This window comes from Streptomyces siamensis, from assembly GCF_039543605.1.
Taxonomy (GTDB): domain Bacteria; phylum Actinomycetota; class Actinomycetes; order Streptomycetales; family Streptomycetaceae; genus Streptomyces; species Streptomyces siamensis.
Genome location: NZ_BAABKB010000016.1, coordinates 399765 through 512753 on the forward strand (window position 1 = coordinate 399765; position 112989 = coordinate 512753).

A 112989-nucleotide genomic window follows, 5' to 3' on the forward strand; every position below is an offset into this window, starting at 1 on the left:
CTCGTTGCCGGCGTGGTCGAAGATCATGAATCGAGTGCTGGTGGTCCCTTGGTCCACCGCGCCCACGAAGTCCGCCATGGTGTGCCGCCTCTTGTGTGGGGGTCAGTCCTTGGAGGCCGGGACGCGTCCGGGGGGCTCCGGCTCAGCCGTGGGCAGGAACCTGCCGATGAAGAGCTTGTAGATGGCCGCGCCGAGCAGTCCGCCGATCAGCGGGCCGACGATCGGCACCCAGAAATAGATTTGTCCGTACTGATCTCGCCATGCTCCGCCGTATCCCGTGATGAAGCTGGCCAGTCGGGGGCCGAAGTCACGCGCCGGGTTGATCGCGTAGCCCGCGAGGGTGCCCCAGGCCATACCGATGGCAACGACGACCAGACCGATGATGAACGGGCCCATGTTGGCGCCGGGCGGCGTGTTGAGCAGGTCCGTGATCGCCATGATCAGCAGCAGCAGGATGGCGGTGCCGATGATCTGGTCGCGGAAGGCGGCCCACTCGTGGACCGGCAGGTTGGTGTTTCCGTTGGCGGGGAGCGTCGAGAACACGAACTGGGTCTTGACGGTGTGCCCGGGGTCCACCTTCGCCAGCGCCTCGGTGTAGTTCCAGCGCACGACGAGGGCCGCCACGAAGGCGCCGGCCGTCTGGGCGACCACGTAGGGCGCCACCTTCTTCCAGGGGAACCCCTTGAAGGTGGCCAGGGCCACGGTGACCGCCGGGTTGAGGTGCGCACCGCTCAGCCGTGCCGCGACGTAGACACCCATCGTGACGCCGATGCCCCACGCCCAGGCGATGCTGTCGTGGTTGCCGAGGCCGCCCGGTGGGACCGTGAGCCCTCCACCGGCGACCACTTGGGCCACCACGCCGACGCCGAAGAGGATGAGGATCATGGTGCCGAGGAACTCGGCCGACATCTCGCCGACCAACCCCAGCCTTTTAAGTCGATCAGCCATGGAAGCCCGCTTTCCCGCCGGCCACATGTGACCGGCCGTCGACTGCCGGAGCCCTAACGGCATCAGGATAGATTGATTCGGAATCAACCGCACAAGAGGTGAAATACCTTCCAAAGCGGACACCTGCGGGTGTGTGGCCGGTCCGGGGGCCTCCACCGCACCCGGAGCGGCGGGAGTTGCACGACCCGACCGGAACCGCCACTCGGCCGGCGCACCCGTCCGTGCGTGTACGCCGACCGGGTGGCCGCGGACGGCAACCCGGCCGACCGGGAAACCGGCCCGAGGCCCTCTCGTCGCACGCAACCGGCCGGTCCCCTCGTATGCGCGGCGCGAGCTCCCGCGGGCCGCGCACGCCGGGCCGTACACCCGCGCCCGTGCCACCCGGAGTGCACCCCGGGTCTGACCTTCCCTCAGTGCCTCTGCCCGTGCCCGTGCCCGTGCCTGTGCCTGTGCCTCTGCCGTCAAGGCAACCCCTCGGTCTTCGCTCCCGTCCTCGTGGGGCGGAGAGCGTCCCGCGATGTCTCCGGGACGCACGGGGGAGCAGACCGACCACGAGGAGAAGCAATTGATCCGATTCCGGCGAACAGGGATCGCGGCCGCCGCGTTACTGGCGGCGGTGGCGGGATCGCCCGGCCCGGCACAGGCCCAGCAGCCGTCGGCCGGTTCCGTACGGTCCGCCACCACGGCCACCGCGGATTTAGACCGACGGCTTCCGGACGGCTGGCGGATCACCGGGGAGGGGGCGGCGACCCAACTCGTCTGGCGCGCGGACGCGCCGGTGCCGCCCAGCGACTCCGGTGTCGTCTTCTACAGCGGGCACGAGACCCTCGGCAGGCCCCACGAGTCGCGGGACGGACGGACGTTCCGGCTCCCGCTGCGTGGCATCGGCGCCGAGCGGCTGACCGACCTGCGGGCCAGATCCGGTGAACGCCGTCTGGACGCCCCGGAGGAGGAGGAGAAGGGCGGGCACGACCGCCGGCCGGGCCTCGCGGCGACGCAGCCCGTCCGGCCTCCGGCCAACCCGGTCGACCCCGGCAGGCCGGGCGCGTACCGGACCGTGACGGGAGAGTACGCGCTCCACTCCATACGACTGCCCGGATTCGCCGCGCCGGTGGAGATGCGCGCGGTGGTGGTCGCGCCCACCGCGACGGCCCCGGGGCACCGCCCCCTCGCCCTGTTCCTGCACGGCCGCCACGGCACGTGCTTCACGGGCCGCGACGACATCACCGGCGACTGGCCGTGCCCAGCCGGCGCGAAGCCGGTCCCCAGCCACCGCGGCTATCTGCGGGCGCAGAGACTGCTGGCCTCGCAGGGGTACGTGACGGTGTCCGTCTCCGCCAACGGTGTCAACGGACAGGACCATGTAGCGGAGGACGGCGGTGCGCAGGCCCGGTCGTCGCTGGTGCGGCAGCACCTGGCCCGCTGGGCGGACTGGGCCGCGCACCGGTCCTCGGCGCCGCGGATCGTGCGCAGCGCGGCGCCCGCCGATCTCTCACGCGTCCTGCTGGTGGGCCACTCGCGGGGCGGTGAGGGGGTCAACCGGGCGGCGACCGACAGCCTGTACCGCGCGCCGGCCGCCCAGGACGGCTACCGGGGCCCGGTGCGCTGGCACATCCGCGGCACCGTGCTGATCGGCCCCACTCTCTTCGGGCAGAACCCGGCCCCCGACGTCCCCTCGATGACGATATTGCCCGGCTGCGACGGCGACGTGTCCGACCTCCAGGGCGAGATGTACGTGGACGGCACGCGCGGCGTCGGTCGCGGCGCGGCCCTGCACAGCGCGGTCTACATGGTCGGCGCCAACCACAACTACTTCAACAGCGAGTGGACACCGGGCCAGGCACAGGCACCGGCCGAGGACGACTTCTGGTCCGGGGACGAGCCGGACCAGGTGTGCTCGCGCTCCGCCTCGACCAGGCTGACGGCACGGCAGCAGCAGGCCGCCGGTGCGACGTACCTGGCCGCGGCGGCACGGGTGTTCGTCGCCGGTGACGACCGGGTGCGGCCGCTGCTCGACGGATCGAACCGGCGTGCGCCCTCGGCGGGCCCCGCACGGGTCCTCACGCACGCGGTCGGCGGCCGCCGCACACCGGCGTTCCTGCCGGACGCCCGGGTCACCGTGGACGGCGGACGGCTCTGCAACCAGGTGGACACCGACGTGGACTCCGCCTGCCTCGGACCCGGCGAGCGGGGCGGCTCCCCACACTTCGTGATGTGGGAGACATCGAAGGAGCCCGGCCGGCACGCCGTGGCGGTGCGCTGGACGGCGCCCGGCACCACGACGCGCGTCCGTGCGGCGCGCGCCGTGGACGTGGCCGCGTCCGACGCGCTGGCGCTGCGGGTGATCGTGCCGCCCGACAGCAGGGACACCCGGCTCGATGTCGCGGTCGCCGACGCGTCGGGCCGCCGCGCCGTTCTGGGGCGGCTGGAGCTCGACGGCCTGCCGGGAACGGATCGCACCGCCTCCTTCTGGGGGCAGGAGGTCCGCGTGCCGCTGGCCGCCGCCACCCGCGCGGGGCTCGATCTGCGCAGGGTGACGGTCCTGGAGCTGGTGCCGCGCAGCCGGTCGGGACGGGCGTGGCTGATGGACGCCTGGGGCTGGCGTGCCGGGCTGCCCGCCGTCAGGGCGGCCGGGATGCCCCGTGTCGACGTGGGCCGGCTGTCGGTCGCCGAGGGCGACTCGGGCACAAGGACTTATCACGTGCCGGTGTCCGTGTCCGGGCACGGCAGGGGAACGGTCCGGCTGTTCGTCGCCGATCCGGCGACCGGCGAGACGACGGCGCGCGAGGTGACCGTGCGGCCCGACGGCCACGGCATCGACGTACGGGTCCGGGTACGGGGCAACACCCGCTTCGGCTACGACGTCGCGCACGACGTGTTCGTGAAGGCGGTCCGGGGTGCGGTGGTCGGCGCGCATCTCGGCGGTGTCGTCGCGGTGAACGACGACCCGGCGCCCGCCCTCCGGGTGACTCCGGTCGCCGACCAGGTCGCCGAGGGCCGGAGCCTGAAGTGGAAGGTGTCCCTGTCCGAGGTGGCCGACGCGGACATCCAGGCCTACTTCGGTCTCCTTCCCGTCACGGGCGGCACCGAACTGTCCACCACGGACGTCGACCCGCGGTGGCTGCGGGACCACTCCGGCGCGCAGCCTGAGCCGTCACGGCCGCTGTCGTCGGTGGAGGAGCTGTACGTCTTCGTCGACGTGCCCGCAGGACACACCGGCGCCGAGCTGACCCTTCCCACCGTCGTGGACCGGGTGGCCGAGCCGGAGGAGACGGTACGCCTGCGGTCGACGGTCTACGACGACACCGGCGAGCCGCACGAGGGGCCGCCGTTCACCGGGACGGTGCGCGACGCGTCGTAGGACCACCGTCGCCGCTCGCGCGGCCGGCCGGGACGGACGCCCGGGCCGGCCGGCCGCGCGAGGACACCTCGGTGTGCGCGCCCCGCTCCGGTCAGCTCGGCGTGCGGCGCAGCACCAGGCAGACGAACCCGAAGCAGTCCCGGTAGACACGCAGCCACTCGGACCGTCGCTCGGTGGCCGTGGCCAGCGCCTGGGCGCTGTCCGGGTCGGCGGGGTGGTCGAGGGCCCATGAGGCGAGCGAACCCCAGCAGGCCCACTCGTAGTCGTCCAACTCCCGGCGGGTGCTGACGTGTCCGTGGACCGGGGTCCAGCCGGCGGCGACGACACGCTCCACCGTGGTGGCCAGGTCGTCGTACTCCCCCAGCATCTCGACCGCCTCCGGGGAGGGTTCCCGGTCCCAGACGGCCTCCCCGATCAGCACGCGCCCGCCGGGCGCGAGGTGTTCGCGCGCCGCGGCCAGGGTGGGCAGCAGGCCGCCGAACGCATGCGTGGCACCGACACTGAGCACGAGGTCGAACGGGTGCGGAGAGGAGAAGTCCGAGGCCGGCAGGTGATGGAGTGCCAGACGCTCCCCGACGTCCCGTGCGGTCGCACCCCGGCGCGCCTGGGCCAGTGCCTCCTCGGACGTGTCGACGCCCTCGGCGCGCAGCCGCGGATTGCCGGCCAGGGCGCGCAGCAGCCATTCGCCTCCGCCGCAGCCGAGGTCCAGCACGCGCTCGTCGCCGCGCGGCAGGGCTTGTTCCAGTAGTCGGCGCACGGATTCGTCGTCGAGCGGCGCCTTGATCGGGTGGTCGGCGTGGGCGATGCCGGACAGTTGTTCGCGATTCACCGGCGCAGCCTGTCAGCGGTCGACGCCGCGCGCACCCGTATTTCCCGCGCGTGCCGTACCCCGCGACGGCCTTTCCGCTCGTGCCGTACGCGGGGCGGCTGGTCCGCGCGTGCCGTACGTGGGCGGCGATCCGCCGACGCGAGCAGGCGACGAGGGTGCGGGCGTTCTACGAAGTCCTCGGGGTCACGACGATTCCGGGCGGGGAGGTCGGTGCGAGGGGGAACGTGAGGGTGAAGGCCGTGGAGCCCGGCCGGCTGACGAGTTCGAGGGTGCCGCCGTGCGCGGTGACGAGCGACCGTGCCACCGCGAGGCCCAGGCCGCTGCCGCCGCGGTCGCGGCTGCGGGCCTTGTCGACACGGTAGAAACGGTCGAAGACGCGTTCCTGGTCGGCGGCCGGTATGCCGGGTCCCGCGTCGGAGACACGCACGACCGTGCTGCCGGAGGAGACGGACAGTTCCAGGTGCACCTCCGTGCCGGCCGGAGTGTGCACGGCGGCGTTGGTGAGCAGGTTGTCCAGCACCTGCCGGACGCGCAGCGGGTCGAGTCTCAGCGGCACCGGGGCGGGGCCGACGACCGCGGTCAGTCCGTGGTCCGGGTGCCCGGCGCGGAAGGTGTCCGCCGCCTCGCGGGTGAGCTCCGCCAGATCGGCCTCCTCCAGGCGCAGCGGGGTCTCCACCTCGGCGGCGTCGAGGCGGGCGAGCAGCAGCAGGTCGTCGAGGAGTACGCCCATCCTGGCCGCCTCGGCGCGCAGCCGGGCCAGATGCCCGTCCCGCTCCTCGGGGGCGTTGGCGGCGGCGTACTGGAAGAGGTCGGCGTACCCGCGCACCGACATGAGCGGGGTGCGCAGTTCGTGCGAGGCGTCGGCGACGAATCGGCGCAGCCGCTGTTCGGCCTCGGTGCGGACGGCCAGTGAGTCGTCGATGTGTTCCAGCATGGTGTTGAGGGCGGTGCGCAGTTCCTCGACCTCCGGGCCGCCCTTGCCGCCGCCGGCACGCACCGGGAGGCGGGCGGAGCCGGTCAGGTTGTGCGAGGTGATGGCGCGGGCCGTGTGCGTCATGTCGCTGATCGGCCTCAGTCCGCGGCGCAGCACCGCCCGGCCGAGGACGACGAGCGCCAGCAGCGCGAGCGCGAAGGCGACGACCTGGACCGCGATCAGCTGGCGCATGGTGCCCTGGAGGTCCGCCATGGGCGCCGCGGTGACCAGCACCACGCCGGGTTCGACCTCGCAGGCGCGCAGCTTGTAGGCGCCCTCCCCCGCCAGCCGCACGGTGCGGACGATGTGCTCGGTGCCCTTGGGCGGGAGCGACTGGGCGGCGGCGGCGAGTTCGGCGGTGTCGGCGGGCACGTCGGCGGGCCTGCGGAGGACGGCCGTACCGTCGGAGACGTCGTACACGGCGGTGAACCAGCCGTAGTACGGGCGGCGCTGCACGGTGCCGTGGGTGGCGGCGTCCTTGGACTGGGTGACCTGGACGAGCTGGAGCTGCTCGGCGAGCTGTCGTTCCAGGTAGTCGCTCATGTACGTCGTCAGGGCCGTGCCGACGACGGCGAACACCACGAGGGACAGCACGCCCATGCCGAGGGCGAGCCGGGTGCCCAGGCGCAGCCGGCGGTAGGCGTCGCGCAGCCGCCCGGCAGCACCGCGCCCGGGGCGGGTCACGCGGTCACTCCGCACCCTGCCGCACCACGTATCCGACGCCCCGCACGGTGTGGATGAGGGGCGCCCCGCTGTCGTCGAGCTTGCGGCGCAGCCGGCTGACGACCAGCTCGACCACGTTGGAGCGGCCGCCGAAGCCGTACTCCCAGACGTGGTCGAGGATCTGCGCCTTGGTCAGCACGGTCGGCGACTTGCGCATCAGATAGCGGAGCACCTCGTACTCGGTCGGGGTGAGGGTGAGCAGCCGGTCGCCGCGCCGCACCTCGCGGGTGTCCTCGTCCATCGTCAGGTCGGCGACCCGCAGCACGGAGCGCTGGAAGCCGGGGCCCGCGCTGCGCCGCAGCACCGTCCGCAGCCGAGCCATGAGCTCCTCCACGGCGAACGGTTTGACCAGGTAGTCGTCGCCGCCGCGGGTGAGGCCCGCGACCCGGTCGGCGACTCCGTCGCGGGCGGTGAGGAAGACGACGGGCACCATCGTCCCGGACTGCCGCAGCCGGTCCAGGACGGCGAATCCGTCCAGGCCGGGCAGCATCAGGTCGAGCACCACGATGTCGGGGTGGAACTCGGCCGCCCGGCGCAGCGCGTCCTCGCCGGAGTACGCCGTGACGGCGTCCCAGCCCTCGTAGCGGGCGACCGTCGCGACGAGGTCGGCGATGGGCGGGTCGTCGTCCACGACCAGGAGGCGCACTTTTTCCACCCGCTCATACTGCGTCACACGTCCGACGGCGCCATACCCCGGGCCTGCGGTGATCCACATCGATAAGGACTTGAAAGTCGGCCGACAGGAAAACGACAGGGCACGCGCGGCAGGCTCGGTGTCCCCACACCTGAACGAGGAGCTGCCCCCGTGACCACGGTCGATCGTGTCCAGCCGCCGCCGACGGCGGTGCGTCCGAAGGCGGTGGCCCGCACCGGCCTCTACGCCCTGCTGGCGGTGAACGCGGTCGTGGTGGCCGTGTTCTTCGTCCGAGCCGGGTTCGCGTCGAACGCGCTGATCGTGCTGGGCCGGCTGGCCGGGCTGTACGGCGCGCTGCTGATGGCCTTCCAGCTGTTCCTCGTGGCCCGGCTGCCGTGGCTCGACCGCCGCATCGGCATGGACCGTCTGACGTCCTGGCACCGCCGGGTCGGCTTCGGGCTGGTCTGGACGCTGTCGGCGCACGTCGTGTTCATCGTCCACGGCTATGCGCGGCCCGCGTCGGTGGGGCCGGTGGAGGAGTTGACGGAGCTGGCGACGACGGCCGAGGGCGTGCTGCGCGCGGTCGTGGCCCTGGTGCTGTTCCTGGTGGTCGGCGCGGTGTCCGCCCGTTTCGCACGGCGCCGGCTCGCCTACGAGACGTGGCACTTCGTCCATCTCTACACCTAGACCACGGTCCGTGCCGGGGCCGCCCGCCCGCATTCGGGGCCGGGTCCCGCCGGCCTCGCGGGCCATGACGTCGGCCACCTGTTCACCGCGCGCGTCCAGCAGATCGGCGGCCCTGAGGAAGATCGCGCGACGCGCGAACGGAGCGTGCGCGGCCCTCTCGGGGAAGGCGGCGTCCGCCGCGTCCACGGCCCGCCGCACGTCCTCGGATCCGGCGGCGGCCACGGATTCTGCTACCGCGCGGGCGGAGTATCAAGGGGTCCGGGCGGCTCGCCGCGGGGAGCCCGGGGTCAGGCCACCGCGCCCGGCCTCCCACCGTGGTCACCTGCCACAATGGCAACGAGGCAGGTGTTCGGCAGAACCTGCCGCGGACGACGGAGGAGCCCCGTGCCACAGCCCTCGCAGCCCCTGCGGAAGCTCGGATTCCTGACCATCGGGCTGTTCGACGCCGACGACCCGGCCCGCGGCCACGAGTCGACGCTCGGCATCATCGAGCTGGGCGAGCGGCTGGGCTTCGACAGTGCCTGGCTGCGCCACCGCCACCTCCAGTACGGCATCTCCTCCCCCGTCGCCGTCCTGGCGGCGGCCTCCCAGCGCACCAGCCGCATCGAACTCGGTACCGCCGTCACCCCGTTGGGCTGGGAGAACCCCCTACGACTCGCGGAGGACCTGGCGACCGTCGACGTGCTGTCCGGGGGCCGGCTCAATCCGGGCATCAGCGTCGGCCCGCCCATGCACTACGACCAGGTCAAGGACGCGCTGTATCCCGGCACCGCCGACGCCCAGGACTTCGGCTACGAACGGGTGGCGCGCCTTCTGGACTTCGTGCGCGGCAAGCCGGCCAGCGACTTCAGCGGAGTCGAGGGGTTCGAGGTGTTCTCCGACCGCGTCCAGCCGCACTCGCCCGGCCTCGGCCGCCGCATGTGGTACGGCGGCGGCAGCCTGAGTTCGGCGCGCTGGGCCGGCGAGCACGCGATGAACTTCCTGACCAGCAGCGTGGTGAAGGCGGAGGAGTCCGAGGACTTCGCCGAGGTGCAGCTCTCCCATGTGCGGGCCTTCCGCGCCGCTCACCCCGACGGCGACCGCGCCCGTGTCTCGCAGGGGCTCGTCGTGATACCCACCGACAGCGCCTCTTCGGCGCAGCGGGCGAAGTACGAGGAGTACGCCCGCAAGCGGCTGCCGCGCACCGCCGCGCCGCAGGGTCCGGCCCGCCTGATGTTCGCGCCCGATCTCGTCGGGACGTCCGACGAGATCGCCGAACTGCTCCACGCCCAGGCCGCGTTCCGGGAGATCGACGAGGTCGCCTTCGCCCTGCCCTTCACGTTCGAGCACGAGGACTACGTCCAGATCCTCACCGACATGGCGACCCGGCTCGGCCCGGCCCTCGGCTGGCAGCCGACAACCTGATCGCTCGTCAGCCGGCTCTCGGCGCACGCACATCGGCGTGCCCGACGCCTCCGGACGTGCCACGGTCGGCGACGGTGCCCCTCCTCCCGCGCCCGGGAAGATCGTTGTTACGGTTCACCGATGTCCGACTCTTCACGCGACACCGCCCGGGGCGCCGGCTGGGGCACTCCGGAACCCGGCGACTACCGGCACCTGATGCCCTCCCGCGTCGAGAAACTCTCGTGGCTCGACCCGAGGACGCTGTGGCCCGCGCGCAACGGTGTGCTCGCCTCGTGGTTCGGGGACCCCACGGGCCGTACCCGCGCCCGCTGGATGGAGCAGCGCAGGAGCGCCGGCGCGCCCGCCGACGCGGTGGTGCGGCGCGACGATCCCGACCACTTCTCCTTCATGGTGATCGGGGACACCGGCGAGGGCGACGCGCCTCAATACGCCGTCGTACCAGGCTTCCTGAAGGCCAGTCGGGGATCGAGTTTCGCGGTCCTCGCCAGTGACGTGATCTATCCGGTCGGCAGCACCGACGACTACGGCACGAAGTTCCACGGGCCGTACCGGGACTACCCGGCCCCCATATACGCCATACCCGGCAATCACGACTGGTACGAGGACCTGCACGGCTTCATGCGGGTCTTCTGCGACGCGCCACCCCTCGCGCCGGAAACCGGGCAGCGACGGACACTGCGGGCCCGGCTGCGTTCGCTGCTGTGGCACACTCCGCGCAAGGCGGACGAGCAACGGCTCGCCGAGGCACGCACGTTGCGCTCGGCACCGGCCCAACAGGCCGTCCAGCCAGGGCCGTACTGGGCCGTCGACGCCGGTCCGGTGCGGATCATCGGCATCGACACCGGTCTCCTCGGGACGATCGACGCCGAGCAGGGACGCTGGCTGCGCGAGGTGTCCGCGGGCGACACCCCCAAGATCCTGATCACCGGTTCGCCGCTGTACGTGGACGCGGAGCACCATCCGTGCGAGATCGAGGGCGGCGGCACCGTCGACGACATCGTGCGCGACCCCGCGCACCACTATGTCGCCGCGATAGGGGGTGACATCCACAACTACCAGCGCTATCCCGTACAGGTCGGCGACCGCACCCTGCAGTACGTGGTCGCCGGTGGCGGCGGGGCGTTCATGCACGCCACGCACACGATCCCGCGCGTCTCCGTCGCCCGGGTCACCGAAGCGGACTTCCGCTGCTACCCGCTGCGCGGCGACTCACTGGCCTTCTACAGCAGGCTCTACGGACGCCGGCTGCGGATGCGCCGCTTCTTCACCCTCACCGAGGAGCAGGCCATGGCCGTCATGGCGGAGCGGCTCGGCATCCCCCCGACCCGTTCCGCGAGTGCGCCCGTCCGCGTCACCCGGCGCACCCGGCTGGTGGCTTCCCTGCTGGGGGCAGGTGGGCGGCCCGACCGCAACTCGCGCTTCCGCCTCCCGGTGCGCAAGGCGTACACCCAGCTGTTCTCCCCGGGCTCGGCGACCTACAGCCCGCCCTTCTTCAAGTCGTTCCTGCGTCTGGACGTCACCCCGTCCTCGGTCCGGTTGCGCTGCTTCGCCGCCACCGGCAACCGGGAGCAGGAGATCGACCCGCCGGTCGAGGACGAGGTGGTCATCCCGCTGCCCTGACCCGGTGCCGCCGGGCCAGGGTGGGCGTCTGCGGGACCCGGGGAGTGTCGTTCGGAGCCGGGCCGGTCCGAACGACGCCCGCTAGTACCCGGGCGCGACCTGCGCCCCGGGGAGGACGCCCGCGCTCCCGGCGTGCAGTTCGGAGCGGACGAGTTCGAGGAGCCGCCCGGTCCAGTTGCGGCCCCTGCCGCCCCGGTCGCCCCAGAACGCGGAGTCGCTGTCGTCGTAGATCAGCGTGGCGTCGCCCGTGGCCAGCAGGGCCCGGGCCAGGGCCGGGTGCTGCGCGTACTTGGCGCGCAGCAGAGCGGTGAGGACGGCCGTGCGGGCGTGCTCCCAGCCGTCGTGCAGCGGGGCGCCGACGGCCAGCTTCCGGGCCTCGAACACGCTGTTCTCCGCCGTGATCGCCGAGCCGACGGCCGCGTCGGCGATCGACAGGGCCCAGTACGCGTGGGCGACGGACGGATAGGTGACGCCGTCCACCGCGACGGGAGCCGGATAGTCGTTGCGCAGCCCCTTGGTGCCGGGGTCGTCCGACGGCTTCAGCGGATAGCTCTGGTAGAGGTGGATCGCGGGCGCCACGGGCTCCGCGGGACCGTCGGCGAGGACCCGTGAGGGCCGTTCCGCCATCCACCGGGCGCGCTCCTCGAAGTAGGCGATCGCCTCGTCGTGGGCCTCCTGCGTGACCTCCTCCTCGGGGCGTCCCTCCATGCGTCCGCCGACTCCGGCCACCAGGACCTGGAGCGGCCGGTCCTTGCGGTCCATGTCGCCGAGGGCGTAGTGGCGCTGCGTCGCGGGGATGGCGAGGTAGGCGGCGCGGGCGGCGGCCCGCTTCTCCTCGGTGCGGTCGGCGAGGAAGGCGTCGACCGCGGCCAGGCACCGGTCCGTCGAGTCCGGACGTCCGTTGAGCTCGTCGATGGTGTCGCGTACCTCGGCGAGCAGCAGTTCCGGCGTGTGCCGGCTGCGCGGCTCGCCGAACTTCCATGCGGCCAGCTGGAAACCGGACGCCCGGGCGCCGTCCGGGAGTTCGGTGGCGACCCAGCCGCTGCGCAGTTTCTCCTCGAACTCCTCCAGGGTGACCAGGCCCCAGCAGTCGATGAGTCCGTCCGCGTAGATGAACAGGTCGGTGAGGTGGTAGTCGCCGTTGCGGATGAAGGCGTGCCGCCAGGTTCCGGGTATGCGTATGCCGTCCGCCACGCGGTAGGTGGTCCGTCTGCCGATCATCCGGTCATTGTGGCGGACCCGCCGACGCGGTGCCGCGTCGGCCGCGGAAGGCGCGGCGCGGGGCGCCCTGCCGGGACCGGGGCCCGGGTGCGTCGGCGCGCGGCCGGTCCGGGCTCCCGGCACCCGGCCGGGCCGGGCCCGCGCCGAGTGCCCCCCGGACCGGCGCTCCCGGTGCCGCCCGGCAGGTCAGTCGGACAGTGCGGCAATACGGTCGAGGGCCTGCCGGATGTCGTCCCGTGAGACGTCGCGGTGCGTGATCAGGCGCAGGCGGCCGCCCAGGGAGAGGGCGAGCACACCGGCCCGGCGGAGCCGCCCGACCGCGCCCGCCGGGTCCGGCACCTCGGCCATGACGATGTTCGTCTCGGGTGCCGCGGCGTCCCAGCCCAGCTCGCGCAGCCCGCTCGCCAGGAACTGCGCGTTGTCGTGGTCCTCCGCGAGCCGGTCGACGCGCTCCAGCGCCACGAGTCCGGCCGCGGCCAGCACGCCGCCCTGGCGCACTCCCCCGCCGAGCATCTTGCGCACCCGCCGGGCTTCGTGCACGAAGTCGGCGCTGCCGCCGACGACCGATCCGACGGGCGCGCCCAGCCCCTTGCTGAGACACGCCTGGACGGTGTCGACACCGCGGGTGAGGTCGGCGGGCGCGGTCTTCAGGGCCACCGCCGCGTTCCAGACGCGGGCGCCGTCCAGATGGACCAGCAGTCCCGTCTCTCGGGCCGCGGCGACCAGTTCGGCGTGTTCCTGCGGCGAGGTGGTGGTACCGCCCGCCGCGTTGTGCGTGTTCTCCAGGCACAACAGCCGGTTGCGCAGGGCGAAGTACGCTCCGCCCCCGACCGCCGAGGCACGGATGTCCTCCGCGGTGATCCGCCCCGGGCCCGCCGTCCAGGGCAGCGGCTGCGGCATGCCCCCGGCGAGCCAGGACGCCGTGCCGACCTCGCTGTCGAGCACGTGCGCGCGCTGCGGGGCGAAGAAGCGGTCGCCTCTGCGCAGGTGGAGGAAGAGCGCGACGAGGTTCCCCATGGAGCCGCTCGGCACCCACAAGGTCGCTTCCACGCCCAGGAGTTCGGCGGCCCGATCCTCCAGGGCGCGCATGGTCGGGTCGCCGTCGAGGACGTCGTCGCCGACCTCGGCGGCGGCCATCGCGGCCCGCATCTCGGCATCGGGCCGGGTCACGGTGTCGGATCGCAGGTCGATCGGTGCTGCGCTGCTCATCTCGGCTTTCTCCGGGCGGTGATCAGGACGTCGGGGTGATGCGGGCGGGACGGCCCGCATCAGTCCTTGAGGCGGTCGATCTGCCTGATCTTGTTGGTCGCGTCCAGGGCCGCGACCTTGTAGGACTCGGCGAGGGTCGGGTAGTTGAAGACGGCGTCCACCAGGTAGTCGACGGTGCCGCCGCAGCCCATCACGGACTGGCCGATGTGGATGAGTTCGGTGGCACCGGTACCGAAGCAGTGGACGCCGAGCAGCTTGCGGTCGTCGGGCGAGACCAGCAGCTTGAGCATGCCGTGCGAGTCTCCGATGATCTGCCCGCGGGCCAGTTCGCGATAGCGCGAGATACCGACCTCGAACGGTACGCATTCGTCGGTGAGCTGGTCCTCGGTCCGGCCGATGAAGCTGATCTCCGGGATGGTGTAGATGCCGATCGGCTGGAGGTCGTGCATCCGGTTCACCGGTTCGCCGAAGGCGTGGTACGCCGCCGTCCGCCCCTGCTCCATCGACGTCGCCGCGAGCGCGGGGAAGCCTATGACGTCGCCGACGGCGTAGACGTGCGGCACCTCGGTGCGGTAGTACTCGTCGACCTTGATCCGGCCACGCGCGTCGGCGGTCAGGCCCGCCTTGTCGAGGTCGAGTTCGTCGGTGAGGCCCTGGCGGCCCGCCGAGTACATCACGGCGTCCGCGGGGATCTTCTTGCCGCTCTCCAGGACCGTGAGCGTGCCCCGTGGGTGGCGCTCCACCGCGGCCACGGTCTCCCCGAAGCGGAAGGTCACGGCCAGGTCCCGGAGGTGGTACTTCAGTGACTCGATCACCTCGACGTCGCAGAAGTCGAGCATCCCGGGCCGCTTCTCGACCACCGTGATCTTGCTGCCGAGGGCCGCGAACATGGAGGCGTACTCCATCCCGATCACGCCTGCCCCGACGATGACCATGGAACGTGGCACCCGCTCCAGGTTCAGCACGTTGTCCGAGTCCAGGATCGTCCGGCCGTCGAACTCGACGCTCGCGGGCCTGGCCGGGCGGGTGCCGGTGGCGATGACGATGCGATCCGCGGTCAACTGCTTCTCGTCGCCGTTCACTTCGCGCAGGCCGATGGTGTGGTCGTCCAGGAAGCGGCCGGTGCCGGCGAAGAGGGACACGTGGTTGCGTGACAACTGGCTGCGGATCACGTCGACTTCCCGGCTGACCACGTGCTCGGTGCGCGCGGTCAGATCCGTGACGGTGATGTCCTCCTTGAGCCGGTAGCTCTGGCCGTACAGGTCGCGCTGGGTGAGGCCGGTCAGATAGAGGACCGCCTCGCGCAAGGTCTTCGAGGGGATCGTTCCGGTGTGGATGGAGACCCCGCCGACCATGTCGGGGCGGTCGATGACGGCGACCCGACGGCCGAGCTTGGCCGCGGCGATGGCGGCCTTCTGGCCGCCCGGGCCGGATCCGATGACGAGCATGTCGAAGTCGGGCACGCTCCGGAGTCTTGCAGCCCGAGGCCATCCCCCGGAAGGGTGAACCGAGGATCATTCACGTGACTTGACCCCGATGTCACCGCGGGCCGTCGTCCCGGCGCGTGGTGGCACCCCGCGCGTCGCCGTCGTCCCGGCACGGCATGGCGCCTCGCGCGTCGCCGTCGTCCCGGCAGCCGCCGGCCCGCCGCCCTGTCTCCGCCGTGCTCCTGCGGTACGGCTGCCGTACCGCAGGAGCACGGGCCCCCTCGGCGGGGGAGGCCGGCGGGCGGTGGCATCATCGGAAGGCAGGGCCGCGCTCGCCGCGACCGGCCGGACCTCACGGAGGCGTTGATGCAGACCGCCGAACTGCCCTACGTCGATGAGCACGCGACCGTCATCGACGCGGAGACCGACGACGTCTGGCGCGGACTCGACGCCGTGCTGAGCCGGACGTTCTCCCGTCCGGGGGCCGCCGGGTACGCGAGGCTCGTGCGCTGCGCCGACAGCACCTCCCGCGGACCGCGCCCCCTCGCCGAGGGCTCGACGTTCCCCGGCTTCCGGGTGGTCACCGCGGTGCCGGGGCGTGAACTCGTGCTCGCCGGCCGCCATCGCTTCTCCTCGTACGCCCTGATCTTCCGTCTGGAGGACGTCGGCCCCGGCCGGTCACGGCTGAGGGCCGAGACGCGGGCCGCGTTCCCGGGACCCGCCGGCGGGTTGTACCGACGGCTCGTGGTGGGGACCGGCGGCCATGCGGTGGGGGTGCGGCGGCTGCTCTCGGCCGTCCGCCGCCGCTCGGAATGAGACGCCGAGGAATCCGGGCCCTTCCCGTCGCCGCCGGCCGACTGCGTACCGCTGAGGGCGTGTTCGGCGTCCGATCGCCGTGCGCGGCGCGGGGCGTCTGCCGGGTGGATTGTCAGTGGCGCGTCGTAGTGTCCCGGCCATGAGCATTCCCAGCATCGAGGATTCATGGGCACGGATCGACGCCTGGCTCGCCGCGCACGCCCCGGTGAGCCACGCCCGGCTCCGGCCTCCGGCGTCAGAGGCCGACATCGAGGCCGCCCAGCGCACGCTCGATGTCGCGTTCCATCCCGACCTGAAGGCGTCGCTGCGCTGCCACGACGGCGTGGAACTGGAGGACGGCGCCCCCGTCCTCGCGTACTACGGACCGTTGTCCTCCGTCGCCGACATCGTCCATAGCACGGAGTTCCTGCGCGGCATCGGCGCTGACCTCGCCGAGGACGAACCGCTCGACGAGGACGACGAGGACGACGAGGACTACGACGAGCTGGCGTCGTACTGGCACAAGGACTGGCTGCTCATCACGCTCGGCATCGGCTGGCAGTCCTCCGACGGGCTGTTCCTCACCTGCCACGCGGGCGCCCACTGGGGCCGTGTCGGGCGCTATTTCGACGAGGACTCACCGTCCTTCACCTCATGGCCCAGCCTGCGGCACGTCCTCGCGGACTACGCCGACGCACTGGAGCAGGGCAGCAGGTTCGACGGCCGCACACCGGTGGTGGCGGACGGCACGCTGCTGTGGGACGACGAGACGTCCGTCGTCCTGGAGCCGCGCTCGCCCCTCGCGCTCGCCGCCGCGGCCGGCGAGCCCCGGCCGACGCCGCCCGCCCCGGCCGAACCTCCCGCGGAGCCCCGGCAGGCGGACGGTCCGCGCCTCGTGTTCGTCCGGGTACGCCAGAGCGAACCGCCCGCGCCACCGCCGTACCAGCCCGACACGATCTTCGTCGAGGGCATCGGTGCGGACCAGCTGCTGGAGAGGCTCGGCGCGGTTCCCGGGACGGTCCTCGCCCGCACCCGCGAGCACGCGGAGGAATCCGCCCAGTCCCTCTGGGCGGCGCACCGGCCGCTGGTCCGGGCGGGCACGACCGGGGCATGGGCGTACGCGGTGCAGGAGGCCGGTGCCGCGCAGTTCGGCCGGCCCGAGGTGCTGCGCCGGGTCTCCGCGGGCACCCGGGCCGTCGCCCTGACGAAGCGGGGCCCGGAGGTGACCGTCACTCCGGCCGAGGACGGCGTGGCGCGGCCGGAGGCCCTGCACCACGTCCTGTCGCCCCGCGAGGACCTGGTGGGCGTCCCCGGCACGGACCAGCCCGTCCGACGGGTCGGTACCGACCCCTTCCCCGGCTCGCAGGCCGCCTACGTCCGGCTGCTGACCGCGCTGGAAGGGGAGTTCGGCATCGTCCACCGGCCCGACGACGTTTCCGCGGAGCTGACGAGCGCACTGCTGCTGCCCGTGCTCGACGACATGCCCGAGACCGGCAATCCGGTCACGTTCGTACGGGACTTCGATCTCGCGGCGCTCGTCGGACGGACGCCCGCGGACCGGCTGCGCGCGGCCTTCGCCGCGCAGTTGGCGCGACTGGCCACGGAGACACGCATCGACACCTACCCCGAGGTCGCCGCCGCGCTGGCGCTGATCGGACGGGGCGAGCGCGTACCGCTCACGGCGGACGACGCCCTGGACCTGCGTCTGCGCACCCTCGCCGCCGAGGCGTGGGCGGCCCGGCAGCTGACCCAGCGCTCGTGGCGGGACGACGGGGCGCCGCTGTCGCAGGACGACACGAACGCATGGTGGATACGCCACGGCGCGGCCGGCGCGCTGCGCGCGTTCATCCTGCGGCCGGTCCCCGAAGCGGCCGCGAGCATCATCCACCAGCGGACGACGGCGCATTGGAGGGCCGAACTCGCCGAGGACCTGGCGTCCTCCTGAGATGCGGCCGAGGTCGTCCGGCGGCGGCCGGACAGGGGGTCCGGTGAGCGGCGAACGCCGCTCCCGGCCGGGTGCCCGACCGCCCGGCTCCTCGGCCGGTGCGTACTGCTGACCGAATCGCGCACGATGGCCGCCCGTGTCGGCTACATTCGGCATTCCTCGGCACCGGCGCCTGGGTGAGGCCACGTCGAGGAGAATTGCGGAGCGGCGAAATGCACCAGTCCGAAGTTTCTCCACCGGCCACGGCATTGATGCAGGGGGGACTCGCCGACAGTCTCTTCGACACGGCACGCCGTACTCCCGGCCTGCTGCAGATCGCGCGGCGCGCCGACTCGGCGTCCGGCGCGCAGTGGATCCCCTTCACCGCCGCCGAACTGCGCGACGAGGTCGTCGACCTCGCCCGTGGTCTGGTCACGTCCGGCATCCGGCCGGGCGACCGCGTGGCCATCATGGCGCGCACACGGTACGAGTGGACGGTGCTCAGCTTCGCGCTCTGGTCGGTGGGCGCCGAGATCGTGCCGATCTACCCGACCTCGTCGCACGAACAGGTCGCGTGGATCCTCAAGGACGCCCACTGCGTCGCCGTGGTCGTCGAGGACGAGCAGGGCGTCATGACGGTCGGCTCCGCGTGCGCGTCGCTCCCGTTCCTGCGCCATGTCTGGCAGTTGGACACCGGCGCGCTGGCGCAGCTCGCCGAACGGGGGCAGGCGATACCGGCGACGACGGTCGACTCGCTCCGCCGGATCGTGCTGCCCGACTCGACCGCCGTGATCGCCTACACCTCGGGCACGACCGGACACGCCAAGGGCTGCGCCCTGACCCACCGCAGCCTGGCCAGCCCCTGCGACACGCTCCTCGCGGGCTGGGGACACACGGCCGCTCCTCCCGGGGAACAGCCCGCGATCCTCGCCTTCCTGCCCTTCTCCCATGTGTACGGGCTGATGATCCAGGGGCTGTGTCTGCGCGGCGGCATCATGATGGGCCACGAGCCGGACCTGGGGGAGGAGGCGCTCTCCGCCGCCCTGCTGTCTTTCAGGCCGACCTATCTGTACGCCGTCCCGTTCGTGTTCGAGAAGATCTTCAAGAACTTCCTGCGGACCGCCCAGCAGGCCGGCCGGGGTGCGCTGTTCGAGCGCGCCGTGCGCACCGCGCAGGACTTCGCGCTCGCCGAGGAGCGGCACCGGCTGGGCACGGGGCCGGGCCCCGGATTCGACCTGCGACTGCAGCACTCCCTCTACGAGAAGACGGTGTACCGCAAGATGCGTGCCGCGCTCGGCGGTCGCGTCTGCGGCGCGGTGTCGGGAGGCTCCCCCCTGAACCGCGAACTCGCCCTCTTCTACGCGGGGATCGGCATCTTCGTGCACGACGGATACGGGCTCACCGAGACCAGCGGCGGCATCACGGCACAGCCGGTGGGACGGGAGAAGTTCGGCACGGTGGGACGTCCGATGCCGGGCGTGGAGGTCCAGGTCGCGGACGACGGGGAGATCCTGGTGTGGGGGCCCTCGGTGTTCCAGGGGTACATCAACGATCCGCACACCACGCAGGCCTCGTTCCGCAACGGCTGGCTCGCCACCGGGGACATCGGCCGGATCGACGCCGAGGGGTATCTGACCATCACCGGCCGCAAGAAGGACGTCATCATCACCAGCGGCGGGAAGAGCGTCGCTCCCGCCGCCCTGGAGGAGCGCCTCCGGGTCCACCCCCTCATCCACCAGGCCGTGGTCGTGGGGGACAACCGGCCCTGCGTCGGAGCCCTGATCACCCTGGACCCCGAATTCGTGGCGCACTGGCGGGGTTCCCGGGCCGGGGGCGAACCCTCGGCCCGGGACGCCCGCGAGGAGAACGAGCTCCGGGAGGAAGTCAGACGCGCGGTCGCGGCGGCCAACACCACCGTGTCCCGCTCGGAGTCCATTCGGGTGTTCCGCGTCCTCCCGGAGCCCTTCGACCTGGCCAACGGCCTGCTGACACCGTCGATGAAACTGCGCCGCGACGCGATCGTCAGCCGCTTCGCCGCCGAGATCGACGCGATGTATCAGACGTCGTCACGGGTTCCGCGGGAGTACGACTCGACCGAGCCGTCGATCTGGGAGGACTCGGACAACGTGTTCCGGTGAGCCCGGAAAGGGCGGGCCCGGTCGAGGCCCGGGAGGTACGTACCGCCCAGGAGGGACCTCAGAGGCGTCACTCGGCTCCTGACCGCCGGCTGCTTGGTGATCTGGTTCATGCGTACACCTTGCGCGATGCGCGTCACCACAACCAGATCACTCCTGAGCGGGGGAACACCGGTCCTGGTACCAGAAACACCAGCGTCACCGGGAATAACCGCACCGCAGGCCCCATCAGCCTCGTCGACCCGGACTCGGCCAAGTGGCTGCTCGGGCCCGGACCCGGCCAAGAGGCTGCTCGGGCCCATGCACAGGCTAGCCGCTGCTCGCTCCCGGGCCCAAGGGCGGACGCTCCCGTCCCGGACACGGGCACGGGCACGGGCACGGGCGGGAGCCTCCCGTCACGCGACGGCTCCCTGACACGGGCGGGAGCCTCCCGTCACCCGGCGGCTCCCTCACCCCCGCGCGGACGTCCGCGCAGCCACGTCCACAGGACCACCGAGCTGACCGCCGCGAACGCGCACCACGTCGAGACGAACTCCAGCCGCCACAGCGCCCAGCAGATCACCGCGCCGACGGCGACCACGGCACCGAGCCGCAGCAGTCCGCGGTCCCCGGACACCAGCAGCGCGCCGACGGTGGCGACGAGATAGCCCGCGACGAGGACCCCCGCGTGGGGCAGGTGCACGGCGTACCCGACGGTGTGGCCACGGATCTCGGCCGTCACCGGGCGGGTGGCGAGGCCATGGGCGAGAACCACCGCCGTCGCCACTCCGGCCCCGAGCGGGACGGCCGCCCGTGGCCGGGCCTCGCGCGGCACCGCGCACACCACACCCAGCGGCACCCAGACCGCGAGCAGGGGAAGGGCCATCACGGCCCAGGCGACTGTGGCGGGACCGCTTCCCCCTCCCGAGTCCCAGACCACGGACTCGACGATCTGATGAGCACCGAGCAGCAACGGCAGTGCCGCCAGCGGGAGATCGCCCCAGCGGCGCACCTGCGCCACGCACGCCACCCCCACGGCCGCCACACCGATGCCCGCCACCAGGTCGGCCGTCGCACTCCAGCACATCGCGCCACCCCGGGTCCGCCGTCGACATGAACTCGCCCACCGCACCCCCACGCTACGGGGCCGCGCGACGATGCCCACGGCGGACACGGGAGCGACCGTTCGGCCGAATGCTCCCCGCCCGCTCCGTACGGCGGGTCGGCACGGCCGTCCCCTGGCATGCTGCCCCCATGTCGACTCCCATGCAGCCGAGTCCAGCCGTCACCGCGGACGGCCCCGCCACCCAGGTCGAGGGCCTGCTCGTGCAGGCACGCGGGCTCGGCGTGGAGGTGCGCGGGGCGGGGCGCGTACTGCACGACGTGTCGTGCGACGCGGCACCCGGACGGCTCACCGTGATCGCCGGCAGCAGCGGCGCGGGCAAGACGGTCCTGCTCCAGGCGCTCGCGGGACTGCGTGTCCCCGCCGGCGGGGAGGTGCTGCACGACGGAGCCCGGCCCGGGCCGCCAGGACCGGAGTTCGGGTTCGTGCCGCAGGAGGACATCATCCACCAGGACCTGCCGCTGCACCGCACGCTGGTGTACGCGGCAGGCCTGCGCCTGCCCGCCGGTACGCCCGCCGAGGCGGTCGCCGCGCGCGTGGACGCGGTCCTGGAGACCCTGGGCCTGTCCCACCGCGCCGCGACTCCGGTGCGCGCGCTCAGCGGCGGGGAGCGCAAACGGGCCTGTGCGGCGGTCGAGTTGCTCACCCGGCCCCGGGTGCTCTTCCTCGACGAGCCGACGTCGGGCCTGGACCCAATGACCGGGGCGGCCCTGTTGCGGACCCTGCGGGAGCTGGCCGAGGGCGGCACCACCGTGGTGCTCACCTCGCACGTCCCGGCCGACCTGCTCCGCTGCGACCACGTGGTACTTCTCTCGCCGGGTGGCGAGGTGGCCTACTCGGGCGCTCCGGGCTCCCTGTGCGAGGCGTTCGGCGTCGCGACGGTCGAGGACGTGTACGAGGCCGTGGCGGCCGGCGCGCGTGCCGAACCCGGCGTTCTCGGGGCGGTGCCGGCTCCCCGGCCCGGTTCCGTGGCGGCTCCCGGAAAGCCGGGACGGATCGGCGCGGTGCGCCAGTGGGCCCTGCTGACCGGCCGCGGTACGGCGCTGCTGCTGCACAACCGGCTCTCCGTCGCCGTACTGGCCGGTTCACCGGTGATGATCGTGGCGATGTTCGCGGTGCTGTTCCGCGCGGGCGCGTTCGACCCCACGGCGCCGGAACCGGGCTCGACCGCCATGATCATGTTCTGGATCGCGTTCGGCGCGTTCTTCTTCGGGCTGACCTACGGCCTGCTCCAGATCTGCACCGAGCTGCCCGTGCTGCGGCGCGAATGGCTGGCGGGCCTGCGGATCGGACCGTACGTCGCCTCCAAACTCACCACCATGCTCCCCGTGCTCGCCGCCGCGGACGCGCTGCTGCTCGTCGTGCTGCGCGCACTGGACCGGCTGCCCCGGGCCGGCTGGGGCACCTACGGTTCGCTGTTCGTGTCGAGTCTGCTGGCGTCGGCGGCGGCGCTCGCGCTGGGACTGCTGGCGTCGGCGGCGGTGTCGGAGCCCGGTCAGGCCACGCTCATGCTGCCCCTGCTCTGCTTCCCCCAGGTGCTGTTCTCCGGAGCGTTCGTGCCGGTGCCCCGGATGGCCGCGGCCGGGGAGGCGATCAGCTGGGCGATGACCAACCGGTGGGCGTTCGAGGCCCTGGGCAGCGGGGTGGACCTGGAGGCGCTGTGGCGCGGGGGCGGCTCCCCTCTCGGCCCGCCCCTGCTGGCCTCGTACGGGGATTCGTTCGCTCATCCGGCGAGCCGGGGCTGGCTGATCCTCGCGGGCTTCACGCTGGTGTTCATGGCGGTGACGTGGGCCGTGCTGGTGCGCAAGTGCCGTGAGGGAACGGCCCGGAGCCGCGACGGACGCTGACAGGTCCCCGGTACGCGAGGCGCGGACTCCCGCCTCAGCAGCCCACCCGCGCGGCCAGCCCCGCGACCCCCGGCACCCGGTCCCGGTACGTCTCCGTCACGAAGTCCAGGAATGTCTCGATGTCCCTGGGCTGCGACGACACACCCAGTGAGACCCGGACGGCGCCGGCTGTCGGCAGGCCGAGCAGGTCCAGGTAGTCCTCCAGCGAGCCGAGTCGCCGGCGGGCGGCCGAGCGCAGCCGGCGCAGCGGCAGGGCGAACGCCGCCTCCCCGGCACCCGGATTGCAGAAGCAGCCGGTGCGCAGGGAGATGCCGCGGGCGGCGCTGTCGCGCGTGACGATGCGTTCGTCGACGATCCGGCCGTCCGCCCCGAGCAGGTTCAGCGCGACCGTTCCGCCGCGGGCCGCCACGCCGCTCTCGGGGCCGTACACGCGGACCATTGGGGAGCCGTCGCTGTGCCGCAGCCCCCGCAGGCCGGCCAGCAGCCGGCCGGTCAGGGCGGTGACGTGGGCGTGCACGCGGTCCATGCCGATGCGGTCGATCCACTCCAGCCCGGCCGTCACGTCGGGGATGGCGAGGAAGTTCACCGTGCCGTCCTCGAAGGCCGCCTCGTCGTCGGCGAGGACGTGCCACTGCGCCTGGGCGCTGACCGCGTAGATGGTGCCGCCGGAGAACCAGGGGCGGCGCAGCCGGGCGAGCGCCTCCCGGCGGGCGATCAGGCTGCCGACACCGGTCGGGTGCCCGAAGACCTTGTACCAGCTGACCACCGTGAAGTCCGGACGGAACCGGGCCAGGTCGAGGGTGTTGGCGGGGACGAAGGCGGCCGCGTCGAGGAGGACGTCGTAGCCGCGCTCCTGCGCTCGTTCGATCCACTCCAGGGGATGCTGCACCCCGTTGAAGTTGCTCTGCGCCGGGTAGGCGAACAGCCCGCGCGGGCGGGCGCCCTCCGCCCCGCCCCGCAACGGCGGGCGCGGCCGGGTCCCGGCGCGTTCCCGCGACGGACGGAGCCTGCCGGACGGTAAGCCGAGCCCGCGCCCCGCGGACAGGGCGGCCCGCATCCGCTTCGCGTCGAGCTGCATGCCGGGCCCGCTCACCGGCACGTACGCCGTCGCCGCGCCGCGGGCCCGCGCGTACTCCCGCAGCCCGTTCACCGAGTTGTGGTTGTCCAGCGACATCACGAGTCTGCTGCCGCGCGCGAAGGGATACGCCTCGCCGACCAGCCGCAGGGCCCCTGTCGCGTTGGGCGTGAAGATCACCGCGTACTCGGCGGGATCGGCGTTGAAATGCCGCAGCACCGCTCGTCGCGCGTCGGCCAGCAGTCGGCCGGAAGCGCGCGAGGCCGGGCTCTCGGAGTGCGGGTTGCCGAACAGCCCTCCGGTGATCCGCCGCGCGCTTCCCGTCACGACCGAACGCGGCGGAAGCCCGGCACCGGTGTGGTCGAGGTAGGTGTGCCCGCCTTCGTCGAGATAGCCGAACTCGCGCTCCCGCAGCCGGGCGAAGGTGCCGCTGCCGTCGTCGCCGGAGGCGTCCGTGGTGTCGGTGGTGTCCTGTGCGCGGCCGTCCCCCGCGTCACGTGTCGGTTCCGGGGTTCCCCCGGCGCCCGGTATGTGGCTGCTGGTCCGTGACTCTTCCATGTGTCCCCCTCGGTCGGGCCGGTCGGACGCGTGCCGCGGCCCGGCACCACGTAAGGCTTCACCCAAGGTATGCGTGCGCGCCCGGTCCGGCTCTGTGCCACGGCGCGCAGGCGTGGTTGGGTGGGCCCGGCCATGCCGCCCGACACGCAGGAGAGCACCGCAGCCATGAGCAGCCCGTACACCTACGAGTACAAGGTCGTCACCTTCCGTGAGTCGCTGATCGGTGACGCGCTGGACAGCGACAAGCTGGAGAAGGTCCTGAACAAGCACGCCGGGGACGGGTGGGCGCTCAAGGCGATCACCTCCGCCGACGTCAAGGGCCGGATAGGTCCGGGCGCCGTCGAGGGGCTGCTCCTGACCTTCGAGCGGCCCCGCCAATAGCGCCGCGTGGTGCGCGCGGAGCCGAGGCGGGGGATGCTGGAGTCGATGGGACAGCGGACCCGCAGGTGCTACTGACGCAGTCGGAGGCCTTCCGCGCGGAAGGCCTCTTACGGCTGGGCTGATGCCGCACGGCACACCGAAGGCCTCGGCCGGCGCAGGCCGGGGACTTCGGCCCACGTGTGCCGGGGCCTCGGCCGGCACCGCCCGCGACCGCTGCCGGCCAGTGAGGTCAGGACGGTACGGCATGAAGAGCGACGGAACACTCAAGCGTGAGGTCGTCACCAGTCGGTCGGTGTTCGGCGCACCGTGCTGGGTCAGCCTGACCACACGCGATCTGCGGGCCGCCGAAGCCTTCTACAGTGCCGTGCTGGGCTGGGAGTGGCGCTCCGGCACCCGGATGGGCGATCAGTACCGGGTGGCCCGGGTGAACGGGATTCCCGTGGCGGGCGTCTCCGAGGTCGACTTCGTGGCGAAGACGGCTGTCGCGTGGATCCCGTACTTCGCCGTGTCGAGCGCGGACGAGACGGTGTCCCGCAGCCAGGAACGCGGGGGTACGACCGCGGTGGGACCGATCTCCCTGCCGCCCGGGCGGGCCGCGCTGCTGGCCGACCGGGACGGGGCGGTCTTCGGCATCTGGGAGGGTGAGCTCGTCTCGGGCTGGGAGGCCTGGCGCCACGCGGCTCCGGCCTTCGTACGGCTGCACACCAGGGACGCCTTCGACGCCGCCATCTTCTACGGGGAAGTCCTGGGCTGGGCGTCCGCCTCCCCGGGTTGCTGCCAGGTCGACTACGAGGAGAACGAGGTCGTACTGCGCAGTCGCGGCGACGTCGTGGCCCGGATCCACTCGGGGGCGGTGGGCGCCGCGCCCGATCCCACCATCCGGCCGCACTGGCAGATCCACTTCGCGGTCTCCGACGTGGAGGCGTGCGCGCGGGCGGCACGTGCCAACGGAGGCACGGCCCACCAGCAGGGCGTCGGCTCGACGGACGCGGTCCTCACCGACCCGGACGGCGCGCACTTCACGGTGACGTTGAGGGGCAACATCTAGGGGGCGTCGTTCCCTGCCGCGAGGGGTTCAGGCCCCGGCCGCCAGCGCTTCGCCGAGCGTGGTGCGCGCGTAGAGGACGTAGTAGCCCCGGCGGTGCGGCGCCACGAGTCCCGCCTCCCGCAGGACCGACAGGTGGGCGGAGACGGACGAGGGGGCCAGCCCGTGCCGGCCGGCCAGGGCCGTCGTCGAGGCGGGCGCGGCGAGCCCGGCGAGGATCGCCGCCCGGTGCGGCCCGAGCAGCCGTGCCAGGGCGCGCGGTGCCTGGGCGCCCGCCGGTCCGGAACCCGCCGCGCCGCGTGCCGGATAGATCACCGTGGGCTGCCAGGGCCGGGCGAAGCCGCTCACCACGTCGGGGCGCACGAACACGCTCGGCATCAGCAGGACGCCGCGGCCGTCGGCCCCCTGTGCCTCCGCGTGGTCCGGGTACGTGCGCAGCGTGAGGGTGTCGTCGGCCCAGCCGATCTCCGGGTGCAGGTCGCCGAAGAGCGCTTCGAGGCCGCCTTCGGCCCATTGCCGGGTGCGGTGGGCGATGTCGGCCTCCAGGAAGGCGCGATGGCGTGCCCAGTCCGGTGCGAGCAGCGCCTGCCAGGCCCGTTCGGTGAGGTCGGCGAGCCGGCGTACGGCGGCCGCCGGGTCGTCCAGCGCCGCCCGTCCATGCGGGGTGCGGGCCGCGCCCGGCGTGCAGGCGAGGGACCGTGCCAGCTCCGTACGGGCCATGGCCGGGTCGGTGGCCCGCATCCGCGCCAGTTCCTCCTCGATGGACCCGTCCGGTGCCTCGGGCGGCGGTCCGAGGAAGTCCGGGGTGTAGCCGCCCTTGCGCGGGAAGTAGAGCCACAGCTCGGACAGGTCCAGGCCGGCGACGACGCCTCGTGCGCGCCGGAGCCAGTCCCGGTGGAAGGCGTGTCGTGCCGGCCGCCGCAGCAGGCGGAGCGCCTCATGGGTCTGGCAGAGCGGGGACACCGCGAACCGGCACCGGGTGAGGTCGTCGGTGCCCAGGCGCAGGGTCAACGGCAAGGGGGCCTCCTGTGTACCGGTGAGTCCGTCGGCGGGGCTCGCGGGTGCTTCGGCCGCCGTCCGCGAGCACGGCTCGCCCGCACCCGGGGGTGGCGGGAGGCCGCATCCGGAAGCAGCGGCACGGCGCTGTCCGGCAGGAGCGATTCGGCTGCACCCGAAACAGTAGAGGGCTGTGCGAGGGGCCCGCACGCTTGCCCTGGCCGCAACGGCCCCGGTCCTCGGCAGTCCCCCGCAGAAAGGCCCGTGGATGGCGAGCGCACGACCCACCTCCCGGCGCAGGTCCGTCGTCGTCGCGGCGCTGATGCTGGCCGCCTTCACCTTCAACACCACGGAGAACCTGCCGGTCGGGCTGCTGACCCTCATCTCGGAGGACCTGCGGGTGCCGGCGGCGTCCGTGGGGCTGCTGGTCACCGGCTACGGACTGACCGTGGCCGTCGTCTCGCTGCCCGCCGCGCACGCCACCCGTTCGGTGCCGCGCCGTCACCTGCTCGCGGGCCTGCTCGGCCTGCTCGTGCTGGCCAGCTGGGTGTCGGCGCTCGGTTCCGTCTCGTACGGCGTGCTGCTCACGGCCCGCGTCGCGACCGCGCTCGCCCAGGCACTGTTCTGGGCGGTGATGGGCCCCGTGGCGGTGGGGCTGTTCCCGCCGGAGCAGCGCGGCCGCATCATCGGGCTGCTGTCCGTCGGAGGGTCGCTGGCCACCGTCCTCGGGGTTCCGGCGGGCACCTGGCTCGGCGGGCACAGCGGCTGGCGCGTGCCCTTCCTGGTCCTCGGCGCACTCGGTCTCGCCTCGCTGGTGGCGATCGCCGTCGCGCTGCCCACCTCGCGCCCGGAGGAGGGGCATGCCGCGTACGGGGCCGCTCCCGACGCCCGGCGGTTCGCCGTGGTGCTGGCGACCACGGCGCTCTCCGTCACCGGGGCCTTCGCGGGCTTCACCTACGTCGCGGTCTTCCTGGACGAGGTGGCCGGCTTCCCGGAAGGCTCGGTGAGCGCGCTGCTGCTGGTGTTCGGGGCGGCCGGGATCGTGGGGGTCACGGCGGCCGGGCCGCTGCTCGACCGCTTCCCACGCGCCACGCTGACCGTGCCGGTGGCGGCCCAGGCCACGGCGCTGCTCGGCCTGTACGCGGGCGGCGGGCACAGCCGGGCGGTGACGGTGGGCATGCTGATGCTGCTCGGCGCGTCGGTGGGCCCCGTGTTCATGGCCACGCAGAGTCAGGTGCTGCGGTACGCGCCAGGGCGTACCGAACTCGCGCTGGCCGCGAACTCGGCCGCGTTCAACGCGGGCGTCGCCGCGGGCGCACTGGCCGGGGGCGCCCTCCTTCCCCATGTCGGGGTGCGCGGAACGTTCCTGGTCGGCGGGGTGCTGACGCTCCTGGCACTCACGGTGCTGACGTGGCCGGTGCGGGCCCGTCACGACGGCCCCGCCGCCGCCACGGCGCGACGGAATCCGCGGATCGGGCTCCAATAGAGGGTGACGGGACACCACCGGTACGACACGGGCCGCCGCACCCGTCGGTCGCGCGGCGGCGCGATGGAGGTCCGCGATGCCCAGTGCTCTCCGGCTCCTGCCCGCCCTCTCCCCCGCCCATCGCGAACAGCTGATGGGGGTGGCCCGCGAGGTGTCGTTCCCCGCGGACGGGCGGATCTTCGAGGCAGGGGGAACCGCCGACCGTTTCTGGGTGGTCCGCTCCGGAACGGTCTCCCTCTTCCAGCAGGTCATCGCGGGCAGACGGATCTCGGTCGCGACCCTGGGCCCCGGTGACCTGCTCGGCTGGTCGTGGCTCTTCCCGCCGCACACCTGGGACTTCGGTGCCGAGGCCTTCAGCCCCGTACGCGCCTACGAGTTCGACGCGGCGGACGTGCGGGCCCTGTGCGACGCGGACCCGACGCTGGAGCTGTCGCTGACCCGGACGATCGGCGCCATCCTGGCCCACCGGCTGGAGACGACCCGCGCGGCGCTCATCGAGCACTACGCGCGCCACGGCGGCGGCCACTGAGCGTGGCCCGGGCGGGCACACGGTCCGGACGGGCCCGGCCCGGCCCGGCTGGGATAGGAATCTCGTATGAACGACACCCTGAGCACCTCGGACCCGACCGCCTCTCCCGGCACCCCGGCCCCCGCCCAGGGCCCGGACACGCTGGACGCCCCGGCCCCCTTCGAGCTCCTCCCCGGAGCGGCCCACTCACCCGTGCTCCTGCACGTCCCGCACTCCTCACGGCGCGTACCGCCACGGGTGCGCGAGGGCATCGTGCTCGACGACGAGGCCCTCGAGCGCGAGCTGGACCACATCACGGACGCGCACACCGCGGAACTGGCCGCCGCCGCGGCCGAGTCGGCGCAGCTGACGCCGTGGCGGTTCGTCAACCGGCTCAGCCGTCTGGTCGTCGACCCGGAGCGCTTTCCGGACGAGCGGGAGGAGATGCTGGCCGTCGGGATGGGCGCGGTCTACACCCGCACCACGCACCGGGCGCCGCTGCGCCGCGCGGACGTCGATCCGCGGCCGCTGATCGAGCGCTGCTTCCACCCGTACGCGCGGGCGATGACGGCGGCGGTGGCCGACCGGCTGGCCGCCACCGGACGCGCGGTGATCATCGACGTCCACTCGTACCCGACCGCCCGACTGCCGTACGAGCTGCACGGCGACGGCCCGCGCCCGCCGGTGTGTCTGGGCACCGACGCCTTCCACACGCCGCCGGAGCTGGTGGCCCTGGCGGAGAAGGCGTTCGCGGGCCTGGGCGGCGTGGGCGTGGACAGCCCGTTCTCGGGCGCCTATGTGCCGCTGCGCCACTACGAGCGGGAGCCCGACGTCGCCGCGCTGATGGTGGAGATCCGGCGGGACGTGTACATGAGCGAACCGGGAGGCCCGGCAGGCCCTGGGTTCGCCCGCGTCGCCTCGGCGCTGACGGCGCTCGTGGACGCCGTGGGGCGGTAGCCGGGGAGCCGCCCGCCCCTGGGGCCGGCGTGAGCGAACGCCTGGTCACGGATGGGGGAGGCACGGGATATGCCGGTCGCTGCCCGCTCCGTCTTCCGTCGCCTGGATCATTCGTAGATGCTGGGGCCGGAACAGTGTTCGACCGTGAGGTGAGGGCAGCCCAGCGATGGCTTTCCAGATCAGCGCCACCAATCCGGAGCACCCCGCGCTCCTGCTCGAACTGCCCTGGCAGCTCCCTCTGGAGGAGTGGCCCGAGCATCTCCTGGTGCCCCTGCCCCGCGGCATCTCCCGGCACGTCGTGCGCTACGCGCGCGCCGGCGACGAGGTGGTGGCCGTCAAGGAGCTCGCCGAGCGGCCGGCCGTGCGCGAGTACGGGCTGCTGCTCAGCCTGGACCGGCTCACGATCCCGGCGGTCGACCCGCTGGCCGTCGTCACGGGCCGCACCGACGCGGCGGGCGATCCCTTGGAGTCCGTGCTGATCACCCGGCACCTCGGCGGCTCGATGCCGTACCGGTCCATGTTCGAGACGACGATGCGGCCCGCGACCATGCACCGTCTGATGGACGCCCTCGCCGTGCTGCTGGTGCGGCTGCACCTGGCCGGATTCGCCTGGGGCGACTGCTCGCTGTCGAACACGCTGTTCCGGCGCGACGCCGGTGCGTACGCGGCGTACCTGGTGGACGCCGAGACCGGGGAGCTCCATCCGCAGCTCAGCGACGGGCAGCGGGAGTACGACCTCGATCTCGCCCGGGTCAACATCAGCGGTGAGCTGCTGGACCTGGAGGCGGCCGGGGCGCTGCACCCGTCGGTGGACCCGATCGAGTTCGGCATGGAGATCTGTGCCCGCTACCGGGGCCTGTGGCAGGAGCTGACCCGTACCTCCGTGTACCCGGCGGGCAAGCACCACTACATCGACCGGCGCATCCGCCGCCTGAACGACCTCGGGTTCGACGTCGCGGAGATGCAGATCGCGAGCTCCGGCAACGGCGACACCGTCACCTTCGTGCCCAAGGTCGTCGACGCGGGCCACCATCAGCGCCAACTGCTGCGGCTGACCGGCCTCGACACCGAGGAGAACCAGGCGCGCCGGCTCCTGAACGACCTGGAGAGCTGGATGGCCACCCAGGACGACTACGCCCCCGGTGACCCCCTCGCGGCCCGGCCCGAAGTGCTCGCCCACCGCTGGGTGAGGGACGTGTTCCGGCCGACCGTGCGGGCCGTCCCGCCGGAGCTGCGCGGCTCCATGGACCCGGCCGAGATCTACCACCAGCTCCTCGAACACCGCTGGTTCCTGTCCGAGCGCGCACAGCACGACATCGGCCTGGACACCGCCGTCGAGGACTACGTCACGAACATCCTGCCCAAGGTCCGCGAGGGGCTTCCGACGCAGGCGGACACCGCGCAGTCCGGCCGCGCCCTGCCGGTTCCTGAGCAAAGGTGACCGATCGTACATACGATTGGGCGTGTATCGGCCACCGGCACCCCCTGGGGCGTCCGCGCGGCCGGAGGCATGGAACCTGCTCGGGGTGGGAGACGCATGGCACAGGCCGCCAGTCCAGCGCGGACCGTCATTATGACCGTCGATGACGATCCCGGGGTGTCGCGCGCCGTCGCCCGCGACCTGCGGCGCCGCTACGGCGAGACGCACCGTATCGTGCGCGCCGAGTCCGGGGACGCGGGTCTCGACGCGCTGCGGGAGCTCAAGCTGCGCGGCGACCAGGTGGCGGTGATCCTCGCCGACTACCGGATGCCGCAGATGAACGGGATCGAGTTCCTGGAACAGGCGCTCGACGTGTATCCCGGCGCACGCCGGGTGCTGCTGACCGCGTACGCCGACACGAACGCGGCGATCGACGCGATCAACGTGATCGATCTGGACCACTACCTGCTCAAGCCCTGGGACCCACCGGAGGAGAAGCTCTACCCGGTCCTCGACGACCTGCTCGACGCCTGGCGGGCCAGTGACTACCGCCCCGTGCCGACCTGCAAGGTGGTCGGACACCGGTGGTCGGCGCGCACCTCCGGGGTCCGCGAGTTCCTCGCCCGCAACCAGGTGCCGTACCGCTGGTACTCGTCCGACACGCCGGAAGGGCAGCGGCTGCTGAGCGCGGCCGGGCAGGAAGGGGACCGCCTGCCGCTCGTGATCACACCGGACGGCACGCCGCTGGTGGAGCCGGAGGACCCGGATCTCGCGGCACAGGTCGGGCTGGCCACGACACCGACCGCGGAGTTCTACGACCTCGTCGTCATCGGCGGCGGCCCGGCCGGGCTCGGCGCCGCCGTGTACGGCGCGTCCGAGGGGCTGCGGACGGTCCTCGTGGAGCGTTCGGCGACCGGCGGTCAGGCGGGGCAGAGCTCCCGGATCGAGAACTACCTCGGCTTCCCCGACGGCGTGTCCGGCGCACAGCTCACCGACCGGGCGCGGCGGCAGGCGACGAAGTTCGGCGCGGAGATCCTCACCGCGCGCGAGGTGACCGCACTGGAGGTCACCGGGGCGTCGCGCACCATCCGGTTCTCGGACGGCTCCGCGATCTCCGCGCACTCGGTGATCCTCGCCACCGGTGTGTCCTACCGGCAGCTGGAGGCGCCCGGCCTCGACGACCTGACGGGCTGCGGTGTCTTCTACGGTTCCGCGCTGACCGAGGCGGCCGCCTGCCAGGGCCACGACGTGTACATCGTGGGCGGCGCGAACTCGGCCGGCCAGGCCGCGATGTACCTGGCACGGGGCGCGAAGTCCGTGACGATCCTGGTGCGCGGCGACTCGCTGTCCGCGTCGATGTCGCACTACCTGATCCAGCAGATCGACGAAGCACCCAACATCAGCGTGCGCACCGGCACGGTCGTCGAGGCGGCGCACGGCTCGGACCACCTGGAGCAGCTCACGCTGCGTGACGTGACGAGCGGGCACACCGAACTCGTCGACGCCCAGTGGATGTTCGTGTTCATCGGCGCGGCCCCGCTCACCGACTGGCTGGAAGGGACCGTGCTCAGGGACGGCCGCGGCTTCATCATGGCCGGCCCGGACATGACGCCCGACGGGCAGCCGCCGCGGGGCTGGGAGCTGGACCGGCCGCCGTACCACCTGGAGACCAATGTGCCCGGCGTGTTCGTCGCGGGAGACGCCCGCGCCGAGTCCGCGAAGCGGGTCGCGTCCGCCGTCGGAGAGGGAGCCATGGCCGTCATGCTCGTCCACCGTTATCTGGAGCAGTCGTGAGCGGGCGGCCGCTGCCGTGCGACGCGGCGGAGCTGGGCACGCTCTTCCTGTTCGAGAAGCTGAGCCCGGAGCAGCTGGACCGGCTGTGCCGGGAGGGCCGGGTCGAGGAGTTCGAGCCCGGCGACGTCTACCGCGAGGGCGAGCCCGCCACCTGCTTCTTCGTGCTCCTCGAAGGCACCCTGGTGATGTCGCGCCGGGTCGGCGGCGACGACGTGGAGATCAACCGCAGTTCCCAGCGGGGGGCGTACTCCGGGGCCATGCAGGCCTATCTGACCGGCGGGGAACAGGCCCGGTACAAGGGCTCCGTCCGCGTCACGGAGCCGTCGCGGTTCTTCGTGCTGCCCGCGGAGACGTTCGCCGCGGTCCTGCGGGACTGGTTCCCGATGGCCGTCCATCTGCTGGAGGGGATGTTCTTCGGCACGCAGAACACCCAGCGGACCATCAACCAGCGAGAGCGGCTGCTGGCGCTCGGCTCACTGTCCGCCGGCCTCACGCACGAGCTCAACAACCCTGCCGCGGCGGCCGTGCGGGCCACCTCGGCGCTGCGGGACCGGGTCGCGCACATGCGGCACAAGCTCGGCGTCATCGCCGCCGGGCCCTATCAGCGCGACGCGCTGAAGACGCTCGTCGAGATCCAGGAGCGGACGGCCGAGCGGGTCGCCAAGGCGCCGTCCCTGAGCCCGCTGGAGGCCTCCGACCGGGAGGACGCGCTCACCGACTGGCTCGACGACCACGGCCTCACGGGCGGCTGGCAGATCGCCCCGACGTTCGTGCAGGGCGGCCTCGACGTCGACTGGCTGGAGCAGATCGCCGCGGCCGTCGACGAGGAGATCCTTCCCGGCGCCATCGGGTGGCTCAACTACACCGTCGAGACAGAGCTGTTGATGAACGAGATCGCGGACTCCACCACCCGCATCTCGCACCTCGTCGACGCGGCCAAGCAGTACTCGCAGCTCGACCGGGCGCCCTACCAGGTCGCGGATGTGCACGAACTGCTCGACAGCACGCTGATGATGCTGTCCGGGAAGATGGGTTCCGGCATCAAGGTCGTCAAGGAGTACGACCGCGGCGCGCCCAGGGTCCCGTCCTATCCCGGCGAGTTGAACCAGGTGTGGACCAACCTCATCGACAACGCCGTCTCGGCGATGGACGGCGAGGGCACGCTGACGGTGCGCACCGCGCACGACGCGGACCAGTTGCTCGTCGAGTTCGGCGACACCGGGCCCGGGGTGCCGGCGGAGATCCGTGACCGCATCTTCGACCCGTTCTTCACCACCAAGCCGGTGGGTGAGGGTACCGGGCTCGGCCTGGACATCTCGTGGCGGATCGTCGTGAACAAGCACCACGGGAGCCTTCAGGTGCAGTCCGTGCCCGGCGACACCCGCTTCCAGGTACGACTGCCGCTGACGGCACCGGACACCCCACAGGAGTCACCATGACCACGCCGAACGGAATCGACCCGTCCGTCCCGCCGAGCGGCACCGGCTGCGGCGACTGCGACGCCGTGGGCGGATGGTGGTTCCATCTGCGGCGCTGTGCCCAGTGCGGCCACATCGGCTGCTGTGACGACTCCCCGTCCAAGCACGCCACCGCGCACGCGCAGAGCACCGGGCACCCCGTCATCCGCAGCTTCGAGCCGGGCGAGGACTGGTTCTGGAACTACGACACGTCGGAGCTGTTCGACTCGGGGCCCGACCTCGCTCCCCCGGTGTGCCACCCGGCGGACCAGCCGACGCCCGGACCCGCCGGACGCGTTCCCGCGAACTGGGCCGAGACGCTGCGCTGAGTCGGCGGTCTGCCGCGTGCCCCGGCCGAGCCGGGGCACGCGGCACGCCGGAACCTGTCGCGCCTCAGAGGACCGAGGCGCCGTACATCTCGCCGAGCGGTTCGGCGAGCAGTTCGACGCGCACCCCGTCGGGGTCACGGAAGTAGATCGAGGTGCTGCTCTCCTCGGCGTACTCGACCCCGGCGGCGTCCAGCCGCTCGCGCAGCTGTCGCCAGGTGGCGGGATCGACCGAGATCGCCAGGTGGTGGAGTCCGCCGAGCACCTCCTGGTACGGGCCGAGATCGAGACCGGGGAAGTCGAAGAAGGCCAGCAGATTGCCGTGGCCGAGGTCGAAGAAGAAGTGCGTGGAGCCCTTGTAGTCGCGGTTCTCGATCATCTCCGTGAGGGGGAAGCCGAGAACGCCCTGGTAGAACCGGACCGTCCGCTCGACGTCCGAGGAGAGCAGCGCGACGTGGTGCACGCCCCGGGCCGAGCTGGCGGGCCTGTCCTCCTGCAGATGCGCGTCCCTGATCCGTCGGCGTTCCGCCTCGATCGCTGCCAGGTCCACCGCACTCATCGGAAACTCCTCACACGGGAAGTGACGACGACTTGTTGGGGAATTCAACCACTTTGCGGCCACTCTAGACCTCCCGCCGGCCCTCCCCGTCAAGAACGCGCCGCGGAGGCGTTCCGACGACTCCGTCCGGATGCGGGCCGCGGCGCACGGGACGATCCTGGAAACATGTCCGGACGGGCTCCTTTGATCGTGCACCCGGCCTTGGGTACCAGCGGCCGCCAGGTGACCGCGCGGGGCGAGAATCTGGGCGTGGCCTTCTCGGACGAGGACCTCATGGAACTGCTCGGCAGGGCCGGCCTGCCCGACGCGGAGGACGTCCTCGACGACCCGTCGTGGGTGCAGTGGCGCGGGGGCCAGGCCCACTACTACGGGGCCGCGTAGCAATTCGGCACCGCGAGGCGGCGGGGAAGCGCGCCATGACCGGCCGCGCACCGCCGGAACCGGCGTGTCGCTGCGGCGCGGGTACGGCCGACGGGGTGGTCGCGTTGCTCCGAACGGGGGGCATGCTCACCCGACCCGGTGGGTGGTGCCACCGTCGCGTACCACCGGCGTGTACACGCGCGTTGCCCCCACATGGACAGCACTCACACAGCCCTGCGGCCCGTCCCCACCGGTGGGCGCACGGCCCGCCCGTACGCCGAGGCGATCGACGACCAGCGCGGCCATCCGCCGATCTACGCCCAGCTCGTCGCGGAATGGCGGGCCGAGGGCCGGGGGGTTCCGGAGCGCCGTGCGATCCGTCAGGTGGTGTGGGCCTCCTTCGCCGCACCCGTCCCGGAGAAGGACGAGGTGGAGTCCGTGGCCGCAGCGACCCCCGTGCCCGCCGTGCCCGTTCCCCGGGGTCTGCCCGGCTGGTGACCCCAGGGGGTGTCGTTCGGGTCGGGCCGGATCAGGTCGCGGCGTCCGGTGCGGTGCAACGCACGGCGGAGCCTCACCCGCGTACCGGGCGTACTCGGGTGGGACGACGACGCGGCGAGGTGCCGTGCCGGGCGCCGCGGCCCGGCCCGGCCCGGACGACACCTCCTAGTCCTGGCCGAGGGGCTCCAGTACGGCGAGCGTTCCGTTGGCCTGACGCAGCGCCAGCTCCAGCGGGACGGCGAGGTGCAGCGCGCCGGTCCCGTCCGGGGGGATGATCCACTCCAGCGGTCCCGCGGACCTGTACGGCGGTGGCACGGCGATCCACGAGCCGCGGCCGAGGTGGCGCAGCCCGTCCCCCACCCAGTGGCTGGCCGGATCGGGCGGCAGGAAGAAGCCGACCCGGCGGGCCGCGGAGTCCACCAGGGTGGGCCCCGGGACCCGTAACGGTTCGCACCACAGGATGTCCAGGGCGAGCAGCCCCAGTGGTTCCGGCACGCTGACCACGTCCCAGAAACGCCCGGCCTCCAGCAGCACGCCGCCGTTGCCCTGGTCCCACTCTCGCTTGCAGGCCCGGGGATCCGTGGCCGCAGCGGCGAGCCACTCCACACTCTGCATCCACATCGCGTTCGTCATGGACCACCCCCGGGACGTGCCGCCGCACTCGCAGAGCGCGGCGGACCAACATGACCTGGCGGCCCGCGGTCGCCCATCAGGCCCTCGGCATATGCATGTTGGTAGATATTTCTACCTGGCGGAAGGGGTGGCGCGGCCTGGCGTTTTCCGCCGGGCCGTCAGGGCGTGGTCACGGGGGCACGCAGCGACCGCAGCCGGCCGCCGCCCAGCGGGGTGGCGTGCCACCGCACGGTGAAGGTCCGTTCGGGAAGCGAACAGGTCAACGTCAGACGGTGTGGGGTCTCCAGGAACAGCACGTCGGCCACGAGGGTGTTCCGGTCGGCCCATCCCCCGCTCACCGCGGTGGGGACCCGGCCGGGCTCGACCCGCCAGCCGTCGGCACCGAGCCGCAGTCCGAGCGGCTTGTCCCCCTCGGACAGCGTGAGGCACCAGTCGGCCCCGTCGCGCTCGACGGTGACGGTGGTCAGGCTCCACTGGGCCGCGCAGGTGCCGCCCGCCGGGGCGAACACCGTCCCCGCCCAGGCGTCCCGCTCCGGGGGTTCCGGATGCGCCTTCACCGGCGGCAGGGCGAGCCGCGCGAGGCGTCGCGCCAGCCCGTCGTCCTGCCCGCCCGCAAGCGGGGCGGGGCCGAAGGCGGGCAGCAGGTGCCGCCACATCAGGTTGAGCAGGTCCTGCATCTGCTCGGTCGCCGCGGTCGTCGCGATCACCACGTCGTGCTCGGGCAGGACGACACAGAACTGTCCGAACGCCCCGTCCCCGCGGTAGCCGTGCCGGGACCGCCAGAACTGGAACCCGTATCCCTGCTGCCAGTCGGACTGCGCTCCCTCGGCCGTACCGTCCGCGTTCGAGACGTGCGCGCGGGTGGCTTCGGCGATCCACGAGGCCGGGAGCAGCCGCCGCCCCTCCCAGACGCCGTCCTGCAGGTACAGCTGGCCGAGCCGGGCGATCGCGTCGGTCGTGGCGTGCAGGCCGCTGAAGCCGAGGTCACGGCCCGCGGGGTGCTGCTGCCAGGCGACCTCGCCGATGCCGAGCGGGTCGAACAGCCGGGGCCGCAGGTATTCGGTCAGCGTCCGGCCGCTCACCCGCTGCACGATCGCGGCGAGCGTGTAGGTGGCGGGCTGGTTGTAGGCGAAGACGGTGCCGGGGTCGCGGTCCGGCGGGATGCGCAGGAATCCGCGGACGATCTCCTGTCGGTCGTGCCGCACCGCCTCGTCATGGGTCTCGGCCAGGTGGCCGCTGGCCATGGCCGCGACATGGCGCACCAGCATGGCCCGGCTGCGCGGGTCGGTGATGTCCGCCTCGAACTCGGGGAAGTACGAGACGACCGGGTCGTCGAGGTTCAACAACCCTTCGGCGACGGCGAATCCAGCGGCGGTGGACGTGAAGCTCTTGCTGACCGAGTAGAGCAGGTGGAGGCGATCGGGCGTGAACGGCGCCCACCAGCCGGAGGCGACGACGTGGCCGTGGCGCAGGATCATCAGGCCGTGCGGCTCGATGTCCGGGGCGGCCTCGACGGCGTCGAGGAACGCGTGGATGCCCGCCGGGTCGACTCCCTGTTCGGCGGGCGTGCTGACAGGCAGTGGACGGGCGCTCATACGGGCGGCCTCCGGTCTCGGGACGGTGGGCTGGGTCCAGCCGCGGGAACCGCGACATGATGAAGCAGTACCGCGTGCATGCCACATCTTTCCGGGGCGGACTCACACCTGTCCATGGCGGGCGAGGATCCCGCCGCCCGCACCGCGAGCGCCGCGGAGGATCCCCTCGCCGGCAGCACAGGCCCCGCCGACACTCCCGTCACCCGCACCACAGACCCTGCCCACACTCCCGTCACCGGCACCGCAGACCCTGCCCGCACTCCCGTCACCGGCACCGCAGACCCTGCCGACACTCCCGTCACCCACACCACAGACCTCGCCGACGCTCGCGGGGCCCGCACGGCGAGCCCCGCTGGCGATCCCCTCACCCCCAGGCAGGTGAGGCCGCACACATGGTCGTGTCAACTCGGTCCACCGCCAAGGGGGATGACGACGCTTGACGGGCCACCGTCATAATGCTGGGGTGATTCCCCCCTCCCCCACATCCGTACAGAGCGTCCCGGTCGTCATCATCGGCGCGGGACCGGCCGGACTCACCCTCGGCAACATCCTGCGCGCCGCCTCGGTCGACTGCGTGGTCCTGGAGACCGAGAGCCGTGAGTTCATCGAACAGCGGCCCCGGGCCGGCTTCATCGAGGAGTGGGCGGTCCGCGCCCTCCAGGAGAGAGGGCTCGCCGAGCGGCTCGTGCAGCGGGCACAGGCCCAGGGCGAGTGCGAGTTCCGCGTCGACGGCGAGCGCCACCGGTTCCGGTACGCCGAGCTGACCGGCGACCGCCACTTCGTGTACCCGCAGCCCCTGCTGGTGACCGACCTGGTGCGCGAGTACGCCGACGTGCGGGGCGGCGACATCCGCTTCGGCGTGCGGGACGTGGCCCTGCACGGCCTCGACGGCGACCGGCCCTCGGTGCTCTACACGGACCCGGAGACGGGCGAACGCCGGCGCGTCGACTGCGAGTTCGTCGCCGGCTGCGACGGCGCACGCGGGGTGACCCGAACGAGTGTGCCGCAGGAGCACGGATCGCTCGCCCGGTACGACTACGGCGTCGGGTGGCTGGCGCTGCTCGCCGAAGCGCCGCCGTCCTCCGACTGCGTCGTCTTCGGCATCCACCCGAACGGCTTCGCCGCGCACATGGCCCGCAGCCCCGAGGTGACCCGCTACTACCTGGAGGTCCGGCCCGGCGAGGATCCGGAGAACTGGCCGGACGCACGGGTGTGGTCGGAGCTCAGGACCCGGCTGTCGGTGGCGGGCGCGCCGGCGCTCACCGAGGGCCGGCTCATCGAGAAGCGGGTGCTGGACATGCACAGCTATGTCGTGGAACCCATGACGTACGGCCGGCTGTTCCTGGCGGGCGACGCCGCGCACCTGGTGGCGCCGATCGCCGCGAAGGGCATGAACCTGGCGCTGCACGACGCCCTGCTCCTGGCGGACGCTTTCGTCGCCCACTGCACGGCGGGCGACGACAGCGGGCTGAACGCGTACTCGGGTGCGAGCCTGCGACGTGTCTGGGAGTACCAGGAATTCTCGCAGTGGCTCGCGGAGTTGCTGCACGGGCCGTCGTCCGGCGACGCCTACCGGGCCGGGTCCGCGGGCGCGCGGCTGAGGCGGATCCTGGGCTCGCCCGCCGCCGCGACCACCTTCGCGAACTCCTACATCGGCAAGGGCGTGGCACGGTGAACCGGCGTGCGACGGTGGCCTGAACTCTTCGCACGCGCGGACGGCAGCAGCGGTCCGCGGAAGAAACCGGGCTCCGAAGCCGCCCACCGTTGAACACTCCATGTCATACCCGCCGTACTTCCGGGAAAGCGACAGCCCGGTGTGCAGCGAGGGATGACGATGGTCGAGGTGCAGGACTCCACGGGCGACTTGGTGGCCGGACGGTACCGGCTGATCGAAGTCGCCCACGGGGAGGAGGGCCGCGTCGGCTGGCACGGCCAGGACGTCGAGTTCCGACGGCCGGTCACCCTGACCCGGTCGCGGCTGCCGGAACACCGGCGCGAGGAGGCGGAGCACCTCACCGCCCGTCGCATCCTGCGCGAGTCCGAACTGCTGGCGACGATCTGTCCGGGCCGGGTTGCCACGGTCCTCGACGTGTTCGAGGAGGACGACTGCGTGTGGACGGTCACCGAGCGCACCGAGGGCACCGTGCTGTCCGAGCTGCTCGGACACGGGCCCGTGAACTACGTCCGGGCGGCCCGCATCGGCCTGAACCTCCTCGACGTCCTCACGGCCGCCCACCGGGAGGGTGTGACGCACGGGGATCTCAGCCCCGGGCAGGTGTGCCTGCACGAGCGCGGCACCGTCACGCTCAGCGGTTTCGGGCTGATGGGCGCCACCGGCTCGCCGCGTGTCACGGCACCGGCGTACGCCTCTCCGGAGCAGGCCCGTGGTGAGGGCACCGGGCCGGCCGCGGACCTGTGGGCCCTGGGCGCGATCATGTACGCGCTGGTCGAGGGGCGGCCCGCGATCCGGGACCGGGGACGGCTCGACGCCACGCTCCGCGCGGTGGACCGGCTCCCGATCAGGGCCCCGCTCAGTGCCGGCCCGCTCGGACCTGCCATCCAGGGGCTGCTGCGCAGGGATCCGCTGGAGCGGGTTCCCGAGCCGGTCGTACGCGAGTCCTTGACCCGCGTCCTCAAGGACGAGGGCGTCGACACGACGACACAGTCGGTCCCGCCGCACGTCTTCTTCAGCCCACCGGGTCCGCCCCGCAGCGGTGCGGGGTGGACCGTACGCGGCCGGCGGGTGAGCCGGCCGGTCCTGCTGGGCGGGGCGCTCGCCGTGACCGTCGTCTGCTTCGCCGCGCTGACCGCGGCGGGCGCTCTGCCGGGCGGCGACACGTCGGCATCCGGTGCCGGTCCCTCCCGATCCGCGTCCGGCAACCCGTCGGGGACACCCACGGGACGCTCCTCGCTCCCCGGCCGGCCGGCCTCGCCGTCCCCGTCCGCCACCGCCGGCGGGAGGACACCGGCCGGCTTCGCCACGTACCGGGCGCCGCAGGGGTTCGCCGTCGATCTTCCCGAGGGCTGGAAGCCGCGCGGCACCGAGAAGTCCACCGACGGGTCCTACCGGGTCACCTTCGGAGCGAGCGGGGACCCGCGCACCCTGGCCGTCACCTACAGCACGCGTCTGGGTCCCGATCCCGTCGCGGTGTGGAGCGCGCTGGAGCCTTCGCTGCGCGGCGACTCCAGCGGCTACGCCCGGGTGGGTGACATCCGGGCCGTGGACTACCGCGGCCGAAAGGGCGCGGACATGGAGTGGCTCTCGGAGTCCGAAGGCGTCCGCGAGCGCACGTTCGGCCGGGGCTTCCTCCTCGGCGGGCGCATGGGCTTCTCCCTGAGGTGGACGACTCCCGCGGACGACTGGGAGAGCAAAGCCAACCGGCGGGCGCTGGAGGTGTTCCTCCAGTCCTTCCGGCCGACTTCGCCGTGACCCGGGTCCTCCGGCACGCTCCCGGTACGTGGGCCCCTGCCGGGACTCCTCGGACGCAGGCCCCGACCGGGACTCCTCGGACGCAGGCCCTGAACGAGGAGTCCCGGCCGCGGCCCACGTCCGAGGTGCGTCAACGCGGCTTGGACGTACGTGGATCGGGTCGTCGCTGCGACAGCCACAGCGCGACCTCCTCCGCGATGGGCTGACCGCTCTCCAGCTCGACGAAGCCGAACTGACCGCCCTGGTTGCACTCCAGGAACCACCAGACGCCGTCCTCGTCCTCGGCGAAGTCGAAGGCCGCGTAGGCGAGTCCGGTGAAGGCCAGGTAGTCGTGGACCGACCGGGCGATGCGCTCGGGCACCGCGGTGGTCTCCCAGGTGTGTCCGGTCTCGCCGAACCGCCCGTCGACCTGCCCCGGCACCGCCGCCTTGCGGGCGGCGAACAGCCGGGTGCCCACACCGGTCAACCGGATGTCGGCACGCTTGGGGATGTATTGCTGCAACAACGCCGGTCCCGCGGCGACTCCGGTGAAGTCCGCTCCGGGCCCGACGAGGGTGGTCGGCAGCGCCACCGGCGGCTCGCCCGGAGGCGGGCCCGACGCGGACTTCACCACCACGTCCCGGTACTCCTCGACGAACTGCTTCGCCACCTTGGGTGCCGTCGTGATGATGGTGGCCGGCACCGCGAAGCCACTGCTGTGGGCGACCCGGAGCTGCCAGGGCTTGTGCCGGGCCTGCTCGGCCCGGCGAGGGTGGTTCATCCACCGGGTCGAGGCGGAGTAGAGCATGCCGAACAGAGCCTGCCGCGTCTCCGCGGTGAGCCACGCCGAGGGTTCGGGCGCGTGCGCCGCCGGCTCGCCCGGCCTGCGCACCCACACCGATCGCAGGCCGCCCATGCTGAGCACGTGGCCGTTGACCGACAGATAGCCGTCGAAGTCGCCGTGGGCGTAGTCGGCCGACAGCACCGCCTTGCCGGGCACGTCGGCGGGGTCGAGGCGCACCATCGGCACGCCCCGTTCGTGCAGTCTGGCCACCACCATGTCGGCGGTGACGTCCTGCTCTGCCGTGAGAATGAGGACCGTCATGCGCGCGGGCGGCCGTCAGTCGTCGAAGTGAGTCTGTGAACCGGCCGTGGACGTGGTGGTTCCGGTGGCCATGAGGAGCGCGCGGTCGCTGACGGCGGGTCGGCCGTCGGGCAGGACGTTCAACTGCAGGGACACGTCGAAGTGGTAGGGGGGCACTGCGGCCGACTGCCCTGTGGGCAAGGCGTAGTTGAGGGTGAACGGTCGCACGAAAGATCCTCCCGCCGTTTCACAATGCTCGACGCCCACCCGTACGTGTCATGACCGTAAGGAATTCATCACTTTCTGCCACATCGGGGTGAAGGCCATCACATCGCGTCGTTTCCGGCTTGCTCGTTTCCGTTTTGCTGGGTTTGCCGCTTGCTTGTCACTCGGGGGTCCGCCCTGATCCGGTCCGCGCGTGCGCTTCTCACACCCAAACCTTCGGCCAAAGCTTCATCCTCAGTGACATGAACGCAGCACCCTCCCTGAACAGTTCCCGCTTCCGGGAACTTTTCTTGAGTCCGGAAAATCAGCCGTCCATCGACATGTCCCGCTGTGTGAGCGGGAGTTGGCGCACCGTCACACTGTCTCGTGCCGGTACGAGTTCATCCGGGCGACGAGGGCCCGCGGGTTGTCGGGGCCGAAGCAGAGCGCGAGGTTCGCCGCCGACTCGTGGGCCGCGGACTCGGAGCGCGGGAAGAGTTCCGCCTCGTACGCGGCCAGCGCCCTCTCGACGTCGCCGGGGTGGGCGGCGAGGGCGCGGGCGAGTTCGGCGCCGTCGAGCATGGCGAGGTTGGCGCCCTCGCCCGCGAACGGGGACATCAGATGCGCGGCGTCGCCGAGCAGAGTGACACCGGGCACCCTTTCCCAGCGGTGACCGACGGGCAACGCGTGGATCGGCCGCGGGACGAGCGCGCCGTCCGCGTCCGCGATCAGTGCCCGCAGGCGGTCGTCCCAGCCGTCGAAGTGCTCCAGCAGACCCTTCCTGGCCGCGGCGGGTTCCGCGAAGTCGAGGGCACCGGAGGCGGCCCAGCCGGCGGGCGCCCTCAGGGCCGCGTAGACGTGGAGCGAGCCGTCGGGATCGCGGTGGCCGAGGAAACCCTTCTCGTCGCCGAGCGCGAAGAGCATGCCGCCTCCGACGACGGCGGCGCTCGCCGGGTGCCGGACGTCGGCGTCGAGGAGGTGCAGTTCGACGAACGAGACCCCCGCGTACTCGGGGACGGCGCCCGAGAGCAGGGGGCGCACCTTCGACCACGCGCCGTCGGCGCCGACCAGCAGGTCGGCGGTGAACGACTCGCCGTCGGCCAGCGTCACTTCGTGGCGGCCGTCGTCGAGCGTGCGGGCACCGGTGACTTTGGCGCCCCAGCGCACGGTGCCGTCCGGCAGGGAGCCGAGCAGCAGGTCGCGCAGGACACCCCGGGAGACCTCGGGCCGCTCGCCCTGCGCACCGTCGTCCTCCATGTGGACGGTGGCGTGCTTGTCGAGGATGCGCATCGCCTCGCCGCCGGCGTGCACGGCCGTGAGGAACTCCTCGTGGAGACCCGCGAACCGCAGTGCGGCCTGTCCGGATTCCTCGTGCATGTCCAGCATCCCGCCCTGTGTGCGGGCGGTGGGCGAGGCGTCGAGATCGAAGACGGCGGCGGCGATGCCGTGCAGGTGCAGGACGCGGGCGAGCGTGAGGCCGCCGAGACCGGCGCCGATCACGGCTATGGGGTGATGACGAAGTGCGGACATGACAAGGCTCCTTGTGTGGGGTGACCGTCGGAACGAGGCGACGGTGAGACATGACGAAGGGCGACGACGGCCGGGGGCCGCACGGTCAGGGCGTGTCCGGCGTCCCGGGCCTGGGCGTGTGCAGGACGCCGTTGATCAGGACCTGGAAGCCCCAGTCCAGGCGGGCCTCGCCGGGTCCGGAGAGCAACTCGGTGCCGAGCGCGGCGACATGGGGGTGCCGCTCCCCCGAGGCGCCACGCAGCGCCGCGGCGAGCGCCGCCCATTCGCCTTCCGCGTCCGCGGGGTCCTTCTCCCCCGCGGCGTGCTCGGCCGCGGTCGAGGTCGCGAACTGGAGCAGCAGATCGACCGCCCACGCGGCCCGCTCGCCGGGAACTCCGCCCTCGCCGAGCAGGGCGAGCAGAGCGTCCAGCAGATCGAGGTAGCGCTCACCGGACGGGCGGGCCACCAGTGCCGAGCGGGCCAGGCCCGGGTGCTCGAACAGTACGTTCGTGTAGGAGGTGAGCACGCGCACGAGCCGGTCCCGCCAGTCGCCGCTCGCGCCCACGGGGGTCAGGTCGACGGCGCCGAGCAGGTCGTCGAGAACCGCCGCGTGCAGCTCGGCGGTGTTGCGCACGTAGACGTAGAGCGAGGCCGGTCCGGTGTCGAGCTCCTGCGCCAGGCGACGCATGGTGACGCGCTGGAGGCCTTCGGCCCGCATCAGCGCGACGGCGGTCCCGATGATCCCGTCCCGGGTGAGGGCCGGTTTCGCCGGGCGCTCGCGACGGCTGGGGCGGGGGCTGTTCTGTTCTGTCACTCCTCCAAGGTAACGAACATGTTCGTTGCGAACAAGTACGTGACGAACATGTTCGCTCCGCGCGGCCGCGCCGCGTTCCCGAGGGTCGGCAGCGGCCGGCGTCGGCGCTCCGCTGCACAGATCCGGGCTGAGTAGCCGTACTCATGCCCCCGCCTCCGCACCCGACCACCATGGGGCCACCCGGAACCCAAGGAGCCCACGCATGCCCGGTTCTCTTCTCGCCCTGCCCGCCCGCCTGCCGGAATCCGGCGAACGCGTGCCGCGCGGCACGCTCCCCGCCGTGCTCGTCGCGGTCGTCGTGGCCGGCCTGGCCCTCTCCGGCCTGCGTCCGCACGACCCGACGACCTGGCTGCTGGAGACCGTGTGGGTGCTGGTCGGACTGCCGCTGGTGGTACTGACCCGGCGCCGGTTCCCGCTGACGAACCTGTTGTACTGCCTGCTCGCGGCGCACGCGCTGGTGCTCGCCGTGGGAGGCCACTACACCTACGCGCAGGTGCCGTTGGGCGACTGGGTCCGGGACACGCTCGAACTCGACCGCAACCCGTACGACCGGTTCGGGCACTTCATGCAGGGCTTCGTGCCGGCCGTCCTGGTGCGGGAGCTGCTCAGCCGGACGTCACCGCTGCGCGGCAGTCGCTGGCTGGCGCCGCTGACCGTGTGCGCCTGTCTCGCCTTCAGCGCGGTCTTCGAGATGTTCGAGTGGGCGGCGGCCGTGATCGGCGGGCACGCGGCCGACGACTTCCTGGCCACCCAGGGCGATGTGTGGGACACCCAGTGGGACATGTTCTGCGCCCTGATCGGCGCCACCGTCTCGGTCCTGGTGCTGAGCCGGCTGCACGACCGCGGGCTCACCGCCCTCGCGAAGCCGCGGGGGCGGTGAGGGAGACGGGGAGGCCGGCTCGCCGCCCTCAAGCCGTGCACACGGCAAGTGCGACCGGGCGGACGGCGGACCGTCGGTGCGGCCTACTTCGCGAGGGGCTGGGTGAACCGCAGGAGGTTCCCGGCGGGGTCGCGGAACGCGCAGTCGCGGACGCCGTAGAACTGGTCCATCGGCTCCTGCAGCACCTCGCCGCCCGCGGCGCTGATCCGCTCGAAGGTGGCGTCGCAGTCGTCCGTCGCGAAGATGACGCCGCGCAGCAGACCCTTCGCCATCAGCTCGGCCATGGCCTGCTTGTCGGCCGGTGAGGCGTTCGGGTCGGCGACGGGCGGTTCCAGGACGATGTTCACGTCCGGCTGTGCGGGAGCCCCGACGGTCACCCAGCGCATCCCCTCGTACCCGACGTCGTTGCGCACCTCCAGGCCGAGCACGTCGCGGTAGAAGGCGATCGCCCTGTCGTGGTCGTCGACGGCGATGAAGCATTGGGAGAGCCTGATATCCATGGCGCTCACGCTACGGCCGGGCGGCGGGGCTCGCTTCTCCGTTCCTGACGGGCCTCGTATGGATCTTGACCATGCACGCCGGGATGGGGGCCGCGTGATCGTGGCTGCGGCCGCGGTAGGCGCTCGGGCTCTCGCCGACCAGCTGGGTGAAGCGCGAGCTGAACGACCCCAGCGAGGTACCGCCGACCGCGAAGCAGACCTCCGTCACCGTGAGGTCGCCGCGCCGCAGCAGCGCCTTGGCCCGCTCGATGCGGCGGGTCATCAGGTAGCTGTACGGCGTCTCGCCGAAGGCGGCGCGGAAGCTGCGGGAGAAGTGGCCCGACGACATCAGGGCGTCGCGTGCGAGCGCCGGGACGTCGAGCGGCTCGGCATAGTCGCGGTCCATCCGGTCGCGCGCCCTCCGCAGCCGGACGAGGTCGTCGAGATCCTGCCGTTTCACCCGATGAGTGTGCCACAGCGCCCGGGACGGACGACGGGGCGATACGGACCGCGGAGCGGGCGTACGGGAGCAGCCGGCCGGACCGGTCAGGAATGGAGAAGCCCCGGTCACAGTGCTGCGGCTAGCGTGATCGCCGTGGCCGTCGCGCACCTCGACGAGGTCTTCCGGCGGGTCCCGGCCACCGGCCGGATCCGACGAGGAGCCGACCGGGCAGCCGTACGGTGTCCGCGGCGGTGCCGTCCGCGACGCGGACGGGGGCCCGACGCGCCGCGGCGGGCCGACCCGGACCGCCCGGCGATCGGGGCCCGCCCCGTAGCGCCCCCGCGGACGGCGCGGATCAGGTAGACAGGGGGACGTCGCCGCGACCACGCCGACGGAGGACGACCGGACGTGCTGCTCGAAGAGGGTCGGATCGAGCCGGGCGACGCCGACGGAGACCGCGCAGGCGGCTCCGCCCAACAGATGGAGACACCATGAGCAAGGCCACGCGGACGGACACGACGTCGCCTGCCCAGCACAACGCCGACAGCCACGACGTGATCCGTGTGCACGGCGCGCGCGAGAACAACCTCAAGGACGTCAGCATCGAGATCCCGAAGCGCCGGCTGACGGTGTTCACCGGCGTCTCCGGCTCGGGCAAGAGCTCGCTGGTGTTCAACACGATCGCCGCCGAGTCGCAGCGGCTGATCAACGAGACCTACAGCGCCTTCGTGCAGGGCTTCATGCCCAACCTCGCACGGCCCGAGGTCGACGTCCTCGACGGTCTGACCACGGCGATCACCGTGGACCAGCAGCGGATGGGCGGCGACCCGCGCTCCACGGTCGGCACCGCCACCGACGCCAACGCGATGCTGCGCATCCTCTTCAGCCGGCTCGGCAGGCCGCACATCGGGCCGCCCAGCGCGTACGCCTTCAACGTCCCCTCGGTCCGGGCGAGCGGTGCGATCACCGTGGAGCGCGGTGCGAAGAAGGCCGTGAAGGCGACCTTCACCCGCACCGGAGGCATGTGCACGCGCTGCGAGGGGCGGGGTTCGGTCACCGACCTCGACCTGACCCAGCTCTACGACGACTCCAAGTCGCTCAACGAGGGCGCGCTCACCATCCCCGGCTACACGGCGGGCGGCTGGAACTACCGGCTCTACAGCGAGTCGGGCTTCGTCGACCCGGACAAGCCGATCAGCAAGTACACCAAGAAGGAGCTGCACGACTTCCTCCACCACGAGGCCACCCGGATGAAGATCGCGGGCATCAACATGACCTACGAGGGTCTGATCCCGCGCATCCAGAAGTCGATGCTCTCCAAGGACCAGGAGTCGATGCAGCCGCACATCCGGGCCTTCGTGGACCGGGCTGTCACCTTCACCACCTGCCCCGAGTGCGACGGCACCCGCCTCAGTGAGGGGGCCCGGGCGTCGAAGATCAAGAAGATCAGCATCGCCGACGCATGCGCGATGGAGATCAGGGACCTCGCCGAATGGGTCCGCGCGCTGGAGGAGCCGTCGGTGGCGCCGCTGCTCACCGCGCTCGGGCAGACCCTCGACTCGTTCGTGGAGATCGGGCTCGGCTATCTCTCGCTCGACCGGCCGGCGGGCACCCTGTCGGGAGGTGAGGCGCAGCGCGTCAAGATGATCCGCCACCTCGGCTCCTCGCTCACCGACGTCACATACGTGTTCGACGAGCCCACCGCGGGCCTGCACCCCCACGACATCCAGCGGATGAACGATCTGCTGCTCCGGCTGCGGGACAAGGGCAACACCGTGCTCGTCGTGGAGCACAAGCCGGAGGTCATCGCGATCGCCGACCACATCGTCGACCTCGGCCCCGGCGCCGGGGCGGCGGGCGGCAGCGTCTGCTTCGAGGGCAGCGTCGAGGGGCTGCGGTCCGGCGGAACCATCACCGGCCGGCACTTCGACGACCGGGCCGCCCTCAAGGAGACGGTGCGGACACCCTCCGGCAAGCTGGGCGTCCGTGGCGCGAGCACGAACAACCTGCGCGACGTCGACGTCGACATCCCGCTCGGGGTGCTCGCCGTCATCACGGGTGTCGCCGGATCCGGCAAGAGCTCGCTCGTGCACGGTTCGATCCCGGCCGAAGCGGGTGTGGTGTCGGTCGACCAGAGCCCGATCCGCGGCTCACGGCGCAGCAACCCCGCGACGTACACCGGGCTGCTCGACCCGATCCGCAAGGCGTTCGCGAAGGCCAACGGCGTGAAGCCGGCCCTGTTCAGCGCCAACTCCGAGGGCGCCTGCCCGACCTGCAACGGCGCGGGCGTCATCTACACGGATCTGGCGATGATGGCCGGCGTCGCGACCACGTGCGAGGACTGCGAGGGCAAGCGGTTCGACGCCTCGGTGCTGGACTACCACCTCGGTGGCCGCGACATCAGCGAGGTGCTGGCGATGTCGGTGACCGAGGCCGAGGAGTTCTTCGGCAGCGGTGAGGGCCACACTCCGGCCGCGCACCGCATCCTGGAACGGCTCGTCGACGTGGGGCTCGGCTACCTCACCATCGGCCAGCCGCTGACCACCCTGTCCGGCGGCGAGCGGCAGCGGCTCAAGCTGGCCACGCACATGGCGGACAAGGGAGGCGTCTACGTCCTCGACGAGCCGACCACCGGTCTGCACCTCGCCGACGTCGAGCAGCTCCTCGGTCTGCTCGACCGGCTCGTCGACTCCGGCAAGTCGGTCATCGTGATCGAGCACCACCAGGCGGTCATGGCCCATGCCGACTGGATCATCGACCTCGGCCCGGGCGCGGGCCACGACGGCGGGCAGGTCGTCTTCGAGGGCACGCCCGCCGACCTGGTCGCCACGCGCTCCACCGTCACGGGTGAGCACCTCGCGGCCTACGTCGGCAGCTGAGCGGGGCACCGGCGGACACGGTGGGACGAGTTCCGGGCCGCCCGGCTCGTCCCTCCGGACCGGGGCGAGCCGGGTCCCGACCGCTCGGCCCGTCCCACCGGATCACGACGAGTACCGCGCACCCGGCCCGTCCTCTCCGATCGCCGGGTCGGCGGCGCCGCTACCAGCGGCTCTCCACCTGGTCCTTGATCCGCCGCTGGTAGAGGTCGTCGATCGCCTCCAGCGTCTCGGCGGTCAGCTCCGGGAGCTTCGCGGCCGCCGCGTTCGCACGGGCCTGCTCGGGTGACCGGGCGCCCGGGATCACGGTGGTCACGCCGGGCTGCTGGATGATCCAGCGCAGCGCCAGCTGAGCGGGCGTGAAGCCCTCCGGGGCGAGCGCGGAGAACTCGGCCGCCGCCTCCACGCCGGTCACGAAGTCGACGCCGGAGAACGTCTCGCCCTGGTCGAAGGCCTCCCCCTGGCGGTTGTACGTCCGGTGGTCGTCCGCGGCGAACACCGTGTCCTTGGTGTACTTGCCGGACAGCAGGCCGGAGGCCAGCGGTACCCGCGCGATGATGCCGACGCCCGCCTCGCGTGCCGCCGGGAGCACCTGCCGCAGGGGCTTCATGCGGAACGGGTTGAGGATGATCTGGACGCTCGCCACGTTCGGGCGGGCGATCGCCGTCAGCGCCTCCTCGCACGTCTCGACGCTCACGCCGTACGCGGCGACGCGCTCCTCCTCGACGAGGGTGTCGAGTGCGTCGTACACCGCGTCGGAGGAGTAGACGGGGGTCGGCGGGCAGTGCAGCTGCACCAGGTCGAGGCGGTCGACGCCCAGGTTGCGCCGGGAACGGTCGTTCCACGCACGGAAGTTGTCGAGGACGTAGTTCTCCGGGATCTGTTCGACGCGGCGGCCCATCTTCGTCGCGATCTCCACATGGAGGTCGGGCCTGCTCTGCACGAACGTGGCGATGATCTCCTCGCTCCGCCCGTCGCCGTACACGTCGGCCGTGTCGAAGAAGGTGACGCCCGACTCGGCCGCCGCCTCCAGCACGGCCAGGGCGTCCCGTTCACTCACCTCGCCCCAGTCGGCCCCCAGCTGCCACGTGCCGAGGCCGATGACCGAAGCATGCTGACCCGACCTGCCGAATTCGCGCTCTTCCATGCCGTCAGTCTGACACCTCGTTCCTGGGACGCCGGAGCACCCACCCGGTCAGCGCGTCCGCGCGCCGGTGCGGGAGGGAGCCTGTGCGTCCGCGAAGCCGGCCGCCCCGCCTCGCCCCCGACCTTCGCGCAGCGCCCGGGCAGGCGGCTGAATCGTGTCAACGACTGACCGGCGGACGGTCTCTGACCGGTGTTCAAGAAATGAATGGCGTCTCCCCCTTCACCGGCCCGCCCCTTTCACCGTTCGCCCGGACCCACGAGTGTGACCCGCCGAGCAGGTCGTTCGCCCGAGCCGGAGGCGCGCCGCGGCGACACCGTTCTTCAACTCCTTGCGCAAGTTCAGGAATTGAAGAGTGTTTCTGCTTCATGTCTTGACGTGTCTGGTTCAGACCTTTAGGTTCACCGATCACCAGCGCTCCATGAATACGCCCCACGTTCAAGAACATGAACGCTCGCGCCTCTCCGCGCGCCCACGGGCATGCGTGCGCATCCGCGTACGCATGCCCGTACTCCCCCCACCGCCACCCGTGAAGGGCTGTGATCCCGCTGATGGCCAGACGATCCCTCCTGCGCTCCACCGCGCTGCGCACCACCCTCACCACCGCAGCCCTCGCGCTCTCGGCCGGCGCCCTGAGCGCGGCACCCGCCTCCGCCGCCACCGGCACCATCACCGGCCTGGGCGGCAAGTGCCTCGACGTGGCCGGGGCGAACTCCGCCAACGGCACCGCCGTACAGCTCTACGACTGCAACGGCACCGCCGCCCAGCAGTGGACCGTGGGCTCCGACGGCACCGTCCGCGCGCTCGGCAAGTGCCTTGACGTCACCGGCAATTCGACCGCCAACGGCGCCAGGCTGCAGCTGTGGGACTGCACGGGCGGCGCGAACCAGAGGTGGACCGTCTCCGCGGCCCACGACCTCGTCAATCCGCAGGCCGACAAGTGCGCCGACGTCACCGGCAACACTTCGGCCAACGCAACACCGGTGCAGCTGTGGACCTGTACCGGCGCCGCCAACCAGAAGTGGAACGCCCCCACCGACGGCGGCCCCGCTCCCACCGCGCCGATGGCCGTCGCCCCGTACCTGTACAACGGCTGGGGCAACCCGCCGAGCCCCACCACCGTCATGAACGCCACCGGCGTCAAGTGGTTCACCCTCGCCTTCGTGCTCAGCAACGGCTACTGCAACCCGCAGTGGGACGGGAGCCGTCCGCTCACCGGCGGCGTCGACCAGCAGACCGTGAACACGGTGCGGGCGAACGGCGGCGACGTCATCCCGTCCTTCGGCGGCTACAGCGGGAACAAGCTGGAGAGTTCGTGCTCCAGCGCCGGGGAGCTCGCGGCCGCGTACCAGAAGGTCATCAACGCCTACGGCCTGAAGGCGATCGACATCGACATCGAGGCCGACGCCTACAGCAACCCGACGGTCCAGCAGCGCACGGTGGACGCCCTCAAGTCCGTCAAGGCGAGCAATCCGGGCCTCAAGGTGTACGTCACCATAGGCACCGGCCAGAGCGGGCCCGACACGAGCCTGATCAACCGCGCGGCCAACTCCGGTCTGTCCGTGGACAGCTGGACCATCATGCCGTTCGACTTCGGCGGAGCGGGCCAGAACATGGGGACGCTCACCACCCGAGCCGCGGAGGGCCTGAAGACAGCGCTCAAGAACGCGTACGGCTACAGCGACGACCAGGCGTACCGCGGCATGGGCATCTCTTCCATGAACGGTGTCACCGACCAGAACGAGACCGTGACCGTGGCCGACTTCCGCACCATCCTCGGCTACGCGCAGCAGCACCACCTGGCCCGACTGACCTTCTGGTCCGTCAACCGCGACCGGCCCTGCACGGGCGGCGTCGCCGACAGCTGCTCCGGAGTGAGCCAGCAGAACTGGGACTACACGCGCGTGTTCGCCCAGTACACCGGCTGACCTTCCCCACCCCCCACCAGTGCAGGAGAACACCCGTGTCCAGATCCAGCAGACACTCCGGCCGTCACCGTACGGCGAAGGTGCTGTCCGTCTTCGCCCTCCTGGCGACGACGGTGTCCGGCGTGGCGGTCGCCGCGCCGGGCGAGGCGACCGCCCGGGCCGCGGCGCTGCCCACCGGATGGGCCACCGTGGTCAGCGCCGCGAGCGGCAAGTGCGTCGACGCGCGTGCCGCCGGGACGGCGAACGGCACCGCGGTCCAGCAGTACGCGTGCAACGGCAGCCAGGCCCAGCAGTGGCGCGTCACCGCCACCTCGGGCGGCTACAGCCAGGTCGGCAACCGTGCCGACAGCACCAGGACCTGGGACGTCACCGACGTCTCGACGGCCGACAGCGCCCTCGTCCAGCTGTGGACGTACAGCGGCGGTCTCAACCAGCAGTGGCAGGCCGTGGCCGAGGACGGCGGGACCTACCACTTCGTGAACCGCAACAGCGGGAAGTGCCTCGACGTCCCGGGCGCCTCCGCCGCGGACAGCGTGCAGCTCCAGCAGTACACCTGCAACGGCACGGCGGCCCAGTCCTTCCGCGTCGACGCGGTCGACGCGACGCCGCCGCCCGGGACCCCCGACCTCGGCCCCAACGTCACGGTCTTCGACCCCTCGACGCCGACCGCCACCGTACAGAGCAGCCTGAACGCGGCCTTCGCCCAGCAGGAGACCAACCAGTTCGGCACCGCGCGCAAGGCCTTCCTCTTCAAGCCGGGCACCTACGACGCCAACGCCAACGTCGGCTTCTACACCCAGGTCGCGGGCCTCGGTCTCTCCCCGGACGACGTCACCGTCCGTGGTGCGGTGCACGCGGAGGCGGACTGGTTCCAGGGCAACGCGACCCAGAACTTCTGGCGTTCGGCGGAGAACCTGTCGGTGACCCCGACGAACGGCTCCGACCGCTGGGCGGTGTCGCAGGCGGCGCCGTACCGGCGGATGCATCTGCGCGGCAACCTCGCGCTGGACGACGGCGGCTGGTCCAGCGGCGGATACATGGCCGACACGAAGATCGACGGCCAGGTCAACTCCGGTTCGCAGCAGCAGTGGCTGTCGCGGAACACCGAGTGGTCGAACTGGACCGGCTCCAACTGGAACATGGTCTTCGTCGGGGCGAGGAACGCTCCCGCCAACAGCTTCCCCAACCCGCCCTACACCACGGTGTCGCAGACACCGGTCTCCCGTGAGAAGCCGTTCCTGTACGTCGACACGGCCGGCGCCTGGAAGGTGTTCGTGCCGTCCGTGCGCACCGATTCCTCCGGCACCACGTGGAGCGGCGGCACACCGGCGGGTACATCCCTGCCCCTGTCCGACTTCTTCGTCGTGAAGCCGGGCGCGACGGCCGCGCAGATGAACGACGCGCTCGCCCAGGGCAAGAACCTGCTGGTGACGCCGGGTGTCTACCACCTCGACCAGACGCTGCGGGTGACCCGCGCCGACACCGTCGTGCTGGGCCTCGGCCTGGCCACGCTCATCCCGGACAACGGCATCACCGCGATGACCGTCGCCGACGTCGACGGCGTACAGCTGGCGGGACTGCTGATCGACGCGGGGACCACCAACTCGGCGCAGCTGCTGGAGATGGGACCGAGCGGCTCCTCCGCCGACCACAGTGGCGACCCCAGCTCGCTGCACGACGTGTTCTTCCGGATCGGCGGCGCGGGCGTCGGCAGGGCGACCACGAGCCTGACCGTCAACAGCGACGACGTCATCGGCGACCACCTGTGGCTGTGGCGCGCCGACCACGGCAGCGGCGTCGGCTGGACCAGCAACACCGCGGACACGGGGCTCGTCGTCAACGGCGACGACGTCACCATGTACGGCCTGTTCGTCGAGCACTACCAGAAGCACCAGACCATCTGGAACGGCAACGGCGGGCGGACGTACTTCTACCAGAACGAGATGCCCTACGACCCGCCCAACCAGGCGGCCTGGATGAACGGTTCGACGCAGGGCTACGCCGCCTACAAGGTCGCGAACTCGGTGACGAGCCACCAGGTGTACGGCTTCGGCAGCTACTGCTACTTCAACGTCAACTCCTCCGTCGCCGCCGAACACGCCATAGAGGCGCCCAACAACGCGAACGTCCGCTTCAAGGACATGGTGACCGTGTCCCTGGGCGGCACCGGGACGATCCGGCACGTCGTCAACGACCGCGGCGGACCGTCGAACTCCGCCACCAATGTCGCCAACCTCGTCAGCTACCCCTGACGCGTACGGAAAGGACCGTCCGATGCGCATCAGCAGATCCGGGCCGGCACGCGCGGCCCTGCGGGTCCTCCTCCTGCTGGCGACGCTGCTCGGCCTCGCCGCTCCTCCCGCCGCACACGCGGGCACCGCGGCCGCGCCGTTCAAGGTGCTCGCTCTCTACAACGGGACCTGGGACGCGGCGCACATCAGCTTCGTCCACGAGGCCAACGAGTGGTTCCCGCAGCAGGCCGCGCAGAACGGCTTCACCTACACGGCCAGCAACAACTGGAACCTGCTCGCCGACGGAGGCGTGAACGCCTACCAAGTGGTGCTGTTCCTCGACGACCTGCCACAGACCGCCGCTCAGCGGGCCGGCTTCGAGCAGTACATGCGCGGGGGCGGCGCCTGGATGGGCTTCCACGTCTCCGCCTTCACCACCGACGCGCAGAGCTGGCCCTGGTACCACAACCAGTTCCTCGGCAGCGGCAACTTCAGGTCCAACACCTGGGGCCCGACCACGGCCGTCCTGAAGGTCGAGGACCGCACGCACGCCGCCACCAAGAACCTGCCCGCGACCTTCACCTCGTCGGTCAGCGAGTGGTACAGCTGGTCGAACGACCTGCGGCAGAACCCCGACATCAAGATCCTCGCCTCCATCGACCCCAGCAGCTTCCCGCTAGGCACCGACCCGAACCAGACCTGGTACAGCGGCTACTACCCGATCCTGTGGACCAATACGAAGTACCGCATGCTGTACGCGAACTTCGGCCACAACGCCATGGACTACGCGACGAACACCACGCTGTCGTCCACGTTCGCGAGCGCGACACAGAACCGGTTCCTGCTGGACGGCCTGAAGTGGCTGGGCGGGGCCGACGGCACGGTGCCACCGGCGGACCCGATCTCGGAGACGTCCTGGTACACACTGACCAGTGCCGCCAACGGCACGTGTGTGGACGCCCGTTCGGCCGCCACGGCGAACGGGACACCGATCCAGCAGTACGCCTGCAACGGCACCCAGACGCAGCAGTTCCAGTTCCGCTCGACGGACGGCGGCTTCTCGCGGATCGCCGTCCGGGGCAATCCGCAGCAGGTCGTCGACGTGACCGACCGTTCGACCGCGGACAACGCGCCGCTCCAACTGTGGAGTTGGTCGAACGGCCAGAACCAGCAGTGGCAGCCCGTACGGGAGAGCGGCGGGCGCTACCACTTCACGGCCCGGCACAGCGGCAAGTGCCTGAGCGCGGCCGGCTCCGGAGCGAACGGCGTGCAGCTCACCCAGCGCGCTTGCGACGGTTCCCCGGCGCAGAGTTTCACGCTCACCGCGCAGCCCTGACCGAACTGTCCGAAGGTGCCCCCGCGGCCTGCGCGCCGCGGGGGCACCTGCCCGTGCGGGCGGAGTCAGGAACGGGCGAGACGGGCGAGTTCGGTGCCCGCGAGCAGGAACGCGCCGACGCCGAAGTTCGCGGTGCTGTCGTAGGTGACGGGCTGGCTGGACTCCGGGCGGTCGCCGACGTTCTGGACGTGGCCGAGGAAGCCGTCGGGGTGCACGGCGGTGGTGACGAGGCCGTTCCACGCCCGGACCGCCACCGGGAGGTGGGTGTCCCGGCCGACCAGACCCGCGCCGATCGCGTAGGCCGTGCCGTACAGGAAGAAGGAGGTGCCGCTGGTCTCCGGGCCGGGCAGATGGGTGTCGTCGGCGAGGTTGACGTTCCAGAAGCCGTCCGCACGCTGCACGGCGGCGACGGCCTTCACCAGCCGTACCAGCGTGTCGCGGTACTCGGCGGTGTGCCGCGCGCCGCGCGGAAGTGCCCTGAGGGTCTTGGCGTGTCCGCCCGCCACCCAGCCGTTGCCGCGGGACCACAGGACCGGCCTGCCCGCCGGCGACGTGATCCCTCCGGGGAGGAACCGCTTGTCGCGGTACCACAGGCCGGTCGCGGCGTCGTACAGGCCGGGGCCGCCCTCGGCGCGCTTGGTGTGGTCGTAGAGGGCGTACAGCTTCTCCCCGTACCCGGGGTCTCCGCGCAGGACGCCGATGCGGGCGAAGGGAGGCATCGCCATGTGGAGGGCGTCGTCCCACCACCAGTCGTCGTTCTTGTCCGGCTGGTCCTCGTAGATCATGCGGTGCAGGGAGGTCTCGATCGCGGTGAGCTTCTCTTCCTCGGGTTCCCGCTCGTAGAGGTCGAGGTAGGCCTGCCCGGCGCAGTGGTTGTCGGCGTGCCGGGTGGTCACTCCGCCGTTGAGGCCGTAGGCGTGCTTCTCCGCCCAGCCGCGGGCGTAGGCGAGGTAGCCGGCGCTGCCCGTCAGCCGCTGGAGGGCGAGGAGTCCGCTGAAGAAGGTGGCGTTGGCCCAGCCGTTGTCGCCGGGGTCGGTGTGCGCGCCGATCCAATGGTCGGCCACGCGCCGCAGGACGGCCGTGATCTCGGCCCGCGGCGGAACGTCCGGGGGCACCGCACGGGCGGCGGCCCGTGCGGTGCCCGGCAGTGTGGGGGTGAGGGCGGCCGCGGCGGTGAGCGCGGCAGCGCCGGAGAGCAGGCGTCGTCTATGCATATGAACAACTCCTACGGATGGGGAATTCTCATCCTCAACTCCCCTCTCCCGCACTGTCCATGGCGCATCGTCAAGTTGTCGCGAACTGGCGGGTGTTCACACGCCCGCATGGAGTTCATGATGCAGAACGACGCGTGTGGCCCGCCGGTCGTTCGGTCACACCTTGCGCCAGCGGGCCAGCGCCCAGGAGAACACCCCGAACAGGACGAGGCCGGCAGCGACGCAGGCCAGCAGTACCGGCCCCATCGGGGCGTCGGCGAACGAACGCAGCGTGTCGTCCAGCCCCTTGGCCTTGTCCGGGTCGTAGTCGACGGCGGCCCGCACCGCGAAGGCCCCGGCCGCGGCGAACACCACGCCGCGCGCCGTCCCGCCACCGACTCCCGCCGTGTCGACCGCCCGGCGCGCGCGGCGCGACATCTCGCCGAGCTTCAGATGCTTGTGGTACTTGCGCAGGACGGCCCGAGCGGCGATCCACACACCCGCCACGGCGAGCCCCGCGCCGGCGACGGCCACGAGCCACTGGCCGCCCGGCATCTTGAGCACCTGGGCCGTGACGTCGCGGGACTGCTTGTCGCTCGAACCGCCACCGCCCGAACCCGCGGCGAACCGGAGCACGGAGTAGGCGACGAACGCGTAGAACACGCAGCGCGCGGCCGACATGAGCCGCTTGCCCGCCTTGCCGCCGTCCTGACCGGCCGCGCCGAAGACGGCCTCGGACAGCCGCCACAGCGCCATGCCGACGACACCGATGCCCAGCGCCCACAGCAGCGCGGCCCCGAAGGGCTTCGAGGCGATCTCCTCCAGTGCACCGCCCCGGTCCGCCTGTCGCCCGCCGTCGCCGAACGCGATCCGCAGGGCCAGTACGCCGACCAGGGCGTAGATCACCCCGCGGGCCACCAGCCCCGCCCTCGCGGCCGTCTCCCGTACCGATCCCGTCGCCGCGCGGCGGGCACGGAGCCCGCCGTCACGGGCCACCGCCCCGGCGTTCACACCGGTCGCGTCTCGTGCGCAGCACCCGATTCCAGCCGCAGTTTCATCTGTACCTCCTGGTCTCCGGCTTCCACGCCCAACTCGTGCACGGTGAATGCGTCACCGAGGGCCTCGCGCAGGTGCCGCACCTCGCAGGGGCCGCCCTGTGCCTCGACCGTCGGTTGCCCCGAAAGTTCCGCGGCAGGCATGCCGCGTCCCGACGGAACACCGGAGGCGTCGAAATCCGCCGTCCACACCGTCGGGCGGCCCGCACCGGACTCCCGGGGCTCGTCCCCGGCCTCCCGGTCGGCCTCGAAGGCGTCGGAAAGGACCGCGAGAACGCTCCGGGCATCGGCCGCCGAGCAGTCGCCGAGCATCACGTGGACCATGGACGCGGGCATCTGTTGCACGCTCATGAAAACCCTCTCCCGTCGCGTCGACGCACCGGACGTGCGCCTCGCGCGCGGCGATGAACCGGCACGTCGTGATGGTGAAGCGGGTACCCCGCGAGTGCCGGTGAAACGGAAACCGCACGCATCGCATGCGCCGATACACGCCCAGGTCAGCACGGTTCGTGAGCTATGTTGAGTTCTTGTGGGACAAGAAGGAGGCGCACCGGTGCCATCGCCGCAGCAGGCACGTGCACAGGCGTCAGCGATCACCTCGGGAAAGACCGCCCCGGAGGCGGGCGCGGCACCCACGTCCCAGCTCAGGGAGCTGTTCGACGGGCCGCGGCTCTCGCCGGGCCAGCGGCGCATCGCCCAGTACCTGATCGAGAACATCACCGAGGCGGCGTTCCTGTCGATCACCGACCTGGCCGAGCGGGTGGGTGTCAGCCAGCCCTCGGTGACGCGGTTCGCGGCGGCGGTGGGCTTCAGCGGTTACCCCGCGCTCCGCGAGAAGCTCCAGTCGATCGCGCTCAGCACCCTCGGCAGCACGCCGGGCACGCCGGCGGAGGTCACGAGCAACGAGCTCCAGGCGGCGGTGGACGCCGAGATCGAGAACCTGGAGAACCTGCGCCGCGACTTCGCCGACCCGGACCAGATCATCCGCCTCGGCCGGGCACTGTCGGAGTCGACGCCCCTGACGGTCCTGGGGCTGCGCATCTCCGTGTCGCTCGCCGAGTACTTCGCCTACGCCGCACGCCGTATCCACCCCGACGTACGGCTGGTGACCCGGGGGGGCAGCGTCTCCTACGACGCGATCCTCCAGTCGCGCGAGGCGGGCGGCACGTGGATGCTCGCCTTCGGGATGCCCCGGCACGCGCAGGAGACGCTCACCGCCATCCGGGTCGCGCACAGCGCGGGACTTCGGGTCGCGCTGATCACCGACCTGGCGCTCGGTCCGCTGGCCGACGAGGCCGACGTCACCTTCGCCACCGGCACCGGGTCACGGCTCGTCTTCGACTCGTACGCCGCGCCCGTCGTGCTGTCGGCGGCGCTGCTCCAGGCCATGACGGACGCCGATCCGGAGCGGACCCAGGCCCGCCTGGAGGAGTACGAGCAGGTCGCCGAGCAGCACCAGTTCTTCCTCAGGGACTGAGCCCGCGGGATCCCCCGGGCTCGATCGCCGGGAGACGCCGGATGGATCGGGCCGCGCCGAAACCGCGCCGGACGCGGCGCCTCGGGGTCGGCCCGGGCCGGGTCCGGCCGCATCGGGACGGACCGCGCCGGAACCGGCCGGGGCCGAGACCGGCGGCGCCGAAGCGGACCTGACGGGGCCCGTCCTGCGGACGGCGGGTCGTACCGACGAGCCGGTATCTCCGACGAAACACGCAAAACGCCCTCACGCGCACCGCGCGTCACCGCGGCATCACGGGATGATTCACATCAAAGCGCGCATGAATGTTTTCATGTCCTTGCGCATCCGGCGGTATATATAAATACTTCTCGCGGATCGTGACCGGGAGGACCCCGGCTCACGCACCAGGACCACCCGGGGCCGTCCGCTCCTACCCGCATCGGGCCCCGGGTGTACAAACGGGCCCCGCCTTGTGCGAGCGCCCGTGGTGGCGGCCCCGGCCATCCCCTAGACCGGGGCCGCCCCAGAACCCGCGACCCCTTACCGCCGACGTGACCCGGAAGCGATGAACATGGCCCTGACGTACTCCCCGATCACCTCGGACTGGCCGTGCCAGGTCAAGACCCCCGGCAGCTTCGACTGGGAACGCTCGGCGGTGAAGTGGCTGCGCGAGCTGGTGCCGGCCCGCTACGCCAGCTACCCGGTCCTGCTCAAGCACCCCGTCCTGCTGGCCCGTCACGCGCAGCTCCAGGTGCAGCACGAGATCCGGGTGGCCCGGACGGCCCTGCAGACCGCCCGCGCGGAACTGCCCGCCCTCGGCCTGCACGAGGGCGTCATCGAGCACACCATCAAGCTGTACGCCGCCGAGGTCATGCAGCTCCAGCACATCGCGCGCAGCATCCGTGCGGTGACCCAGGCCCTCGTGGACAGTCCCCCGCGAAGCTGAACCCGTCGGTGAACAAGGGCGGTACGTTCGGCCCGGGCGGGAACACGTAGGGGGCAAAGGCCGCGCCGTGAGGCCGGCCGCCCTACCAGAGCCCTGGACGGACCGATGGATTCCACGACCTGGAAAGTGGTGCTCGTCGTCACGGTCCTGGGCGCCGCCGCTCTCGGCGTGGCGGTCGCCCTGCTGCTCAGGCTCGTCCGCACCCGCCGCCGGCTGCAACGGGCCGGCCTTCCGGCCGGGTCGCGCTGGGTCTTCTGGGGCGCCGTCGCCTATCTGGTGCTCCCCACCGACCTGCTCCCCGACCCCGTCTACCTGGACGACATCGGCGTCCTGCTGCTGGCACTGCGCTCCCTGCGCGCCGTCCCCGACGACCGGCCCGCAGACCGGTCCGCCGACCGGGGCGGGAACCCCCGCACACCGGCGGGCCGTTGACGGTCCGACGGCCCGCGTCGCGAAGCCCGCGTCCGGCGCCGCCACGGACCACGACGTCGACGGGGCGGCACATGAGCGAGCTGGTTCCCGGGGGCAACATGCCCCTCCCGGACGGCACCCTGACCCTGCGGGTGCCGGGCCCCTTCGACGTGTCCGCCCTCGTCACCGACGACAGCGGACAGGTGCGCGGCGACGGCGACTTCGTCTTCTACAACCAGCCCGCCGCGCCCGGCGCCCGCCTCGCGGGCGAGCGGCTCACCGTGGATCCGGCCGCGCTGAGGCCCGGGGCGAGCCGTGTCACCGTGGTGGTCAGCCCCGCCGATCCCGCGACACCCCTAGGACGGCTGCCCGTGCCCACCCTGCACATCATCGCCGCCGACGGCCGTCCGCTCGCCCGGTTCACCCCGCCCCGCCCCGAGCGGGAGACCGTGCTGCTGCTCGCGGAGCTCTACCGACGCGGCACCGGTTGGAAACTGCGCGCCCTGGGCCAGGGATACGCCGACGGGCTGGCGGGCATCGCACGGGACTTCGGAATCGACGTCACCGACGACGGCACGGCACCCGGCCGGCCCGCGGCCGGCACATCCACAGGAGCGGCCCCCCGCGCCTCCCGCTCGACCGCTCCGGGCACCGCGGTCCGCAGCGCGGCGCCCGGAGCGGCCCGGGCGCGGGGGGTGCCCGCGGGGACGGCGCCCGACCCGCACGGCTTTCTCGGCCCGGTGAACGCGGCCCGCGCCGCGGCCGGTTCCCCGCCCGTGTCCCTCGACAGTCGGCTGACGGCGGCGGCGCACGCCCATGCCGGTGCCATGGCCGCGCTCGGACAGCTCGGTGCCGACGGCCCGGACGGCCTCTCCCTCCACCAGCGCGTCACAGCCGCCGGATATCCCTACCTCACCATCGGTGAACATCTGGTCTCCGGCCCGCGCACCCCGGCCGAGTTCGTGGAGTACTGCCTGTCCTCCGAACGGTCCCGGCGCACCCTGTGCGACCCGGCCTTCAGCCAGGCGGGCCTTGCCCGCGTCGGCGCACAGCGACCCGGCGGACCGTACTGGACGGCCTTGTGGGCAGTGCCCTTCAGTCCCGCGGGCCTGGAGCGCACCACGCGTGAGGTCATCACGCTCACCAACGCGGAACGGGCCGCGGCAGGACTGCGTCCGCTGTCCGGCGACGCCCCGCTCACCACGGCGGCCCAGGCGCACAGCGCCGACATGGTGGCCCGCGCCTTCTACTCCCACACCACTCCCGAGGGCGGACAGCCCTGGGACCGGGCCGCGGCCGCGGGCTCCTCCCGTCGCACCATCGGGGAGAACATCGCCTGCGGACAGCGCTCCCCCGCCGAGGTCGTCCGCGGCTGGATGAACAGCCCCGGCCATCGCGCCAACATCCTCAAGCCCGACTTCACCCACATAGGCGTCGGCTTCGCGGGCGGCGGGCCGGCGGGCACGTACTGGACTCAACTGTTCGGCGGCTGACCGCCGGACCCCGGCACGTACCGGACGCAGCCGTTCCGCGTCCTCCCCGCGGGACGGCCGGATCGGGCCGTCACCCGGACCGGATCGGGCCGTCACCCGGCAGCGATTCACCAATTCGGGTTCACCGTCGCCGGTTCACCCCCGGGCAATGCAACCCACGCGCCCTCTCGGCGCGTAGAGATGGAGCCGACGTCCGCATCCGCGGCGCGCGGTTCGTGCCGGGCTTCCGCACCGGCGAGAGAACTCGGGAGAAGAATCAGATGGTCTCAGCAACGGTGGGCACGGGTACGGCGCTGGGCGCGGTCCTGGTGTCCCTCCTGGCAGCCCCGGCACAGGCCGCGACACCGACGCCGACGGGCGGCCACACGGCGGGACGGGCCCCTGCGGCACACGCGTCGCCCGCGCCCGACGACGCGGGGCTGCGCAAGGTGCTGCGCACGGCGATCAGCCAGGGAGCACCCGGCGCGATGGCACGGATCGACGACAACGGCACGGTGCACCGGATCGCCGAGGGCATCGCGAACCGGACCACCGGACGGGCCATCAGCACGAAAGACCGCTTCCGCGTCGGCAGCGTCACCAAGACCTTCTCCGCGGTCGTGCTGCTCCAACTGGTGGACGAGGGAAAGCTGAAGCTGGACAAGTCGGTCAACACCTATCTGCCGGGCCTGCTCCCCGACGACCGCATCACGGTCCGCCATGTGCTGAGCCACCGCAGCGGTCTGTACTACTACACCAACGACATGTTCGCCCGGACCGTCCCGGGCTTCGAGGCCGTCCGCAACAAGGTGTTCGGCTACCGGGACCTGGTGAAGCTGTCCCTCCAGAAACCGCGCACCAACGCGCCCGGCGCGGCCTACTCGTACTCGAACACCAACTTCGTCGTCGCGGGCATGCTGATCGAGAAGCTCACCGGACACGCCGTGGGCACGGAGTACCAGAAGCGCATCTTCGCGCCGCTCGACCTCACGGACACCCTGTACGTCCACCCCGGCACGACGATCCCCGGTTCCCACGCCCACGGCTACCTCACCCCCGACGAAGCCGGTGCGGCCCTGGTCGACTCCACCGATCAGACGGCGTCCTGGGCGCAGAGCGCGGGAGCGATCATCTCCACCACGCACGACCTGGACACCTTCCTGTCCGCGCTGCTGCGCGGGAAGCTCATGTCGTCCGGCTCGCTGACGCAGATGCGGAAGTGGACACAGGTCAACAGCACCACGGCGTACGGACTCGGGCTGCGCCGCCGCGACCTGTCGTGCGGGGTCTCCGTGTACGGGCACACGGGCACCGTGCAGGGCTACTACACGTACGCGTTCACCTCCAAGGACGGCAAGCGCAGCGTCAGCGCGCTGGCGAACACCTCCAACAACTCGGCCGTGCTGAACACCATGGCCGGTACGCTCGAATCGGCGTTCTGCGGCAAGCCCGCGGCCAGGACGACGCTGCGCCGTGCCGCCCCGGTGGAGCGGCACGAGGACATCGCGCCGGCCGTCACCCGCGACTGAGCGTGCGGGCCGCGCCTCACCCCTGACGGTTGGGCCGCCGGTGCGGCGGCTGGTCGGGGGCGGGGCGCAGTCTCGGCGCCGGTATGGCGAGGCGGTGGGGCTTGTCGCCGTCGACGGTGTACGGCTCACGGTGGTGACGGATCTCCAGCGGGTCACCGGTCGCGAGCGTGTACGTGGCGGCGTCCGGCTCTATCTCCACGCGCAGGCGACGGCCGAGGAGTTCCAGGGAGAACGCGAGGCGGCTGAACCTCTCCGGCAGCCGGGGGGCGAACTCCAGGGTGTCCCCGTGGTGGCGCAGGCCGCCGAACCCGGCGACCAGGGCCGTCCAGGTGCCGGCGAGCGAGGCGATGTGCAGGCCGTCACGGGTGTTGTGCTCCAGATCCTCCAGGTCCATCAGGGCCGCCTCCACCAAGTAGTCGTAGGCGAGGCCCGGATGACCGGCCTCGGCCGCGATCACGGCCTGGCAGCAGGCGGACAGGGAGGAGTCGCGGACGGTGAGGGGCTCGTAGTACGCGAAGTTGCGTGCCTTGTGCTCCTCGTCGAAGTAGGGGCTGCACTTGTACATCGCGAGAACGAGGTCGGCCTGTTTGACGACCTGCTTGCGGTAGATGTCGAAGTACGGGAAGTGCAGCATCAGCGGGTACTGCTCGGGCCGGGTGGCCGCGAAGTCCCACCGCTGGTAGCGGGTGAACCCGGCGTGCTGTTCGTGGACGCGGAGTTCGTGGTTGTAGGGGACGTGCATGGCGTCGGCGGCGTCGCGCCAGGCCGCGCTCTCCTCCTCGTCGACGCCGAGTTCGGCCGCCCGCGCCGGGTGGCGGTCGACCACGTCCGCGGCGGCCAGAAGGTTCGCGCGGGCCATGAGGTTGGTGTAGGTGTTGTCGTCCGCGACCGCGCTGTACTCGTCGGGCCCGGTCACCCCGTCGATGTGGAACTTGCCCTGGTAGTCGTGGTGTCCCAGCGAACGCCACAGCCGTGCCGTCTCGACCAGCAGCTCGACCCCGGTGTCCCGTTCGAACCCTTCGTCACCGGTGACGGTGGTGTAGCGGACCACGGCGTCGGCTATGTCGGCGTTCACGTGGAACGCGGCGGTACCGGCCGGCCAGTAGGCCGAGCCCTCCGAGCCGGCGATGGTCCGCCATGGGAAGGCGGCTCCCCTCAGGCCCAGTTGGGTCGCCCGTTCACGCGCGGCGGGCAGGGTGTTCTGGCGCCAGCGGAGCGCCTCGGCGACGGCTCCCGGAGAGGTGTAGGTGAGCAGCGGGAGAACGAAGGTCTCGGTGTCCCAGAAGGCGTGGCCGTCGTACCCGGAGCCGGTCAGCCCCTTCGCGGGTATCGCGCGTTGTTCGGCGCGGGCGCCCGCCTGGAGGACGTGGAAGAGGGCGAAGCGCACCGCCTGCTGGATCTCCTCGTCGCCCTCGACCTCCACGTCGGCGCGCTCCCAGAAGTCGTCCAGGTAGGCGTGCTGTTCGTCGGCGAGCGCCTGCCAGCCGCCGTGCTCGGCGGCCGCGAGCGCCGCGTCGACCTGGTCGCGCACCGCCGGCAGCGACCGGGTGGCGGACCAGCCGTAGGAGACGAACTTCTCCAGGCGCAGCCGCTGTCCCGGGGTCAGCACGGAGGTGACGGTGAGCCGGGCGACGTCGTCGCTGCTCTCGCTGCTCGTGACGGTCCCGTCGGGTCCCACGACCGCGTGGTCGGCCGCTGCGGCGACCCGCAGTCCGCTCTCGCTCGTCCGGTGCACGAGCCGCAGTCGCCGGTCCGCCGCGAAGTGCTCCTCGGCCTTCAGCGGCGACTCCAGGGCGATCGCGGCGCGCGGGTCGCCGCCCCGCCCCGGCAACTGCTCGTTCGCCACCAGCTCCGACTGGACGACGACACGGACCCGGTCGTCGACGGCCTCCACCTCGTACGCCACGGCGGCGATCGCCCGCTGGGTGAAGGAGACGAGCCGGGCGGACCGCACCCGGACCGTGGAACCGGCCGGTGAGGTCCACTCGCAGGTCCGGGTGAGCAGCCCGGTGCGCAGATCGAGGACGCGTTCGTGCGAGCGCAGCCGGCCGTAGCGCAGGTCGAACGGTTCGTCGTCGACGAGGAGCCGGACGACCTTGCCGTTGGTGACGTTGATGACCGTCTGCCCGGACTCCGGATAGCCGTATCCCGCCTCCGCGTACGGCAACGGGTGCACCTCGTGGACGCCGTTGAGGTACGAGCCCGGCAGTCCGTGCGGTTCGCCCTCGTCGAGGTTGCCGCGCCAGCCGACATGGCCGTTCGAGAGGGCGAACACGGACTCGCTCTGCGGCAGCAGATCCAGGTGGAGCTCGTTCTCGCGCAGGGCCCAGGGGTCGACGCCGTAGGAACTGTGAGTGATCATGCCTGCTCCCCCAGTTCCGACAGATCCTGTACGACCGTGTCCGCACCGTGCGCGCGCAGGGCGGCGCCCTGTCCGACGCGGTCGACGCCGACGACGTACCCGAAGTGACCCGAGCGGCCCGCGTCCATGCCGGCCAGCGCGTCCTCGAAGACGGCGGCCTCGGCGGCCTCGACGCCCAGGTCGCGCGCGGCGGCCAGGAAGGTGTCCGGCTGCGGCTTGCCGGGCAGACCGCGCTCCGCGGCGACGACCCCGTCGATCCGCACGTCGAACAGGTCCTCGGCGCCGACCGAGCGCAGGATGTCACGGCAGTTGGCGCTGGAGGAGACGACCGCGGTCCGCAGTCCGTGCGCGCGCACCGCCTCGACGTAGCGCAGGGTGCCGTCGTACGCCTCGACGCCGCCGGTGCGGATCATCTCCAGCAGCAGGTCGTTCTTGCGGTTGCCGAGACCCTGCACGGTGGCCCGGTCCGGTGGGTCGTCCGGCGCTCCCTCGGGCAAGTGGATGCCGCGGGAGGCCAGGAAGGTACGGACGCCGTCGGCGCGCGGGAGTCCGTCGACGTACTCGGCGTAGTCGTGGGAGTCGTCGAACGGGCGGAAGTCCTCGCCGTCGCGCTGCCGCAGGAACGCGTCGAACGTCTGCTTCCAGGCGGCGGCGTGGACGACGGCGGTCTTGGTGATGACGCCGTCGAGGTCGAAGAGGCAGGCCACGATTTCTTTCGGAAGACCGAGCTCTGTCATGAGGGCAGTGTGCCCCGAGATCATCCGGCCAACGGGTGGCGAGCGCCACACCGCGGGTAGTTCGTCGGGTCGTGCCCGCCGGACGGCAGGTCGGCCCGGCCGCGCGCCGCCCCGCGCGGGTGCTCTGTGCTGCGCGGGTGCGCCGCCCCGCGCGGGTGCGCTGTGCTGCGCGGGTGCGCCTTGCTGCGCGGGTGGGTGCGCCTTGCTGCGCGGGTGCGCCTTGCTGCGCGTCCTTCGTCGTCCGCCGCTTCTCGTCCGCCGCTTCTCATCCGCCGCTTCCCATCCGCCGCTTCTCGTCCGCCGCTTCTCGTCCGCGGCCGGACACGGATACTGGGGCCATGGAACGCGCCGCCTTCATGCCCCTGACCGACCGGGTCGCCGGATCCGCCGCATGACCTTCGACGACCTGCTCGATCGCGCGGCCGCACTCGTCCGTCCCGGGCGGCGCGCCCTGCTCGGCCTCGCCGGAAGCCCCGGGGCGGGCAAGACGACCCTCGCCGAGCGTCTGGTCCGGCGGCTGAACGGTGACGGACCCGACTGGGTCGCGCACGTGCCGATGGACGGTTTCCATCTCGCGGACGTCGAGCTGGACCGGCTGGGCCGCCGCGACCGCAAGGGCGCCCCGGACACCTTCGACGCGGCGGGCTACGCGGCGCTGCTGCGCCGGCTGCGCGAGGACGAGGACGACCTGGTCTACGCGCCCGGCTTCGAGCGGACCCTGGAGCAGCCTCTCGCGGGTGCCGTGCCCGTGCCGCGGACCGCGCGGCTGATCGTCACCGAGGGCAATTACCTGCTGCTGCGCGACGACGCCTGGGCGCGCGCGAGGTCGCAGCTGGACGAGGTCTGGTTCTGCGAGCTGGACGAGGCCGCCCGGGTACGGCGACTGGTCGCCCGGCACGAGGAGTTCGGCAAGGACCACGACACGGCGGTGGCGTGGGTGCTGGGCACGGACCAGCGCAACGCCGACCTGGTGGCGTCCACCCGGGACCGGGCCGACCTGGTCGTCGGGCCGGAGATCACCGCGGACGAGGCTCCGGTGCCGGTTCCCGGCGCACATCGCCCGTCGGAGCGCTGATCAGCGGGGTCCCGCGCGCCCCGGCCCGGGCGGTGCCGGATCGTGCCGCGGAGCGGCGAGCCGGGGCGGTGACCGCGTCCTCCGCCCGAGGCCCGAGGCCTCAGCCGCGAGCCGCGAGCCGCGAGCCGCGAGCCGCGAGCCGCGAGCCGCGAGCCGCGAGCCGCGAGCCGCGAGCCGCGAGCCGCGGACGGAACGCCCGGGGTGTGCGGCCGGTTCCCCGTCCGTGCGCCCGCAGGAAGGGCCGAAGGATCCTCCCGTACCGCGGCGCGCGGCCCACGCCCCGCTCCAGGTACGTGTCCGAATCCCGCCGGACCGTGCGCACGGCAGGCGGCAAAATTGCAGGTGAAGCGACGCCGGTACCGCTTGAAGCACACTCACGAAGGGACACTTCCGATGACGGTCTACACGACCCTCGACAGCCCGCTGGGCGAGCTGCTGCTCGTGGGCGAGGAGTCGGCCACCGCGAACGGCGGCACGGCATTGGCCTCGCTCTCGATGCCCGGCCAGAAGAACGGCGCCGTCGTCCAGGACGGCTGGACCGAGGACGCACAGGCGTTCACCGAGATCGCCTCCCAGCTGCGCTCCTACTTCGACGGCCGGCTGACCCGCTTCGACATCGAGTACGTCACGAGCGGCAGCGACTTCCAGCGGCGGGTGTGGCAGGCCTTGGAGGCCATCCCGTACGGGACCACGCTCAGCTACGGCGAGATCGCCGCCCGCATCGGCGCATCGAGGGCGGCGGTACGGGCCGTGGGCACGGCGATCGGCGCGAATCCGCTGCTGGTCGTGCGGCCCTGCCACCGGGTGATCGGCGCGACCGGCGCCCTCACCGGCTACGCCGCCGGCCTGGAACGCAAGCGCACGCTCCTGGACCTGGAGGACGAGTCGTCCTGACCGGCCGTGGTCGAGATCGCCGACGGTGGCACCCTCGTCCGGCCGGCCAGGCCGGCGGCCTCGCGCGGGCCGTCCGGGAGTTCACGGCTACATCCCACGCCGGCTAGGGAAGTTGTCGGACCTCTGCGCTACGTTGCGAGCATGAGGGAATTCGTACTGGTGGCAGGTGCGTGGCTCGGCTCCTGGGCGTGGGACGAGGTGGTGCCGGAGCTGCGAGCGGCCGGTCACGGCGCTCATCCGCTCACGCTCTCCGGCCTCGCGGACAGGCAGAGCACGCCGGTCGGACCGCAGACCCACGTCCGGGACATCGTGGGCGAGATCGAGCGACTCGATCTGCGCGACGTCGTCCTGGTCGGGCACAGCTACTCGGGCATCCCGGTCGGCCAGGCCGCCGCGCGGATCGGCGACCGGCTGTCCCGCGTGGTGTTCGTCGACGCCAATGTCCCGACGGACGGTGAGTCGTTCGTGTCCACGTGGTGGCAGGGGCCGGAACGGCTGGAGGAGGTGATCGAGGAGAACCAGGGCTTCTGGCCGCCGCTGACGGCCGCGGACTACGACGGGCAGGGCCTCACGGACGAGCAGATCTCACGGATCGCCGGTGGGTCGACGCCGCAGCCGGGCATCACGCTGACCGACGCGGCGGTGCTGGACCGGCCGCTCGGTGAGCTGCCGACGACGTACGTCAAGTGCCTGATGGACGGCGAGGACCCCAATGACGACGTGGCCGAGCTGCTGAAGAGCGCGCGGTGGGACCTGGTCGAGATGGAGACCGGTCACTGGCCGATGTTCTCCCAGCCGCACGAGATGGCGCGGGTCCTGCTCAGGGCCGCGGGACGCTAGCGCGGCGTACGGGATTCGAGGGCGGCGCGCGTGCCGTCGCCGTGGACGCCGGTCTCGTCGCCCCGGATGCCGTACCAGAGCGGATGCCGTACCAGGGCTGGAAGCGGGCGACGGCCTCGGTGAGGGGCGCGTCGTAGCCGCCGTGGGCGTCCGCGCGGCGGGCGGGACGGTGGGCCGTGCCCTGTCGTCCAGGCGCCGCGCGGGCTGCCCGGGTCCGGGCGGTGCCGACACACTGCTCCCCTTCCGCGCACGGTCCTCCGCCGTCTTTGTGCGGGAATACGGGTGTCCGGGCCCGGCCGTTCCGTGCGCACCTCCACACACTGAACGATCGATACGCTCAATTCGGTAAGAGTTATTGAGCGTTTGAACGTCAGCGTGCTAGAAACCGCCGTCATGACGACTCGTTGGTCACGCCGTGGCTTCCTGGCCGCGGGCAGCGGCACCGCTCTCGCGCTCGGGGTGCACACCACCGCCGGCGCCTCCCCCCTCACCTCACCCGGGATCACCGACACCGCCGAGGCCGCGGACGAGTTCGCGGCCCTGCGCGCGAAGTGGCGCACCCTGATCCTGGGTGAGGGATTCAGCCCCACCGCCGAACCGTTCCGGACCCGCCTCGCCGATCTGGGCACGACGGCCTCCCAATGGCGGTCCGCCATGGCCCCCGCCGCCGGCTCGCTCTGGCCGGACCTCGTGTACGCCGACCCGGAGCCCGACACCGACCAGGAGTCGTACGGCTACTCCGGAAACATGAGCACCAGCTACTCCCGGCTCAACACCCTCGCCCAGGCGTACTGCCGGCAGGGCACCGGGCTGACCGACGACACCGGGCTGCGCGACGACATCCTCACCGGCCTCGACCACCTCCACTCCGAGGTCTACCACGCGAACCAGACCCGCTACGGCAACTGGTACAGCTGGCAGATCGGCGCCCCGCAGGCTCTGCTCGACATCTGTGTCCTCATGTACGACGCCCTGCCCGCGGCACGGATCGCCGACTACCTGGCCGCGGTCGACCACTTCGTGCCGGACTCGGCGGTCGCCGCCTACAGCGGGACGAGCACCGGAGCCAACCGGGTCGACCTGTGCCGGGTACTGGCGCTGCGCGGCGTCGTGGGCGCGAACGCCGCCAAGGTGGCGCTGGCCCGGGACGCGCTCACCCCCGTCTTCCCGTACGTCACCACGGGCGACGGCCTGTACACCGACGGCTCGTTCATCCAGCACACCACCGTCCCGTACACGGGCTCGTACGGCTCGGTGATGCTCGGCGGGCTCGGCATGCTCTTCGCGCTGCTCGCCGGCTCGACCTGGGAGGTCACCGACGCGGGCCGGCAGATCGTCTTCGACGCGGTGGAGAAGGCCTGGGCGCCGTTCCTCTACAACGGCCTGGTGATGGACGGCGTGTCCGGGCGGGCCGTCAGCCGGGGCCTGTCCGCGTCGGACGCCAAGCACATCCAGCAGGACGACCATCTGCGCGGCCATCCGATCCTCGCCTCGATCGTGCTGCTCGGACAGGGGGCGAGCAGCACGGAGAGCGCGCGCTGGCGCGGGCTGGTGAAGGGCTGGATGCAGCGCGACTACTACAGCCCGCCGATGGACGATCCCGCGCTGAGTCTGTCAAGTCTGGCCCGGCTCAAGGGAGTTCTGGACGACACGACGGTCTCGCCGATCGCCGAGCCGACCGGGCACCGGCTGTTCACCAGCATGGCCCGGGCCACCCACCGCCGCCCCGGCTGGGCCGCCTCGATCAGCATGGCCGACCGCAGGATCACCTACTACGAGACGGGCAACGGGGAGAACCTGCACGGCTGGCACACCGGATCCGGGATGCTCTACTGGTGGGGCGACACCTTCTGCAACGGCCAGTACAGCGACGCCTTCTGGCCCACCGTCGACCCCGGCCGGCTGCCCGGCACCACGGCCTCGCGCAAGGTGCTCGCGGACGCGGCGGGCGGCGACTGGGGTGCGTCCCTGCCCGACGTGAACTGGGTGGGCGGCGCGACGGACGGGCAGCGAGCCGCGATCGGCCAGTACCTCAAGGGGCTGCAGAGCACCCTGCTGGCGAAGAAGTCCTGGTTCTGCCTGGACGACGCGATCGTCTGTCTGGGCGCGGGCATCCGGTGCTCCGACGGAACGGCCGTGGAGTCGACCGTCGACAACCGCAACCTCGGGCCCACCGGCGGCGCCGCCCTCACCGTCGACGGTACGGCGAAGCCCACCGCGTACCCGTGGTCGCAGACGCTGACCGCCACCCGGTGGGCGCATCTCGCGGGCCACGGCGGCTATGTCTTCCCCGGTGGCGCCACCGTCAAGGCGCTGCGCGACAGCCGTGACGGCACGTGGAGCGCCGTCAACAGGGGCGGCGCGACGACGGTCCTGAACCGCAAGTACCTGACGCTGTACGTCGACCACGGCACCGACCCGGAGGACGCCACGTACGCCTATGTGCTGATGCCGGGCGCGAGCGCCGCCCGGACACAGGCCCGGGCCGACGACACGGACTGGCTGGCCGTGCTCGCCAACACCGACGACCAGCAGGGCGTGAGCGTTCCCTCGCTCGGCTTCACCGGGGTGAACTTCTGGTTCGGCGGCACGGTGGGCGCCCTCACGGCGAGCGACCCGTGCTGCGTGATGATCAGCGAGAGGAGCGACGGCACCGCCGTGATCTGCGTCAGCGACCCGATGCGCATGCGGACCGGCCTGACCCTCACCTGGGACAGGGCCGTCGCCCAGGTGACGTCGAAGGCGTCGAGCGTCACCTCGGCGACCACCGGCTCCTCCCTCACCCTCACCTTCGGCGACCTGAGCTCGCTGGCGGGGGTCACGCAGAAGGTCACGGTCAGGCTGGGCTGACCGCGGCACCGGTCACGCCGGGGCGAACGGCCGCCCGTCGAGCGACCAGTGCCGGTCGGCGGCGCCGCCCAGCGACGCGAACACCTGGGCGGCGACGTCGACATGGCGCAGCGTCGCCGGGGGCGCGGTGCCGACACCGGGCCCGGCGGCGATCAGCCAGGCGGTCCGCTCCTCGGGGGAACGGCCGCCGTGGCCGCCCGCGTCGACGTGGCCGTGGTCGGTGACGACGAGGACCGTCCACCGCTCCGCCCGGTACGAGGTGCGCGAGCGCACCGCGTCCAGCAGGCGGCCCACCCGGGCGTCGGCACGTACCACCGCGGTCTCGTACGCGTCGTGGCAGCCGAGGAAGTGCGCGGTCTCGTCGGGGGCGCCCAGGTACACGAACGAGGCGTCCATGTCGTCGTCCGCCAGGACACGCGCCGCCTCCGCGGTGATGTGTTCGTCGCAGGTCTCCCAGGCCTCGGGGGTGTCGGCCACCGGGGAGACGTACGCCGTCCTCGACGGGGCCCGGAACAGCGGCCCGCCGTCCCGTACCTGCATGAGCGGCCGCCAGCCCGCGGCGACGAAGGTGCGACGGCCGTACTGGACGGCGAGACGGGTCGCGAAGTCCGGGAAGACGTCGAGGCGGTGGCCGCCGAAGTCGTTGCTCCACACCCCGTGCTTGTCGACGCCCACGCCGGTGACGATCGTCGCCCAGCACGGACCCGACATGGTGGGGGTGCGGTCGTCGATGTCGACCGGGGCGAGGAAACCGTCCGCCGCCAGCACGTCCAGGTGCGGGGTGGGCAGGCGGCGCAGGGTGTCGAGGCGTACTCCGTCGATGCCGACGACCAGGACGCGACGGACGACGTCCGGCATGGGCGCTCCTCTCATGGGACGGGGGCTGTCGTGCACCCGGTGTCACGCCGAGCGGGTCAGCTCGTCGGGGCCGACGCCGTGGACGAAGGGCAGACCCTGGGCGTAGCGGCGCACTTCGTCGACGGCCCAGTGCGTCATGCGGCCGAGTTCGTTGCCCAGGGAGCCCGCGATGTGCGGGGTGAGCAGGACGTTGGGCAGCGTGTAGAGCGGCGACGAGGCGGGCAGCACCTCCGGCTCGGTCACGTCGAGCACGGCGTGGATGCGTCCGGAGACCAGTCGCTCGGTCAGCGCTTCGGTGTCGACGAGCGAGCCGCGTGCGGTGTTGACGAGTGTCGCGCCGTCCGCGAGGAGCGCGAGCCGGCGCGCGTCGAACATGTGCCGTGTCTCAGGCAGTTGAGGCGCGTGGATCGACACCACGTGGCTGCGCCGGACGAGTTCGTCGAGGCCGACGGCTTCGACGCCGAGGACGCGGGCCTCGGCCTCGTCCACGTACGGGTCGTGGAGGAGGACGTGCAGGTCGAAGGGGCGCAGCAGTTCGATGACCCGACGGCCGATGCGCGAGGCTCCGACGATGCCGACGGTGCGGTGGTAGTTGCCGTGTCCGGTGAAGTACGGCAGCAGCTCGGGCCGGCGCCGGGTGCGCGCGTAGTCGTGGGCGACGTCGAGGACCCGCTTGCCCGCGAAGAGGATCGCGGCCAGGGTGAACTCCGCGACGGGCAGGGCGTTGGCCGCGGCGGCGGAGGAGACGCTGATGCCGCGGTTCCAGACGGACTCGGTGACGTGGTGCTTGACGGATCCTGCGGCGTGGACGACGGCGCGCAGCCGCGGCATGCGGCGCAGCACGTCCTCGGTCAGCCGCGGGGCGCCCCAGTGGGTGAACAGCACCTCGATGGAGGCGAGTTCGGTGGCGTCTGCCGTGGCGAAGTCGCTGATCGGGCCGGAGGCGCCCACCCGGGCGACCGTGCTCAGGCGGTCGAGTGCGCCGTCGGCGAGCAGGGAGCCGTGGATCTCGCGGCTCATGGCGAGGGCGGTGCGCGGGCGGTGGGTCCCGGCCGGTCGTGGCGAGCTGTTCAGGAGGGTGCCTTCCGGTACGGGCATGGTCACTTCACCGCGCCGGCGGTCAGCCCCGAGCGCCAGAAACGCTGGAGGCAGACGAAGGCGGCGATCAGCGGGACGACGGCGACGAGCGAGCCGGTGATCACGAGCGAGTAGTACTCGGGCTGCTGCTGGGTGACGCTGTTCCACATGAACAGGCCGAGGTTGACGGGATAGAGCTTCTCGTCGTTCAGCATCACGAGGGCGCCGAAGAAGTTGTTCCAGCTGGAGGTGAACGAGAACAGGAAGATGGTCATGAAGCCGGGGGCGAGCATCGGCAGGGCGATCCCGGCGAAGGTGCGCAGCTCGCCGGCGCCGTCGACACGGGCGGCCTCCAGGACCTCGTTCGGCACGTAGCCCTCCGAGAAGACGCGGGCCAGGTAGACACCGAACGGATTGACGAGTGCGGGCAGCAGCAGGGCCCAGTAGGTGTTGACCACCCCGGCCTCGGTGGCGAGCAGGTACATGGGCAGCTGGATCACCGTCGTGGGGACCAGGACTCCGCCGAGCACCGCGCCGAACAGCTTCTCCTTGCCCTTGAATTCGTACTTGTCGAAGGCGTACCCGGTGGCGACGCACAGGAGGGTGGAGGCCGCCGAGCCGACGACCGAGTACAGGATGCTGTTGCCGAACCAGCGCAGATAGATGCCGTCGTTGAAGGTGAACACGTGGTGCAGGTTGGCGAGGAGGCTGAAGTCTCCGAAGGAGAAGCCGGACGTGCTGAACAGGTCGCGGTCGTTCTTGGTGGCGGCGATGACCAGCCAGGTGACGGGCATCAGGGTGTAGAACGCGGCGACGATCAGCAGGCCGTTGACGACGGCCTTGGAGAGCAGCGCGTCGGTCCGGGCGCGGGGCCGGGCCGCGACCCGTGTGCCGCTCGGCGCGGTCGGTGTCCGCGGCGGGCTCGAAGGGCGGGTGAGGATGCTCATGAGGCGGCCTTCCACCGGTTGCCGAGCCGGGTGACGAGGTAGGACAGGACGATGCCCAGCAGGGCGAGCAGCAGGGAGGCCGCGGCGGCGAGCCCGTAGTCGTGCTGGACGAAGCCGGCCTTCCAGATGAACAGGGTCGGCGACCATTCGGTGTCGACGGAGGGCGCGCCGCGCTGGTTGAGCAGCTTGGGCTCGGTGAAGATCTGGATGGCTCCCACGCAGGTGAACAGCACGGTCATGACGAGCGCGGAGGCGATCAGCGGCACTTTGATGCGCAGGGCGGTGCGCAGGGCTCCCGCGCCGTCGACGACGGCCGCCTCGATCACTTCGCGCGGAACGGCCTGGAGCGCCGCGTAGAAGATGACCATGTTGTAGCCGATCCACTGCCAGGCACAGAGGTTGACCATGGACGACAGCACATGGTCGTTGCTGTAGAAGTCCCAGGAGCCGCCGAGTGCGCCGATCCAGTCGAGCACGGGGCTCAGTCCCGGGGTGTAGAGGTAGATCCAGATGAGCGAGGCGATCAGGCCCGGGATCGCGTGCGGCAGGAACAGTGCGAGCTGGAAGAACCGCTTGGCGCGGGCCATCGCGGAGTCCAGGAGCAGGGCCAGCAGCAGGGAGCCGCCGATCATGACCGGGATGTACAGGGCGCAGTAGAGCGCGATGTGGACGAAGGAGTCCCGGAACCCGGCGTCGGAGAGGGCCTTGGTGTAGTTGCCGATTCCGGAGAACACCCGCTCGGTGCCGCCGAAGCCGAGTCCCGAGGAGCGTTCCTGGAAGAGGCTCATCCAGACGGCGTAGCCGATGGGCGCCACCATGACCGCGGCGAACAGGACGAAGAACGGGACGACGAAGAGGGCCGCGGCACGGCGCTGACTGCGCCGCAGGGCGGAGGTGGCGGGCGGCTTCGTCGTGGGTCGGGGCCGGGTCTTCACGGCCGGGGCGGGAGGTGCTGCCACGGTGGCTCCTTGGCGGGCTGGACGCTGCAGGGGGCGACGAGTGACGGGGTCCGGCCGCCGGGCGGCCGGACCCGACGGGTCACCGGGCGAGCTTCAGTCCGCGCTCCGTGATGCCCGACTCGGCCTTGCGCTGGCCGGCCGTGACGCCGCCGCCGAAGCCGGACTTGGCCGTGGCGTCCTGGACGGCGGTGTAGACGTCCAGCTGGTTCGGTCCCCACGTCCAGCCGGGGACGATCGTGTCGACCTGCTCGGAGGCGAGCTCGTAGAGGTCCTGGCCGCCGAGGTACGCGGTGTCGAACTTCGCCGCCGCGACGGCGCGCATCCGCGGGTCGGCCGGCAGGGCGCTGCTGGGCGACTCCAGGTCGGCGAGCCGGGCCTCGACGCCGGCGCGGTTCGTGGTGAGCCACTCGATGAACTCGGCCGCGGCCTCGGCGTGCCTGCTGCCCTTCAGGACGCCGTAGGAGGTGCCTCCGTAGTTGCCGCTCGCCGCGGTGCCCCAGTTCGGGAGGGGGGCGACGGCCCACTTGCCCTTGAGGTCGGGCATGGCGGTCTTCATTCCTCCTGCGGACCAGGAGGCGCCGAGGAAGGAGAGGGTCCGGCCGGAGGCGCGGGCCTTGGTCTCCTCGGGGCTGTAGGCGGTGAAGGACTGCACCAGGTCGTCCTTGATCAGTCCGTCCCAGTAGGCGGCGACCTTCTTGCTGGGCGCGTCGTCGACGCCGGGCTTCCAGGCGTCGCCCTCGGTGGTGAACCACTTGCCGCCGGCCTGCCAGGACAGGGCGGCGAGGAGCGCCGGGTCGGACTTCGGCATGGAGGCCAGCCGGACGTTCTTGTCGGCCTTCTTCACCTCGGCGGCGGCGGTCCTGAACTCGTCCCAGGTCTTGGGGACTTCGATGCCGTACTTCTTGAACAGGTCGGTTCGGTAGTAGTACAGCTGCGGCGCGACGTCGTAGGGGACCGTCCATGTCCTGCCGCCGAAGGTCACGAGGCTCTGGACGGACGCGGGGAACTTCGACTTGACCGTCTTGCCGGCGTAGTCGGTCAGATCGATCAGGTTTCCCTGGCTCGCGAACTCCGGGACCATCTGGTACTCGATGGTGGCCACGTCGGGGGCGTTGCCGGCCTTCACCGCGTTGGCGAGCTTGCTGTAGCCCTCGGTCGAGCTGGGGATCTCGGTGAACTCGACCTTGATGTCCTTGTGCGTCCGGTTGAACGCCTCCACCGTCGACTTGGCCCCGAGCGTCCAGGTCCAGTACTTGATGGTGACCGGCTTGCCGTCCGATGCGGAGTCGGTCGAGCCTCCGTCGCCGCCGCACGCGGTGGCGAGCATGCCCAGGGCGGCGACGACGGCGATGGCGGCTGTGCGGAACGAACGTGAAGTGCGCGACATGGCACGGCTCCTACGAGACCTCGTACGGGCAGAGGCGGATGCAGGACATCTTTTGTGCGCACGCGATCAGAGTCAAGAGCGTTCGACCAAATCAATCAAAACGATCGCTCGATGTTCAGGAGGTGAGCGCCTCGCCGCCGCAGGACGACCGGACCCTCAGCTCGGGGAGGAGTTCCAGGTGCTGGCGGGGCGCCGCGCTCCGCCCGTCCGCGCGCTCCGCGAGCCGCTGGAGCAGCAGTTTCGCGGCCAGCTCCCCCACCGAGCGCTTCGGCGGGGCGACCGCCGTCAGGGGCACGTCCGCGAGGGCGGCGACCTCGTCGTCGTACGCGATCAGCGCGAGGTCCTCGGGCACCCTGATGCCGCGCGCCTGGAGCTTGGGCACCAGCACGATCGCGTCCTCGTCGCTGTGCACGAGCGCGGCCGTCACCCCGCGCTTCTCCACGGCCTGCGCGAGATAGTCGATGCTCGCCTCGTAGTCCCCGTGCTCGCGGACCGACGGCGCGCCGGAGTCGACGTCGAGTCCGAGCGACTGCACGGCCGCCAGATAACCGGAGGAGATCTGCGCGGCGTGCGGCCCTTCCTGGAGCACCGCGGTGATGCGGCGGTGCCCGAGCGCGGCGAAATGGCCCACGGCCACGGCGGCCCCGTGCGCCCGGTCGGTGCGCACCCGGTCCAGACCGGCCGCCGGGTTGCCGGCCGGTGCCGACCGCTCGACCAGGACGGCCGGCACCGCACAGTCCAGGAGCCACTTCTCCTGACCCCCCAGCGGCACGCCGCCGAACCAGCTGGGCGCGACGAGGAGACCCTGCGCACCGCCCGCGATCAGGTGCTCCGCCTGCACGGCGTCCTCGGAGTCCACGTAACCGGTCATCCCCAGGACCAGCCGGCCGCCCTGGGCGCCGACGGCCTCGCGGGCACCGCGGACGACGTCCGCGAAGATGGAACCGGTGGTCGGCACGATCATGCCGATCACGGCGCCCTCGGCCGGCTCGCGCCCGGGCCGGGGCTCGGCCGCGGTGTCGCCCGGCCAGACGACCGCGCCGTGCAGCCGGTGCACCCGCCCCTGGGCGGCCAGGGTCTCCACGTCGCGCCGCAAGGTCACCGCGGACACGCCGAGTTCGGCCGCGAGGTCGGACACCCGGAGGCTGCCGCGCTCCCGGACGAGTTCGAGCACCCGCTCATGGCGCTGGTCGACGTGCAGTCGCATGGGCTCCCCCTGGGGCAAGGCCGGACGGACGAACTGGGGGCGGACGCGGAGCGTGATCCCCTGCGCCAACTGTACGCCCACAGTCGTATCGATCGTTTGCGATCGATACGGTCAGCCGGTCCGCCGAAACCGCGGACCGGTCATGCGGCGTGAAGAATGGGCACGACGGGGTAAGACCACCTTCGGGAAGCGGAGAGGGTCGTAGTGGGTGCGAGCGAGGAACGGGACGTGTCGGCGCGGCGGCGCTTCGACATGGCGGACGCCGCGCCACTGCTCCTCGACGCCCGGATGACGGTGACCAACTGGACCGCCGCCGCGGAACGGCTGCTGGGGTACCCCGCCGCTGAGGTGCTGGGCCGCCACGCGGCCGACCTCCTCATCCCCGAGGACGCGGCACGGGTCCGGGACCTCACCGAGCGGTGCGACGCGGACCGCGGCTGGTCGGGGCTGCTGTCCGCACGACACCGCGACGGACGGACCCTCCGGCTGATGGTGCGCGTCGTTCCCGCCGAGCACGGCGACGGCCCGGCGCGGTGGGTCGTGCTGCTCGCCGATCTGGGCGACGGGCCCGGCTGGGACATGAGCCGGCAGGTGCTGGAGAGGATGGCCGCGCACTCACCGGTGGGCATCGCGATCGTGGACACGGACCTGCGGTACGTGTGGTCGAACACGGCGCTGGAACAGTTCGGCGGCGGTCCCGCCCGGCAGCGGCTCGGCCGGCGGCTCGCCGAGGTGCAGCCCGGTCTGGACGCCGAGCGGCTGGAGGCACAGATGCTCCGGGCGCTGACGACGGGCGAGCAGGTGGTCGGGTACGAGCACGTCGGCCGGGTCCGCTCCGCGCCGCACCGCCAGTCGGCCCATTCGATGTCGTTCATCCGGCTGGAGGACGATCTCGGTCGTCCCATCGGCGTCTACTACACCGTCGTCGACGTGTCGGAGAGCTACCGCGCCCGTCGGCGGCTCGCTCTGCTGGACCGGGCCGGCGAGTCCATCGGACGCAGCCTGGACGTCGTGCAGACCGCGCAGGAACTGGCCGACGTCGCGGTCCCGGGGCTCGCCGACTTCGTCACGGTCGACCTGCTGGAATCCGTCCTGAAGGGAGCGGAACCCGCACCTGGTCCGCGGGACGACGCGGACGCGCTGCCGCTGCGCCGGGCCGGCCAGCAGTCGGTCCGTGCCGGCGTGCCCGAGACCATGGTGCGGGTCGGTGAGCCGGCCGCGTACCTCGCCGGGTCTCCCCCGGTCCGGTGCCTGGCGGACGGCCTGTCCTGGTCCGAGGAGCGCCTCGACCCGCTGGCCACCGTGTGGTCGGCCCGCTCGCCCGGCGACCGCCCCGCGTCCTTCCTCGACCTCGGGCTGCACAGCGTGATGATCGTGCCCGTCCGCGCCCGCGGCATCACCCTCGGCATCACCACGTTCTTCCGGCGCACCCGCGAGGACCCGTTCGACGAGGACGATCTGAGCCTCGCCGAGGAGTTCGTCGCCCGGGCGGCCCTCTGCATCGACAACGCCCGCCGCTACAGCCGCGAGCGGGACGCGGCCCTCGTGCTCCAGCGCAATCTGCTCCCGCACCGCTTCCCCGAACTGGACGCCGTGCAGGTCGCCGCCTGCTACCGGCCCGCCGACGAACTGACCGGCCTGGCCGGCGACTGGTTCGACGTCATCCCCCTGTCCGGGGCCCGCGTCGCCCTCGTCGTGGGAGAGGTCGCGGGTCACGGCATCGACGGGGCCGCGGCCATGGGACGGTTGCGGGCCGCCGTGCAGACCCTCGCGGATCTCGACCTGACCCCCGAGGAGGTGCTCGCCCATCTCGACGATCTCGTCAGCCGCACCGCACGTGACGAGGGCACCGGCGCCGACACCCGGACCAGCGGGATGCAGGCGCTGGGCGCGAGTTGCCTCTACGTGGTGTATGACCCGGTGAGCGGCGAGTGCGCCATGGCGGGCGCGGGCCATCCGGCGCCGGCGCTCATCTCGCCCGAAGGACATGTGTCGTTCGTCGAGCTTCCCCGCGGCTCCGCGCTCGGCGTGGGCGGACTGCCCTTCGAGTCGGTCGAGTTGGAGCTCGCGGAGGGCACGGTGCTCGCGCTGCACACCGACGGGCTCCTCGCCACCCCCGGCGCGGCACGGGACCAGGAGGCCGGCCGGGAACGGCTGCGCCGCGCCCTGGAGGCGCGCGGGCAACAGCTGGACGATCTGTGCCGCACCATCGTGGACGACCTGGTGCCGACGCGACCGTACGACGACGTGGCGCTGCTGATGGCCCGTACCCGGCGGCTGGGTGCCGGTCAGGTCGCGACCTGGGAGCTGCCCGTCGACCCGGCGGTCGTGGCCGACGCCCGCAAGGCGGCGGCCCAACAGCTGAACGCCTGGGGCCTGGACGAACTGACCTTCACGACCGAACTCGTCGTGAGCGAGCTCGTCACCAACGCCATCCGGCACGCGGCCGGCCCCCTCCGGCTTCGGCTCATCTGCGAACAGGCCCTGATCTGCGAGGTGTCCGACGGTGGCGCCACGGCTCCGCACCTGCGCCACCCGAAGACGACCGACGAGGGTGGCCGGGGGCTGTTCCTGATCTCCCAGTTCACCCAGCGCTGGGGCACCCGTTACACGGACGAGGGAAAGATCATCTGGGCGGAGCAGTCCCTCCGGGCGTCGCAGCTGTAGCACCGCCCGACGGCTTTGCGCGCAGGCCGAGTTGGTGGAACGTTGACCAATTCTCTGGAGATCGCTGAATCACTCATCTATATCGTCGGCCGCATGCCCCCACACCCGCCGAGGACGCCTGCGCTGCCGGTTCTCCCTTACCGCAAACCCACCCGCGACCGGGACTACTGGGTCTTCGACGACGTGCTGCCCGACGTGGACGCGGTCCGGGCCCGGTGCGTCGCGAAGGACGACTGGGTCGAGGGTCATCCGTACACCTCGGAGAGCTGGCCCGGCCTGCGCACCATGCCCGGACTCGAACCCGGCGAACTGACGTGCGTGGAAAGCCTGGTGAGGAAGGCGACCGGCGCCCGGGAACTGTGGCAGCAGTCGACGCCGACGGGGGCCACCCTCAACCACAACTGCATCCAGGTGGTCGGCAAGCACGAGGGCGAGCCGCGCCCGCACACGGACTCCCGTGCGCTGTGCCGTTACGCCGCCGTCCTCTATCTCAATCCGAACGTACCCAAGGACTGCGGGACCAGCTTCTTCCGGCAGAACCTGCCCGGCGGCCGGCTGGGCGGGAACACGGTCGCCGCGCCGCACAACAACCTGGTCGAGGCGCTGGGCACGCGCTTCGTCGCACCGGACTCCTTCGTGGAGGACGTCCGCGTGCCGCACCGGTACAACCGGCTGCTCCTGTACCAAGCCAACCTGATGCACAGCGCCACGGACTACTGCGGCAGCACGATGGAGGACAAGCGGATGACCGCGGTCTTCTTCTGGATGGCGTGATCCGCCGGAAACTCGCGGATGCCGTGCCATGACGGGGACGAGCCCCGGCACCTCGGTACGGACGACGGGTGCCGGGGCTCGTGGACGGGACGCCGACGGCCGGTCTCGACGGGGCGTTGGCCGGTCACCTCGGGGGAGTTGATGACCGGTCACCGCGGACCGGACGCCGGCGCCCCGTCATCGAGGGGCGCTGACGGCGAGCGTCATGAGCGGGCGCCCGTGGAACGGCGACGCCGGGTGGCGACGGTGATCGCGGCACCGGCCGCGAGGACGGCCGCGGCCCCGGCCGCGATCGTCAGGGTGTTGCCGCCGCCGGTCTCGGCGAGGTCGCCCTGCTTCGGCGACGCACCGCCGTTCGGGGTGGCGGCAGGCGGGGTGGTGGACTCGGGGGCGGTGGGGGTCGCGGACGTCTCGGGCGCCGAGGGCGTCTCCGGGCCGGCCGACGTCGCGGGTGCCGACGGCGAGGGGGTGCCCGGCGTCCCCGCGGGCGGCGTGGAGGCCGGCGTCGCGGGGGTGGTCGGCTGCGCCGTGCAGTCCTTCTTGCCGCCGTTCCACGCCATGATCAGCTTGTCCTTGATGACCGCGTGGTCCGGTCCCGCGGGCAGGTCACCGTGCTCGAAGCCGTCCTCGGCGTCGTGCTTGCCGTCGAACTTGACGGCGCCCCGGTAGAGGTCGATCTGCGCGAAGCAGCCGGCGTCGGGCACCGAGATGTCGAGGGAGTCGGTGGCACCCGGCTTGACCGTCACGGAGTCGAAGTCGTGGAAGACCTGCACACCGGAGGTCTTGAAGGTGGCGCCGTGGGTCCGGTAGGCGGCGAGCGAGGCGGTGCAGGTGCCGGCGTCGTCGGCCGTGCGGACCTTGATGTGGACCTTGCCGTCGTCGGTGGGCTTGAGGCTCTCGTCGTCGACGCGGACCGAGTCGTAGAAGTGCGTCCCGTCCAGGGAGAACTGGCAGCGGTCGCTCGCGGTCGCCGTGCCGGCGCCCTGCCCCGGGGCGTAACCGCCCGCGGTCTTGTCCCAGCCGTCCCCGCCCGGCTCGCCCGTCGCCCAGGCTGTGGTGGTGGCCGCGGAGAGGGCGAGCGCCGCCGCGCCCGTTCCCAGCAGGCAGCGCAGGGTGACACGTCTCGCTGTGGACATGCGGATCCCGTCTCGATGGTGCGGTGCCCCGGTCGACGGCAGCGGGCAGCACGAGACAGCCGGGGGCCGCGCCGGGGGTGAGTGGTCGAAGAAACACCGGGCTCATCGGTCACATGGGCCACGGCGCGACCACATAGTCGATCACCGTGGAGAGGCTGTCAACCTCGTTGAACAGACAAGCACTTCATGCGTGATCACATTTCAGCCACATGAGGAGTCACAGGGTCCGCCCCGATTTCGACGGCTCTCCGCCGCCCCTCGCCACCGCACCGCACCATGGAACTCAGTTCCCTCAATAGAGTGCACTGAGTGCCACGCCACGCGGTTCGGTGTTAGTTTCCGTTCATGAACGACGGACCCCGGCGCCGCGAGACCTCCGACGCGACGACCGCGAAGCCGCCCATGCGGGACGCCCTGGTCGCGGCGGCCTTCCAGCTCTTCCTGGAGCGCGGCTACGAACAGACCACGATCGACGACATCGTGACACTCGCCGGCGTCGGCCGCCGCTCGTTCTTCCGCTACTTCCCCTCCAAGGAGGACGTGGTCTTCCCGGACCACGAACGCTGCCTGGCGGACATGAGGGCGTTCCTCGACGACACCCCCGACGCGGACGAGGACCCGGTGCAGCGGGTGTGCGACGCGGCCCGGCTGGTCCTGCGCATGTACGCCGAGAACCCGACGTTCTCCGTCCAGCGCTACCGCCTCACCAAAGAGGTCCCGGGCCTGCGCGCGTACGAGCTGTCGGTCGTCCGGCGATACGAGCGGGCCCTGGCCGAGTACCTGCGCGGGCGCCTGGCCGCCCGGCGCGACGGCACCCTGCGGGCCGAGGTCGTCGCCGCGGCCGTGGTCGCCGCGCACAACAACGGCCTGCGGTCCTGGCTGCGTTCGGACGCACAGGGAGACGCGACCGCGGCGGTCGACCACGCGCTCGGGTACGTACGAGCGACGTTCGGCGACTCGCACGAGTCCCCCCGTGGCGGCCCGAGGGCGAAGGAGTGCGACGACGTGGTGGTCGTGGTCTCCCGGCGCGACGCCCCGCTGTGGCGTGTGGTCCAGGAGATCGAGTCCACGCTCGGCCGGGACTGACTGTCGGAGGGCCGGGCCCCGGTCCGGCACATTGAGGGTACCGAGTGCCTTTACCTGTGACACTCAGTGCCATACTCTGTGGTCGTGCACGGTGAACCGGGCACCTCAGATTCCGGCCGAGCGCAGGGAGATGACATCGTGTACCAGCCAGGAATCGCCCTTCATCCGGGGCCCGTTCCCGCGACGGACGTGCTCGGGACCGCCCGCGACGAGCAGCCCGGGGACGTCCTCCTCTTCCAGCGCTGCCATTGGTGCGGCACGGCGATGTACCAACGCCTCCTCTGCCCCGTCTGCCAGGGCAGCGACCTGCGGACGGAGTCGAGCACGGGATCGGGCATCGTGCGTCATTCCAGCGTGATCCACCGCAACACCCCCGCCGCCCGCAATGTCTCCCTCATCGAGATGACGGAGGGGTTCACCGTCCGGGGACGGGTCATGGGGTCGCCCGCCACCATCCACAGCGGCGACCGCGTACAACTCTCCACCGCCCAGGACCCGGTACGCAGGCAGCCGGTCTTCCAGCTCGTCGACGGCCCCTACGGCGGCTGGGGCTGAGGGCCGGTCGGTCCGGCCGTCCTTGCCCACCGGGCGGACCCGAGAGCGTGATCGGCCGCGTCGGCAGACGGCCCCGCAGAGCGCGATCGGCCCCCGTGGGCCGGCCGGGGCGCAGTCCGCGCCCGGTCCGGCCGACCCACGGGTGCGCCCTCAGTTGTAGGTGATGTCGGACGTCGCGTACTTGCAGTACGTGCCGTCCGGGCCACTGCCGGTCTCCTTGGGCTCCGCACCGGTGTTGTTGCCCGTGTAGCGGACGCACGGCTTGATCTTCTTGCTGCTGTCGCCGTGGATGCGGATCTTGCTCAGCGTGGCCGTGTCGCCGTAGTTGGTGTTGATGCCGACGATCGACTTTCCGGGCGCCGTGACATCCACGTCGCTGACCACGATGGTGCGCTTGTACTGCGTCGAGCAGTTGCCGCAACTCCGCACCAGCTTGCCGAAGTCGGACACCTGGAAGCCGGTCACGGTGAGCTTTCCGGCACCGTTGAACTGGAACACCTTGTCCGAGGCGGACTTCGCGCCGCCGCCGGTGACGGTGTACGTGGCGGACGACGACTTGCCCTTGAACGAGGCCGCATCCTCGCCGACGTCCTCCCACCACACGTTCTGCAGGGTGCAACTGCCCGCGCAGTGGATACCGTCGGCGCCCGGAGCTCCGATGACGACGTTCTTGAGGACGGCGCCGTCCGCCAGGTCGAACAGGGGGTCCTGGTCCTCGGACTGGCCGCCGTCACCGAGGTCGCCGCTGCCGTAGAAGCGCTGGAGCTTGCCGTCGTAGGTGCCGGAGACCGAGATGGTCGAGCTGACGGGCACGCTGGCGGTGGGCGTCGGCCAGGCCGCGGCCGCGTCGGCGGTGCCGGCCAGCCCGCTCGCCAGGAACGTGGTGGAGGTGAGGCCGAGTGCGGCCAGGGTGCCGATGAGTGCGCGCCGACGGGCGCGCGGACGTACCGAGGGAGTCATGTCCCGATTCCTTCTTCCGGGTGTGGGGTCAGAGCTTTCCGGTTCCGGCGCCCGAGGTGACCGACGCGACGACGGTCGAGACGGGCTCGGCGGTGTAGCTGTAGGGCGGGGTGGTGAAGGTGCCCACCCGTGAGATCTCGGCGGCGGCTCCGCCGAGGTCGTTGCCGGTGAGGTTGGCGTAGCCGTCCTCACCGCTGTCCCGGCAGGCGGGATCGACGTCGTGGGGGGCGAGTACGCATGCGGGTGTGTCCCTTCAGGAATGCTGGGTCATACCTGTGAACCATGCGCCAGTTTCTGAACGTGACGCGGCGCGTGACACGCCCGTACGGGACTCGCTGGAGGTCAGGTGCGCCGACTTGCGCAGGTGGTGCGGCTCAGAGATCTGACATCTCGCATACGAGATGTCACACGCGGGTCACGCTGCTGAACGGGAACGTATGGGGTAAGCGCTTTCTAGTCAACGCCTCGCGCAGCACACTTCCGGCCAACTCCCGCACCGCGCAGACCCGTTCAGACACCACCGAACCGAGACGTGGATGTCATATACCTGTCAATCCCAGGACCGGTCGGCAGCGACTGTCGCTGCGGCGGGGGCCGGGTCGCCGTGCGAACGGCAACAGGCGCGGGGCCCGGCGAACTGCCGGACCCCGCGCCTGTGAAGGTCAGGACGCCGGGGTGATGCGAATGCCGATCGTGCCGGTCTCGCCGCGGCGCAGCCGGCTGCCGAAGAGGGTGAGACGGCCGACGACACCGTACTTGCGGGCGATCAACTGCCGGTAACGGGCGGTCGCCTCGGCGTCGACGATCTCGGCCGTGGCGGGCACCTGGTCGCCGGTCGGCCTGCCGCGCGCGTCGCAGGGGCCGACCAGGACGTCGCCCCGGTTGCGGATCCGCTTCACCTTCCAGGAGTCCGCGGCGGTCCACGCGCCGAGTGCCGTGCCGTCGCGCACCACCCATACGGGCGTCGCGACACCGGTCCCGTTCTTGCGGTAGCTGGTGATCAGCAGGTACTTGCCCGAACCGAGCTTGTCCAGCGAGGCCTCGTCCATGGGCGGCAGTCTATGCCGCCGTCACCGGGCGGCGCCCTGCGCGCGCGAACCGCCCGGACCGCGGCGGCCGCCCCTCCTGCCGCCGGGTCAGGACAACTGACCGTCGTAGTCGGGGAGCTTGAACGTGCGCTCGGCGTGGCCGCCGACGAGGTCGGTGGTGTTGTTGCCGACGTTGGCGATGATCGTGTACCCGAGGGCCTCGATCTGCGCCCGCTTGCCGGTCTTGTAGGCGCTCACCTCGTCGAAGAGGTCCGGAAGATCACGGACGTACAGGCCGGAGACCGGGTAGCCGACCGCCTTCAGGTTCCACTTCGTCTCGCTCGCGATGATGCCGGGGCGCGCGGTGACGAAGAAGATGTCGACGCCCCGTGAGCGCGCGTAGCGGGCGAGTTCCAGCGAGGGCGCGACCGCCGGGGTGGGCAGCTGGTACCAGGGGTGGAAGTCGGTCTCCAGCGTGGTGTTGTCGATGTCGAAGACGATCGCGAGCTTCTGCCCGTCGGCGTGCGCGGTGCGCTGTTCGACGTACGGCACGGCCTGGTCGATGACGGCGCGGACGTCGCGCTGCCAGGTGGCGTAGTCGACCGATGCCGTCGCGGCCGCCGCCGTGCTCGCCGTCACCCGGGCCGGCGCCGCGGTGGCCGATCCGGCCGCGGTGACGGTTCCGCCGATGCCCAGTGCCACGACCGCCGAGACCGCGACCGTCCTGCGCCCCACGCCACGTCCTGCCATGCCCGTCCCCTGACTCGTGTCGGAGCGGCGGGGGTACCGGGACCCCCGCTCCGCTCGTGTCGGAACAGCGGGAGACCGCTGTCGCCCGCCGCTGGTGCCGCGGCGACGGGGCACTGCCCCGTCGCCGCGGCAGTGATGATCGTGCCTGAGGATGTACGAAGGGGGAAGCGTCAGTTACTGATCGGTAGAGATTCGCGTGTACTGATCGGTAGAGATTCGCGTGCGTCTCCTCCTCTCCCGGAGATCGCCGCCTCTCCCCCACGGATCGTCTTCCCCGCCCTCACCGCCAGCCCCTGCTGCCCCACCGGCCCCGTGCGACGCGGGGTGGCATGTGCGGCCGCCTCGTGTGAGCCTGGGCTCGCGGTGTCCCCACAGGGAGAGAGGCGCTCGGATGGACGCACCGAACATCGTCGTCGTCGGCGGGGGTTTCGCCGGTGTCGAGGCCGCGCGGGGGCTGGAGCGGTCGCTCGCCCCCGGTGACGCCCGGATCACACTCGTCAGCCCGACCGACTACCAGCTCTATCTGCCCCTGCTCCCGCATGTCGCGGCCGGTGTCGTCACCCCGCAGTCCGTGGCGCCCTCGCTGCGCCGGATCCTGCGCCGCACCGAGCTCCTGCCGGGCAGCGTGATCGGCGTCGACCCCGAGGCCAAGGTGTGCGTCGTCCGCAAGATCACCGGCGAGCTGGTCGACGTGTCGTACGACTACCTGCTCCTGACCCCCGGCAGTGTGACGCGCACCTTCGACATCCCGGGCCTTCTGGACGAGGCGCGCGGGATGAAGACACTCGCCCAGGCAGTGTGCCTGCGCGACCACGTCATCGGCCAACTCGACCTGGCTGCGGCCACGTCGGACGAGGCCGAGCGGACCGCACGGCTTCAGTTCGTGGTGGTCGGAGGCGGTTACGCGGGCACCGAGACCGCGGCCTGTCTGCAACGCCTCACGACCGCCGCGGCCAAGCGCTACCACCCGCGTCTCGACCCGGGCCTCATCCAGTGGCATCTGGTCGACGTCGCACCCAAGCTGCTGCCCGAGCTCGGCGACCGGCTGGGTGCCAGTGCGCTGCGCATGCTGAGCGAGCGCGGGGTGCGCATCTCGCTGAAGACGTCCGTCGCCTCCGTCACCGAGGACAAGGTCACCCTGACCGACGGCCGGGTGCTGCCCTCGCGCACGCTGGTGTGGACGGCCGGTGTCGCCGCGAGCCCCCTGGTCGACTCGCTGGGCGCGGAGACCGTGCGCGGCCGGATCCTCGCCGGACCCGACTTCAAGGTGCCGGGGCTGGACGGGGTGCTCGCGCTGGGCGACGCGGCGGCCGTGCCCGACCTCGCCAAGGGTGACGGCTCGTACTGCGTGCCGACCGCCCAGCACGCCGCACGGCAGGGCCGGCACGCGGCGAGGAACGTCACGGCGCTGCTGCGCGGGCAGCCGACGACGCCGTACCGGCACAAGGACCTCGGGCTCGTCGTCGACCTCGGCGGCCACGACGCGGTGTCCAAGCCGCTCGGCATCGACCTGAAGGGCGTGGCCGCGCAGGTCGTGGCCCGCGGGTACCACCTGTACGCCCTGCGCACCGGCACCGCCCGGTTCCGGACCGGGGCGAACTGGCTGCTCAACGCGGTCGCGGGCGACGACTTCGTGCGCACCGGGTTCCTCGACGACCGTGAGGGCACGCTGCGGGACTTCGAGCACACGGACATGTATCTGACGCGGGAGGAAGTGACCGCCCGCGTCCGCGGCTAGCGCCCGTTCGTGTCCTGGAGGAGGTCGAGGAACCGGCGGCCGAAGAGGTAGGCGTCCCCCGGCCAGCGGGCCGAGAGATAGTGGCCGTCCCGGACGACGAAGGCGTGCGTGTCGTCGCCCGCGGTCCCGCGCCGTGTCAGTGTGCGCGGGCCGCGCGCGAACTGGGTGCCGGGGTCGGTGAGCGCCGACCTGACCTCGTCCTCCACGTAGGCGGGGTAGGTGCGGTAGTAGCGGCCGAGCCGCCAGGCGGTGGTGAAGTAGGCCGTCCGTTCCATGTACTTGGGCAGGCAGGTCGTGCGGTGGTCGGCCAGGACGCTGCGTCCGGTGGCGGGATCCTGGGCGCGGGCGAGCACGAGGACGCCGTGACAGATCGCGCCGACGGGGCGCCGCAGCGCCCAGAAGTCGGCGATCCGCCGCTGGAGCACGGCCGAGCCCAGGTACTGGCGCATGCCGGGCGCGTGGCCGCCGGGCAGGATCAGACCGTCGTACTCCGCCACGTCCAGGTCCGCCCAGGACACGGTGCGGCGGAACTCGGGCGCCTCGGTGAGCTGTCGGTAGTACGTCCGCGGTTCCCGTTCGGCGCCGAGCTGCCCGAACAGCACACCGGTGAGCAGTCGCGGGTCGGCCGCGGGACGGGTGCCCGCATGCTCCGTCGCGAGGACGACTTCGTGTCCCGCCTCGGTCAGCAGCCGCCAGGGCACGGCGACTTCGGTGACGTCGAAGTCGTGGTCGGGGACCGGCATCAGCACGCGCATGGGCCTCATCATGGCAGCGCGGCACCCAGTGTGGTGTGCAGGGCGGCGGCGGTGCGACGGGGTCGGGCCGGCGAGGGCCGGTCCGGGCGGCGTCCCGCCCGGGGTGCGCGCCGTGGTGAACACGCGGGCGTGGCCGCACGTATGAGGGGAGGGCTCTCGACCGGGGCCCTCGGCGGCGATGACGCCGTGCCGTTCGGCTTCGGGAGCCCATGGATGAGGCACGCACGACGACGGATCGTCCGACGAGGGGCGCGACTCGCGGCCGTCGGCGGGCTGCTCTGCGGAGGGCTGATGGTGACGCAAGCGATGGCGAGCGAACCCTCCGACACGTCGCGTGCCGCGGGAAGCCGGGCCCAGGCTGCCGTGGACACGGGCACCGCACTGGTGTCACGGCTCGGCACCTCGCGCACCGCGGGCAACTGGATCGGCTCCGACGGCAGGCCCGTCGTCGCGGTGACCGACCCGGGGGCCGCCGCCGAGGTCACGGAGGCGGGCGCCCGCGCGAAGCTCGTACGGCACAGCATGCAGGACCTCAAGTCGGCTACGCAGAGGCTAAGTTCGGCGCCGCGGGTGGTGGGCACGGCGTGGGCCGTGGACTACACGACGAACGAGGTGGTGGTGCGGGCCGACAGCACGGTCTCCTCCTCCGACTGGTCGCGCATGACGAAGGTGGCGAACGGGATCGGGGACGCCGTCCGCATGCAGCGCACCCAGGGCGCGTTCACCACCCGGCTCAACGGCGCGCAGCCCATGTTCTCGACCGGCGGGCGCTGTTCGGCCGGCTTCAACGTGACCAACGGGCGCACCGAGTTCATCCTGACGGCGGGTCACTGCGGTCCGGCCGGATCCGAATGGTTCGCCGACAACTCCGGCCGGCAACAGCTCGGACGCACCGTCACCACGGCGTTCCCCGGGAGCGACTTCTCGCTCGTGCAGTACGACGACGGGCAACAGACCTCGGCGGGAGCCAATGTCGTCGCCATCGGCGGGGGCAACGGCGTGCGCATCACGGGTACCGCCGATCCGGCCGTCGGGCAACGGGTGTTCCGCAGCGGCAGCACCAGCGGGCTGCACGACGGGAAGGTGACCGCGCTCAACGCGACGGTCAACTACCCCGAGGGCACGGTCACCGGGCTGGTCGAGACGACGGTGTGCGCCGAACCGGGCGACAGCGGCGGCCCGTTGTTCTCCGAGGGCATCGCGCTCGGTGTGACCTCGGGCGGCAACGGGGACTGCCGGACCGGCGGTACGACGTTCTTCCAGCCGGTCAACAAGGCACTGACGGCGCTGGGGGTGCGGCTCGCGGGGCAGTCCCAGGCGTCGTCCGGCGCCGTAGCGTCTCCCTCACCGGCGGGTTCGACGGCGGCTTCCGGCGCGCAGGGCTCGGCCGCCTCGCCGGGTTCGGCCGCACCGGGCGCCGTGGAGCCGGTGGGGGGTGCCGCCGAGAACGCCGAGACGCTGGTGTCGCGTCTGACCGATCCGAAGAATGTCGGGCCGGGACTGCTGGTCATCGCGGGCAGTCTCGTTGCGCTGGTGGCGACGCGGTTCATCCGCACGGAACAGGACCGCAAGGCCTATCGGCGGCAGTACGCGCAGAGTTGGGGATGAGGCCCGAGGCGGTGGCTCCCCGCTGACTTCGGGGAGCCCCGTGCCGGGACATGAACCGTCAGGCCGCCCGGGTGGGCGACGGCGGGGCGGCTTCCGCCCATTCGAGGACGAGCCGCTGGTACTCCCGCCGCTCCTCCATGCTCAACGTCCCGCCCGCCCGGAACCAGAGGGCCCGGATCTCCTCGTTGACCTCGGCGGCGGAGCGCCGAGTGTCGGCATCAGGAGTGGTGGACATGGTGTGAAGCATACGGTCCTCGACGTGAAGACGTTGTGAGTAAAGGTACAGCGGACGACATTACGGACCGTGAAGCTCATCACTCATGTGCCGGGCTTGCGGCCGTACACGAACACGTCGTCGCCGTTCTTCAGCAGCGACCAGTACTTCTTGGCCGTGGTCGTGGTCATGTTGACGCAGCCGTGCGAGCCCGGCGGGTTCCACATGCTGAGGCCGACCGAGTGGAAGGCCTGCCCGCCGTCGAAGAACTGGCTGTACGGCATCGGCACGTTGTAGATGCTGGAGACGTGGTCGATGTCCCGCCAGTAGATCTTCTTCAGGCCGGTGCGGGTCTCGTACCCGTCGCGGCCGGTGCGCACCGGCACCGGCCCGTAGACCAGTCGGTCGCCGTCCTGGATCCAGCTGAGCTGGAGCGTCAGGTTCACACAGGCGATGCGCCCCTTGTTGACCGGGCACTTGCCGTCCTTGTTGGGGTTGCTCCCCACGGCCTTCTGCTTGTTCATGAGGTCCATCACGCCCCAGGTGACGGGCCCCGCGTAGCCGATGTTCGGGGTGATGCCGTGCTTGTTCTGGAAGGCCTGGATGGCCTTGCAGTCGGTGGTCGACTGCCGGCCGTCGACCGGCCGGCCGAGGAACTTCTCCACCTGCTTCTGGTACGGGCCCGTCTGCGTGGTGCAGCTCGCGGCCTGCGCGGGCGCGGCGCCCAGCGCGAGCGTCAGCGGCGCGACCAGTCCGGTGATCCCGAGCGCGACGGCGCCCCGTCTGCGTATGTCCCCCATGGCGGGCCTTCCCTTTCCTGTTCTCACGTGTCTTCCGCCTGCTAGACCCTCATCGGGGGGCGTACGTTGTGCGGCCGGCCGGACCGGGACCAAACGGTGACATTTCCAGGTGCCGCCCCGGCCCGTCGGAGGCGGCGTGCGCGTGCGGAACGTCACACGGCACACGGCACACGGCACACGGCACACGGAGCCGGAACGTGAATCCGCGTCACCGCGTCACCGCGTCACCGCGTCACCCCGTCAGCAGCCGCACCGCCCGGGTGAGCACGTCCGGTGTCGCCGTGAACGGCAGCCGCAGGTGGTGTGCCAGGGTGGCGCGGTCCGCGGCGAACTGCGGCCCGGGCGACACCGCCAGCCCTCGTCGCGCGGCCCGCGCCGCGAGCTCAGTGGCCAGGGTGTCGGGGCCGAGGTGCAGCCAGAGCGACAGCCCGCCGTCCGGCACCGTGCACGACCAGCCCGTCTTGGTGAGGAGTTCCGCGAGACGGTCGCGCTGGGTGCGCAGGCGGGCGCGCCGGTCGGCGAGCACCGCGGCGAGGCCGTCGGTGTCGCCCAGCAGCTCGGTGGCGATCAGCTGCTCCAGGGGCGGCGGCGACAGCTGGGCCTGGAGCGGGTTGCGCACGAGTTCGGCGACGAGTGCCGCGCGCGCCCTGATCCAGCCGACCCGCAATCCGCTCCACAGCACCTTGCTCGTCGAACCGATCTGGATAGCCGTCGCGCCGCCGAGGTGCGGCTCCGGCCGCGGCGGCGTCCGCAGATCCAGGTCGCGCATGGTCTCGTCGACGACGACCGTCAGGGCGTGCCGCTCGGCGAGGGCGGCGATCTCCCCGCGGGTGTGTGCGGCCATGTGCGCGCCGGTGGGGTTGTGGAAGTCCGGGATCAGGTAGGCGAGCAGGGGGCCGCGGTCGCGTACGGTCCGCGCCAGCCGCGCGACGTCCCAGCCGTGCGCGGTCGTCACCGGCACGGGCAGCAGCCGTGCGCGGCGCCGGCGGAGGATCGCGAGCGCCCCCGGGTACGTGGGGCTCTCCACCAGGACCGGGGACCTGCGGTCGGTGTGCAGGTGGTCGGTGAGCAGGGTCAGCGCGGCCTGGGCTCCGGAGGTGACGAGGATCTGCTCGGGGCGGGTGGTCAGTCCGGAGCGGGTGTACCGCTCGGCGAGGAGTTCGCGCAGCCGGGGCAGGCCCGAGGTCGCCACGCCCGAGTCGACGAGCAGGGCCGCGCTGCGCTCGACGGCGCGGCCCAGCGCGGCGAGGTAGGCCTCGTGGGGTGCCGCCGTGACGGCCAGCGTCAGATCGAGGTCGATGTCGCCCGCGCCGCCCCGGTCCAGGGACCACGGGGTGGTCCGTTCGGTGAGGTGTGCGGGGAGGCGGACGACGCTGCCGCTGCCGTGCCGGGTGTGCAGCCAGCCGTCGTCCCGCAGCAGTGCGAGGGCGGCGACGACGGTGCCCCGGCTGACGTCCAGCGTGCGGGCCAGTTCCCGCTCGGACGGCAGTCGGGTCCCTGCGGGCAGCCGGCCGTCGATCACCGCCTCGCGGACGGCCGCGGACAGCGAGCCGGCGAGGGGGCCCCGCCTGTCGCGCCACCTGCCGAGCGTCGCCGCGAAACCCGTGTCCATCGGTCCAGTTTTCCCCAAGTGGACCAGGACCTGCCGCCCGGGTCCTGCCTACGCTGCCGTCATGCACCGCACTCTCGCCGACGATCTCCAGCGGCTTCCCGACCTCCTCCAGTCCGCCCGCGACTTCGCCGCGCGGGAAGTGGGCGGACTCGCCGAACGTCCTGTCGCCCGCATCGACGCGGCACCCGCACGTGCGCCGCTTCCCGAGGTGGGAGTGGGCGCCGAAGGGGCGCTGACCCGGTTCGCGGACCGCTGGTCCGCGGGCTTCTCCGGCTCCGCGGGCCCGCGTTACCTCGGCTTCGTGACCGGTGGCGCCACCCCCGCCGCCCTGACCGGGGACTGGCTGACGGCCGCCTACGACCAGAACGCGTCGGGCGGCGGTGACTCGTCGGCGACCGCACTGGAACGCGAGACGCTGAGCTGGCTGCGCGAGCTGTTCGGGCTGGGCGAGGACCACACCGCAGCCTTCGTGAGCGGGGCTACGGCCTCCAACACGGTCGGGCTGGCCATCGCGCGGGAATGGCTCGGCGAACGTCTCGGGGTGTCCGTCTCGCGCGAGGGCGTCGGCGCGCTCGGTCCGGTCGAGGTGCTGTCGGGCAGCCCGCACTCCAGCATCGGCAAGGCGCTCTCCGTGCTGGGCATCGGACGGGACCGGCTGCGTGCCGTGCCGGTGCTGCCGGGCAACCGCGAGGCCGTCGACGTCGACCGGCTCGCCGACGCCCTCGACGCCCTCGGCGGGCGCCCCGCCGTCGTGGTGGCGAACGCGGGGACCGTCAACACCGTCGACTTCGACGACCTGCGGGCGATCGCCGCGCTCAGGGAGCGGTACGACTTCTGGCTGCACGTGGACGCGGCGTTCGGCGGTTTCGCCGCCCTGTCGCCGACGTACGCCTCCCTGGTCGACGGGCTCGACACGGCCGACTCCGTCTGCGTCGATCTGCACAAGTGGCTGAACGTCCCCTACGACGCGGCCGTCCAGTTCACGCGCCGGCAGGACCTCCAGGTCCGGGTCTTCCACAACGCGTCGCCGTACCTCGGACCGCCCACCGGTGACCCGGACTTCCTGCACCTCACACCGGAGAACTCCCGTCGGCTGCGCGCCCTGCCCGCGTGGTTCTCGCTCACGGCGTACGGACGCGAGGGGCATCGCGAGATCGTCGAACGCAACGTCGCGCTCGCCGGGCGGCTGGGCGAGGGGATCGCGCAGATCCCCCAGCTGCGGCTCCTGGCTCCGGTCCGGCTCAACGTCGTCTGCTTCACGCCGGCCGACGACCCCTCCGAGGAGCGGGTCCGCGCGCTGGCGAAGGCGGTCGCCGCCTCCGGCGAGGCCTTCGTGACTCCGACGTCGTACGCCGGAACGCCCGCGCTGCGCGCGGCGTTCAGCAACTGGCGCACCACCGAGGGCGACGTCGACCGGGTGCTCGCCGCCCTGCGCCGCCACGGCGCGGGCCTCGGGCCGCGGGGCGACTGACGCCCCCTAGGCGTCGTCGGCCAGTGTGCGGGTGTGCTGGAAGCCGGTGTTGACCGCCAGCAGGCCTCCGTCCACGGGCAGCGTCGTACCGGTGATCCAGGCCGCGTCGCGGGAGGCGAGGAACGCGACGGCGGCGGCGATGTCCTCCGGCCTGCCGACCCGTTCAAGGGGATACAGCCGTGCCATCCTGGCGAGTTGCTCCTCCCGGCCCGCCCAGGCCGTGGTGTGCACGGTGCCCGGTGCCACCAGGTTGACGCGTACGCCCCTCGGCGCGGCGTGACCGGCGAGCGTGCGGGTCAGCGACATGAGGCCCGCCTTGGCGGCACTGTAGGCGTGGTTGCCGAAGTCCTGGATGCCGTTGACGGAGCCGATGGTGACGATGGCGCCCCGGCCGGAGGCCACGAGATGCGGCAGGGCCGCCCGGGAGCAGCGGTAGGCGCCGGTCAGGGTGATGTCGAGGTCGCGGGCCCAGACGTCGTCCGCCTCGTCCTCGAAGAGCGGGGCGTCGGGGGTGCAGTGGTAGGCGTTGTTGACCAGGACGTCGAGCGAGCCGAAGGCGTCCACGGCGTACGCGACGGCCGCCTCGACCGATGCCCGCTCCCCCACGTCGCAGCGGAACGCCTCGGCGTGCCCGCCCGTTTCACGCAGTGCGGCAGCGGTCTTCTCCGCCTCCGCGACGTCCACGTCGGTGACGAGCACCCGGGCGCCTTCCTCGGCGAGGCGGCTGGCGGTGGCGGCGCCGATGCCGCGCGCCGCGCCCGTGATCAGTACTCCGTGTCCCTCGAATCGCATCGTCGCAGTCATGGCAGGGAAGGTACTGCCATGATCGTCACGGCGACAGATACCGTGCGCGCATGTCCGCCTTCATACAACAACTCCCGGCGCTGATCGGCGTGGTGATCGGCGCCCTCGGCTCGTACCTGGCGATCGTCAGGGGAGACCGGGCCCGCTTCCGCCGCGAGCAGACGGCGCGGTGGGAGGAACGGCGGCTGACGGTGTACGCGGACTACGCGCGCTGTCTGAAGAAGTCGGTCACGCTGACGTACCGGGTCGCAGCCCATCTCGGCAACGATCCGCATCCGCATCCGCTGTCGCCCGGCGAGGCGGCTCCTCTGCTGGCCGAGGCCGCGGAGGCCGGCGACCCGGCCGGTGAGGCCCTGCTGCTCCTGGGCATCCCGGAGGTGGTGGAGAAGGCCCGGGCATGGGCCGTCGTGGTGATGGAGATGGAGCGGTTCCTGAACGACGGGACACGTGATCCGGACGGCTGGCAGGCGCTCCTCGAACGACAGCGCACCGTGCGCGAGGCGTACTACGTGGCGGTCCGCGCCGACCTGGCTCTCACGACGGGCCGTCCGCCCGGGTGGCAGGTCCCACCGCTCCACGGGCGCCCCTGACCCCGCCGTCCGGGCGGGCACCGCCTCCCCCGTCCGGACGGCTCGCCCCCTGGCGGGCGGACCCGGCTCACCGATAGCCCGTGGTGTCGGCCGGCTTGTCCGCGTCCTGGACCTCGACGAGATAGCGCCACGCGTCGGGGCGGCTGCCGTCGCGGTCGGTGAAGCCGTACACCTGGGCCAGTTGCCCGCTGGAGAGCGACTCCCCGTTCCAGCGCGCCACGTCCGGGTCGGCGGCCAGGGCGGCGACCGCGCGGCCCACGTAGGACGGTGTCTCGGAGATGCCGAAGTGCGGGACGCGTTCCAGCGCGTCGCGCCAGTTGTCCTCGGTCACGCCGAAGGTGTCGAGCATGATCTCCGAGCGCAGCCACCCGGGTGTGAGTGCCACCGCGGTGGCACCGCGCGGCCCCAGCTCCTGCCCGAGGGCGAACGCCATGCGCAGCACGGAGGACTTGGCGAGGTCGTAGAAGAAGGACACCCGGTACCTGTCCCGGTTGTACTCGGCGGTGCCGTCGGTCATCTCGACGACGAGGCCGCCGGGACGGCGCAGCAGCAGGGGCATCGCGAAGTGGCTGGTGACGGCGTGGGTCTCGACGGCCAGGCGGAGCAGCCGCAGCCCCTTGTCGAGATCGTGCTCCCAGACCGGGGTGTCCCACTGGAAGAGGTGCTCACCGCCCCAGATGTCGTTGACGAGGACGTCCAGGCGCCCCTGCTCGTCCGCGATGCGGGCGACCAGGGCCTGGACCTCGGAGGGCACGAGGTGGTCGGTGGGGACGGCGATGCCCCGGCCGCCGGCCGCCGTCACCAGGTCCGCGGTGTCCTCCAGGGTCTCCGGGCGGTCGTACTCCGAGCGCCGCTGGCGGGTGCTGCGCCCGGTCACGTAGACGGTCGCGCCGGCCGCGCCCAGCTCGACCGCGATCCCCCGTCCAGCGCCCCGGGTCGCCCCGGCGACCAGGGCGACCCTGCCTCGCAGCGTGTCCTGCAGCGGCTTGGACATGTCCGACCTCCGTACGCGTGGTTCCGGCGCCGCCTTTCGCGCCGGTGCTGCCCCGAGCGTCTCCCGGAAGCCGGACATCTTCTGTCTGGATTCGCCGAGACCTTTCGCCGGTCTCCGTGTGGAGGGGTCAGCGGCGGGCCACCGGCGTCGGTCCGGACGCCGGCGTCAGTGGCCGCGCGCGATCCACTCCTTCAGGTGCGGGGCCTCCGCCCCGATCGTGGTGGAGTCACCGTGCCCGGTACGCACCACGGTGTCGGCCGGGAGGCCCAGGAGCCGTTCGCGGATGGACTCGACGATGGTCGGGAAGTGGGAGTAGGAGCGGCCGGTGGCGCCCGGGCCGCCCTGGAAGAGGGTGTCGCCGGTGAAGACGGTGCCCAGGCCCGGGTCGTACAGGCAGACCGCGCCCGGAGCGTGGCCCGGGGTGTGCAGGACCGTCAGATCGGCGCCGGCCGCCTCGATCACCTGGCCGTCCTGGAGCCAGGCGTCGGGGAGGCGGTCGGGATGGGTCAGCTTCCACAGCGGCAGGTCGTCCGGGTGCAGCCAGATGGTGGCGCCGGTGCGGTCGGCGAGGGCGGGGGCGGCGTCGATGTGGTCGTTGTGGGCGTGGGTGCACACGATCGCGGTGAGCCGCCGGTCGCCGACGGCCTCGGCGATGGCGTCGGCGTCGTGGGCGGCGTCGATGACGACCGCCTCGTGGTCGTCGGCCACGATCCACACGTTGTTGTCGACGTCCCAGGTGCCGCCGTCGAGCGAGAAGGTGCCCGAGGTGACGAGGTGTTCGATGCGGGTGGTCATCACAGCACCACCACCGAGCGCAGCACGTCGCCGTGGTGCATCCGCTCGAAGGCCGCCTCCACCTCGTCCAGCGCGATCGTCTCGCTCACGAACGCGCCGAGGTCCAGGCGCCCCTGCAGGTGCAGGTCGATCAGCATGGGGAAGTCGCGTGAGGGCAGGCAGTCGCCGTACCACGACGACTTGAGGGCGCCGCCGCGTCCGAAGACGTCGATCAGCGGCAGGTCCAGCTTCATGTCGGGGGTGGGCACTCCGACGAGGACGACGGTGCCCGCGAGGTCGCGGGCGTAGAAGGCCTGCTGGTACGTCTCCGGACGGCCCACGGCCTCGATGACGACATCGGCGCCGAAGCCGCCGGTGAGCTCCCGGATCGCCTCGACCGGGTCGGTCTCGCGGGAGTTGACGGTGTGCGTGGCGCCGATCTCGCGGGCGGTGGTCAGCTTCCGGTCGTCGATGTCCACGGCGATGATCTTCGCGGCGCCCGCGAGGCGGGACCCGGCGATCGCCGCGTCGCCGACGCCTCCGCAGCCGATGACCGCGACGCTGTCGCCGCGGCCGACGTTCCCGGTGTTGATGGCCGCGCCGATCCCGGCCATCACACCGCAGCCGAGCAGGCCGGCGACCGCCGGGGACACCGCGGGGTCGACCTTGGTGCACTGCCCCGCGGCGACCAGGGTCTTCTCCGCGAAGGCGCCGATGCCCAGGGCGGGCGAGAGCTCGGTGCCGTCCGTGAGCGTCATCCGCTGCTTCGCGTTGTGCGTGTTGAAGCAGTACCAGGGCCGGCCGCGCAGACACGCCCGGCACTGCCCGCACACCGCACGCCAGTTGAGGATGACGAAGTCGCCGGGCGCGACGTCCGTGACCCCGTCGCCGACCGTCTCCACGATCCCGGCCGCCTCGTGGCCGAGCAGGAACGGGAAGTCGTCGTTGATGCCGCCCTGCTTGTAGTGGAGATCGGTGTGGCACACCCCGCAGGCCTGGATCTTCACCACGGCCTCGCCGGGTCCCGGGTCCGGTACGACGACGGTCTCGACGCGCACCGGCTCGTTCTTGCCCGGTGCGATCACGCCCCGCACTTCCTGCGCCATGTGATTGAGCCCTTCCGTAGGTCGACGTTCCGTCAACCGACCCTACGGGGTGACCGACCGGTAGAAGGCCAGGTGACGCACGTCCGCCTTGCTCCGGGGTCGCGCCGGGCCGGCCGCTGAGGCGAACCGCCCCGAGGCCCGGGAGGCGCCAGATACCCCCGGGGGTACTTCTGCTACCGTGAATATACCCCCGGGGGTACTCACCCCTGCGGGTTCACGAGGAAAGGAGTGCTGCCGTGTTCTTCGTCGACACCATCGAGGTGCCGGGCCTGGGCAACCGCGGCTATCTGGCGGGCGGCCCGCGGGGCGCCGTGGCGGTCGATCCGCCCAGGGACGTCGACCGGCTGATCGCGGCGGCGGCCCGACGGGACGTGCGGATCACCCACGTCGTGGAGACACACCTGCACAACGACTACGTGACCGGCGGGCTGGAACTGGCCCGGCTGACCGGCGCCGCCTATCTGGTGCCGGCCGGCGCACGGGTCGCCTTCGAGCGGGTCGCGGTGGCCGACGGGGACCGGTTCGACGTCGACGCCGGTCTGGTCCTGCGCGCCCTGGCCACCCCCGGTCACACCCCGCACCACACGTCTTACGTGCTGGAGGAGGGGGGTCACGCGGTGGCGGCGTTCACCGGCGGCTCCCTGCTCATCGGCACCGTCGGGCGCCCCGACCTGGTCGAGCCACGGCTGACCGGAGAACTGGCGCGGGCCCAGCACGCCTCCGCGCACCGGCTCGCCGCCGAGTTGCCCGACGACACCGCGGTGCTGCCCACCCACGGCTTCGGCAGCTTCTGCTCCGCCGGTGACGCCACCGGCGAGGGCACGACCGTCGGGCAGGAGCGTGCCGTCAACGAGGCGCTGGTCAAGGACGTCGACACCTTCGTGGCCGACCTGCTCGCCGGACTCGACGACGTGCCCGCGTACTACGCGCACATGGCTCCGGCCAACGCGGAGGGGCCCGCGCCGGTCGACCTCACCCCGCCCGCGCCCGCGGACGCCGAGGAGATCGCGGCGCGCCTCGCCGCCGGCGAGTGGGTCGTGGACCTGCGCAACCGCGTCGCGTTCGCGGCCGGGCACGTCGCCGGGTCCGTCAACTTCGAGGCCGACGGCCAGCTCGCGACATACCTGGCCTGGCTGCTCCCGTGGGGCAAGCCGGTCACACTGCTCGCCGAGTCACCGCAGCGGATCGCCGAAGCCCAGCGGGAACTCGTCCGCGTGGGCGTCGACCGCCCCGCCGCCGCGGCCGTCGGCGCGCCCGCCGACTGGCTGCGCGAGGGGGAGGAACCGCGTTCCTTCCCGCGCGCCCGGTTCGCCGACCTGGCGGAGGCGTACGGCAGCGGGATCGTGGTCCTGGACGTGCGGCGGGCGTCCGAGCGGGCCCAGGGCCACATCGCCGGATCGGTGCACGTCCCCGTCCACGAGATACGCGACCGGCTCGGCGAGATACCGGGCGGCACCGTCTGGGTGCACTGCGCCGGAGGCATGCGGGCCGCCATCGCCGCGTCCGTCCTCGATGCCGCCGGCCGTGACGTGGTCGCCGTGGACGACTCCTTCGCCGCCGCCGGCCCGGCCGGTCTGCCCATGGCCCGGATCACCCCGGCGGAGGCCGGCGAGCGCACCGGCCCGGGGGCCGAGGCCGTCCTGCTGGACGTGCGCGAACCGGACGAGTGGGCGCAGGGGCACGCACCGGGCTCCGTGAGCTTCCCGCTGTCCGCGCTCACCGCCGGGGGCGATCTGCCCGTGGCCGCACGGCACCGCCCCCTCGTCGTGGTGTGCCGCTCGGGGGTGCGGTCCCGTGACGCCGTCGCGCTGCTCACGGCGCGCGGCCTCGACGCGGTCGACGTCGTCGGGGGCATGCGCGCCTGGGTCCGGGAAGGCCTGCCCTCGGTCCGGGAGCACGGGAACGGCGGCCCGACGGCGTGAGCGTTCTGATCCTCGCCCTGGCCGCCGGTGGCGTGATCGGCCTGGCGCTCGGCGCGCTGGGCGGCGGAGGCAGTGTCCTCGCCGTCCCCGCCCTGATCTATCTGCTGGGCTTCACGCCCTCCGCGGCCACCACCGCGAGCCTGGTCATCGTCACGGTGACGTCGGTGACCGCGCTAGCCGCCCACGCCCGGCAGGGCACGGTCCACTGGCGGGCAGGCGCGCTGTTCGCGGCGGCGGGGCTGCTGCCCGCCGCCGCGGGCGGAGCCGTCGCCGGACGGCTGCCGTCCTGGCTGCTGACGGCCGCCTTCGGGGTGGTGGCAGCGCTGGCGGCGGTGCGGATGCTGCGCCCGTCGCCGGGCGATCCGGACGCACCGGCCCCGCGGGGCGGCCGGATCGCCGGGGCGGGCGCCGGGCTCGGCGCGGTGACCGGCGTCCTGGGCGTGGGCGGCGGCTTCCTCGCCGTACCGGCCCTGGTCGGCGTGGTGGGTCTGCGGATGCGGGCCGCCGTCGGTACGAGCCTGCTGGTGATCACCGTGAACTCGGTGGCGGCGCTGCTGGCCCGCGCCGGCACGGCGGAACGGCTCGACTGGGCGGTCGTCGCCCCCTTCGCGGGCGCGGCGGTCCTCGGCGCGTGGGACGGCAGACGGCTGGCGGCGAAGGTCCCGGGCGCCGCGCTGCGCCGGATCTTCGCCTGGGTCCTGCTGGCGGTGGCCGCGTTCATGCTGATCGACGCCGTCGTATGACCGGGGTCCGTCACGGGACGACCGGCTCGGCGGGCCTTTGTGCCGCCGACGTCACCGCGGACCGCCGTACCACCGACGTCGCCGCGGACCGCCGTACCACCGACGTCGCCGCGCGCGTCGCCGCGCGGCCCGCGGGTGTCGGCGGGGCCGCACGCCGGGCGGCGGACCGCCTCACGCCAGTGAGAGGAAGAGCTTCTCCAGCCGGGCACGCATCGCGTCCCTGTCCTCGCCGTTCTTCGCGCCGTCCTCGACATCGGTCAGGCACTGCTGGAGACCGGTGGCGATGATCGCGAATCCGGCCCGGTCGAGAGCACGGGAGGCCGCGGCGAGCTGGGTGACCACGTCCTCGCAGTCGCGCCCCTCCTCGATCATCTTGATCACACCGGAGATCTGTCCCTGCGCACGACGCAGTCGGTTGAGCACCGACTTCAGCTCGGCACCCGCGAGATCCAAGTCCACGACAACACTCCTCCACCGATACCCCTAGGGGTATCGTACTCCGCCCTCCGGGGCACCCTCGAAGAGCAAGGATGACACCCGACATGACCACTCCCTCGACCCTCGACGCCGACCAGGCCCGTACCCGCCTGTCCGAGCTCACCGTCCTCGACGTCCGCACGCCCGGCGAGTACGCCTCCGGGCATCTGCCCGGCGCCCTGAACGTCCCCCTCGACCAGCTGCACCGCGCCCTGCCCGCCCTCCAGGAGATCACGTCCGGCCTGCTGGTCGTCTGCGCCTCCGGCGCGCGCTCCGACAGCGCCCGAAGGACGCTCGCCGAACACGGTGTGACGGCCGCGACCCTCACCGGCGGGACCAGCGCCTGGACCGCGCGCGGCCACGAACTGGACCGTCCCGCGACCGGGTCCCGCACCACCTGGTCCATGGAGCGCCAGGTCCGGTTCACCGCGGGCGGCGTGGTCCTGGCCGGGCTGGGCCTCGGACTGCTGCACCCCGCCTGGCAGTTGCTCTCGGCGGGCATCGCCGGCGGCCTGGTCTTCTCCGCCCTGACCAACACCTGCGGCATGGCGGCCGTGCTGGCCAGGCTGCCGCACAACCGGCCCCGGCCCGCCGACCTCGAGGCGACCCTCGCCGCGCTGGCGGCACGCTGACTGCGCTCTCCCGCAAGGGAGTTGACCCGCTCCCGGTCCCGGCGGGCCCGGACGTAGCCTGAGTGCTCCGCACCGACTCACGCCAAGGAGCGCCGTGAGCCTCACCGACGCCCAGCCCGAGGTGCCCACGTGGCGCCTGCTGCTCGGCTACGTACGACCGCATCGATGGGCCCTGCTGGCCGGCGCGCTGCTGGCGCTCGCGACCGGCGCCACCGGGCTGGTGCTGCCGCTGGTGGCGCGGGGCCTCATCGACGACCTGTCGCACGACCGGCCCATCGGGCGGGCGCTGCTCGGGATGGCGGCGCTGGTGGTCACCAACGCGGCGGTGGGGGCGACGGGTTCGTACGTCCTGCGGCGCACCGCGGAGTCGGTGGTGCTGGGCGCGCGGCGCACCCTGTCCTCGTATCTGCTGCGGCTGCGCATACCTGCCGTGGACCGCAGCGAGCCGGGCGATCTGATGTCCCGCATCACCTCCGACACGACCCTGCTGCGCGAGGTGACGACCGATTCCCTGGTCGGCATCGGCACCGGCGGGCTCACCCTCGTCGCGACGGTGGTCATGATGGGCCTGGTCGACGTGGTGCTGCTCGGGGTCACCCTCGCCGTGATCCTGTGCGCGGGCACAGTGCTCGGGGTGATCGTGCCGCGCATCAACCAGGCCAGCAAGCAGGCCCAGGACGCCGTCGGGCTGATGGGTGCCGCGCTGGAACGGATTCTCGGCGCGCTGCGCACCGTGAAGGCGTCCGGTGCCGAGCACCGCGAGGAGGCGGCCGTCCACGCGGCGGCCGAGGAGTCGTGGCGGCAGAGCGTCCGGGCCGCCAAGTGGTCGGCCGCCGCGGGCAACACGGCCGGGCTGGCGATGCAGATCGCCTTCATCACGGTGCTGGCGGTGGGCGGGGCCCGCGTCGCGACGGGAGCCGTGGACGTCGGCACCCTGGTGGCGTTCCTGCTGTACGTGTTCTATCTGATGTCGCCGATCCAGCAGGTGGTCGGCGCCGTCACCCAGTACCAGACCGGTGCCGCCGCGCTCGCCCGGATCCAGGAGGCGATGCGGCTGCCCGCCGAACCCGTGGCGCTGCCCGCGCCGCTGCCCTCCCCCGGCGCCGAGCCTGCGTCGCTCGCCTTCGACGACGTCCGCTTCCGGTACGCCGACGACCTTCCGTACGTCCATCACGGTGTGACGTTCGCCGTCCCGGCGCGCGGCATGACCGCGTTCGTGGGGCCGTCCGGAGCGGGGAAGACGACCGTGTTCTCGCTGATCGAGCGGTTCTACGACCCCGAGACCGGGGTGATCACCGTGGACGGCCGGGAGCTGGACGGGTGGGACCTGCCGCAGCTGCGGTCCGCCATCGGTTACGTGGAGCAGGACGCCCCGGTGCTCTCGGGCTCGCTGCGCGACAACCTGCTGCTCGGCAATCCGCGGGCCGACGAGGCCGAAATCGTCCGTGTGCTCAAGACGACACGTCTCGACGGGCTGGTCGCCCGGCTGCCCCGCGGGCTGGACACGCTGGTCGGCCATCGCGGCACCAAGCTGTCCGGCGGCGAGCGTCAGCGCGTCGCCATCGCCCGCGCACTGCTGCGCCGTCCGCGGCTGCTGCTCCTCGACGAGGCCACGTCCCAGCTCGACGCCGTCAACGAGGCGGCGCTGCGCGACACGGTCTCCGACGTGGCCCGGACGACGACGGTCCTCGTGGTCGCGCACCGGCTGTCCACCGTCACGATGGCCGACCGCATCGTCGTGATGGACGCGGGTCGCGTCCGCGCCGTGGGAACGCATCGCGAACTGGTGGCCGCGGACCCGCTGTACGCCGAACTCGCCGCCACGCAGTTCCTCGCCACCGCCGGGTGAGGCGGCGGAGCCCGGCACGAGAAAGAGGGCCGGCCGGTGGGCGAAGTGGTCTTCGCCCACCGAACCGGCCCTCCGCGCTCGTACGGGCCGGCCCTCGGTGCTCGTCAGAGGGCAGGCCCTTTGCCGGACTAGCCCTCGACGGCCGGAACGACACCCATGACGGGCGCGGCGAGGTCGGTCACCTGATGCAGCTGGTTCAGGTCGTTCAGCCGGTTGAGGCCCGCGAGCTGGCGGGACGGCAGCGGCATGGCGGCGCGCTGCTCGGCAGGGATGGAGCTCAGGGCGAGGGAGTCGAGTTCGGCGACGGGGTTCAGCTTCCCCGCGTCCGCGGCCTCGGAGCCCGCCGCGCTCGCCATCGGCGCGGCGAGTCCGGTGACTCCGACGGCGAGACCAATGGCGGCGACCATACGTCGTGTTGAGATCATGCCTTCTGCAACGGCGCCGGTCCCCCGCGGACACGGCCGTCACGCTCCGCTCACCCGACAGGCTCATCGGGGCGGCTGCGCTTGCCGAGGACCGTGCGGCGGAGGAGTCTCGGAGATGAGGCCCTTCGCGACCTGCTCCTCGACGGGCCGCGGCCTTCAAGGAGGTCATCATGGGCACCTCGCTAGGCCCCGCCTTCGACACCGAAGCGCTGCGCCGAGCCATTGAAGGACACAGTGCGACGGATCTGCTGTCGCTCTACGCCGACGACGCGGAACTGCGCATCGTCGACCGCAACACCCAGCCCAGCCACCCGATGGTGAAACACGGTCGCGGCGAGATCGCCGAGATGCTCGACGACGTCTACAGCCGGGACATGACCCACAAGCTGGAGCAGTGCGTGGTCCAGGGCGACCACGTCGCCTTCTCCGAGTCCTGCGAGTACGCGGACGGCGTGAAGGTGCTGAGCACGTCGATGATGTCGCTGCGTGACGGCAAGATCGTCGACCAGACGCTGCTCCAGGCATGGGACGAGTAGAAAGGCACTGGCCGAAGGTCCAGATCACGTCGCGTCTGACCTGGACCTTCTCGGCGCGAGTGGGGATGGGCCGGTCGCGCCCGCGCCCCGCTCGGCTGCCGCGACCCGTCTCCGCGGCAGGTCTGCGACTGTCCGCCTCGCTGCTGGGCTCAGCGTTGCGCGCTGCCCGCTCCCGTCCTCCGGCACCGCGTGCCGTTCGAAGGCTGCCCCTCCGACGCCGGTGAGCCCGACCCGTACCCGGCACCACACCTCGTGGTGCGGGTGACGAGGCCCGCCGCCCCCAGCGGGCCGGACCGGCCGCGGGCGGGTCACCCGCAGGAGCTACCCTGGTCGGCGGGCCGTGACTGGCGCTGAGGTGGAGTACCACCGGGGAGCGGCCTGACGAACGGGTCTCAGCCGCGCGCCTGGGCGATCGTCAGCAGCGCTCTGGAGGAGCAGCTCATGTCCCAGGCCCAGCTCATGGACGGCACGGCTCTCGCGCGCCGGATCGTCGAGGACACCGCGAAGCGCGCCGCCGACCTGAAGGACCGTACCGGTGCCGCGCCGTGTCTGGCGACGGTGCTCGTCGGCGAGGACCCCGCCTCGGTCACCTACGTGCGCATGAAGCAGAACCGCTGCCGCAAGGCGGGGATCGAGTCCCGGCACGTCGCCCTGCCGGCCGCCACGACGACCGCCGAACTGGTCGGCACGCTCCGCGCGCTCTCCGAGGACCCCACCGTGCACGGCATCCTGCTCCAGCACCCCGTCGGCCCGCACATCGACGAGCGGGCGGCGTTCGAGGCCATCGACCCGCGCAAGGACGTCGACGGCGTGACGCTGAGCTCGTACTCGGCGATGAGCTTCGGCCTGCCCGGCTTCGTGTCCTGCACACCCGGCGGCATCATGCGGCTCCTCGACGAGTACGACGTCGACCCGGCGGGCAGGCGGGCGGTCGTGGTGGGCCGAAGCGCGATCCTGGGCAAGCCGGTCGGCATGCTCCTCCTCGGACGGGACGCCACGGTGACGTACTGCCACTCGCGTACGAAGGACCTGTCGTCCCTCGTGCGTGAGGCGGACATCGTGGTGGCCGCGGTGGGCCGGCCCCGGCTGATCCGCGGTGAGGACGTCAAGCCGGGTGCCGTCGTGATCGACGCGGGGTACAACCCGGGCAACGTGGGCGACGTCGACTTCGACACGGCCGTCACGCGGGCCGGACTGATCACGCCCGTGCCCGGCGGCGTCGGCCCCATGACCATCGCGGTTCTGCTGGAGCAGACCGTGGCGGCAGCGGAACGCCGGCCGGGCGTCTGAGCGGCACCGTCAGCGCATCCACGCGCGGTAGGAGAGCACGTCCCCGGCCTTGACCCCGAACTCGGGGTCGTCCCGGGTGACGGTCTCTTCCAGGCCGAGGACGGCACCGGTGACCGGGTCGAGCACCAGCATCCGCCGGACGGAGTGCGCCCGGTCGTCGTATACGTACGCCTGTCCCCCGCGGCCCAGCCGGTCGGTGACCGCACCGGCCGGGCGCAGGCCCTGCGCGTCGGCCAGGATCCGGACCAGCGCGGCGTTCTCCCGGGTGCCGAGCGTCCAGTTGTCCAGCAGTCCGGCGACGGCGTCGAGGAGTCCCGGGGTGTCCAGGGGGCCGGTGCGGTCGATCTCGTCCAGGTAGGCGCGCAGCCGTACGGCGTCGTGCGGCGGCCGGGCGACGGGCGGGGCGTCGCTCCAACTCGGCGGATAGGTCCGCCTGCTGAGGACGTGCCCGTCCTCGACGGTGCGGGGCACGGGGTCGGCGTCCGTGACGACCGGCTTTCCCGGGCGGCGCGGGTCGGTGGCCACGACGAGTTCCGTGTGGCTGCCGTCGGCCTTCCAGCGGACGAGGCGTTCCTCGGGCAGGGTGACGGGCGGCCGGGCGCCGGGGCCGGACGTCATGGCGAGGCTCCACGACTGGAGATGGGTGCCCTGGACCAGCCGGAGGGTGTCCCCGGCGGCCGCCGCGCGGCCGGCGATCCGGTCGAGCGGCACGGGGGCGGATCCGGCCTCGACGACCAGCGGGCGCGGTGCGGCCACGGCGGGCGCGGTGGCCGAGCCCGAGAACATGAGGGTGAGGGTGAGGACGACCACGCAGGCCGCCGCCACGGAGCCGAGGCCCCAGGTCCACCGGCGCAGGTGCCGGGGGCGCGGCCGGCGTTCGCCGCCGTGCGGGAGGCGGTCGGGCCTGCGGTCGCCGCCGTGCAGGAGCAGGTCGAGCCGGTGTTCGGCGTGCTGGTCGAGCGGGCGGTCGCCGAAGCGGGGGTCGGCGGACGGGACCGGGTCGGCGCGGCGCAGGAGTTCGAGTTCGTCAGCCATGGCCGGGCTCCTTCAGGATGTCGCGGCGGGGCGTTGCGGTGCCGGTGGCCACGGGGGTGGTCTGCAGACGGTCGATCTCGGCTCTGAGCCGGCGGCGGGCGCGGTGCAGGCGCATCGCGGCGGCGCGGCTGCCGCAGCCGAGGACGACGGCGACCTCGTCGACGGCGAGTTCCTCCCAGGCCGTGAGGCGCAGTACTTCCTGGTCGGCCGGGGAGAGCCGGGCCAGCGCCTCGTGCACCCAGTCGCCCGGTGTGTCGGAGCCGGGCCCGGCCACCACCTGGGTGCCGTGCGCGCTCTCGTCGTTGCCGAGCCGGTCGAGCAGCCTGCGGCGGCGTCCGTATCCGCGTACCGCGTTGGCCAGGCAGCGGCGCGCCACCCCGTACAGCCAGGGAAGAGGAGAGGGCGGCAGGTCGGACCGGCGCCGCCAGGCGACGGTGAAGACCTCCGCCACCACCTCCTCCACATCACTGCCACGGCCGTCCAGTCGCCTAGCCACGTAGCGGCTGACCGCCCAGTAGTGCTCGCGATAGGCAGCGGCGAAGGTCTCGTCGTTGCTCATGATCCGTCTGTGTCCGGCAGGTGGGTGAGCGTCACACCCTTCGGTGTGACGCTCGTCGCGTCGCTCCATTGTGACGGTGCGGCGAGGGCCGGACACAGGCGGGGCATGGAGAGCAACACGGTGACGGCGCCGCCCGCATCCGCAGGCCCGCGCGCACGGCGTCCGGGACGGGCCGCGGTGAAGTGGCTGACGTCCACGGACCACAAGACGATCGGCACGCTGTATCTGGTGACCTCGTTCGCGCTGTTCTGCGTCGGTGGTGTCATGGCGCTGCTGATGCGCGCCGAACTGGCCCGGCCCGGTCTGCAGATCATGTCGAACGAGCAGTTCAACCAGGCGTTCACGATGCACGGCACGATCATGCTGCTGATGTTCGCGACGCCGCTGTTCGCCGGTTTCGCGAACTGGATCATGCCGCTGCAGATCGGCGCGCCCGACGTGGCGTTCCCGCGGCTGAACATGTTCGCGTACTGGCTGTACCTCTTCGGCTCGCTGATCGCGGTGGGTGGTTTTCTCACCCCGCAGGGCGCGGCCGACTTCGGCTGGTTCGCCTACTCGCCGCTGTCGGACGCGGTCCGCTCGCCGGGCGTCGGCGCCGACATGTGGATCATGGGTCTGGCCTTCTCCGGCTTCGGCACCATCCTCGGCGCGGTCAACTTCATCACCACCATCATCTGCATGCGCGCTCCGGGCATGACGATGTTCCGCATGCCGATCTTCGTGTGGAACGTGCTGCTGACCGGTGTGCTGGTGCTGCTGGCCTTCCCCGTCCTCGCGGCGGCCCTGTTCGCGCTGGAGGCGGACCGTGCATTCGGTGCGCACGTCTTCGACGCGGCGAACGGGGGCGCGCTGCTGTGGCAGCACCTCTTCTGGTTCTTCGGGCATCCGGAGGTGTACATCATCGCGCTGCCGTTCTTCGGAATCATCTCCGAGGTCATCCCGGTGTTCTCGCGCAAGCCGATGTTCGGTTACATGGGCCTGATCGGCGCGACCATCGCGATCGCCGGTCTGTCCGTGACGGTGTGGGCCCACCACATGTACGTCACCGGCGGTGTACTGCTCCCGTTCTTCTCCTTCATGACGTTCCTCATCGCCGTTCCGACGGGTGTGAAGTTCTTCAACTGGATCGGAACGATGTGGCAGGGCTCCCTGTCCTTCGAGACTCCGATGCTGTGGGCGACCGGTTTCCTCGTCACGTTCGTCTTCGGGGGTCTGACCGGCGTGATGCTCGCCTCACCGCCGATGGACTTCCCCCTGTCCGACTCGTACTTCGTGGTGGCGCACTTCCACTACGTCGTCTTCGGCACCGTGGTGTTCGCGATGTTCTCCGGCTTCCACTTCTGGTGGCCGAAGATGACCGGCAAGATGCTCGACGAGCGCCTCGGCAAGATCACCTTCTGGACTCTGTTCGCCGGCTTCCACGGCACGTTCCTGGTGCAGCACTGGCTCGGTGCCAATGGCATGCAGCGCCGGATCCCCGACTATCTTGCGGTGGAAGGGCTCACGGCACTGAACACGGTGTCGACGATCTCGTCCTTCCTTCTCGGACTCTCGTTCCTGCCGTTCTTCTACAACGTGTGGAAGACGGCCAAGTACGGCAAGCCGGTCGGCGTCGACGACCCGTGGGGCTACGGGCGTTCGCTGGAGTGGGCGACGTCCTGCCCGCCGCCGCGGCACAACTTCCTCACGCTGCCGCGGATCCGCAGTGAATCCCCGGCCTTCGACCTGCACCATCCCGGCACCTCGGTGTCGGACACCCCTCTGCCGTCCGCCGGGAGGGAACTGCGGTGACCGCCATGGACGACCGGCCGCTCGACGTGTCGCCGCTGATACGCGAGCTCGAAGGCCATCTGCTCGTCGAGGCCGCCCGTGCCGAGGGGCGCGCCGAGGCGGAGCGTTTCGCCCGGTCGCTGCCCTGGCTGTCGGACACCCAGCGGGCCGAGGTGCAGGAGCTCTACGCGGCGGAACACCTGGTCCTCGCGAGGCGTTCCTGGCAGCACGTCGCGCGACGCGGTGGCGAG

Annotated in this window: 97 protein-coding genes, 5 pseudogenes and 1 riboswitch (2 of these 103 running past the window's edge); of the genes and pseudogenes, 52 read left to right on the forward strand and 50 right to left on the reverse strand. The window is 72.1% G+C overall.

Annotation, left to right across the window (positions count from 1 at the left end):
- Positions 1-78 carry the start of a glycerol kinase GlpK gene (gene glpK, locus ABEB03_RS22385; RefSeq protein WP_345652084.1) on the reverse strand. Its footprint begins 1440 nt before the window's first position, so the window shows 78 of its 1518 coding nt (coding positions 1-78); it begins with the start codon at positions 76-78; its stop codon lies beyond the left edge, outside the window.
- 24 nt (positions 79-102) lie between these two features.
- Complete coding sequence (locus ABEB03_RS22390; RefSeq protein ID WP_345652086.1) at positions 103-948, reverse strand: MIP/aquaporin family protein; 846 nt, start codon at positions 946-948, stop codon at positions 103-105.
- Between the two features lie 517 nt (positions 949-1465).
- Between ABEB03_RS22390 and ABEB03_RS22395 the strand changes: the two genes are divergently transcribed.
- On the forward strand, positions 1466-4309 hold the full coding sequence (locus ABEB03_RS22395; RefSeq protein WP_345652089.1) for an alpha/beta hydrolase: 2844 nt from the start codon (positions 1466-1468) through the stop codon (positions 4307-4309).
- 91 nt (positions 4310-4400) lie between these two features.
- On the opposite strand, the gene ABEB03_RS22400 is transcribed toward ABEB03_RS22395, so the two are convergent.
- The 3 genes from ABEB03_RS22400 to ABEB03_RS22410 all read right to left on the reverse strand — a co-directional run bounded on the left by ABEB03_RS22400 (position 4401) and on the right by ABEB03_RS22410 (position 7489).
- The gene (locus ABEB03_RS22400) at positions 4401-5138 is read right to left on the reverse strand and encodes an SAM-dependent methyltransferase (RefSeq protein ID WP_345652092.1); all 738 of its coding nucleotides are present in this window, start codon (positions 5136-5138) and stop codon (positions 4401-4403) included.
- Between the two features lie 166 nt (positions 5139-5304).
- Positions 5305-6795: a HAMP domain-containing sensor histidine kinase gene (locus ABEB03_RS22405; protein ID WP_345652095.1), complete on the reverse strand. Its 1491-nt coding sequence runs from the start codon at positions 6793-6795 to the stop codon at positions 5305-5307.
- A 4-nt stretch (positions 6796-6799) separates the two neighbouring features.
- Positions 6800-7489: a response regulator transcription factor gene (locus tag ABEB03_RS22410; RefSeq protein ID WP_345652098.1), complete on the reverse strand. Its 690-nt coding sequence runs from the start codon at positions 7487-7489 to the stop codon at positions 6800-6802.
- Between the two features lie 150 nt (positions 7490-7639).
- Here ABEB03_RS22410 and ABEB03_RS22415 point away from each other — a divergent pair.
- A pseudogene (locus tag ABEB03_RS22415) lies at positions 7640-8152 on the forward strand (ferric reductase-like transmembrane domain-containing protein); the annotation flags it as partial.
- Positions 8153-8191: 39 nt separating this feature from the next.
- Here ABEB03_RS22415 and ABEB03_RS45380 read toward each other — a convergent pair.
- Positions 8192-8377, reverse strand: a pseudogene (locus ABEB03_RS45380) (aldehyde dehydrogenase family protein); the annotation flags it as partial.
- A gap of 162 nt (positions 8378-8539) precedes the next feature.
- Between ABEB03_RS45380 and ABEB03_RS22420 the strand changes: the two are divergent.
- Positions 8540-9559, forward strand: coding sequence for an LLM class flavin-dependent oxidoreductase (locus ABEB03_RS22420; protein ID WP_345652101.1), 1020 nt, complete (start codon positions 8540-8542; stop codon positions 9557-9559).
- A 120-nt stretch (positions 9560-9679) separates the two neighbouring features.
- Positions 9680-11179, forward strand: a complete 1500-nt coding sequence (locus tag ABEB03_RS22425; protein WP_345652104.1) for a metallophosphoesterase family protein — start codon at positions 9680-9682, stop codon at positions 11177-11179.
- Between the two features lie 81 nt (positions 11180-11260).
- Here the strand turns inward: ABEB03_RS22425 and ABEB03_RS22430 are convergent, their stop codons facing one another.
- The 3 genes from ABEB03_RS22430 to sthA form a co-directional block, all read right to left on the reverse strand.
- Positions 11261-12400 (reverse strand): NADAR family protein, encoded by a 1140-nt coding sequence (locus ABEB03_RS22430; RefSeq protein ID WP_345652107.1) that lies wholly within the window; start codon positions 12398-12400, stop codon positions 11261-11263.
- A 186-nt stretch (positions 12401-12586) separates the two neighbouring features.
- Positions 12587-13609 carry a threonine aldolase family protein gene (locus tag ABEB03_RS22435; protein ID WP_345652110.1) on the reverse strand — a complete coding sequence of 341 codons (1023 nt, stop codon included), beginning with the start codon at positions 13607-13609 and terminating at the stop codon, positions 12587-12589.
- A 59-nt stretch (positions 13610-13668) separates the two neighbouring features.
- Positions 13669-15072: a Si-specific NAD(P)(+) transhydrogenase gene (sthA, locus tag ABEB03_RS22440; RefSeq protein WP_345652113.1), complete on the reverse strand. Its 1404-nt coding sequence runs from the start codon at positions 15070-15072 to the stop codon at positions 13669-13671.
- A gap of 330 nt (positions 15073-15402) precedes the next feature.
- Here sthA and ABEB03_RS22445 point away from each other — a divergent pair, with 330 nt between their 5' ends.
- The 3 genes from ABEB03_RS22445 to ABEB03_RS22455 all read left to right on the forward strand — a co-directional run bounded on the left by ABEB03_RS22445 (position 15403) and on the right by ABEB03_RS22455 (position 19893).
- Positions 15403-15852, forward strand: coding sequence for a hypothetical protein (locus tag ABEB03_RS22445; RefSeq protein WP_345652116.1), 450 nt, complete (start codon positions 15403-15405; stop codon positions 15850-15852).
- 139 nt (positions 15853-15991) lie between these two features.
- Positions 15992-17776 (forward strand): SMI1/KNR4 family protein, encoded by a 1785-nt coding sequence (locus ABEB03_RS22450; RefSeq protein ID WP_345652119.1) that lies wholly within the window; start codon positions 15992-15994, stop codon positions 17774-17776.
- A gap of 212 nt (positions 17777-17988) precedes the next feature.
- Positions 17989-19893: an AMP-dependent synthetase/ligase gene (locus tag ABEB03_RS22455; protein WP_345652123.1), complete on the forward strand. Its 1905-nt coding sequence runs from the start codon at positions 17989-17991 to the stop codon at positions 19891-19893.
- Positions 19894-20323: 430 nt separating this feature from the next.
- Here the strand turns inward: ABEB03_RS22455 and ABEB03_RS22460 are convergent, their stop codons facing one another.
- Complete coding sequence (locus ABEB03_RS22460) at positions 20324-20956, reverse strand: DUF6629 family protein (protein ID WP_345652127.1); 633 nt, start codon at positions 20954-20956, stop codon at positions 20324-20326.
- Positions 20957-21123: 167 nt separating this feature from the next.
- Here ABEB03_RS22460 and ABEB03_RS22465 point away from each other — a divergent pair, with 167 nt between their 5' ends.
- Entirely contained in the window at positions 21124-22839 is a 1716-nt protein-coding gene (locus ABEB03_RS22465) for an ATP-binding cassette domain-containing protein (RefSeq protein WP_345652129.1), read from the forward strand.
- A gap of 34 nt (positions 22840-22873) precedes the next feature.
- Here the strand turns inward: ABEB03_RS22465 and ABEB03_RS22470 are convergent, their stop codons facing one another.
- On the reverse strand, positions 22874-24472 hold the full coding sequence (locus tag ABEB03_RS22470; protein WP_345652132.1) for an aminotransferase class V-fold PLP-dependent enzyme: 1599 nt from the start codon (positions 24470-24472) through the stop codon (positions 22874-22876).
- A 165-nt stretch (positions 24473-24637) separates the two neighbouring features.
- Here ABEB03_RS22470 and ABEB03_RS22475 point away from each other — a divergent pair, with 165 nt between their 5' ends.
- Positions 24638-24853 (forward strand): DUF4177 domain-containing protein, encoded by a 216-nt coding sequence (locus tag ABEB03_RS22475; RefSeq protein WP_345652135.1) that lies wholly within the window; start codon positions 24638-24640, stop codon positions 24851-24853.
- A 244-nt stretch (positions 24854-25097) separates the two neighbouring features.
- Positions 25098-25901 (forward strand): VOC family protein, encoded by an 804-nt coding sequence (locus ABEB03_RS22480; protein ID WP_345652138.1) that lies wholly within the window; start codon positions 25098-25100, stop codon positions 25899-25901.
- A 27-nt stretch (positions 25902-25928) separates the two neighbouring features.
- Here the strand turns inward: ABEB03_RS22480 and ABEB03_RS22485 are convergent, their stop codons facing one another.
- Positions 25929-26915 (reverse strand): ArsR/SmtB family transcription factor, encoded by a 987-nt coding sequence (locus tag ABEB03_RS22485; protein ID WP_345652141.1) that lies wholly within the window; start codon positions 26913-26915, stop codon positions 25929-25931.
- A gap of 247 nt (positions 26916-27162) precedes the next feature.
- On the opposite strand from ABEB03_RS22485, the gene ABEB03_RS22490 reads away from it, so the two are divergent.
- The 7 genes from ABEB03_RS22490 (at position 27163) to ABEB03_RS22520 (ending at position 34845) form a co-directional block, all read left to right on the forward strand.
- The gene (locus ABEB03_RS22490; RefSeq protein ID WP_345652144.1) at positions 27163-28380 is read left to right on the forward strand and encodes an MFS transporter; all 1218 of its coding nucleotides are present in this window, start codon (positions 27163-27165) and stop codon (positions 28378-28380) included.
- A 76-nt stretch (positions 28381-28456) separates the two neighbouring features.
- A complete protein-coding gene (locus ABEB03_RS22495; protein ID WP_345652146.1) occupies positions 28457-28909 on the forward strand; it encodes a Crp/Fnr family transcriptional regulator in 453 nt (150 codons plus the stop codon).
- Positions 28910-28975: 66 nt separating this feature from the next.
- The gene (locus ABEB03_RS22500; RefSeq protein WP_345652149.1) at positions 28976-29845 is read left to right on the forward strand and encodes an N-formylglutamate amidohydrolase; all 870 of its coding nucleotides are present in this window, start codon (positions 28976-28978) and stop codon (positions 29843-29845) included.
- Positions 29846-30011: 166 nt separating this feature from the next.
- A complete protein-coding gene (locus ABEB03_RS22505) occupies positions 30012-31286 on the forward strand; it encodes a DUF4032 domain-containing protein (RefSeq protein WP_345652152.1) in 1275 nt (424 codons plus the stop codon).
- A gap of 96 nt (positions 31287-31382) precedes the next feature.
- Positions 31383-33059 (forward strand): NAD(P)/FAD-dependent oxidoreductase, encoded by a 1677-nt coding sequence (locus ABEB03_RS22510; protein WP_345652155.1) that lies wholly within the window; start codon positions 31383-31385, stop codon positions 33057-33059.
- Complete coding sequence (locus ABEB03_RS22515; protein ID WP_345652159.1) at positions 33056-34498, forward strand: ATP-binding protein; 1443 nt, start codon at positions 33056-33058, stop codon at positions 34496-34498. Before ABEB03_RS22510 ends, ABEB03_RS22515 begins: the two co-directional genes overlap by 4 nt.
- Positions 34495-34845 carry a UBP-type zinc finger domain-containing protein gene (locus tag ABEB03_RS22520; protein WP_345652163.1) on the forward strand — a complete coding sequence of 117 codons (351 nt, stop codon included), beginning with the start codon at positions 34495-34497 and terminating at the stop codon, positions 34843-34845. Before ABEB03_RS22515 ends, ABEB03_RS22520 begins: the two co-directional genes overlap by 4 nt.
- Before the next feature lie 64 nt (positions 34846-34909).
- Here ABEB03_RS22520 and ABEB03_RS22525 read toward each other — a convergent pair whose 3' ends face one another.
- The gene (locus tag ABEB03_RS22525) at positions 34910-35401 is read right to left on the reverse strand and encodes a VOC family protein (RefSeq protein ID WP_345652166.1); all 492 of its coding nucleotides are present in this window, start codon (positions 35399-35401) and stop codon (positions 34910-34912) included.
- A 165-nt stretch (positions 35402-35566) separates the two neighbouring features.
- Between ABEB03_RS22525 and ABEB03_RS22530 the strand changes: the two genes are divergently transcribed.
- The gene (locus tag ABEB03_RS22530) at positions 35567-35782 is read left to right on the forward strand and encodes a hypothetical protein (RefSeq protein ID WP_028804144.1); all 216 of its coding nucleotides are present in this window, start codon (positions 35567-35569) and stop codon (positions 35780-35782) included.
- 192 nt (positions 35783-35974) lie between these two features.
- Complete coding sequence (locus tag ABEB03_RS22535) at positions 35975-36259, forward strand: hypothetical protein (RefSeq protein WP_345652171.1); 285 nt, start codon at positions 35975-35977, stop codon at positions 36257-36259.
- 165 nt (positions 36260-36424) lie between these two features.
- Here ABEB03_RS22535 and ABEB03_RS22540 read toward each other — a convergent pair whose 3' ends face one another.
- Entirely contained in the window at positions 36425-36892 is a 468-nt protein-coding gene (locus ABEB03_RS22540) for a hypothetical protein (RefSeq protein ID WP_345652174.1), read from the reverse strand.
- Between the two features lie 158 nt (positions 36893-37050).
- Entirely contained in the window at positions 37051-38487 is a 1437-nt protein-coding gene (locus ABEB03_RS22545) for a serine hydrolase domain-containing protein (protein ID WP_345652177.1), read from the reverse strand.
- Positions 38488-38950: 463 nt separating this feature from the next.
- Here ABEB03_RS22545 and ABEB03_RS22550 point away from each other — a divergent pair, with 463 nt between their 5' ends.
- Complete coding sequence (locus ABEB03_RS22550) at positions 38951-40162, forward strand: 4-hydroxybenzoate 3-monooxygenase (RefSeq protein WP_345652180.1); 1212 nt, start codon at positions 38951-38953, stop codon at positions 40160-40162.
- Positions 40163-40315: 153 nt separating this feature from the next.
- A complete protein-coding gene (locus ABEB03_RS22555; protein WP_345652183.1) occupies positions 40316-41917 on the forward strand; it encodes a serine/threonine protein kinase in 1602 nt (533 codons plus the stop codon).
- 130 nt (positions 41918-42047) lie between these two features.
- On the opposite strand, the gene tgmB is transcribed toward ABEB03_RS22555, so the two are convergent.
- The 4 genes from tgmB to ABEB03_RS22575 all read right to left on the reverse strand — a co-directional run bounded on the left by tgmB (position 42048) and on the right by ABEB03_RS22575 (position 45507).
- Complete coding sequence (gene tgmB / locus ABEB03_RS22560) at positions 42048-43001, reverse strand: ATP-grasp ribosomal peptide maturase (RefSeq protein WP_345652186.1); 954 nt, start codon at positions 42999-43001, stop codon at positions 42048-42050.
- 15 nt (positions 43002-43016) lie between these two features.
- On the reverse strand, positions 43017-43208 hold the full coding sequence (tgmA, locus tag ABEB03_RS22565) for a putative ATP-grasp-modified RiPP (protein ID WP_028804150.1): 192 nt from the start codon (positions 43206-43208) through the stop codon (positions 43017-43019).
- A 351-nt stretch (positions 43209-43559) separates the two neighbouring features.
- Complete coding sequence (locus ABEB03_RS22570; protein WP_345652197.1) at positions 43560-44714, reverse strand: FAD-dependent oxidoreductase; 1155 nt, start codon at positions 44712-44714, stop codon at positions 43560-43562.
- 85 nt (positions 44715-44799) lie between these two features.
- Positions 44800-45507 (reverse strand): TetR/AcrR family transcriptional regulator, encoded by a 708-nt coding sequence (locus tag ABEB03_RS22575; protein ID WP_345652201.1) that lies wholly within the window; start codon positions 45505-45507, stop codon positions 44800-44802.
- Positions 45508-45709: 202 nt separating this feature from the next.
- Here ABEB03_RS22575 and ABEB03_RS22580 point away from each other — a divergent pair, with 202 nt between their 5' ends.
- Positions 45710-46387, forward strand: coding sequence for a DUF2238 domain-containing protein (locus tag ABEB03_RS22580; protein ID WP_345652204.1), 678 nt, complete (start codon positions 45710-45712; stop codon positions 46385-46387).
- 83 nt (positions 46388-46470) lie between these two features.
- Here ABEB03_RS22580 and ABEB03_RS22585 read toward each other — a convergent pair whose 3' ends face one another.
- Together ABEB03_RS22585 and ABEB03_RS22590 are read right to left on the reverse strand one after the other, a co-directional pair.
- Positions 46471-46887, reverse strand: coding sequence for a VOC family protein (locus tag ABEB03_RS22585; RefSeq protein ID WP_345652207.1), 417 nt, complete (start codon positions 46885-46887; stop codon positions 46471-46473).
- Between the two features lie 10 nt (positions 46888-46897).
- Positions 46898-47272, reverse strand: a complete 375-nt coding sequence (locus ABEB03_RS22590) for a helix-turn-helix transcriptional regulator (protein ID WP_345652696.1) — start codon at positions 47270-47272, stop codon at positions 46898-46900.
- Between the two features lie 527 nt (positions 47273-47799).
- Between ABEB03_RS22590 and ABEB03_RS22595 the strand changes: the two genes are divergently transcribed.
- Positions 47800-50187, forward strand: coding sequence for an excinuclease ABC subunit UvrA (locus tag ABEB03_RS22595; protein ID WP_345652210.1), 2388 nt, complete (start codon positions 47800-47802; stop codon positions 50185-50187).
- A 160-nt stretch (positions 50188-50347) separates the two neighbouring features.
- On the opposite strand, the gene ABEB03_RS22600 is transcribed toward ABEB03_RS22595, so the two are convergent.
- On the reverse strand, positions 50348-51331 hold the full coding sequence (locus tag ABEB03_RS22600; protein ID WP_345652213.1) for an aldo/keto reductase: 984 nt from the start codon (positions 51329-51331) through the stop codon (positions 50348-50350).
- Positions 51332-51879: 548 nt separating this feature from the next.
- Here ABEB03_RS22600 and ABEB03_RS22605 point away from each other — a divergent pair.
- From ABEB03_RS22605 to ABEB03_RS22615, 3 genes are all read left to right on the forward strand, one after another.
- A complete protein-coding gene (locus ABEB03_RS22605; RefSeq protein WP_345652216.1) occupies positions 51880-53256 on the forward strand; it encodes a ricin-type beta-trefoil lectin domain protein in 1377 nt (458 codons plus the stop codon).
- Between the two features lie 113 nt (positions 53257-53369).
- Positions 53370-55508, forward strand: a complete 2139-nt coding sequence (locus ABEB03_RS22610) for an RICIN domain-containing protein (RefSeq protein ID WP_345652699.1) — start codon at positions 53370-53372, stop codon at positions 55506-55508.
- 22 nt (positions 55509-55530) lie between these two features.
- Complete coding sequence (locus ABEB03_RS22615; RefSeq protein ID WP_345652219.1) at positions 55531-56823, forward strand: ThuA domain-containing protein; 1293 nt, start codon at positions 55531-55533, stop codon at positions 56821-56823.
- A gap of 65 nt (positions 56824-56888) precedes the next feature.
- Here ABEB03_RS22615 and ABEB03_RS22620 read toward each other — a convergent pair whose 3' ends face one another.
- The 3 genes from ABEB03_RS22620 to ABEB03_RS22630 all read right to left on the reverse strand — a co-directional run bounded on the left by ABEB03_RS22620 (position 56889) and on the right by ABEB03_RS22630 (position 59422).
- Entirely contained in the window at positions 56889-58037 is a 1149-nt protein-coding gene (locus ABEB03_RS22620; protein WP_345652222.1) for a glycoside hydrolase family 88 protein, read from the reverse strand.
- A 156-nt stretch (positions 58038-58193) separates the two neighbouring features.
- Positions 58194-59027: a DUF1206 domain-containing protein gene (locus ABEB03_RS22625; RefSeq protein ID WP_345652225.1), complete on the reverse strand. Its 834-nt coding sequence runs from the start codon at positions 59025-59027 to the stop codon at positions 58194-58196.
- Entirely contained in the window at positions 59024-59422 is a 399-nt protein-coding gene (locus tag ABEB03_RS22630; RefSeq protein WP_345652228.1) for a hypothetical protein, read from the reverse strand. Before ABEB03_RS22630 ends, ABEB03_RS22625 begins: the two co-directional genes overlap by 4 nt.
- A 202-nt stretch (positions 59423-59624) precedes the next feature.
- Here ABEB03_RS22630 and ABEB03_RS22635 point away from each other — a divergent pair, with 202 nt between their 5' ends.
- From ABEB03_RS22635 to ABEB03_RS22655, 5 genes are all read left to right on the forward strand, one after another.
- Positions 59625-60548, forward strand: a complete 924-nt coding sequence (locus ABEB03_RS22635; protein ID WP_345652230.1) for a MurR/RpiR family transcriptional regulator — start codon at positions 59625-59627, stop codon at positions 60546-60548.
- A 544-nt stretch (positions 60549-61092) separates the two neighbouring features.
- A complete protein-coding gene (locus tag ABEB03_RS22640) occupies positions 61093-61473 on the forward strand; it encodes a hypothetical protein (RefSeq protein ID WP_028804164.1) in 381 nt (126 codons plus the stop codon).
- A gap of 105 nt (positions 61474-61578) precedes the next feature.
- Positions 61579-61905: a YkvA family protein gene (locus tag ABEB03_RS22645; RefSeq protein WP_345652232.1), complete on the forward strand. Its 327-nt coding sequence runs from the start codon at positions 61579-61581 to the stop codon at positions 61903-61905.
- Between the two features lie 71 nt (positions 61906-61976).
- Positions 61977-63377, forward strand: a complete 1401-nt coding sequence (locus ABEB03_RS22650; RefSeq protein ID WP_345652236.1) for a CAP domain-containing protein — start codon at positions 61977-61979, stop codon at positions 63375-63377.
- A gap of 260 nt (positions 63378-63637) precedes the next feature.
- Complete coding sequence (locus ABEB03_RS22655; RefSeq protein ID WP_345652239.1) at positions 63638-64885, forward strand: serine hydrolase domain-containing protein; 1248 nt, start codon at positions 63638-63640, stop codon at positions 64883-64885.
- 16 nt (positions 64886-64901) lie between these two features.
- On the opposite strand, the gene ABEB03_RS22660 is transcribed toward ABEB03_RS22655, so the two are convergent.
- Positions 64902-67247 carry a glycoside hydrolase family 65 protein gene (locus ABEB03_RS22660; RefSeq protein WP_345652241.1) on the reverse strand — a complete coding sequence of 782 codons (2346 nt, stop codon included), beginning with the start codon at positions 67245-67247 and terminating at the stop codon, positions 64902-64904.
- On the reverse strand, positions 67244-67984 hold the full coding sequence (locus tag ABEB03_RS22665; RefSeq protein WP_345652244.1) for an HAD family hydrolase: 741 nt from the start codon (positions 67982-67984) through the stop codon (positions 67244-67246). Before ABEB03_RS22665 ends, ABEB03_RS22660 begins: the two co-directional genes overlap by 4 nt.
- 391 nt (positions 67985-68375) lie before the next feature.
- On the opposite strand from ABEB03_RS22665, the gene ABEB03_RS22670 reads away from it, so the two are divergent.
- The 4 genes from ABEB03_RS22670 to ABEB03_RS22685 all read left to right on the forward strand — a co-directional run bounded on the left by ABEB03_RS22670 (position 68376) and on the right by ABEB03_RS22685 (position 73643).
- Positions 68376-69059, forward strand: coding sequence for a nucleoside/nucleotide kinase family protein (locus tag ABEB03_RS22670; protein ID WP_345652247.1), 684 nt, complete (start codon positions 68376-68378; stop codon positions 69057-69059).
- A gap of 393 nt (positions 69060-69452) precedes the next feature.
- Positions 69453-69953, forward strand: a complete 501-nt coding sequence (locus ABEB03_RS22675) for a methylated-DNA--[protein]-cysteine S-methyltransferase (RefSeq protein WP_345652249.1) — start codon at positions 69453-69455, stop codon at positions 69951-69953.
- Between the two features lie 141 nt (positions 69954-70094).
- Positions 70095-70793 (forward strand): alpha/beta fold hydrolase, encoded by a 699-nt coding sequence (locus ABEB03_RS22680; protein WP_345652252.1) that lies wholly within the window; start codon positions 70095-70097, stop codon positions 70791-70793.
- Positions 70794-71186: 393 nt separating this feature from the next.
- On the forward strand, positions 71187-73643 hold the full coding sequence (locus tag ABEB03_RS22685; protein ID WP_345652255.1) for a polysaccharide lyase 8 family protein: 2457 nt from the start codon (positions 71187-71189) through the stop codon (positions 73641-73643).
- Positions 73644-73655: 12 nt separating this feature from the next.
- Here the strand turns inward: ABEB03_RS22685 and ABEB03_RS22690 are convergent, their stop codons facing one another.
- The 6 genes from ABEB03_RS22690 to ABEB03_RS22715 all read right to left on the reverse strand — a co-directional run bounded on the left by ABEB03_RS22690 (position 73656) and on the right by ABEB03_RS22715 (position 80078).
- On the reverse strand, positions 73656-74501 hold the full coding sequence (locus tag ABEB03_RS22690) for an alkaline phosphatase family protein (protein ID WP_345652258.1): 846 nt from the start codon (positions 74499-74501) through the stop codon (positions 73656-73658).
- A gap of 42 nt (positions 74502-74543) precedes the next feature.
- Positions 74544-75599: a hydroxyacid dehydrogenase gene (locus ABEB03_RS22695; protein WP_345652261.1), complete on the reverse strand. Its 1056-nt coding sequence runs from the start codon at positions 75597-75599 to the stop codon at positions 74544-74546.
- A 2-nt stretch (positions 75600-75601) separates the two neighbouring features.
- Positions 75602-76525: a carbohydrate ABC transporter permease gene (locus tag ABEB03_RS22700; protein ID WP_345652264.1), complete on the reverse strand. Its 924-nt coding sequence runs from the start codon at positions 76523-76525 to the stop codon at positions 75602-75604.
- Positions 76522-77484 (reverse strand): carbohydrate ABC transporter permease, encoded by a 963-nt coding sequence (locus ABEB03_RS22705; protein WP_345652267.1) that lies wholly within the window; start codon positions 77482-77484, stop codon positions 76522-76524. The genes ABEB03_RS22700 and ABEB03_RS22705 overlap by 4 nt, the downstream gene beginning before the upstream one ends.
- A gap of 79 nt (positions 77485-77563) precedes the next feature.
- Positions 77564-78871: an ABC transporter substrate-binding protein gene (locus ABEB03_RS22710; protein WP_345652270.1), complete on the reverse strand. Its 1308-nt coding sequence runs from the start codon at positions 78869-78871 to the stop codon at positions 77564-77566.
- A 115-nt stretch (positions 78872-78986) separates the two neighbouring features.
- Entirely contained in the window at positions 78987-80078 is a 1092-nt protein-coding gene (locus tag ABEB03_RS22715) for a substrate-binding domain-containing protein (RefSeq protein ID WP_345652274.1), read from the reverse strand.
- A 204-nt stretch (positions 80079-80282) separates the two neighbouring features.
- Here ABEB03_RS22715 and ABEB03_RS22720 point away from each other — a divergent pair, with 204 nt between their 5' ends.
- Together ABEB03_RS22720 and ABEB03_RS22725 are read left to right on the forward strand one after the other, a co-directional pair.
- Positions 80283-82745, forward strand: a complete 2463-nt coding sequence (locus ABEB03_RS22720; RefSeq protein WP_345652278.1) for a SpoIIE family protein phosphatase — start codon at positions 80283-80285, stop codon at positions 82743-82745.
- Between the two features lie 93 nt (positions 82746-82838).
- Positions 82839-83519: a DUF6445 family protein gene (locus ABEB03_RS22725; RefSeq protein WP_345652281.1), complete on the forward strand. Its 681-nt coding sequence runs from the start codon at positions 82839-82841 to the stop codon at positions 83517-83519.
- Between the two features lie 203 nt (positions 83520-83722).
- Here the strand turns inward: ABEB03_RS22725 and ABEB03_RS22730 are convergent, their stop codons facing one another.
- Complete coding sequence (locus ABEB03_RS22730; protein WP_345652283.1) at positions 83723-84655, reverse strand: dihydrolipoyllysine-residue succinyltransferase component of 2-oxoglutarate dehydrogenase complex; 933 nt, start codon at positions 84653-84655, stop codon at positions 83723-83725.
- Positions 84656-85057: 402 nt separating this feature from the next.
- On the opposite strand from ABEB03_RS22730, the gene ABEB03_RS22735 reads away from it, so the two are divergent.
- Together ABEB03_RS22735 and ABEB03_RS22740 are read left to right on the forward strand one after the other, a co-directional pair.
- On the forward strand, positions 85058-85741 hold the full coding sequence (locus ABEB03_RS22735) for a TetR family transcriptional regulator (protein ID WP_345652704.1): 684 nt from the start codon (positions 85058-85060) through the stop codon (positions 85739-85741).
- Positions 85742-85930: 189 nt separating this feature from the next.
- On the forward strand, positions 85931-86296 hold the full coding sequence (locus ABEB03_RS22740; protein ID WP_345652707.1) for a Zn-ribbon domain-containing OB-fold protein: 366 nt from the start codon (positions 85931-85933) through the stop codon (positions 86294-86296).
- Between the two features lie 150 nt (positions 86297-86446).
- Here ABEB03_RS22740 and ABEB03_RS22745 read toward each other — a convergent pair whose 3' ends face one another.
- The 4 genes and pseudogenes from ABEB03_RS22745 to ABEB03_RS22760 form a co-directional block, all read right to left on the reverse strand.
- Entirely contained in the window at positions 86447-87256 is an 810-nt protein-coding gene (locus tag ABEB03_RS22745) for a pectate lyase (RefSeq protein ID WP_345652286.1), read from the reverse strand.
- A gap of 28 nt (positions 87257-87284) precedes the next feature.
- Positions 87285-87458: pseudogene (locus ABEB03_RS22750) on the reverse strand (pectate lyase); the annotation flags it as partial.
- Positions 87459-87918: 460 nt separating this feature from the next.
- Positions 87919-88305, reverse strand: coding sequence for a PPOX class F420-dependent oxidoreductase (locus tag ABEB03_RS22755; RefSeq protein ID WP_095932059.1), 387 nt, complete (start codon positions 88303-88305; stop codon positions 87919-87921).
- 87 nt (positions 88306-88392) lie between these two features.
- Complete coding sequence (locus ABEB03_RS22760) at positions 88393-89034, reverse strand: HAD family acid phosphatase (RefSeq protein ID WP_345652290.1); 642 nt, start codon at positions 89032-89034, stop codon at positions 88393-88395.
- A gap of 391 nt (positions 89035-89425) precedes the next feature.
- Between ABEB03_RS22760 and ABEB03_RS22765 the strand changes: the two genes are divergently transcribed.
- A complete protein-coding gene (locus ABEB03_RS22765; RefSeq protein WP_345652292.1) occupies positions 89426-90772 on the forward strand; it encodes an NAD(P)/FAD-dependent oxidoreductase in 1347 nt (448 codons plus the stop codon).
- Here ABEB03_RS22765 and ABEB03_RS22770 read toward each other — a convergent pair.
- Positions 90769-91527 carry a type 1 glutamine amidotransferase domain-containing protein gene (locus ABEB03_RS22770; RefSeq protein WP_345652294.1) on the reverse strand — a complete coding sequence of 253 codons (759 nt, stop codon included), beginning with the start codon at positions 91525-91527 and terminating at the stop codon, positions 90769-90771. The two genes, ABEB03_RS22765 and ABEB03_RS22770, sit on opposite strands and share 4 nt — an antisense overlap.
- 213 nt (positions 91528-91740) lie before the next feature.
- Here ABEB03_RS22770 and ABEB03_RS22775 point away from each other — a divergent pair, with 213 nt between their 5' ends.
- The gene (locus ABEB03_RS22775; RefSeq protein ID WP_345652297.1) at positions 91741-93135 is read left to right on the forward strand and encodes a S1 family peptidase; all 1395 of its coding nucleotides are present in this window, start codon (positions 91741-91743) and stop codon (positions 93133-93135) included.
- Positions 93136-93193: 58 nt separating this feature from the next.
- Here the strand turns inward: ABEB03_RS22775 and ABEB03_RS22780 are convergent, their stop codons facing one another.
- From ABEB03_RS22780 to ABEB03_RS22790, 3 genes are all read right to left on the reverse strand, one after another.
- Positions 93194-93382 (reverse strand): hypothetical protein, encoded by a 189-nt coding sequence (locus tag ABEB03_RS22780; protein ID WP_095938253.1) that lies wholly within the window; start codon positions 93380-93382, stop codon positions 93194-93196.
- Positions 93383-93453: 71 nt separating this feature from the next.
- Entirely contained in the window at positions 93454-94149 is a 696-nt protein-coding gene (locus tag ABEB03_RS22785; RefSeq protein WP_028804192.1) for a L,D-transpeptidase family protein, read from the reverse strand.
- Between the two features lie 232 nt (positions 94150-94381).
- Positions 94382-95761, reverse strand: a complete 1380-nt coding sequence (locus ABEB03_RS22790; RefSeq protein WP_345652307.1) for an aminotransferase-like domain-containing protein — start codon at positions 95759-95761, stop codon at positions 94382-94384.
- A gap of 61 nt (positions 95762-95822) precedes the next feature.
- Between ABEB03_RS22790 and ABEB03_RS22795 the strand changes: the two genes are divergently transcribed.
- The gene (locus ABEB03_RS22795; RefSeq protein ID WP_345652310.1) at positions 95823-97232 is read left to right on the forward strand and encodes a pyridoxal phosphate-dependent decarboxylase family protein; all 1410 of its coding nucleotides are present in this window, start codon (positions 95823-95825) and stop codon (positions 97230-97232) included.
- A gap of 6 nt (positions 97233-97238) precedes the next feature.
- On the opposite strand, the gene ABEB03_RS22800 is transcribed toward ABEB03_RS22795, so the two are convergent.
- The gene (locus ABEB03_RS22800) at positions 97239-98036 is read right to left on the reverse strand and encodes an SDR family NAD(P)-dependent oxidoreductase (protein WP_345652313.1); all 798 of its coding nucleotides are present in this window, start codon (positions 98034-98036) and stop codon (positions 97239-97241) included.
- 50 nt (positions 98037-98086) lie between these two features.
- Here ABEB03_RS22800 and ABEB03_RS22805 point away from each other — a divergent pair, with 50 nt between their 5' ends.
- Entirely contained in the window at positions 98087-98626 is a 540-nt protein-coding gene (locus tag ABEB03_RS22805) for a hypothetical protein (protein ID WP_345652316.1), read from the forward strand.
- A gap of 67 nt (positions 98627-98693) precedes the next feature.
- Here ABEB03_RS22805 and ABEB03_RS22810 read toward each other — a convergent pair whose 3' ends face one another.
- From ABEB03_RS22810 to ABEB03_RS22820, 3 genes are all read right to left on the reverse strand, one after another.
- Positions 98694-99620 (reverse strand): SDR family oxidoreductase, encoded by a 927-nt coding sequence (locus ABEB03_RS22810; protein WP_345652318.1) that lies wholly within the window; start codon positions 99618-99620, stop codon positions 98694-98696.
- A gap of 165 nt (positions 99621-99785) precedes the next feature.
- The gene (locus ABEB03_RS22815) at positions 99786-100415 is read right to left on the reverse strand and encodes an MBL fold metallo-hydrolase (protein ID WP_345652321.1); all 630 of its coding nucleotides are present in this window, start codon (positions 100413-100415) and stop codon (positions 99786-99788) included.
- The gene (locus ABEB03_RS22820) at positions 100415-101500 is read right to left on the reverse strand and encodes an S-(hydroxymethyl)mycothiol dehydrogenase (protein WP_345652325.1); all 1086 of its coding nucleotides are present in this window, start codon (positions 101498-101500) and stop codon (positions 100415-100417) included. The genes ABEB03_RS22815 and ABEB03_RS22820 overlap by 1 nt, the downstream gene beginning before the upstream one ends.
- Positions 101501-101736: 236 nt before the next feature.
- Between ABEB03_RS22820 and ABEB03_RS22825 the strand changes: the two are divergent.
- The 3 genes and pseudogenes from ABEB03_RS22825 to ABEB03_RS22835 form a co-directional block, all read left to right on the forward strand.
- A pseudogene (locus ABEB03_RS22825) lies at positions 101737-103077 on the forward strand (MBL fold metallo-hydrolase); the annotation flags it as partial.
- A gap of 111 nt (positions 103078-103188) precedes the next feature.
- Positions 103189-103422, forward strand: a pseudogene (locus ABEB03_RS22830) (rhodanese-like domain-containing protein); the annotation flags it as partial.
- Positions 103419-104165 (forward strand): sulfite exporter TauE/SafE family protein, encoded by a 747-nt coding sequence (locus ABEB03_RS22835; RefSeq protein ID WP_345652328.1) that lies wholly within the window; start codon positions 103419-103421, stop codon positions 104163-104165. The pseudogene ABEB03_RS22830 and the gene ABEB03_RS22835, both read left to right, overlap by 4 nt.
- A gap of 171 nt (positions 104166-104336) precedes the next feature.
- On the opposite strand, the gene ABEB03_RS22840 is transcribed toward ABEB03_RS22835, so the two are convergent.
- A complete protein-coding gene (locus tag ABEB03_RS22840) occupies positions 104337-104624 on the reverse strand; it encodes a metal-sensitive transcriptional regulator (RefSeq protein ID WP_345652331.1) in 288 nt (95 codons plus the stop codon).
- Positions 104625-104707: 83 nt separating this feature from the next.
- On the opposite strand from ABEB03_RS22840, the gene ABEB03_RS22845 reads away from it, so the two are divergent.
- Positions 104708-105274, forward strand: a complete 567-nt coding sequence (locus ABEB03_RS22845) for a rhodanese-like domain-containing protein (RefSeq protein WP_345652334.1) — start codon at positions 104708-104710, stop codon at positions 105272-105274.
- 94 nt (positions 105275-105368) lie between these two features.
- Complete coding sequence (locus ABEB03_RS22850; protein WP_345652337.1) at positions 105369-107123, forward strand: ABC transporter ATP-binding protein; 1755 nt, start codon at positions 105369-105371, stop codon at positions 107121-107123.
- Positions 107124-107251: 128 nt separating this feature from the next.
- Here ABEB03_RS22850 and ABEB03_RS22855 read toward each other — a convergent pair whose 3' ends face one another.
- Positions 107252-107548 (reverse strand): hypothetical protein, encoded by a 297-nt coding sequence (locus ABEB03_RS22855; protein ID WP_345652340.1) that lies wholly within the window; start codon positions 107546-107548, stop codon positions 107252-107254.
- 170 nt (positions 107549-107718) lie between these two features.
- Between ABEB03_RS22855 and ABEB03_RS22860 the strand changes: the two genes are divergently transcribed.
- Both ABEB03_RS22860 and ABEB03_RS22865 read left to right on the forward strand, forming a co-directional pair.
- Complete coding sequence (locus ABEB03_RS22860) at positions 107719-108084, forward strand: nuclear transport factor 2 family protein (protein ID WP_028804205.1); 366 nt, start codon at positions 107719-107721, stop codon at positions 108082-108084.
- A gap of 330 nt (positions 108085-108414) precedes the next feature.
- Positions 108415-108501, forward strand: a riboswitch (ZMP/ZTP riboswitch).
- Positions 108502-108525: 24 nt separating this feature from the next.
- The gene (locus ABEB03_RS22865) at positions 108526-109374 is read left to right on the forward strand and encodes a bifunctional 5,10-methylenetetrahydrofolate dehydrogenase/5,10-methenyltetrahydrofolate cyclohydrolase (protein WP_345652346.1); all 849 of its coding nucleotides are present in this window, start codon (positions 108526-108528) and stop codon (positions 109372-109374) included.
- 9 nt (positions 109375-109383) lie between these two features.
- On the opposite strand, the gene ABEB03_RS22870 is transcribed toward ABEB03_RS22865, so the two are convergent.
- Positions 109384-110409 carry a CU044_5270 family protein gene (locus ABEB03_RS22870; protein WP_345652349.1) on the reverse strand — a complete coding sequence of 342 codons (1026 nt, stop codon included), beginning with the start codon at positions 110407-110409 and terminating at the stop codon, positions 109384-109386.
- Positions 110402-110968 (reverse strand): RNA polymerase sigma factor, encoded by a 567-nt coding sequence (locus ABEB03_RS22875; RefSeq protein ID WP_345652352.1) that lies wholly within the window; start codon positions 110966-110968, stop codon positions 110402-110404. Before ABEB03_RS22875 ends, ABEB03_RS22870 begins: the two co-directional genes overlap by 8 nt.
- Positions 110969-111073: 105 nt before the next feature.
- Between ABEB03_RS22875 and ctaD the strand changes: the two genes are divergently transcribed.
- Both ctaD and ABEB03_RS22885 read left to right on the forward strand, forming a co-directional pair.
- On the forward strand, positions 111074-112759 hold the full coding sequence (ctaD, locus tag ABEB03_RS22880; protein WP_345652355.1) for an aa3-type cytochrome oxidase subunit I: 1686 nt from the start codon (positions 111074-111076) through the stop codon (positions 112757-112759).
- Positions 112760-112764: 5 nt separating this feature from the next.
- A protein-coding gene (locus tag ABEB03_RS22885; RefSeq protein ID WP_345652710.1) for a hypothetical protein crosses the window boundary here: on the forward strand, positions 112765-112989 show its 5' portion. The gene runs 126 nt beyond the window's last position; only the first 225 of its 351 coding nucleotides appear in the window; the start codon lies at positions 112765-112767; its stop codon lies off the right edge, out of view.

Coding starts and splice junctions, on each gene's coding strand:
- ABEB03_RS22490 (WP_345652144.1), top strand. CDS start 27,163: ATGGCGAGCGCACGACCCACCTCCCGGCGCAGGTCCGTCGTCGTCGCG.
- ABEB03_RS22755 (WP_095932059.1), bottom strand. CDS start 88,305: ATGGACGAGGCCTCGCTGGACAAGCTCGGTTCGGGCAAGTACCTGCTG.
- ABEB03_RS22540 (WP_345652174.1), bottom strand. CDS start 36,892: ATGACGAACGCGATGTGGATGCAGAGTGTGGAGTGGCTCGCCGCTGCG.
- ABEB03_RS22855 (WP_345652340.1), bottom strand. CDS start 107,548: ATGATCTCAACACGACGTATGGTCGCCGCCATTGGTCTCGCCGTCGGA.
- ABEB03_RS22640 (WP_028804164.1), top strand. CDS start 61,093: ATGAACATGGCCCTGACGTACTCCCCGATCACCTCGGACTGGCCGTGC.
- ABEB03_RS22480 (WP_345652138.1), top strand. CDS start 25,098: ATGAAGAGCGACGGAACACTCAAGCGTGAGGTCGTCACCAGTCGGTCG.
- ABEB03_RS22680 (WP_345652252.1), top strand. CDS start 70,095: ATGAGGGAATTCGTACTGGTGGCAGGTGCGTGGCTCGGCTCCTGGGCG.
- ABEB03_RS22815 (WP_345652321.1), bottom strand. CDS start 100,415: ATGACCACCCGCATCGAACACCTCGTCACCTCGGGCACCTTCTCGCTC.
- ABEB03_RS22805 (WP_345652316.1), top strand. CDS start 98,087: ATGTCCGCCTTCATACAACAACTCCCGGCGCTGATCGGCGTGGTGATC.
- ABEB03_RS22710 (WP_345652270.1), bottom strand. CDS start 78,871: ATGTCGCGCACTTCACGTTCGTTCCGCACAGCCGCCATCGCCGTCGTC.
- ABEB03_RS22690 (WP_345652258.1), bottom strand. CDS start 74,501: ATGCCGGACGTCGTCCGTCGCGTCCTGGTCGTCGGCATCGACGGAGTA.
- ABEB03_RS22785 (WP_028804192.1), bottom strand. CDS start 94,149: ATGGGGGACATACGCAGACGGGGCGCCGTCGCGCTCGGGATCACCGGA.
- ABEB03_RS22500 (WP_345652149.1), top strand. CDS start 28,976: ATGAACGACACCCTGAGCACCTCGGACCCGACCGCCTCTCCCGGCACC.
- ABEB03_RS22605 (WP_345652216.1), top strand. CDS start 51,880: ATGGCCAGACGATCCCTCCTGCGCTCCACCGCGCTGCGCACCACCCTC.
- ABEB03_RS22430 (WP_345652107.1), bottom strand. CDS start 12,400: ATGATCGGCAGACGGACCACCTACCGCGTGGCGGACGGCATACGCATA.
- ABEB03_RS22390 (WP_345652086.1), bottom strand. CDS start 948: ATGGCTGATCGACTTAAAAGGCTGGGGTTGGTCGGCGAGATGTCGGCC.
- ctaD (WP_345652355.1), top strand. CDS start 111,074: ATGGAGAGCAACACGGTGACGGCGCCGCCCGCATCCGCAGGCCCGCGC.
- ABEB03_RS22820 (WP_345652325.1), bottom strand. CDS start 101,500: ATGGCGCAGGAAGTGCGGGGCGTGATCGCACCGGGCAAGAACGAGCCG.
- ABEB03_RS22695 (WP_345652261.1), bottom strand. CDS start 75,599: ATGCCCGTACCGGAAGGCACCCTCCTGAACAGCTCGCCACGACCGGCC.
- ABEB03_RS22665 (WP_345652244.1), bottom strand. CDS start 67,984: ATGACAGAGCTCGGTCTTCCGAAAGAAATCGTGGCCTGCCTCTTCGAC.
- ABEB03_RS22435 (WP_345652110.1), bottom strand. CDS start 13,609: ATGAGCAGCGCAGCACCGATCGACCTGCGATCCGACACCGTGACCCGG.
- ABEB03_RS22730 (WP_345652283.1), bottom strand. CDS start 84,655: ATGTCCACAGCGAGACGTGTCACCCTGCGCTGCCTGCTGGGAACGGGC.
- ABEB03_RS22795 (WP_345652310.1), top strand. CDS start 95,823: ATGCACCGCACTCTCGCCGACGATCTCCAGCGGCTTCCCGACCTCCTC.
- ABEB03_RS22725 (WP_345652281.1), top strand. CDS start 82,839: ATGCCCCCACACCCGCCGAGGACGCCTGCGCTGCCGGTTCTCCCTTAC.
- ABEB03_RS22715 (WP_345652274.1), bottom strand. CDS start 80,078: ATGCGACTGCACGTCGACCAGCGCCATGAGCGGGTGCTCGAACTCGTC.
- ABEB03_RS22670 (WP_345652247.1), top strand. CDS start 68,376: ATGACCTTCGACGACCTGCTCGATCGCGCGGCCGCACTCGTCCGTCCC.
- ABEB03_RS22780 (WP_095938253.1), bottom strand. CDS start 93,382: ATGCTTCACACCATGTCCACCACTCCTGATGCCGACACTCGGCGCTCC.
- ABEB03_RS22650 (WP_345652236.1), top strand. CDS start 61,977: ATGAGCGAGCTGGTTCCCGGGGGCAACATGCCCCTCCCGGACGGCACC.
- ABEB03_RS22660 (WP_345652241.1), bottom strand. CDS start 67,247: ATGATCACTCACAGTTCCTACGGCGTCGACCCCTGGGCCCTGCGCGAG.
- ABEB03_RS22675 (WP_345652249.1), top strand. CDS start 69,453: ATGACGGTCTACACGACCCTCGACAGCCCGCTGGGCGAGCTGCTGCTC.
- ABEB03_RS22465 (WP_345652129.1), top strand. CDS start 21,124: ATGTCGACTCCCATGCAGCCGAGTCCAGCCGTCACCGCGGACGGCCCC.
- ABEB03_RS22655 (WP_345652239.1), top strand. CDS start 63,638: ATGGTCTCAGCAACGGTGGGCACGGGTACGGCGCTGGGCGCGGTCCTG.
- tgmB (WP_345652186.1), bottom strand. CDS start 43,001: ATGACGGTCCTCATTCTCACGGCAGAGCAGGACGTCACCGCCGACATG.
- ABEB03_RS22700 (WP_345652264.1), bottom strand. CDS start 76,525: ATGAGCATCCTCACCCGCCCTTCGAGCCCGCCGCGGACACCGACCGCG.
- ABEB03_RS22770 (WP_345652294.1), bottom strand. CDS start 91,527: ATGCGCGTGCTGATGCCGGTCCCCGACCACGACTTCGACGTCACCGAA.
- ABEB03_RS22860 (WP_028804205.1), top strand. CDS start 107,719: ATGGGCACCTCGCTAGGCCCCGCCTTCGACACCGAAGCGCTGCGCCGA.
- ABEB03_RS22600 (WP_345652213.1), bottom strand. CDS start 51,331: ATGGAAGAGCGCGAATTCGGCAGGTCGGGTCAGCATGCTTCGGTCATC.
- ABEB03_RS22775 (WP_345652297.1), top strand. CDS start 91,741: ATGAGGCACGCACGACGACGGATCGTCCGACGAGGGGCGCGACTCGCG.
- ABEB03_RS22535 (WP_345652171.1), top strand. CDS start 35,975: ATGGACAGCACTCACACAGCCCTGCGGCCCGTCCCCACCGGTGGGCGC.
- ABEB03_RS22570 (WP_345652197.1), bottom strand. CDS start 44,714: ATGTCCGCACTTCGTCATCACCCCATAGCCGTGATCGGCGCCGGTCTC.
- ABEB03_RS22460 (WP_345652127.1), bottom strand. CDS start 20,956: ATGTGCTGGAGTGCGACGGCCGACCTGGTGGCGGGCATCGGTGTGGCG.
- ABEB03_RS22580 (WP_345652204.1), top strand. CDS start 45,710: ATGCCCGGTTCTCTTCTCGCCCTGCCCGCCCGCCTGCCGGAATCCGGC.
- ABEB03_RS22395 (WP_345652089.1), top strand. CDS start 1,466: ATGTCTCCGGGACGCACGGGGGAGCAGACCGACCACGAGGAGAAGCAA.
- ABEB03_RS22455 (WP_345652123.1), top strand. CDS start 17,989: ATGCACCAGTCCGAAGTTTCTCCACCGGCCACGGCATTGATGCAGGGG.
- ABEB03_RS22445 (WP_345652116.1), top strand. CDS start 15,403: ATGCAGACCGCCGAACTGCCCTACGTCGATGAGCACGCGACCGTCATC.
- ABEB03_RS22425 (WP_345652104.1), top strand. CDS start 9,680: ATGTCCGACTCTTCACGCGACACCGCCCGGGGCGCCGGCTGGGGCACT.
- ABEB03_RS22615 (WP_345652219.1), top strand. CDS start 55,531: ATGCGCATCAGCAGATCCGGGCCGGCACGCGCGGCCCTGCGGGTCCTC.
- ABEB03_RS22630 (WP_345652228.1), bottom strand. CDS start 59,422: ATGAGCGTGCAACAGATGCCCGCGTCCATGGTCCACGTGATGCTCGGC.
- ABEB03_RS22590 (WP_345652696.1), bottom strand. CDS start 47,272: ATGGACCGCGACTATGCCGAGCCGCTCGACGTCCCGGCGCTCGCACGC.
- ABEB03_RS22520 (WP_345652163.1), top strand. CDS start 34,495: ATGACCACGCCGAACGGAATCGACCCGTCCGTCCCGCCGAGCGGCACC.
- ABEB03_RS22530 (WP_028804144.1), top strand. CDS start 35,567: ATGTCCGGACGGGCTCCTTTGATCGTGCACCCGGCCTTGGGTACCAGC.
- ABEB03_RS22495 (WP_345652146.1), top strand. CDS start 28,457: ATGCCCAGTGCTCTCCGGCTCCTGCCCGCCCTCTCCCCCGCCCATCGC.
- ABEB03_RS22845 (WP_345652334.1), top strand. CDS start 104,708: ATGACCACTCCCTCGACCCTCGACGCCGACCAGGCCCGTACCCGCCTG.
- ABEB03_RS22505 (WP_345652152.1), top strand. CDS start 30,012: ATGGCTTTCCAGATCAGCGCCACCAATCCGGAGCACCCCGCGCTCCTG.
- ABEB03_RS22585 (WP_345652207.1), bottom strand. CDS start 46,887: ATGGATATCAGGCTCTCCCAATGCTTCATCGCCGTCGACGACCACGAC.
- ABEB03_RS22510 (WP_345652155.1), top strand. CDS start 31,383: ATGGCACAGGCCGCCAGTCCAGCGCGGACCGTCATTATGACCGTCGAT.
- ABEB03_RS22810 (WP_345652318.1), bottom strand. CDS start 99,620: ATGTCCAAGCCGCTGCAGGACACGCTGCGAGGCAGGGTCGCCCTGGTC.
- ABEB03_RS22865 (WP_345652346.1), top strand. CDS start 108,526: ATGTCCCAGGCCCAGCTCATGGACGGCACGGCTCTCGCGCGCCGGATC.
- ABEB03_RS22745 (WP_345652286.1), bottom strand. CDS start 87,256: ATGACTCCCTCGGTACGTCCGCGCGCCCGTCGGCGCGCACTCATCGGC.
- ABEB03_RS22760 (WP_345652290.1), bottom strand. CDS start 89,034: ATGGCAGGACGTGGCGTGGGGCGCAGGACGGTCGCGGTCTCGGCGGTC.
- ABEB03_RS22875 (WP_345652352.1), bottom strand. CDS start 110,968: ATGAGCAACGACGAGACCTTCGCCGCTGCCTATCGCGAGCACTACTGG.
- ABEB03_RS22525 (WP_345652166.1), bottom strand. CDS start 35,401: ATGAGTGCGGTGGACCTGGCAGCGATCGAGGCGGAACGCCGACGGATC.
- ABEB03_RS22450 (WP_345652119.1), top strand. CDS start 15,992: ATGAGCATTCCCAGCATCGAGGATTCATGGGCACGGATCGACGCCTGG.
- ABEB03_RS22555 (WP_345652183.1), top strand. CDS start 40,316: ATGACGATGGTCGAGGTGCAGGACTCCACGGGCGACTTGGTGGCCGGA.
- ABEB03_RS22475 (WP_345652135.1), top strand. CDS start 24,638: ATGAGCAGCCCGTACACCTACGAGTACAAGGTCGTCACCTTCCGTGAG.
- ABEB03_RS22470 (WP_345652132.1), bottom strand. CDS start 24,472: ATGGAAGAGTCACGGACCAGCAGCCACATACCGGGCGCCGGGGGAACC.
- ABEB03_RS22800 (WP_345652313.1), bottom strand. CDS start 98,036: ATGACTGCGACGATGCGATTCGAGGGACACGGAGTACTGATCACGGGC.
- ABEB03_RS22545 (WP_345652177.1), bottom strand. CDS start 38,487: ATGAGCGCCCGTCCACTGCCTGTCAGCACGCCCGCCGAACAGGGAGTC.
- ABEB03_RS22765 (WP_345652292.1), top strand. CDS start 89,426: ATGGACGCACCGAACATCGTCGTCGTCGGCGGGGGTTTCGCCGGTGTC.
- ABEB03_RS22685 (WP_345652255.1), top strand. CDS start 71,187: ATGACGACTCGTTGGTCACGCCGTGGCTTCCTGGCCGCGGGCAGCGGC.
- ABEB03_RS22595 (WP_345652210.1), top strand. CDS start 47,800: ATGAGCAAGGCCACGCGGACGGACACGACGTCGCCTGCCCAGCACAAC.
- ABEB03_RS22790 (WP_345652307.1), bottom strand. CDS start 95,761: ATGGACACGGGTTTCGCGGCGACGCTCGGCAGGTGGCGCGACAGGCGG.
- ABEB03_RS22620 (WP_345652222.1), bottom strand. CDS start 58,037: ATGCATAGACGACGCCTGCTCTCCGGCGCTGCCGCGCTCACCGCCGCG.
- ABEB03_RS22870 (WP_345652349.1), bottom strand. CDS start 110,409: ATGGCTGACGAACTCGAACTCCTGCGCCGCGCCGACCCGGTCCCGTCC.
- ABEB03_RS22735 (WP_345652704.1), top strand. CDS start 85,058: ATGCGGGACGCCCTGGTCGCGGCGGCCTTCCAGCTCTTCCTGGAGCGC.
- ABEB03_RS22645 (WP_345652232.1), top strand. CDS start 61,579: ATGGATTCCACGACCTGGAAAGTGGTGCTCGTCGTCACGGTCCTGGGC.